Below are 115,343 nucleotides of genomic sequence, written 5' to 3' on the forward strand. Positions count from 1 at the left end.
ACAAGACGCACACTCCGGTGTTTCCTCGCTCGCTTCCTTGAACTGCTTGCTTCTCACAACCCTCACGGTTGTGTTTTTTAAAAAAAGTTTAGTATCTTAAATCAATCTATAATAATAGAGAGAAAAAATAACTAAGGTGGCGATTACTCGGTAATCTTCTTCATTACATTATCTAGTTTTCAAAGAACGATTGAATTGAGAGATTATACTCTCAAAACTGAACGAACAGTCTAACATCAAGTTAATTCCGTATATTCCTTAGAAAGGAGGTGATCCAGCCGCACCTTCCGATACGGCTACCTTGTTACGACTTCACCCCAATCATCTGTCCCACCTTAGGCGGCTGGCTCCAAAAGGTTACCCCACCGACTTCGGGTGTTACAAACTCTCGTGGTGTGACGGGCGGTGTGTACAAGGCCCGGGAACGTATTCACCGCGGCATGCTGATCCGCGATTACTAGCGATTCCGGCTTCATGTAGGCGAGTTGCAGCCTACAATCCGAACTGAGAATGGTTTTATGGGATTGGCTAAACCTCGCGGTCTTGCAGCCCTTTGTACCATCCATTGTAGCACGTGTGTAGCCCAGGTCATAAGGGGCATGATGATTTGACGTCATCCCCACCTTCCTCCGGTTTGTCACCGGCAGTCACCTTAGAGTGCCCAACTGAATGCTGGCAACTAAGATCAAGGGTTGCGCTCGTTGCGGGACTTAACCCAACATCTCACGACACGAGCTGACGACAACCATGCACCACCTGTCACTCTGTCCCCCGAAGGGGAAAGTCCTATCTCTAGGATTGTCAGAGGATGTCAAGACCTGGTAAGGTTCTTCGCGTTGCTTCGAATTAAACCACATGCTCCACCGCTTGTGCGGGCCCCCGTCAATTCCTTTGAGTTTCAACCTTGCGGTCGTACTCCCCAGGCGGAGTGCTTAATGCGTTTGCTGCAGCACTAAAGGGCGGAAACCCTCTAACACTTAGCACTCATCGTTTACGGCGTGGACTACCAGGGTATCTAATCCTGTTTGCTCCCCACGCTTTCGCGCCTCAGCGTCAGTTACAGACCAGAAAGTCGCCTTCGCCACTGGTGTTCCTCCAAATCTCTACGCATTTCACCGCTACACTTGGAATTCCACTTTCCTCTTCTGCACTCAAGTTCCCCAGTTTCCAATGACCCTCCACGGTTGAGCCGTGGGCTTTCACATCAGACTTAAGGAACCGCCTGCGCGCGCTTTACGCCCAATAATTCCGGACAACGCTTGCCACCTACGTATTACCGCGGCTGCTGGCACGTAGTTAGCCGTGGCTTTCTGGTTAGGTACCGTCAAGGTACCGGCAGTTACTCCGATACTTGTTCTTCCCTAACAACAGAGTTTTACGATCCGAAAACCTTCATCACTCACGCGGCGTTGCTCCGTCAGACTTTCGTCCATTGCGGAAGATTCCCTACTGCTGCCTCCCGTAGGAGTCTGGGCCGTGTCTCAGTCCCAGTGTGGCCGATCACCCTCTCAGGTCGGCTACGCATCGTCGCCTTGGTGAGCCGTTACCTCACCAACTAGCTAATGCGCCGCGGGCCCATCTGTAAGTGATAGCAGAACCATCTTTCAATCTAATTATATGTATAAATAGATATTATCCGGTATTAGCCCCGGTTTCCCGGAGTTATCCCAGTCTTACAGGCAGGTTGCCCACGTGTTACTCACCCGTCCGCCGCTAATCTTTGGGAGCAAGCTCCCTCAGATTCGCTCGACTTGCATGTATTAGGCACGCCGCCAGCGTTCGTCCTGAGCCAGGATCAAACTCTCCAATAAAGTGTTTGATTAGCTCGTTTGCACCTATGGTGCTTTGTTGCTGATAAATCAGCTTTTTTAGAATTACGCTTGACGTTTTACGTTCGTTCAGTTTTCAAAGAACAATCTCGTTCGCTTCAGAAGCGACTTTATTAATTTAACATTTAAGCTCGTTTTTGTCAACAACTTTTTTGTTTTTTTATTAAAAACTTTTTAATAGTTGATGTCACTAACGACTGCTTTAATATAATAACACCATATCTTTTAAAACGTCAATGACTTTTTTTCATTTTTTTATTCTTTTTTTCATTTAACTTATAATGAGCATATTCATCTGCTGGAACAACCCTTTTGAATAAGCTTAAAAGAATCTCATACTTCTCTTTCATTGCAACTTTAACAACATCTGCAATTCGCTCATCTTCTAAATCGAACAATATTTCGTCCATCTCTCTCTTTAATAAATATTCAATTTCTTGTTGCTCTTTTCCATTTAGTAATAACCCGATCAACGATTGTTCCACCCTCTCTTTGACAAGCTATCACTATATTACCCATCCCCACTCTTTTTATAATGATAAATTCATCATGTTTTTAATTTTTTTGCATAGATATAGGACAAGGATGTATTGGGACGAGGTGAATAAGAATGAAATTCTTTTATGTATTTCATGCAAAAAGATTAAAACAATTGACTTTAATTTTGGTAGCAGCATTTTTCACAGCAATGTTTATGTTTATGGAAACAACGATTCATTTACCTGTTTTTTCTACAAAAGACGCACCAAAGGCATTATATAAAGGGGAGAAAGGAGTAGCTCTCACTTTTAATATTGGTTGGGGAGATGAAAAGGCGGAGCCTATTTTAGACTTATTAAAGAAAGAAAAAGTCACTTCTGCTACATTTTTCTTATCAGGCTCATGGGCTGAGAGCCACCCTGATATTGTCGAACGAATTGCTAAATCTGGATATGAAATCGGTATACTTGGTTATAATTACGAAGACTATACAGAGCTAGAAGAAGATAAAATCAGACAAGATTTAGCTAGAGCACAAACCGCGTTTGCTAAGTTAAATATTAAGGATATTAAATATGTGAGGCCTCCAACTGGTCACTTTGATAAAAAGACCTTAGCAGCAGCAAAACAATTAGGCTATACAGTTGTGCATTGGAGTTTAGATTCTAAAGACTGGACAAATCCAGGTACAGATAAAATTATTCAAAAAGTACTCGAAGCTGAAAATGGAGAAATCGTATTGATGCATGCATCTGATTCAGTGAAACAAACATCCAAAGCATTGCCCTCTATTTTAAACGGGTTCAAAAAGGAACAGCTTGAGCTAGTAACCATTTCAGAAATGATGGCCAATGCCAATGCAACGGCAGAAGAAATTAATTAAACAGCAAAAAGTCGTCTGGTTAAACAGACGACTTTTTTGCTTCCAATCTTTCTCTTTGACGGGCAGATTCTGCATTATATTTTGGTAACACGAGTAATTGATAAGCATTACAAATGATTAAAGGTAGAACCATTAACCATAACCAGCTTTCTTCGTTTACTCTTAATACCGGCACCCATTCAATCGTTGTCACGACCACCATAAAGAACAACGCTGGCACAAAAGCATGTTTATTCGTAGTGATTACTTTCAAGGCCGCAATAATTACACCGGCTATTAAAACAAAACCTGCAAGTCCTAAATAAGGAAGAATACTATCTCCTGCATCCGCAAAAGCTTTATAACGGAAGTACACTAAATCAAATAGCACAAATAAAACCAACACAATTTGCACAGCATTCCATAATTGATGAGACTTAAAAATACCCAACCCAAAACGATGGACTGTTAAATATGCGAAAAATCCCATTTGACTAATAATACTAAAAATTAAACCGACACCGAATAACCAAAAAAGAACAGATAGTATTTCCAACCCATCAAAATTGGTAAATAAATGAGAAAATTCATCCCAACGCACGACAAAACCAATAACCCCTGTTGCAACGCCACCGACAAGTAATGTGGTTATAAAAAATTTGATCCAAGCACGGCTAGTCAATTCCTTTTCCCCCATAACGTTATTATCACTTAATGATTGTACCAAATCTTTACTTGAAAAATCTAGGCAATCCGCAATTTACGCATAATATTGACCGATTTTCTTCATTCTATTAGTACGGGATATTTATTTTAGGAGGCAGTTTAACATGAAAAAAAGCCTTTTTATTATTCCATTGCTCCTCATTCTAACCTTAACAGCATGTTCGCAATCAGGTAGTGAGCACATGGACTATGATCAAACAAAGAAAATGATTGTAGATATACTAAAAACGGATGACGGAAAACAAGCATTACAAGACTTAATGGCTGATGAAAAAATAAAACAGCAACTAGTGATGGACCAAAATATGGTGACAGAGACAATCGAGAGTACTCTGACATCTGAAAAAGGCACAGAGTTTTGGAAAAAGTCATTTGAAGACCCAGCGTTTGCTGAAACAATGGCTAAAAGCATGAAATCAGAGAATGAGGAGTTACTCAAGGACTTAATGAAGGATCCAGATTATCAAAAAATGATGATGGACATTCTAAAGGATCCTGAAATGGAGAAAAAATTAACAGAAGTGATGAAAAGCCAAGAATTTAGAGCTCATTTGCAAACAGTCATTACTGAAACCTTTGAAAGCCCGCTCTTTAAGGCAAAATTACAGGACGTTCTTATGAAAGCGGCCGAAGAATCACAATCAGGTAAATCAGGTAAAGAAGGTGGCGGCAGTAGTAGCGAAGGTGGTGGTGGTGAACAAGGCGGTGAAGGAGAAGGCGGCCAAGATAGTGGCGGCCAAGAAGGTTCTGGAGAAGAATAAAAATATAAAAAGCATTTGGACTTAACATCCAAATGCTTTCTTATTATGCTTTTTCAATTACTTGTTGTGCAATTTCTGTATAGATTTTTCCTAAACGATGATCTGCGTCGTAAATAGATGGTGCGAAATCTTCTTCGCTCCAATCAGGCTGTTGCAGTGGTAATTGACCAATTACCTCTGTTCTTAGTTCTTCTGCCAGTTTTTCTCCGCCACCATGACCGAAGACATACTCTTTTTCACCTGTAACTTTACTTTCAAAGAAAGCCATGTTTTCAATTACACCTAAGATTTCATGTTCAGTACGAATAGCCATCGCACCAGCACGAGCGGCAACAAAAGCTGCCGTAGGGTGAGGCGTAGTTACGATGATTTCCTTACATGATGGAAGCATTGTATGAACATCTAGCGCCACATCACCTGTTCCTGGTGGTAAATCTAATAGAAGATAATCAAGATCTCCCCACTCTACTTCATTAAAGAAGCTATTAAGCATTTTACCAAGCATTGGACCTCTCCAAATAATTGGTGCATTATCTTCTACAAAGAAGCCCATAGAAATAACCTTAACACCAAAACGTTCAACAGGAATTATGCGCTCACCTCTTACTACAGGACGCTTCATAATACCCATCATATCAGGGACACTGAACCCATAAATATCTGCATCTACTAGACCGACTTTCTTTCCTTGCCTAGCAAGAGCGACAGCCATATTGACAGATACTGTTGATTTCCCAACGCCGCCTTTGCCACTAGCAATAGCAATAAATTTCGTTTTACTATTCGCTGATAGTAGACCCTTATCTTCTTCAGGCATTGCTTGTCTATGTTTTTCTAGTGTTTCAGCCGGTAGTTCATTAAAACGGATACCCACGGATTCTGCACCCGCTGCTTTAATTCGATTCACAATCTCCGTTTGCAATTGTAATTGTTCAGCTGTTGCAGTCTTGGCGATCAATATTTTCACACTGACGTGAGCCTTCTCCTCTTTTACTTTAATCTCTTCAATCGCTTGAAGTTCCCCGAGTGTTTTATGTAAAAAAGGTTCTTGTAAGCCCTCAATGGCTTCTCTTACTTTTTGTTCAGTAATCATCTATCCTACACCCCTTTAAAATCGTTTCTTCATTAGAATAACTCTAATTGTCATTCTAACACATATTAGAATATCAGTCTTTATACAATGCCTAAAATATCTTAAAGATCTATTTGTATAAATGTTTATATTTTACACGAAGGGGTTTTCAGAAAATAAAAACACGAACAAATCTTTGTCCGCGTTTAATCTTCAATCACAATCTCTTTCTCATTAGAGTAATGGCGCATTATACCATTGTAAATGGAGGCTGCTATTTTATTTTGATAATCGTCACTTTGTAGTAAGGTCCGCTCGTTCTGATTAGATAGGAAGCCTACTTCTACAAGGACACCTGGTTTTTTTGAATGATCAAGAATATAGACATTTTCTAATTCCTTCGCCCGTCTTGTCGTATTTTCTAAGTTAGCGATGAGTTCATCTTGGATAAATTTAGCCGCTCGTGCATTTCCATCTATATGAGAAGCAAAAAAGGTTTGTGCTCCTCTCCATTTAGGAGAAGGGATCGAATTCAAATGTACACTTACGTAAAAATCAGCATCACTATGGTTAATCATATTTAAGCGCTTTTTCAAATCCTCTACTTTTCGCCTGCTATAGCCTTTAGTATCTTCTGCGGCTAAGTCCCTATCACCTTCTCGTGTCATCATCACCACGGCTCCTTGTTCTTGAAGGTAATCACGTAGCTTCAAAGAAACTTCTAGGGCAATATCTTTCTCCAAGACATTTCCATTATCTGCTCCACCATCCGGACCGCCATGACCAGGGTCAAGAAGGATAACCTTTCCGGATAAAGGAAGATTCCAAGCGTTCCAGGAATCATCTTCAGAAAAGTCATATTGCAAAATAAAGAATAAAATAGCCAGTCCAGTTAAAAAACCAATTACTTTTAATTTCTTCTTCACCGATTACCACTCCCCGCTCGTCCTCAAAATATATATATGGGACAAGGAGAATGATTAGAACGATTTAATGCAGTCTTAATTTATGCCTTTTTCGACCATTTTCAAACCCTTCCATCCACCAACTATAGATATACTGTTCACAACTGTAGATTAGGGATTCACTATAAGCCCCTTCTTCATTTTGCGCCCAATATAAGAAAAAATGATACAGAGTATTCGTAAAATGCGTAAGATCCCCTTTACATCTATGTTGTACAGTAGTAGCCGTCTCACCACTAGTACCAAAATGACTATAATGTGCGCCTAAAAGATACGCTTCGATCGCCATATCATAGCAAGCTTCCTCTATTCCCGCATGGTTCATTAAACCTGTTAACAAACGAGATGATCCGAATAAGTGCTTGACTTGTTCTTTCAGATCCTTTACTGAGATCTCCTTTAGCACTGATTTTTCATATTTTAACTGCTTCTCTCGCCGCTTATCTTCAAATGTTGTAATAAGTGTCACTTGTTTTCACCTCTATCTCTATTCTTTAACTTCCTGGATAGAGGCATACAAAAAGCAGCGGTGATTTCCGCTGCCAATTTTTCCACTATATTAATGTGCTACTTTTTCTAACTCTTCTCTAATTTCCTTCGAACGTGCAGCAGCATGTTGAACAGCTTCGGAAATCGCTTCTCCGCCGTGATGAGCTTTCAATGCTTCAACACCTGAATGAGTTGTACCATTAGGTGAGGTCACTCTCTCACGTAAAACAATCGGTGCTTCGCCTTTTTCCAGAACCATTTTTGCTGCTCCATAAATCGTTTGAGCAATAATTTTCCGTGCTTTTTTGGCCTCTAATCCTTGTTCTACACCCACCTTCTCCATCTCTTCCATTAGATAGTAGAAGTAGGCAGGGCCACTCCCTGCAAGACCTGTGAAAACATCCATCTGCTCTTCTTCAATGATAAATACTTCTCCCATGCAAGCAAGTAAATCTTTCACATCTCTTTCATGTCGCTTCTGTGTATAAGAACCGAGAGACATCGCTGTAGCCGATTCTTGAATCATACTAGATGTATTTGGCATCACCCGAATGACTTGCTGCTCATCATTTAGCTTCTCTTCCATATATGAAGTAGAAATACCTGCTAATACAGAAACAACCACTTGATCGGGTCTGATTTTATCTTTTAAAAAGGCAAGGGCTTCTTCTGCGCCATAAGGTTTCATTGCCATAATAAAATAATCAACCTCTTCATACGGTAAATCCTTTTGTAGCATCGTATGAACACCGTATCTTTCCTTTATTTCTGTCAACCGATCCCCATTGAATTTATTCGTTACATAAATTTGCTGTGCTGGTACCTTCTCCGCATGAATCATTCCTGAAATCATTGACTCCGCCATTGAACCTGCACCAAAAAAAGCCACTGTCTTATTCTCTAACATTTACACAAACACTCCTTAAAAGTTGTGTCTTCGTTTCCGTACTTTTTTCAACGTTATCTATCTTAACATGTCACTATTTAGAATCAAGGGTTAACGATTAAGTCATAAGCATATGAGCGAGATAGTGAAAGAAAGCGTTACCATTCAAATCCTGATGTCCTCTAACCTCGCTCAACGGTCTGTATGCAGGCTCAATCTTGAATATCGTGTTTTCATCTCTGTTGTAAAGTAAGGACAACCATCTGCACATACTTCAATAGTAGCTTCATGTTAAATTATTCTTTTATTTTTGGCGTCACAAAGCCACAAACAATGGAAAAGACGAAGTAAAACGGATGAGGAGAACTACTCAGATTTTATAACGATGATAGGTATAAGCCACATCATCCGAAAAGAACTGCTAAACATTTACGTTTCCACTAAGGAACGTCCAAATCTGTTTTGCGCTACTTATCCCTTTGCTTGTAACCATGTACCCCTTCACATTTTCAAACAGAGCGAATTCTCTAAAATTACCAACATCACAAAAAGATCTGCCCCCCACTCCCTTTAAATTATCGCCACCAACAAACACTGTACCGTAGATTAAATTATCGAAAAAATTTGATGATACATCACCAAAAAAAAGCTTTTCGCCACGATAAGTGACAAAAAGCTCTATATTAATCAACTAATCGACTAGAACGAGATTTCTCCGCTGTCTTCTTTAACCAAGGCGTTAATGGTTTTTTTAGTACAAGCCCTAAGATTAAAGAGGCTACGAAAAAGAGAAATAAGTATAGAAAACTCATCCAGACGACATGAGGGACAATGCCTCCAACCGCTTCTCTCAGAATATTAATCGCATGTGTAAATGGTAAGAATGGATTAATCGCTTGGAAAAATGCTGGTGCAACTTGAATCGGGAAAGTACCGCCTGCACCTGATAATTGCAATACCATGAGTATAATCGCTAACGCCTTACCAATATTGCCAAAGATTGAGACAATCGTATAGACCATTGTCATAAACATCATCGCAATAATGACAGTAAATATCACAAACCAAACCGGGTTTGCTGCGTAAGTTCCAAGAATCAGAAGATCACCAACACTCACAATTAACCCTTGTAGAAAGCCAACGATTAAAAAGAGTACAAGCCTGCCAAGGTAAACATGACGAATAGAATACTCCTCTTTCATATCTTTTGGGTGGACATCTGTTTTTAATAAGTTCGCTAATAACAGTGCACCTACCCATAAACATAACACGGTATAAAAGGGTGTATTCGCTGAACCGTAATTCGGGATTGGATATAATTGATCCTCAACAAGCTTTACCGGCTCTTTAAAGAATTCACTTTCTTTTTGAATATCATTTTTTAATAACGCAATGATTTCTCCCAAATCATTATTTGCCTTAAAATCTCGAATATCATCGGCTGCTTTATGGACCGAATCCTCAAGCGCAGGAAGATTCCCTTGAATGAACGCGGTAACTTCAGAAAGTCCTTTTTCCACCTCAGGAAGGTTTTCATTCACTAAGCCCGCTATTCGCGAGAATTCTGACTCAATTTTAGGGAGGTCATTACGGACAAAGTTACTTGCTTGATGAACTTTTTCTTCCACACCTGGGAGGTCATTTCGAATAAAGTCGCTTGCCTTATGAACGGCATCAACTGCTTTGGGTAAATCCGTCTCAATTTTTGCAACGATTTCACCTATTTTCTCCTCGATTGCCGGTAAGTCAGCAATGATTTGATTGAGCTGTGCTTCACCTGTCTCAGCAATTCCTTCTGCATTTGTCAGCACTTCTTCTATATTCGGCATGTCTTGTTGAATTTTCTCTAAATCGCCCGCAGCTTTTTGTGCTGTCTCATTCAATTGTTGCATGCCATTTAAGATCTCTTGCTTTCCACCATTGTTCATAAAACCAACAAGTCTACCCGCTTGAGCGGCGGTATCTTGAGCCTGTTTCCTAAGTACTTGGATTTGCTCTTTTGATAACTCACCTGAGCCCGCTTGTGCTAGGGAATCATTAAGTGCTGTTAACTGCTGTGATAATTGTGTTAATGAATCAATCACAGTTGTAAATTGACCGTTTTGATTTAACGCCGTAAACATATCAATCGCATGATTAACTGATGTAATATTTGTCTGCAATTGTTGCTGTAAATCTTTAATCGTTTGATTGACCGAATTGTTCATTTGGTCATTTTCGAGTTGTTTAAGTACTTGGTCAATGGAATTGGCCGTATTTTCAATGATAACTGCATTTTGAGTAATAACATCTAATATGGGCTCAATTGCCCCTTCATTTGCTGATAAAAAGCTATTTAGACTTTTAACATATTCTTCAGCATCAGCTGCCATTTGATTGGCCTTCGGTAAAGCTTCCTGCACACGATCAATCACCTCTTGCGCTGTTTGCACACCTTTCAACGCTCGATTTAACTGATCTGATACTTCTCCAAACTGCTGACTTGCTTCTGATAATCGCTCTGCTGCCTCTTCAATTTCTGGTAACCGCTCTTCTAATGTCAATACTTGATCACCTAATTGATTAATGAGCGGAAGCTTTTCTTCTAATGTGAGTATTTGCTGTGCCCCTTGATTTAATTCAGGAAATTTCTCTTCCAAGGCAATTACTTTTGTGATCGTTTCCTTCATTCCTGGCCAGTCTTCATTTAACGTGACAATCTTTTCACCTAGTTCATTTAACTCCGGAAATCGTTCTTCTAATGCAAATATATTATTCTCCACTTTAAGAATGGTCGGTAGTTCTTCCTCTAACTTAATACCGATATTGTTAAATTCCGTGAATAGGGCTTTTGATGCTTCGGCTAAGAAATTCTCACTGATCTGTTCAACTAATGCGGAAGCGCCTGCAGATGTCATCTTTGGTGCAATCGCATTTAATTTTTCATTTACCTCATACCTGACTTCCGGTGCCTCTGGTTCACCATCCACCACACTTGTTAATTGTTTCGAAAAATCCTCGTCAATATAGACCGCAGCATAATAATCACCATCTCTTACTCCTTCTTCAGCTACCTGCCTATTCACAAAGGTCCAACCCATTTGATCATTATCTTTTAATTGATCAACGAGCTCTTGGCCTATATTCATTTCTTTCCCTTCAAGCTCTGTGCCACTATCTTCATTGACAATTGCTACCTTAATTTGACTCGTCTCGCTATATGGATCCCACGATGCAGCAATATTAAACCATGCATACAATGACGGCAAAAAGGCTAATCCGATTAGTAGCAACGCAACTAACGGTACCCTGCGTAAATTCCTAAGATCCTGCCTGACAATGCTGAAAATCTGCTTCAATCTTCCACCTTCCTTATTCATGATGGGCCTTCTAATAACAGAAAACCCCAATTCAATACCTATAAGAATACAACATCCTTTTGGAAGTTTCCATTTAAAAGTCACTGGAAATTTAAAATTAAAAATTAATGGTTGCTTATCGAGAAAACGTCGCTTTAAAAAGGGGCAATAATCGGTACGTAAATATTATTAAAGGAAGAAAAGCATATAAAGACTTTTTACCAACGCCAGATGAAAGCATTTGACATTTAAGAAACCACTCCTAACAAATTAATGATACGATTGAAATTGGATTTAAAAATAGAGAGTGGGTTTCTTTTTGTAAATGTCACATCAATCAGTGGTTGGGATAATGATATCAGATGCATCCGAATGATTAGGGTTCTTTACCTTCTATTAGTTTGGATTATTTTATATGGTTTTTATACTCATTTTAAAAGAATAGTGGAATTAACCCTATTATATTATCCAATGTTGCATGCTGCAGCAGAAAAATATACACAAGTCGTACCCTTGCCCTATAAACATCACTTGCTTTGGACTCTGTTAAGCCACGGAATCCTTCGGCTCATATTTTAAAAAATATATTCAAGGAATAAAGTAAAAGTGGAACTGAATGGACTATATCTATCTAATCGCATATTCGAAAAGTATGCCAATGTAATACAGGCATTTTGGGGAATCTATTTAAAATGAGGAGGGTGGATAGGTCATATCTCGTGTCAATTTACCGGTAAATCACGCTTAACCGCCTTATATTTGGGCTAAGGCGGTTAATTTTTATATCCATTCTTATCAAATACTTAATGGGATAAATCTTTCTTTATTCTTCATCTTTTACTTTATTAAATATTGCTTCTGGAATCATTTCAAAGCCTTCTATCACTGTGTTTTCCTCCACTTCAATCATTAGACAAAGCTTGCCATCCACATGCATTTGACGGACATAGCGCAAATCCTGCGGGCAAACAGAAATATCTGCTACTTTTGTTTTGATTTTAATTGACTTAGACGTATACTTCGGCACAATACTGGTTGCTTTCAGCTCATAATTTTCATCGTCAATTACCTTTTTGAAAGCTGATTCTACCTTTTGGCGATCGACATCCTGCACACCGCTAGTCGTTAGAACCTTCTCCACATCGCGATAGTCCAGTTTCGGGGCATCAGGCTCTTCATTCTCTTCCACCACTCGTTGGATTTCATCGAATACATTGGCAAGTATCGACGTATTAATCTGGTTGCCTGCAACATCCTTTACAATTTCCTCAAACACAATCTTATCGTCTTGTGCTGTCATAGCTTCTTCAGCATTTAATACTTCTTCAATGAAATGATAATCCAGCTCATAGGCTTTTCCTGCTGAATAGAGTACATGATTCACATCTGCAGCATGATCAGTAAAGCTAGGAAATAGAAATCCGCCAACTGGTACTTTCAAATTGATAACAGGATCTACGACAAAGTGATACTTGAATTCTTTCTCCACATAGTCAAACAGTAGCTCCTTTTTGGGATCTATCGTCTTGTTAATACTACATAAGATAAAAGGATTGGCGTAAACCGCATCTCGGCTGCTTTCTTCGGTCTCTTCGTTACTCCGCTTCGTAGGCTTTAAATATTCACCATGTATAAACGTAACAACAATATCCATTTCGTACTGTTTATCCTTCAACATCTTTTCCACAAGATCCAACATATGCTCTTTCCATTCATCCGTATCATTCGTAAGTATCGCTTGATGAAGTATCAGTTGGCTACTATTCTCTATATTTCGCTGGAATTTCAATTCAAACAACTTCTGATCCAACTGGCCTGTCAGTACTTTTTTAAAATTGGTTAAGAAAAGGTCCTGCTGTTCTTGTTCAAGCATTTCAAATGGCGTGCTTTGATGGTGATAAACTTCACTAGATTCTTTCATTATATAAACATTAAAAATATCTTTAATCTTTAATAAATCATTATTCATCTTAAATTGTTTTTTAAAGTCAGCTATATCTTTTTTATTCAAAAATGGATTCTCCCTTAATTCATTATGCAAACCATGGATCAATCAACTGAATTTTATCTTTTCATTTTAACATAATTAAATGGGCTAATGGATGACTTAACTCCATAGATTGTTTCCAAACGAATATCAATTAAAATTAGTTTGTGAAAATGTGCACAAGTGGTTATACTAGAACTATAAACCGATTGTGAAGCATTGAACATGATGAAGAATTAAAAAGTGGTCCATGAGGAAAATAGCCGAACAAGCTTGTAATAGAAGAAACTACTTTTCTTGCCACTTTTAATGTTTATCTATATATTTGACCGACGCCATATGCGCCTGAGATAGTATGATAATTTCTTTAATCAATTCTTCTTTTGATATCTGAAAGCCTGTATTAATCCAATTGGCTAATAAACCGTAAAATCCATATGCTGTGTAGCGCTTAAAGTAATCCATATTAACCGGGAGATCATTAATTGTTTTAAATTCAAACTTCTCCTGATATATCGTAAGTATTGTTTGTGGAAACCTCGTATGCAGTTCGGGAATGGTGTCGACGTAGTTGATTAAATCATAAAATTCCCGATTGTTATAAATGGATGAGATAATATGAAAATACCTATTATCCAATAGGTTTGTACTAACCTCTCTCTTAAGTTTAAACGGCCTCTCAAAAGATTCCTCTAACGCCGCTAGATTGGTGGACAAGAGGTCATCGGCTAATTCAAATTTATCTTTATAGTGAACATAGAACGTACTTCGATTATACTTTGCATACTGCACGATATCTTTGACAGAAACAGAATGGAAGCCCTTTTCTTTCGTTAAGGCAATCAGAGCCTGTTGAAGGTGCATCTTCGTCCGATCTCTTCTTGGGGTAGACCAATTGTTTTGCATTCGCTCCTTCTCCTTATGCAACAAAATTTTGCTGATGTATAGACAATTATACCTAATATGTCTAAGGAATACACAATTACAATTTTATTGCTGATTGAACCTATTCATCATCGTATTATAATTTATTTGTAAACACTTTCAATTAAGTGTATTGACACATTCATTATAATAGGGGGAAGAAACATGAGCAAACTACAAGATAAAGTAGCTGTTATTACTGGGGGAGTATCTGGTATCGGTGCTGCAACTGCAAAATTATTTGCTTCAGAAGGGGCAAAATTAGTCCTTGTTGATATGAACGAAGAAAAAGGTGCTAGTTTTGAAGCTGAATTAAAATCACAAGGTGCAGAAGCGGTTTTCCTTAAAGCTGATGTAACAAGTGAAGTAGAAGTTAAAAATATCTTTACTACAGCATTAGATACTTTCGGTAAAGTAGATATTTTATTTAATAATGCGGGAATTGGCGCGGTAAAACCAACTGAAGAGTTAAGCTATGCAGAGTGGAGAAAAACAGTAGAAGTGGACTTAGATGGGGTATTCTTAGTTGCACAAGCTGCTATTAAAGAATTCTTAAAAACAGGAAGCGGTGTGATTGTCAATACAGCTTCTATGTATGGTTGGGTTGGCTCACCTGGAAGTGCGGCATATAACGCTGCCAAAGCAGGTGTCGTGAACTTAACTCGTTCGCTTGGCTTAGAGTATGCAGCACGAAATATCCGTGTAAATGCACTTTGCCCAGGGTTTATCGATACACCAATTCTTGGAGAAACAGATAGACAAGGTTTAACTGCTGCTACACCAATGAATCGTTTAGGTAAACCAGAAGAAATGGCAAAAGCAGTATTATTTATGGCTAGCGATGATTCTTCTTTCATGACTGGTAACAGCCTAATCATTGATGGTGGATACACAGCACAATAATTATAAATAAAGTAAGGAACCCATTTTGACTTATGGTCAGAATGGGTTCTTTTAAGAGGATGCAGTGACAGAAATATCCATATTTTAAGCAGTCATCTACTTTAACAGCTATGAACAATTAATTTTACCTAGGCTTGTTTATTCCCAATAACATTTTTTTATCTCAATTCGCTTGAGTCAATGTTTCAAGCACAATCTCGGTTGCTTCTCCAATCAATTGATCATCATATTCGGCTTCTTTTTCCTGCTTATTCGACAATATGGCAATCACAATTGGTTCATCATTAGGTGGCCATACAATCGCGATATCATTCCTTGTGCCATATGATGCGGCACCACTTTTATCACCAACAATCCAATCTGTCGGTACTCCTGATTTAATTAAGGTATCACCAGTTGTATTTCCTTTGAACCACTCCTGAAAAATTTCTCTTTTTTCTTCCGATAATTCATCCGTTAATCCAAGCATTCTTAAATTTGTCGCCAATGCTTTAGGGGTACTAGTATCTCTCGTATCCCCAGGAGTTGCTTCATTTAATTCTGTCTCCAACCGGTCCATCTCTGTCACATCATCACCAATTGCTCTTAATGCTTTCTCAAGCTGATCTGGTCCACCTAATTCTGCAAACAATAAATTTCCCGCTGTATTATCGCTATACTGCATAGCTGCTTTCGCAATCTCCCTTAATGTCATTCCTTCATCGACATATTTTTCTGTAATCGGTGAATAGGTAACAAGGTCTTCTTTTGTGTACATTCTTTTTCCATCTAAGATTGATATCGGGTTTTCCTTTAATAAAACGGCACCCGCTAACGCCTTAAATGTCGAGGCATACGCAAACCGTTCGTCTTCTTGATAGGCAACCGTTTCTTCATTACCCGTATCAATAGCGTATACACCTAATTTAGCACCATACTTTTCTTCTAACTGAGCAAACTTGGCAGACGACACATCCTCTGCCTTCACTTCCCCACCATTCACTTCATTTTCTTTAGAACAACCGACGAGTAATAACATAGCTACAAATAAACCAACAATCATTTTTTTCATCTATAAACCACTCCCTAAAATTTAATATCAGATTACATTTGTAGTCTGATTACATCTGTAGTACAATATTACATATGTAATCGTAATTGTCAAACTTTTTTTATAAAAAAGGAGGTGGGCGAGATCTTTATAAGCTTCTTTCTCAACGGGTTGATCATTTCCACTTTTTCAATCCTTACCATCCTACTTATACGTAATTGGATGAAAAACCAAATGAAAGCACAATCACTTAACCACTTGTGGATATTGCTTTTCCTAACACTGCTCATTCCTTTATGCCCTATACCATTACCTTCTTTGTTTTCCGCACAACCGCAAATGCCGGAATTACAAAAGGAAGGGACAACTTTAGCAAGTGAAGAAAACCAAGGTGTAATGACAAACGAATTTATTAAAGATTTCTCTGTTTCGGTTCAAAGGATTGATTTTTCTTTCTTAAATGTACCACTCATGATTCTATGGCTACTCGGCGTGTTTGTGTTACTATCTTTACTTTTGATTAGCTTTTTCGCACTTAAAAGGTTAAAGGCTCAAACACTACCAGTTGAAGACCCAAATATTGAAGCTCTTTTTCTATCATGCAAAAAAAGACTAGGAATTAAAAGGACTATCGATGTCCGCTATTCAACCGAGACTCACTCACCACTCATTTTTGGCCTTTTTCATAGTGTCGTTGTCATCCCCAAAAAAGAGCAAAGCTGGTTAACCATGACGGACTATGAAAATATCTTCCTACATGAGTTAAGTCATTATAAAAATAAAGATTTACTTACAAACTATGTGATGATTTTCTTCCAGGTCATATACTGGTTCAACCCGCTCATCTGGATTGCCTCAAAAAGAATGAAAGCCGATAGAGAAATGGCTTGTGATGAGGCAGTTTTACAGTTACTCTATCATGACAAAGCTGTCGTTGGTTATGGGCATACAATGATTAATTTCGCATCTACAATGCAAAGGAAGCTACCACTAACCGCAGAATTCACGAGTGGCAAACGACAAATGAAAGAACGAATCGAGCGTATTGCTGCTTTTCGTACAAAAAAAGCATACTCAATTAAAAAAACAGTATGCTTCTATGCTTTAACTCTTTTTATCTTAATTGCTCAACTACCTTTCGTAGCTGCACTCGAAATCGGAGCAGAAGAGACATATGACTTTCAAAACGAGAGCATCATCGAGCGAAATCTCTCACCCTTCTTTCAAGGATTTGAAGGAAGTTTCGTCCTTTATGATGAAGCGAAAAATCAATACGTCCTTCATAACCGCGAGAAAAGTATGAAGCGGATCTCACCTGATTCTACTTATAAAATCTATAGTGCTTTATTTGCATTAGATGCAGGGTACATTACGGAGGAAGCTTCCACCCTTTCATGGGATGGCAGAAACCAACCTTTTACGGCTTGGAATCAAGATCACAACTTAACTTCTGCTCTACAAAACTCAGTAAATTGGTATTTCCAACGCTTGGATACAATGACTGGTGAGGAAGGGTTACAAACAAAACTTCAACGTATACATTATGGCAATGCCGATACTTCGGGAGGCGCAAAGGACTTTTGGAATGAATCGTCCTTGAAGATTTCACCAGTTGAACAAGTCGAGCTCTTGCAATCTTTTTATCATCATCAATTAGGGTTTAAAAAGGAGCATACAGCCAAGGTGCAAGATGCACTATTAATTGAAAGCCACACAGGTTACCGCTTATATGGAAAAACAGGCACAGGAACCATTAATGGTCTAAACAAAAACGGTTGGTTTATAGGTTACGTCGATACAAAGCAAACTACCTACTTCTTTGCCACAAATATTCAAGACGAAGGAGAACCAGATGGGCAAAAGGCAATACAAATCACGAGAGATATTTTGAAAGAATTAGGGATTTACGAAAGCAAGGAGGCACAATAATGGGGGAAACATTACCGAATATCTCAGAATCCGAATGGGCCATCATGAATGTCCTTTGGGATCACTCACCGCGAACAGCTAACGATATCATCCAATCATTACAAAAGCACACTGATTGGAAACCAAAGACCATCAGAACACTGCTTGACCGTCTCGTCCAAAAGTCCGTCGTAGCTGTCGACAAGAGCCAAAAAGTGTACACCTTTTCCCCACTCTACTCCCAAGAAGAGTGCCAAAAGGCAGAAACACAATCATTCATCCAACGCATCTACGGCGGCACACTCAAATCCATGCTCGTCCACTTTATCCAAGATGAAAAACTATCAGACAAAGACATCAAGGAACTGCGTTCGATATTGAATGAGAAGCCTGAAGGGAAGGAATAGGGAAGGATGAAGACACTAGAAACCCGTCCTACAATTTTGGCGTTTCTGGTGTCTTTTATTTTCAAATACGCCATGATAATAATAGTGTCTGAATGATTATTAGCCGCATTAAACAGTTAAGATGATGGAAATAATTTAAAAGGAGACTTACTGTTTTGGAAGCAAAGTCTATTAAGTTCTATGAATTTGGTAATCCCGAAGACGTACTAAAAATTGAATATAAAAGTGTCCACACTCCTAAGGATAATGAAGTGCTTGTCCGTATGATAGCAAGACCAATGAACCCTTCTGATTAAATTCCCATTAAAGGTGCATATTCTCACCGTATTCCGTTACCTAATATTCCTGGTTATGAGGGCGTAGGTATTGTAGAGGAGGTTGGTCCATTAGTATCTCAAGACCTTATTGGTAAGCGTGTCTTACCTTTACGAGGTGAAGGTACTTGGCAGGAGTTTGTGAAAACAACAGCAGACTTTACCGTGCCGATACCGGATTCTATTGATGACTTTACAGCTGCTCAGATGTATATAAACCCAATAACAGCCTGGGTGATATGTGTGGAAGAATTAAAATTAAGGCCAAATGATGTCTTATTGGTAAACGCATGTGGTTCTTCTATTGGGCATATTTTTGCTCAATTATCTAAAGTAATAGGCTTCCGGTTAATAGCTGTAACAAGAAATGAGAAATACACAAAAGATTTACTAAGCCTCGGTGCTTCTTATGTTATTAACACCTCTGTCAATCCATTGCATGAAACAGTGATGGAATTAACCAATGGACTCGGAGCCAAAGCAGCCATTGATTCTATAGGAGGTCCCTCAGGCACTAATTTAGCATTTAGCGTTCACCCGACTGGAACCTTTTTAACTATAGGACTATTATCAGGAATTCAAGTAGACTGGGCACAAATCATAAATAAGGCAAAAGTAAACGCCAAAATATTTCATTTACGACATTGGAATAATAGAGTTTCGATAAGTACTTGGCAAGAAACATTTAATCAACTGATAACCTTAATCACTAATAAAAAGATAAAACTCCAGAATGCAGATGCTCAATTCGACTTGATCAAAGTAAAAGAAGCAGTCAATTTTGTAGAGTCTTATCGATATCGGAAAGGAAAGGTTTTTCTAACCAACTGATAAGTATTGAACCTAAAAAAGAGTCGGATGAACAACAACGTTCATTCGACTCTTTTCATTATGACAATGCACTTGAAGGACTACTTGTATTTTTATTATTTCTCATATGTTGAATAAGTCCCAATATAATCAATACGACAAAGCCACTAATAGATACCAATAAATTGTTTGGATAAGCCATCGCAATGCCAGAAGCGAATAGTATGATTCTTTCTATTATATTCATCTTCGCGACAAAGAAATTCATTAAGGATGCACTGATGGCAACCATTCCCAAAACAGCTGTTATCAATACTGGTAATAAACTACCCCACGTCCAATCACCCTGTAACAATAATACCGGATTAGACACGAAGACGTATGGAATAATGAATGCCGCTATCGATAGCTTGAAGGCGACCACACCCGCTTTCATCGGATTGGCTTTTGCTATTCCTGCACCCGCGTATGCAGCTAAACATACAGGTGGCGTAATATCAGCAACGATACCAAAATAGAAAACAAAGAAATGAGCTGCAATCAATGGTACATCAAATGACATAAGAGCTGGTGCTGCTAATGCTGCTGTAACCACATAGTTAGCGGTTGTTGGTAAACCCATACCTAGCAATAAGCAAGCAATCATCGTGAAAAATAATGTAAGGAAGAAGCTCCCTCCAGAAAGTTCAATTATACCTCCCGTAATCTTTCCTCCGAGCCCTGTCATCGTAACAATCCCCGCAATGATACCTGCAGTAGCACATGCCGCAATAACTGGCAGAGCCACGCGTGCACCTTGTTCTAAAACATCCAAAATCGCTTTAGGACTCATTCTTGTATCTTTCCTAAATAAGCTGACAATAAAGGCTGTCGCAATTCCCCATAGAGCAGCAGTGTTCGCAGTATAACCTAAATATAGTAAACCAATGATTACGAATAAAGGAGCTAGGAGATCTAATCTTTTAGCAATCCCTTTAAATGGTGGCAATTGGTCTTTAGGCAACCCATGAATACCTTGTTTTTTTGCTTCAAAGTGAGCCCCTAAAAATACGCCTAAAAAATATAAAATAGCAGGAATTAATGCAATAATGATAATTTCTTTATAAGCTGTTCCCGTATTACTCGCCATAATAAAAGCTGCTGCTCCCATAACTGGCGGCATAATTTGCCCACCCGTCGACGCTGATGCCTCAGTCGCAGCGGCAAATTCCGGCTTAAACCCTGCCCGCTTCATCATCGGAATGGTAAAAGACCCCGAACTCACTGTATTTGCAACAGAAGAACCCGTCACCATTCCTTGTAATCCACTTGCTGCTACAGCTGCCTTGGCTGTTCCTCCTGTCATCCTACCAGTTGCACTAAAAGCTAAGTCATTAAAGAATTTCCCAATGCCCGTTTTAGTCAACATCACACCAAAAAATAAGAACAGAAAAATGAACGTAGAGGAAATTCTTAGCGGTGTGCCAAATATAGCCTCTGTATTAAAAAACATACTTGTCATCAATCGATCAAAGGTAAAACCCGAATGTTGAAATGCTTGGATAGGAAACACATATCCCAATAGGCCATACAGTAAGGCGACAATGGCAATAATAACAATCGGTAAACCTACCGCTCGGCGAGTTGCTTCTAATACTAATACAACACCTAAAGTGGCAACAATAATATCAAGCGTAGAATATCCTAAAATTTTGACTTGATTACTAATTAAACGTTCATATTCAAACACGATATAAAAATTAACAGTTAAACTTAATAAAGCCAGTACTCCATCATACCAAGGGACTCCTTTCTTTTTGACCATTGAACTTTTGAAAGGATATAAGATAAAAATAATGGAGAGCCCACCTGCTAAATGAACCGCCCCTTGAATTAAAGTGACATAAGGGCCCTTTAGCGCTGTATACAGTTGGAATAAAGTTAAGGAGATTGCCAGAATCGTAACAATCCACGCCCACTTATGTAAGTTCGTTCGAAAGTTTGATTCTTTATCATATTTTTTTAATATGTCTTCAGAATCATTAACTGTTACTTGAGACATAATCATTCACCGCCTTCGAAAGAATAAAAAGGCTGGACAGCATGATGTCCAGCCCCCTTTACACATGTTCTTTTAATCCATATAGCCTTTTTCTTTAAAGTATTTCTCTGCACCTGGATGAATGGGTAAACCTTCTGAACCATTCATGATATTTTCAGGGTCCAAAAACGTCCCTTGCGGATGCGTAATGTCACCTACATTTTCATATAGTCCCTTAACAATTTCATAACCAAGTTCTTCTGAGATCTGGTCAGTAGACCCTACTAAAATCGCATAAGCAGTAATAGCTGTGACTGGCTCTTCAAGAAAGTCGTAAGAATCAGCAGGAATCTCAATTTCTCCATATCCAGACGTCTCTAGAATCGTTTCTAGTGGTTTTCCTTCCACTGGTAAGAGAACAACATCACGCTGAAATGATAATTCATCTATGCTACTAGCAGGTAAACCAAGTAAGCCAAATGATGCATCTAATTGACCATCTTGAATTTTAGCCGCTGCATCCCCAAATCCTTCTTCATATGCTTCATAGTCACCATCTTGTAAACCATAAGCCTCTAAAATGATTTTAGCTGCAGCTTGTGTTCCACTTCCCGCTGGTCCGATAGCTACTTTTTTCCCTTTTAACTCCTCAATGGAAGTAATTCCTGTATCTTCAGTCGTGATAATTTGCATAACCTCAGGATAAATATGTCCCATAAATCCAAAGTTATCTACTTTTGCTCCTTCAAATTCACCTGTACCCTCAGCCGCTTCTAATGCTGGGATGTGAACCGTCATACCTAGCTGCATTGTACCTTGAAAAATGCCGCCAATATTTTCAACAGATGCACCTGAAGCAACAGCACTGACATTAAATCCATCTGCTTCCACGTGGTTATTCATCACCTGTGCCATTTCTTGGCCAAGTGGATAATATGTCCCACCTGTACTACCTGTTCCCATTTGCAAATCTGTTAATGCTTCTGTTTCTTCACCTGAAGCACTATCATTAGAATCGCCTGAATTCCCACAGGCACCTAAGAAAATGACTAAAGCAGAAAGCAAAGCGATCCATAACCATTTCATATTTTTTTTCACAAAAGAAGCCCCCTTCTCTTTCTAGTTATTTAGTCTCTCTATCGACTCCCCTATTATTTAAGCAAATATCACACAATTTGTCAAAGTATTTAGAAATATTACAATAATAATTAATTTATGTTAATTTATACTTGTTTATTACCTAAAATTCACAAATGATGAGAAATGATGAATGACTCTTTAAAGGTGATGAACTAGAAGATAAGTTAAAGAAGGACCCTATGACACATTAGAAATTTTCTATAACTTGACTTAATAGTAACTTCATATAGTAGACTTCTGCCTGATGAACATTCGCAGCCTCATCATTTTTGATATAAAAAGTTCATCTTATTAAAATGTAATTCACTTTATTATTCGTCAATGCTTAACTTTGATCACCTAATTTGGCAAGGTAATCAATTAAGAAGTGTAAAACAATTAGCGGAATAATTGATCCTAAAATAATATAGAGACATGAAAATAAAAAACCTATAATAGAAGTTCTTACAACTCCTACCCACACTCCTTGATAGGTATGTGCTAATCCAAATATAAAAGATGCAGCAATAATGACTCCCCATATTGATAAATTAGGAGATAAATAGGATAGTGCAAAAATCAAGAAACCTCTATAAAGAACTTCCTCCGTTATCGCCGCACTCAATGAGACAAAATTCCACACTTTTTTCTCTTTATCATTTACTGGCAATATCGGAGTAAACTCATAATTCTCCATTTCCCTCGCTTTTTTTAGGGATAGTTCACGCCTAATCTTAGAACTTAAATAATAACCAAATATATAGTACAAAACTAAACAAAGATAAAATACTCCTAAGATTAAAATGATGTAACTGAAAACAGTACCTAAAACAGAAGTATTAAGTTTCAGTGATGTGAAGCCTATTTGCCCTAAAGACAGTTCTGTCAGTAAAACCAAGCCAAGCATGAAAATGATGGGTAGCCATGATCCATATATTATTTTGTAGTAGTACTTTAATCTTACATTCTCTTTTATCCGTACATCCTTTTTGAATTTCTGAAAGTCTAAGTATCCCATAATCGGATCATAAAGCAATAAGGTAATTAAAATAAGCCAAAATCCAATTTCCATAATTTATCCTCCTTGATAGATTGTGAATTAATTTTAACAACTCACGTTACGTGAGATACAAGGGGGAAATTAATATGAGGTAAATGAATTGTACTTAGATTGGATGATTTAAAAACGAATTCATCTTCGTTTTATGAAAAGCTTGTTTCTCAAACATATTCTTGCAAGATTGAACAATATAATTATTTATCCTTGATCCTAGAACACTTTAAATTCATATTTAGACATAAAAAAACTCCTTGCTCCTTAAGAACAAAGAGGGTTAACATTTATATAAGAAGTATATTACCATTTTGCGAAGTGTTATATGGCTACAAAAATGTATGAAAAGGGATTTTTTATTCCAATAAGTCTTTCCGCTTAAAGAGTTGTACGGTTGCGATGAGTACGACGATAATAATAGCAATAGTTATAATAAAAGCTAGTAAGAAACTAGAATCTAGTTTTCCTGACAGCAAGACCTGTCCTGTGTGCTCAGTCATCGTAGCCGGACTCCATTTCATATACTTTCCTAGAATGGATGTAACTGTTGAAATGGCAAAGACCACAAATATTGTAACAAAAGCAACACTACCATTTCCTTTCATTATCGTACTAAAAAAGAGCGTCAATGTAACAACAAAAACTAACCATATGCTGTAGATCACTACACTTTGAAAAATGCGCTCAAAAGCGACTGTTTCAATGAGTAAGCTCGTATAATACCAAGAAGCTACATATCCGATAAACAATGAAACGAGTGTAATTGTAAGTAACCCAGCCCATTTAGATAATATATATGAGGAATAAGAAACTGGTTTAATCATGACCATAGCTGCTACTCCACTTTGTCTTTCTTCGGAAACAACACCCATTGCACTCAAAACAAGAATAAGTACACCAAGCATCCCATAATTAGATAGAACATTCATTAATACCTCAGCCCCAGTTGGAGTAGGCATTTCAAGGATTGTACCTTCTGGAAGACCGCCAAAAGTGTCCAAAATTTCCGGCATATAATACGAACTAACCGGCTGCATAACACCTAGCAAAATAAACACAATTGGAATCCATAAAATTTTATAATTCCGCACCATTTCCGTTATTTCTTTTTGATAAAGAACAGTCCATTGCGTCATGCCTTCACCACCTTGACAAATAAATCTTCTAATGTTGTTTGAGAAATCTCGAACTTACGAATCGGAAGTTTTCTATCCACAATATCTTTTAATAATGTCTGCTTTCCATTTACCATATCTTTTAATACGATGCTGGTTTTATTACCTTGAATGTTTACTTCAGATACAAAGCTATAACTCGCTATGCTCTTTAACCAATCAACAGCTGGTGATTCGAATTCGATTTGTAAAATAGGTTGCCGATACTCCTCCATGACACTTCCCAGGCTACCTGATATCGCAATTTCCCCAGCATGCATGATAAGAATGTCATCACTTATTTCTTCTGCATCGTGAAGGACATGAGTTGAGAAAAGAATGGTTGTTTCCTCTTTAATCTCTCTCATCATGTCCAACACTTCCCGTCTCCCAAGTGGGTCGAGTGCAGAAACAGGCTCATCTAAAATAAGTAATTTCGGACGATGAATGAGTGCCTGCGCCAATCCGAGGCGCTGTTTCATTCCACCAGAATAACCTCCTATTTTTCTTTTTTTTGCATTCGTTAGACCCACTCTTTCAAGTAATTCCTCACTCCGTTTTTCTGCTTCCTTACGATTCATTTTTGCCAATTGTCCTGCGAAAACAAGAAACTCCTTTCCGCTCATCCAATTATAGAAAGCAGGATATTGAGGTAAATACCCAATATACGGCCTTAAATCCTTTGGTTTTTCCCCTTTAAAATCAATACTACCTGAAGTCGGCGCCAACAATCCGGATAGCATTTTTAATGTCGTTGTCTTTCCTGCTCCATTTGGTCCAAGTATTGAAACGCACCTGCCTTCTTCAATATGAAAATTGATTCCTTTAACAGCATTCGTATTTCCAAAACTTTTTACTAAATCGTTTGCCTTTAATAATTCCATTAATCATTTCTCCTTCCAACAACCAAATAAAGCACTGGCCCTATTATGCCGATAATGAGAATAACAAGAACCCACAACCATTTTGGTCCGTTCGTTTTTTCTTCTTTAATACAAGAAACTAATGCGATAAACATAAGAATTAATTGTAAGACAATAATTGGCGCAAACGCTCCCCATGGGATTCCATTTAACAGTTCATTCATTTTTTCTCCTCCAAACTGTTTATTTATCCTTAATACGATTACGTTTGCCTATTCGTTCACTCACGAAAAAAAAATCTCAGGAATTTGATCCTGAGACCTTTCTTTTAAATATTTTTCTTGCAAAAATAAGATAGATAATAAGATACGTTGGAAATTGAATAAGACCTAAGAAGCCCCATAGCCAAGCATTGTGTCCTCTTTTTCGCGCATCCCAAAACATCCATGAGCTCTGGCAAATCAGAATGAACGCAATCACAAGCCATAACCAAAGCGATATGCTACCTAGTTCATTTGAGTTCATTCATTACTGACCTTCTTTCTAGTTTTGTTAAGAGCGACGGGCAGTAAGATAATCCCCACAAGCTGAAAATAAAGAAAAAGAATTGGCTGGCGATAAACGACAGCAATCACAACTGAAAGCACTAATACTGCAACAGAGATAAACGTGAGGAGGTCTTTCCATTGTTTTTTTCGTATTCTTTTTTTCTCTAATTCAACATTCTGTTGAAACCATTGTAAGTTTGGAGTAGATACTGGATTCCATTGATCCAGTTTTTCTAAACCATCTGTTAATTGCTTAACCGTTAATTCCTCTTCATCATCCAACATAGAATTACTATTTTTAGAATCATAATCCTTCAAGATCAGCCAACTCCTTTCGTACATTTTTTAGACCATTTGAAACTCGAGATTTTACTGTTCCTTCTGCTAGACCCATCATTTTCCCAATTTCCCCATATGAATATCCGTAATAATGCTTTAATACGATTGGCATACGTATTCCTTCATTAATTTGGGCAAGTATATCAAGTACATCTGCCCAATCTTCATTCATATTTGCTGCATTCCATTTCATTTTTCGGAGCGCTTGTTCCTGCTCTAGCCAGTTATTCTCCAGCTTCTTTCTCCGCTTTTGATCGATGAAAAGGTTCGTTGCGATTGTGATGAGCCATGAGGAAAACTTTGATTCACCATTATACAGTTGGATTTTTTCAATACACTTCATCATCGTCTCTTGTGTTAAATCTTCTGCGACTTGTGGATGAAGGGTAACTTTCATTAAATACTTTACGAGGAACGAATAATTCTGTTGTAGCAGCTTCGAAAGCGCCAATGTATCTCCTTTTTTCGCCTTTCGAATTAAATCCTTTTCATCCATGAGATCTACTCCATACAATAATAATCTATATGTAATACGATTAACTGGGAAGAATCGTTCATTTTCAAAATAAAGAATTACAAAAAAACGTTTAGCCAACTATTAGTAATTATTATGACCATAGATTTTGCCAAAGGAATCAATTATTGACTGCATTAGCTTAGGCATAGTTTCCCCTTTTGGATCAAACATAGTTTTTAAAGGTACACGTTGCGAGACTTTTTTGTTATATTACTTTTCATGACCGAATCTCAAGCAAAGTTTTAAAAAAGGAAACTTGTAAAAAAGGATCCCGAGCATCGTTTTTCGATGACCAGAACCCTTTTAAACTTAGGCCTCAATTTTATCTTTGAAAAGATTTACACTATCAATCTTAGGTAATTTACGTAACACAGAACTACTTAACCAGTAAACGCTAAAAGTTATCATAGAAATACTACAGATCATAATAGCAAGTGCTGGTGTAAATGTTTCACCTAGAAACCCTCCTATAAGTGAACCTAAAGGCATTCCCAAAGCTGATGCACTAGCAAACTATAAAACACTATCATATAAAACAAGTAGTCATACTTTTAAGTTGACTAAAACAGATATGAAACATATGCTTGAGAGACATCACCCAAAATATTGGGACGGTTCTGTTAAAAAAGATCAAACATTCTATAACCCTGATTTAAGTGTTAATGATGTGAAAAACATTGCGCATACAATTGCTAAAAACAAAAAATCTACCTTGTCTAAAAAAGGAACAAATTCAACATTTCAGGTTGAAGGTAAAGTAAATGGAGTTGAATATGTTATGGGAATTACTAAAGGACATATCAAACAACTATACCCTAAATAAGGAAGATGAGTAATGGGAAATTTAAAATTTGATGTTTTTATACTTAAAAAGAAAGTTACTGACTTAGAGAAATTGAAAAATAATACAGATGAGTATTGTTTGGTTTTAAATGAGAATCTTAATTCAATAAAAGACATTATTAATAGTGATAGTATTGATGACGGTATTCTAAATTTAGATGGTGGAGTTATAATTGAGTATAATTATAAGCCACTAACTGATTTCTCCTTTTGGGATGATTTGCCAACATTATTGTCTTATATGCTCAATTTAGTTGAAGAGTTCAAGGAAAATGGTCAAGCATCCTTTTATTTTCCTAGTCAGCCTATGAAGGTCGAACTGAAGAAGGAAGGGACCAAAGCTAAGTTTAGTGTTCATGAAAAGTCTATAGTCGTTAATAGTGATGTTTTAATTGATGATATTCTTAGAAATACCCGAAAGTTCTTTGAACTATTAACTAACGAATTGCAGCTATGTAAATATCAATTTGAGTTAGATCAAATTGAATCTATAAGAAAATAAAACTTAATTAAAAAGAGTCTATTAAGACTCTTTCAGCTTGTAGACAAAGTCTAAGAATTAGACCAAGTCTACAAGCTTTTTTTGTATAATAGAATGGAATCGATTTTTTGTGGGGGATATAAAATGTTATCAAAACACGTTGAAGATGGAAGAAATCAAATTGAAATGGTTGCGTTGGATCAACTTGTTCCAGATGATCATCTGGTCAGGAAGGTTGAACAATCGATTGACTTTGAATTCATTTATGATCTGGTAAAAGATAAGTATTGCTTAGACAATGGTCGACCGAGTGTTGATCCCGTTGTTCTAATTAAAATGGTCTTCATACAATACCTTTTCGGCATACGCTCAATGCGTCAAACCATAAAGGAAATCGAAACCAACGTGGCTTATCGATGGTTTATTGGCTATGGGTTCACCGAGAAGATTCCTCATTTTTCAACCTTCGGTAAAAACTACGCACGACGCTTTCACGATACAGATCTATTTGAACAAATTTTCTATCGCATTCTAAAAGAAGCGATGACCAAGGGATTGGTCGATCCATCCATTGCTTTTATTGATTCTACTCATGTAAAAGCGAACGCTAATAAGAAGAAATTTGAAAAAAAAATAGCCCGAGTCGAAACGAGATCATATCAGAATCAGTTAGATGAAGAGATTAATATCGATCGTGAGAAACACGGAAAAAAGCCCTTCCCCCCGCAGAATAAAGAAGAGTCAAAAGAAATAAAAGTTAGCACGACAGATCCTGAAAGTGGTTATTACGTAAAAGATGAACGCGAAAAACTATTTGCGTATTCGTTTCATACGGCGAGCGACTCCCGTGGGTTTATCTTAGGGTCACTGGTCACCGGAGGGAATGTTCACGATAGTCGGATGTTGGACAAACTCGTCACTCAAGTCACAGATAAAGTCGGTAAGCCCCATTCTATCGCTGTTGATGCAGGATATAAAACACCACACATCGCTAAATTCTTAATGGACCAAGACATCAGACCTGTTATGCCTTATACACGTCCAAAAACGAAAGACGGATATCTTAGAAAATACGAATACGTTTACGATGAATATTTTGACGCCTATCTATGTCCCGAAGGACAAATTCTATCTTACCGTACGACGACAAGAGACGGGTACAAACAATACGCTTCAAATCCTTTGGAATGTAAAGACTGTCCTCTGTTAGAACGTTGTACGCAAAGTAAGAATCATACCAAAATGATTCATAGACATGTATGGCAGGAGTACATAGAGGAAGTAGATCATTTGAGACATACCGAACGTAATAAAACTCTATATGCGAAACGTAAAGAAACGATCGAACGAGTCTTTGCGGACGCAAAAGAAAAGCATGGCATGCGTTGGACGACCTTAAGAGGTATTAAAAAAGTTTCAATGCAGGCGATGCTTACGTTCGCTGCCATGAATCTTAAGAAATTGGCAAACTGGACATGGCGAGGGTCATGTCCAACCTAAAAAAGAAGAAAAATCTTTGACAACAATAGAAAACCCCACCTTCGCTTAATGCAAAGTTGGGGTTTGTCTACGGTCTGAAAGAGTCTATTAAGACTCTTTTTTTCATATAAAATGTTAAGGTCTTTTCGATTATATCATACGCTTTTTCATTTCAATTTAAAAAAATATAATAATATGCTGTGGGTGCGCATTAATTAATCCCTGGACAATAATTATTACCCACACCCCGCGATAACACTCTAACATGGATATGTACACTATGTGACCGATGAAGTGAAGGAGAAAACAGCCGAGATGTTCCAAAAGTACATGAAATTTTAGCTTGGGGTATTCGTATTCGTATTCAACTCCAAATTTGGACATAAAAAAGCCCTCCCTGCTCATAAGAGCGTAGAGGGCAAAACCTTGGTATATAAGGTTTATTAACGTTTTGAGAACTGAGGTGCACGACGAGCGCCTTTAAGACCGTATTTTTTACGTTCTTTCAACAGTAAACACAATTACCATTATATGGAATTTAATAAACCGCATTAAATCAACATTTCCCCTCTTTTTTGTATCGAGGGATTGTAACCGATTTTTCGTAAAGGGTATTCAAGGGGTATTCAAAAAGAACTTTAAAAAACATATACGCTGGCAGGCTATGTAAAGGAAGATGATTTAATTATATTATTTATGGTTCATCAATGCTTCAGCAGAAACCTTCCAAATTACACAATACTTATAGACGAATAATTTGATTAAAATGTGATGATATTCCTTTTTACGACGTTTCCATTACCGTGGCTCCTTAAACTCTTAGTCTATAACTATCCATTACTTTTTAACAAATACTCCCACACCTTCCTCAGCTTCAACTCACTCCTTGTGAATAATCGGAATATAGTACTTCTTACTATAGAGTATTATGGTGTAGGATTTTCCACTTAAGTTTTTTTGAAATTTAGGTTATCATAAAGAAGAGGTGCCTAAAAATGTTTACAAGTGAATTATGTTTACAAGAAAAATTTATTGAACTTAAAAGAGATGAATTAAAAGAAAATGAAAAATTTTTATCTGAATTTAACGCTAGGTTCGGCAATGTAGATATAGTTCAAGTGATTGTCGATGATGCTCATCTAATGAATTATGAACAAGCAAATTTACTTTCCAATTATCAATTTGCAAAAGTTATTGGATATCTACACAAAAAAGGTGTTAGAACTTTTGATTATATCGCAAAACGCACTGATTATGATGGTAAGGTCCTGTCATATTTGTTATCTAAATTAGCAAAAGCCAATATCATCAAAGAAGTCACACCCAAAAGGTATATTATTTCACATGAATTTCAATTTCCAGTCTTACAGTTCATTTCATTTGAAGCTAAATTAACCAATTGGAAAAAAGCAATAATTCAAGCAACAATAAATAAGAAATTTTCTTCATACTCCTATGTTGTTTTACCATTCGAATTAGCAATAAAATTACAAAAAAACCAAATTCATTATTTCAAAAATCAAAATGTAGGGTTAATTGGGGTTTCCAAAGATAGGATAGACTATATTTATAAACCGAATAAAGATCGAGTAAAAATAAATATAAACCCTTCCTTTATCAGTAGTGTTGCTAAATATCAAATTGAGACTTCTATTTTTTCAATTGAAACAGGGTGAAGGAGCTATTAAATTATATATTAATAGCTCCTTTTTATATTAAATAAAGATAAAATTATCATTCTTAAATCGACTCAAAGAATTAAGATAATTTCGAATGTGTCTATTATTAATTCTTTGCAACGTTTCCGATTCATTATAGTGTTTTATATTTGAATCTGCTGTATTGAGAAGTTGTTCTACAAAACTAATTTTCTCCTCAATGCTACCTTTTTCTGTAATAGCATCTACAACTTGTTTTAATGATTCAAAATATTGTTCGTATATTTCATTAAAGCTTATGTCTTCTATATTTCCTACTAAAATTTTTTCGTCTAATTCACATCCAGTAAGAATCTTTCCATATAACTCCTCTTGAAGATGATCAGGGACACTTAAAATTTCTTCTTCAATGGCAAGTTCAAACAACATTTTCATTGAGGTGTATCTCTTTTTTTGCCTTCCCATACCGTCAACTGGCTCTAATCCCTTTTGTTCTTTATTAAAATTTCTCAAGGAATAAAACCAGCCTGTACCAACTGCATCCGCGCCTACTGCAAAATAAACTATACTTTCAATTCCAGAGTAACCTATTACTACTTTTAAACCCAAGTTCTTTAGGTCATAAATCAATTGCAACATACCTTTTAAACGAGTTGGATTAAAATCATGTCTGTGATTATTATTTTTTTCTCGATCTATCGTAATATAAATCCCATCAAATTTATTTGCAATATCACTAAAGTCATCTAAAAAATCCGTGATATACGATTTATTCTCAAGTGCTGTTTCATTAAATATAATTGAAACAAACTTACCTTTATCTACTTCTTTTTCTTCAAGTTGTTCATAAAAGATTTCCCATGTATCTAAAAGCTTATCAACTATCCTGTCATTAAAACTATATAGATAGAGGGATGGCGCCATTATTACATCCACTTCAAAGCCTAATTGAAAATCTATAGACTTTTCGACTAAGGTCTCTAGGTTATCTGTACTTCTCAAATAAGCTCTATCTATGTCTTTCTCCGGAAAGTACTCTAAATCATTTAACCTTTTAGGAATAGAAGATGCAAACTGTTTATAATATACTTTCAGATCTACCATATGCTTAACTGAAGAATAATTTTCATCATTACTACGTATTTCTTTAATTCTTTCTACTCTTTCTTCACGCGGATCCCAAATTACTCCATCTATTAATTGACTTAATAACAAGCGTTCTAACTTTGGCTTCCATGATGGACCATGCTGAGCAAAAATCATTTATTCATCCTCCTTACCTATTAAAGCCTCTAATTCATGTAACAAATTGTCTAAATCTGCCCATCTTCTAGAACGCTGTTCAACAGCAAGCCTAGCAATTATTTTACCAAATAAATTTAATGACCTAGAACTCGGGTCTTTACTTTTCCATATCTGAAAAATATAATGTATATCCCTTTTATTTTCTCTATCAAGATACCTTGTTTGTGGCAGAAATATTTCTGTAGCTATTAAACCCACTGCAAATAAATCAGTTCTAAAATCCCATGTATAATCAGATGTTCTTTTAGATTGTTCTGGTGCCATATAATAAGGTGTTCCTATCACTGCTCTTGTAGCTGTTAACTTCTCTTCTTCGTTTGATTTTACAAGACCTGCATCGATTATTTTAAATTGGCCTTGATGATAGATGATATTTCGAGGCGTAAGATCTCTATGTACATAACCTGCATCGTGCATAACCTTTATTTGATTAACCATTTGGAATAAAAACTGCAAAACTATATCGATACCCTGTTCTTTATGGTATAGCTCACTTTTATCTAAAGTTTGCCCCTCAAATTTGGTTTCAAAATAGTATATAAATTGATTATACTGCTTTGTGTATATCTGATAATCATCCATAATTTCTAATTGGGGTAAAATTGCACATTTTTTTGAAGCCTTTAGCTCCCTAATAACCCTTTTGGAATTAGCATCAATTTCATATGCCTTTTCCTGCTCTAATTCAGAATCCGATAATTCATTCCAAGCATATCTTTGATGCGCTTGATAAGGAGACACATCAACAAATTTAAGTATTCCATTCTTTCTTGGGTCAAAAGCCACCTCAAACACTTGCCGTTGACCACTTTTAGGTAGTTTACTAAAGGATATTGCGGTTAGCCCATGAAGAGCTAATACTTCTCTGACATCAGATTCAGTTATAATATATTCTTCCATTTTACTCTCCTTTACAATAATATAAATATCAAATTATCCGCATTGTTCATATATCCTTATTCTAACATCATTACCAATAAAAAAGATTATTTTACAATTTTTTTCCTTATGACCTAGACAATTGCCCTGCTCTCGTCATGTATTTTTTCTCTACTTGTAAGAGTTCTCTCAAACCATAACTATATGAAAATTCATAAACGGTTCTATTTCTACAGCTCACTTAGGGTTTATATTAGTAAACATTTGGTGAAATAAAAAAGCCATATAACCTCTATAAACCCTTTAATATCAATGTTTATAAGGATATGTGACTTTTGGCATTTTTCAGGAGAGACATATCACTATTAAATTATCATTATCTCGTAATGACCTGACGTAAAAAGTGTAGAAATAAAACTTATCATTAGGCTACTTTGTCATTCTATTTATCTAATTGTATAGTCAAGCTTAGTAGCTCCCCAATCTTTTCTATAATCCTTTTTGTTTCTTTCAGTGCCGGAAGTGGTACAGAAATACTTCGAATTTATCTAGGTTCAGATTAGCTGTGCTGAACCCTCCGACCCCGCACGCGAAATATCATAGTTAAACCATTGAAAATAAAGGATATAATTTCTGTAAATATCATCATCAATGTATTTTCTAAATTAGCACACGCTTGATTAATTGCTGAATTTACTAATAATTCTGAAATTTGACCTCTTGTTTTACCTTGCACATACCGTTTCATGTGGTATGGGTCTTTTTTTGGCTTAAAGTACATCATGTGAAATACCGTAACATATGACGTAACGCGTAGCGTATGAAATATCATGTGAAATCAGATACGCACGAAATACACATGGAGATCCCTGTTTATGGTATATCGCATGGTGTGTGATATGTTGTGTGAAATACGATGCGGTATATCGTAATGAAAGTCTCGTGCGCATGACGTTTCAGATGGTGTGTAAAATGCCATGCGACATATCGTGCATAGGGTCATTTTAAATAATCAATATTTTATACGGTACGACATGATATCTGGTATACCATGTCACATTGTATATGGAATGATATGCGACATGATGTGAAAAACCGAAGGAGTGTTGCGAAATCGCAAACGATCTACATAGTAAAACATGAACTTGTAATTAAGAGAGATAGTATTATGGCAGATTATCAATATATTGGATTGACAGCGTATATTCATATAAAAGGAGACTTTGGAGACAAATTAAAATACCTGACAACGGGGCTAGAAAGCCTCCAAACGCGTCGGAGTGCCTTATGAAAACTATAGCCCAGTGTTGTTTAGATTTTTGTACGACAATGAATCCGTTTGTTACACAGATGATTTAGAATTACCAATACATACGCCTTATGCCTATCAACATGTACAAGCTATTGGCAAAAAAATTAAGGAAAACCCTTTGATAAAGCTTTATGTTCCGGCTGTAGCCAAGGATAATGGTAAGATAGAAACATTTATCTATAAAGCCCTGTATCCCGTGTTACAGAACCTTTTTGGCCGTGCCTTATGGAAGGACGTCAATTTGCGTAAAAATAGCTAATCTAAGGTCTTTGGAGACGCTGGTGAGATGATTTTACGCTCTGTAATTGCTGAAGAACATGTTATTGTCAAAAAAACTTGAACCGACAGCCTTTTGAGGCTTTGTCGGTTCTTTTTTTTTTTTGCAAGCAGATCATGAATTTTTTGGAGGAAACAGAGCCAATTCGTGCCTTCTCAGCGGGTCCCGCGCCCGTCGGTGGTGTTTGTGGACTCTCTCGCTGTCGCTCGTATAACCGCTCCCTCCTTCCCACTCGAAAAGCCCTGAAAGAACCTACGCCCGACGAGCGCGGAGCCTTCCTCCGCTCGGTGGTCTTTCCTGCCTTCTTTAGCGCGCACTTTGTGCGTACAGAGAACGATTTTATGACATACAACCGCCTCGCGTCGTCCACGCTGTCGAACGTCGGATCAATCTCCCGAGGATCTTTTCCTGACGATCCGCTCCCCGTTCGGTACGCGTTTCTATCAACAAGACCTTATTTGTTTGGCAGCTCCCCCTACCCCACTTTGTGACAGCTCCCTGAGCGCTTGTGAGCTAAAATCCCGCCCCGCAGCACGGCCCCCGAATTCTGTCCCTCGGCTGTCGCTATCGGGGCAGAAACCGCGCCGGAAACCGCCCTGGAACTCGTCATACGCATGTTTGCTAGTTGGCGGGTCGAGGGTCATCGGCGAACGCTATAGTGGCGCGGTTTATCGGTAGTCGGGTTCCTCGGGAACTCGGGTCGGATATCGCCCTGGGAGGTCGCAACGCCAGTCGCCGCAATGGATTGAGTGCTCTATGAGATACGCGGCGGAATTACGGTGCGGAATCGGGGAAAGAGCATAAGGGGGACGTATGACAAGCCTCGCTACGCTCATTTGTCAGTCAGCATAGCTGACCGTCCCCCTTACTTCGTCGACCGATGCTTTCGCATCGATCTCCTTGTCCTGTGGGTGCTCAATCGTCATCTTCCTCCGAAGATTCCTAGTTACTCGAAGATCGCTCCTTCATTCCAGCAGAAATCCGTTCGGATTGCTTCTTCATTTCGGGAAGACCAATGGGCTTCGCCCGCTATGCATTCCAGCCAAGCACTAACGGCTTTGTCGAACATACATGAAAAGAAAATCTGTACGTACACCTGTCTGGAAGGACGGACAGTAATTACTTATCTTCTATGATTCATAACCATGCTTCTAGCATACTTCACCACTGCCTATGTTAATATACAAAGTAGAATGTAAGGTGAAAAACAAAAGAAGGGAGAATAAAAACATGAAAAAATTTAAGATAATAAAAGAAACGATAGAAAAAGAAGTAGTGGAAAAAACAATTTGCAATAAATGCGGAGACACTATTAATCATACTGGAACTGAATTTGATCGAAATGAACAGGAAGAAGAATTTGCCTCCTTCTCAATCACCTTCGGATACGGTAACAAAAGAGATGGTAATACATATTCGTTCGATTTATGTGATATTTGTTTTCAAAAGATGGTGGATGGGCTAAAAATTGCTCCAACAATTGATGAAGGATAAAAAGTTTGAAATAACCTCTTCTTTCCTATTTCTTTTATATGTAATTCTACATGCCCAATCGCCCCCTTCATTTTTCAATTAAGATGATGTATCTAGAATTATAAATGTATGAGTTAAAAATTCTGAAATAGCATATTAATCAATTGAGTATAGATAAAGCCTCTATGGCAGATCACCAAGTAAACATTAATACAGGCTTTTTAGAACTTTTTTCGACTACTGTAGCTTTGATATAAAGTCTTAGCAAAATACCTCGCAAATCCTTATTTTACGATAAATAAGAAGAATCCATTTGAAGAAAAGATTGATCAAAAAGGATTCTTCTTTAGCAGATTTAATTTTGGTTTTTATAAATAAGTTTGATCATTTTCTACCTATAATGCTCAACAATCGCGCCCGATTGCTGAAGATTGTATTTAGCATTAAAAAAATGCTGTTCAATCAGCCACTTTTTAAAACACTAATGCTTTTTTTGTTCAGTCCTATCCGAAAGGATTTCTTTAATAATTTCTGAAAGGACATCAACGGTTCTATATTCCTCATCCAAAGTGTTTTCAGGGCCACCAATTTCTAACAAAACAGAGTTACCAAAAAGGTCTTGATTATAAGTTTTTTGATTTGGTGGAGTGTCTTTAACAAAGACACCTCTTGATAAATGAGGATATTTTTCTTCAATATAACTGTGGAGTAATTCAGCGAACTTTAAATTCACTTCGTAATTGACACTTGATTTGGATATTATAAATGCAATTCTAGGATAATCTTTTCCACCTAAATTAATTGTGGTCTCACTTCTTTTTCGTGAATCTCTGTGTATATCAAAAACCATTTCAATCGACTTATTATTCGCTAAGGCTTTTTTCAGTGGCTCTCTAGAAACATTATATGACTCACTGAATGGTAAGTTTTTTTCTTTTAGAATTTCCATTATATTAGTGTTATCATGGATGGAATTAATACCCCTATTTTTTAATGATTGGCTTAATCTCTCACCAACTAATGTAATATTTTTTGTATAGTGAAACGCTTCATTAGGGTCATTCGTGTTAGATTCCGGGAAAAATGATTCTAAATTGTGTGATTGATAAATATAAACTAAAGGGTCTTGGTTGTTTACAGTTGTTGTGGATGCGGAATTTCTTTCTTGAATGGTGTTATGATTGTTGATAATTACATCTTTTCCTCCATAAAAGAATATCCATGAAATTGCTATAACACATAATAACAATCCACTAGAAGCAGCCCCTAACCGTTTAAAGTACCTTTTTCTATTTACCTTTCTTGCAGTTTGTCTAAGCTTAACTTCCGTATCTGAAACAAAATCTGCTTTAGGGTTAAGAGGATACGTTTCTTTAATTAAGTCAAACAAATCCTTATCACTTGGCATTCCCTATAACCTCCCCTGTATCAACATTTAATTTCTTTTTAAGTTCTTTTAAAGCTCTGTGATAATCTACTTTAACTTTGGTTTCACTGCATTGGAGAATTTCAGAGGTTTCTTTTATTGATAATTCGTTGATACCTCTTAGAATTACTACAGCTCTAAAATTTGGTTTTAACTTTGTGATAGCTGTATGAACAGATCTTTTCATTTCATTTTGTTCAACTAGCTCATTCGGCTGCTTTGCAGTTGAAACCATCTGATTAAAGAACCCATCCTTAAATATAGAAACAAATCTTTTTTTTCGATAATGATCAATAGCTGTATGCTTTGCTATAGAAAAAATCCAAGTCTTTAAATTTCCACCATTAAAATTAGCTAAATTGTTCAACACACGAATGAACACTTCTTGAGTCAGGTCCTCTGCATCGTTTTGATTTCCAGAAAAACAAATAAGGAACCTATACACATCTAAATAATAGTGCCTATAGATTTTACTAATGCTTTCCTCTAAACGCTCTAAATCGTTCAAATGCTTCCCCCCTCAAATATGGATTTACTTATTAATCGAATGAGCTTTATGAAAAGTTACAAGAATTTATTTTTTTATAAGTTAAAAAAAGACCGTCTTTCGACGGACTCTATATAGCAGTAGCGTCAGGAAAAAGCGATATACAGATATACAACTATAAGGAAATTCCATATTAAAAAGCCCAATTCCTCTTTAAAATAGAGAAATTAGGCTCTTTTTTCATTGCTGCAGAAACGCACCCGATTGCGGAAGATCATTGCAAATTCATATTGAAGAAAGTTTCTTATATCTATGAATGATTTATTTGGAATGATTGTACTTCAACTAATTTTCATCAAATAAAGACTGATTAAAAAAAGACAAAATAATATACAATAAAGTATTGATAGTTATACTTCCACCCTCCATCCCATGATCAGCTCCCTTAACAGAAAGAAAAGCTGCATTAGAAAGGTGTTTATAAATTAATTGGGCTTGAGAGACAGGAACAACTTTATCATCTTCACCATGAACTATTAAAAAAGGTATCGTTTTACTATCGTCATTAATATAAGTAATAGGGTTCGTCATATGTGCAAGTTCAGCCTTCTCTTGAACGGTTATACCTCCAACTAGTTTAGCCTCGTGCGAATTTGGAAGGTCATGCCATCCGCCCATTTTGAGTATATCAATAGGCGCTGAAACAGTAACTGCACACTTTACATTAGTTGGATAATTCGGATATCCTGATTTACCTTCTAACTCATCACTTCCAATAGATGTAGCCAGGAGAGCAGCAAGATGTCCTCCAGCAGAATGTCCCCAAACCCCTATTTTTTCAGGATTAATATTGTAGCTTAAATGATTTGCTCTTAACCAGCGTACCGCCGCCTTACAGTCATGAATTTGTGCAGGAAAAATAGCTTCTCCACTAAGTCTATAATTTATGTTAACAACAAAAAAACCGTTTTTAGCGAAAAACGAATTCCACTTTCTACCTCCTACTCCTGATTTATCTCCACTGGACCAGCCACCACCATGAATATAAATTATTACTGGCATTGGTTTTTCTGGAAGTATACTAGGACGAATAATGTCCAACAGCAATGGTTTTCCATTTACGGAACCATATTCAATCTCTTCAATCAGTACAGTATCCATTAAAAGACAGCACTCTCCTTATTTTCTTCATTTCTACCTTCTTCAGCAATAAGATTTTTTCCTTTTTATTTACAATTTATTGTTTGATAATAAAACCATCAGCCATTAGTAATAAAGACTGTGACATTATAACTAAAAATATGTGTATGTCACTCTTTTTAGATTAATATAAAAAGATTTTCCATTATGCACCATATTATTTCCAATAATTCAATATTGTGTTACTTCACAACCTGGCCCGATTGTTGAATATCGTTATGTTGTTTTTACCATAAAGTTCCTATTTAGACAATTCGTATTCAAAGAGGTAAATCTTCGCATCTTATATATATATCGCGACTTTGTTTTAAACATCGCATCTTTTTTACAAACATTGCGATTTTATTTTAAATCAACACTAACGCCTAGATTAGTTGAAGTATAAGAATCTATTAGACTAAGTGCTCTCCTAAGTCCATATTTCCAATCTAAATTAGTAGTCACTTATATGTTTTGTCCTACCTCACTCACAATTTAAATTTTCTCGTATCCTAGAATCAAGAAATTATTAGTTAAATAGTTCAAACTTAGAAACAGACTTCTAAATGTGACTCATACTTTTATTACGAAAACAGATTTAAGAACTCTTATTATTTTATATATTTTTGACAAATTGAGCCCAGATCATTGGTTCGGAGGTTTCGAATCCCATTCCATTCGGAACTTCCGGAGCTTCCGAAGAGCAGTGAATTATATCAATAGAGGCAACCTAATCACATGATGATTTGTTTTATACTGATGGAGAGTATTTCATTTTTTAAATTTGCAACCTCAACGAGAGTTTTTATTCGAAAATCAAAAGATGAAGAGAAAAACAAAATTAGAATCTAAATCCCTTCATTTAAACTCAAAATAAAAACTGCGTAGAATTGTAGATTCCACGCAGTTAATCGATTTTACCGATTTTACGAGGTCGCATTCGACTGTTTCGTAACGAAGAAAAATAACTGCGTGGAATCTAATCTCTGAATTTTACATAAGGTTGTAAAAAATGTGAATCCTACCATTATACAATTTATGGAAAATAAAAAATTTGACAGTCAAGCGACATTTCGTACATTTCAATACACACTTCACAACTTTCTAAATATTGTGGAAGAAGGTGGCGGAGACATAAATCGATTAACAGAATATGACATCCGTTATTATTTCCAGAAAAGGGAAGCTAAAAAAATCGCAACCAGACAAAAGGAATATTCGATTATTTCAAGTTTTCTTAAATATCACAATTGGCAGGATCGAATGAACGGGATTGAGTACCCAGAAGAAAAAATTGTAAGTATGGAAAGAAAATCAGTCGATAGTGTCGATATCGCCAAAATTAAAAGAGAAATTGAAAAGATGAATCGTAAACTTAATGGAGAATGGAAAAAAGGAGGAAAAATGCGTGTCGCTCTTATTTATACACTTATCTACACAGGGCTTCGAGTGTCAGAACTCGTGAACTTGAACAAAAGTCACATAGATATACGTGAAAGAACCGGCACGATTCAAGTGTCGGGAAAAGGAAACAAAGCTCGCACCGTACCCGCACCGAAAGAGCTCAGAAGAAAATTAACAGAATACCTGAGTGAACGTGAAGACAACCACCCCGCAGTTTTTATCTCTAATCGAGGTGATCGTATTAGTGTACGTAATGTGCAGGATATTTTAGCAAGATTAAATGATCGCTGCGGTTTTAAAAAAGGAACGCTTCATCCGCATGTGCTCAGACATACATTTCTTTACCAAACGGCCGAGCATGTACCACTAACGACACTCACGCAGCTGGCCGGGCATGATGACCCGAAGACGACGATGATTTATACAACGCCAAACTTGCAGGAAGTTGGAAATCGCCTTGATAGTTTATATGAGGAAGATTGAGTGTAAATGATTTACTTGCGAATTAATAATTTTTTATCTTGTTATGATAATATTATATAGGTAGTAAGTCTTGCTAAATGGAATAAACTAGAGATGCATTCTTAAAATAAAAAAAGTATCTTAAATTCTAGGGATAGTTGAGGAGTTAAAAGTGAGTCTCTTTTTTGCGATTTTTAGAATGATCCAAAGAATATATAAAACTAATACATTTTATAGATGGAGTTGAAAGCATGGAGAATGATACTAGAAAATTATTCATACCTGATGACGAAGGTAATATAAAACGCGGAATTAACATAGAGATGTACACTCATATCCGTGCATATCATGCGTGTCGCCCTATTAATTTTGATAGTTACTTTTCAGAAGGAATAAAACCTTATAATTTGAGAGAACTACGGCAAATGGCGTCTGCCACTTTTGGAATACCAGAAAGCACTGTAATTGCTATTGATTCTCGTTTACAATCCTCTAATATTAATAATGTCTATTTCAGTATGTTTAAGCAAGAGCTCTTAGATGAAAGTAGCCACTATTTATGTTGGGGAAGTGAATATCTTTTGGATATAGCTGTACAACTTGATAAAGACAATTCGGGTAAGTATCACGATTTGTTATCCAACATCGGAATTCCAACTATTTTTATTTGTGACTTACCATTAGCTCTATTGTCGCAATCGCAAAAAGATAATATATCTGAATTCTACAATCCATGTAATAGCAATTTTACATGCTGGATTTCTGAGAAGTTAAAGCCAGAATACATAATCGCTCATGAACATCCCTCACAAATATTCAACCAAATACAAAGAATCGATTATAAAAACAAACAAACCACATGTAATTGGTGTACGTCAACTAAGTAACATTTATTCATGTTTTTGATAACAGAGTAACCATAAAAATGCGATGTGCAACTCGCAAGCTTTATTGGGTGTTTCGGTTGTCGCTATAGATAAAACATAAGCGTAAAAAAAATGGTGAAGCACCAACTAAAGAGGTAATAATTATGAAATATGTTAAGATCATACGGATTGATGATAAAGGGTTTAATTGTAAACCCTATAACTCTAACGCTTTTTGTCACAGTCTTGAATTTATAGATTCGGAGATTAAGGACCTTAATAAAATAAACCAACCCATTAAGAAGTCAAGTTTATATTCTCCTGAATATAACAATGATAACTGGTCTGGATGTTTTTGTTTCTTGGATGAATTTAATCCAAAATTACTTTCATCATCAGGTGCATTAGCAATGCGTTATGGAGAAAAAATAAATATCAAAATGATACCTTCAGATGCTTTAATATGGGTTAGAAATTGTAGCTATATGGGAATGAAAACACCTTTTTTTAGCAAATTCTGCTATTCTTATGAACATGAAAATAATGAATATTGGTCATCAGAAGTATCTACTTTTAGTAGTTACAAATGGGTCAAGATGCGTGTTGATCTAGCCTTGGAACGAACGCGCCTATGGAAAGAGAGAAATGATTGGGTTCCTGAATGGATAACTGAATTCTATTTGATGGAAAGCCAACTATTCAGTTTGAAAAATGCCAGCATTAGAGAAGAAATTCTAACGCGTATTAATTATACGTATAAACCTAAATTTCAAATTTTTAAGACTAAGTGATAGGGTAGCTGCTATTTTTAAAAGTTTTAATAATTTTTAAATAGCAAAAAAATCACTCCCTCTCTTTATTATTTCAACGCAAAGGAAAAGTCACCCATTAAAAAGCCGATTTCCATCTCAAGGAATCGACTTTTTTAGTTATTCTTCTTCAACTAAAGCCCCCTATTGTTTAAGTTCAATTCTTCACAAACTTTATTTATAAAATAAACAGTCAGGTTGAATTTTAGATAAGCCTTTTTGCAAATCCAACACTTTTTTCTGCATAGCCACTACTTTTATAAAACTTATGAGCATTAATTCTCTCTGGTCGGTTCCCACTATTTAGCCCTATTCCCGTTGCTCCAATTTTCTTTGCCCAAATTTCTGCTTCTTTTAATAGCTGTTTACCTATCCCTTTATTACGGTGATTCGAGTCTACCACAAGGGCTACAATACGAACATATAAGCCATCCAATTCATAATAATACCCTTTAACAAGTCCTATCATTCCAACTATTTTATCATCATATGATGCTAACAAAGTATGGTAGTCTGGACTAGATTCAATATTGTTAAATCGTTTTTTCATTTGTTCGATTGTTGTAGGATATCCAAGGTGTTCCATCAAATTTTTTATTTCCTTAATATCATTCACTGTTGCTTTTCTTATTTCCATTTCACACCTCACTTTATTTTATTTCTATAAAATTTCTATAATTACCAATAATTTTCCTTCCTCCATTAACCTGCTCGTTAGTTTAAGCTAATTTGTAAAATTTTCAAGTCACTTCCTAATAAAAGGTAGTGACTTTTTTAATTATATAATGGAACTTGAATGACAGGTGATAGAAGGGGGGAATAAAAATTTATAAAATTCAAAATTATATGCACCTTAATTTACTTTTCGTCGTCTAACTTATAGAGAAAGTGGGGTTGGTACCTATGGAAGAGTTGAATAAGGAAGAGCTTTATTCTAGTTCTTTTAGACAAATGAACAAAAAAGATAAGTTAATTTGGCTTATGGATGAATATGGGCAGACTGTGATGCGCCTTGCCTTTATCTATGTTAGAGATAAACAAATTGCAGAAGACATTACTCAAGATGTGTTTATAAAATGCTTTGAAAAGATGGATGACTTTAAAGAGGAATCCTCTTATAAGACTTGGATATTTAAAATAACTATTAATAAATGTAAAGATTACTTAAAAAGTTGGTCTTATAGAAATATTAAGATGACTAATTATTTTAAAAGTAGGACTCAAAAGTCCATTGAAAGTGAGATTCTTACCAAAGAGGAGAACATTTCTATATCTAATAAGGTCATAACTCTCCCTATTAAATATAGAGAAGTTATCATTTTTTATTATTATGAGGAATTAACGATTAAAGATATTTCAAGACTCTTAGGGATGAACAAAAATACTATTAAGTCTCGATTAGTAAGAGGTCGTCGTTTACTAAAAAAAATGTTGAAAGGAGAATACTACAATGGAAAATAACCTCAAAAATCTTAAAGTAAAAATGAATAGTACAATATTAAAAGAAGTTCAATTTGAGAAAAAACATAAACTTACTGTTCTAAAAAAAATTGAATGGTCATCAGCTCCAAAAAGAGTATTTAAACAGAAAATTTCTTACGCTATATCAAGCTTGTTAACTGCTGGCTTATTGACAATAATGTTTTACTTTACTTTGAATCAAATAGATTTCAATAATAAAGAGTCATTTCTTTCAGAGGGAAATCTTGCAGTTAGTAGCGATATTGTAAGTCCGTTAATAGAGATCAAAATAAACGGATTAGAAAAGTACCCTGATCAATTAGAATCTTATTTAAATGCTTTAACAGCTCTTAATGAAGGGGACCATGACATGTTTATACGAACATTTAGTGAAAAGTTTCCGATAGAGGATATTAATGCAGTTAAAGAGAATTATAATGATTGGCAAAATCAAGAAAAGAAAATGTCAACTGAAATTAGTTTAGTACATTTAGATACGAATAAAGCGATTTTGTTATCTAAAGATGAAGTGACTATAAAAAATACACCTGATTTTGATACAGAAGCTTATATTATTCTCAACAAAGAACAAAAGGAATGGAAAGTATTAGATATTATACCTTTTAAAAGAGTTGAAAGAAGACTAATTGGGGAAAGTGACACATACAATTTTGATATAACTAAAGAGGTAAGAGAACAAATCGAGAACGAATATCAAATTAATTTTGAAGGTTGATAGCGAAGTATTTAAGAATTTATACAGTTAAGGGATAGACGTCTTATAGGGTACTGTCAGAAAAATGCGGATTTACAACGTTAAGGAAAAGTCACCCATTAAAAAAGCCGATTTCCGTCTCAAGGAATCGACTTTTTTAGTTATTCTTATTTAACTAAAGCCCCGTTAGTTGAAGTATTTCTTAAGACTATTTGCGTTGTTAATAACTTCTGTCTTGTCTTTATGTATGTCATATCTGTTGAAAAAATTCACTTTTCCTACCTCTTCAAAATATCGGTTCCATTTAAACATTTTAAAAAATATTTCTAATGTTGGTCTGTAATTTGATTTCTCTAATCGAAGTTTTTGTTTAAGGAACCTCTTTATTATTCGGTAGGTTCTTATTGAATATTTTGTATCTAAAAAAATAATTAAATCTGCACTTTGGAAACAAGTGCTTACCCAATCCTCATTGTGTACTCCTTCAATTATCCAACTTTCTGATTGTATTATACTATTTAGGTACTCTTCTCTTTCTTGTTCAGTTCTTCTTATATCTCCAGACATTTTCCTTATCCAAACTACATTATCTAATTCGTAATACGGTATATCTAACTTTGAAGATATTTCTTTTGCTAAAGTTGTTTTACCACTTCCAACAGAGCCAATAATATGTATCTTTTTTGGGACTGTCTTTTTCAAGAAGATCACCTAATCCATAATAATTTGTTTCTAAAGCATATTCTATTTAGACTTATGGTTTCCCTCCTATTATTTGAATTAGAAATAGTATTCTTATTAAACATTCCTGCCCTTTATGTGACATAAGAAAGGAACAATACCGTTAATCAAGTATTGCCCCCGATAGTTGAAGAATGAAAACTATTTCCCTTGTGAAAATCCATCAAATAATCATTTTACAAATTCTCATTGGCTTTATTCATTGCTTCTACTAAACTATCTCTAAAAAACCATGGTGCATTAGGTTTATTTCCATAACTTCCCGATACAAAAGTCATAACTAACTTACCAGCATCTATTATAAATCTCGACTCTAGAATCGTTTTATTCGAATTAGATTTAAACTCGTACACTAATTCATTGCCTTCAATAAATGCTTTCACACCTTTATTAGTATTTGTAGCTATCCTATTTATTACACTCTCTTTAAGTCCACCAAATGACTTTTCTTCATTAATTACAGCATCAGAAGCAACTGTTGCTATGTCAGAAACAACCTTAGATGAAATAGAAGGGATTTTCCCCTTTTTAGCACCATACCCAAGAACTATCGTTGCCGCTGCTGCAACAAGAGACCAACCCGTCTTTGACATTTTCATATCGCCATTTTCTCCAATTCCAATTTAGTTAGATTTCCGTATCATCAGAACTACTGCGTCAATGTGACTTGAATTCAGCTTCAAATTTATCACTAGTATATGGGTAGCGTCAGGAAAACGCGGATTTACAACGTTAAGAATTTCCCATCATAAGTATCCCGACCTATCTCTATTTCATAGATAGGTCGGGATCTGTTTTATTACTAATCGGCGTTTAGCTCAATAAGAAGAAAAACTATAAATTATTGCTTATTTCTTCAATTAGAAAGTGAACACGTTTAAGATAGTAATCTTTTTTTTCGGAATCATTTATGAACGAGGTGAACAATATGGATAGCATTAAAGCAGTATCAAGCCTATAGATGGATTGTATGATTGTATCAGTATTTTCGATAATGTCTAGATCGTTATATCCCTTTATAAATTCTCCCTCAACTAATTCTTTGGATTCAAAAATTCTCATTAACTCCATAATTGGATTCCCGACAAATGAATTATCCCAATCTATAATCGCTTTAATAATTCCATTTTCACCTATTATATTTGGTGGTCTAACATCAAGGTGCAGTAAGCTGTTTTTTGTTTTAGATGTATTCAGAATTGCTTCCAATTCTTCTGAACTAGGAATAATAAAATTAGTATTTATTAGTTTATTAAGTGAATGAACACGTCCTGTTATTCTATGTGAAACAATATTACTTAATTTTCGCTCATTTTGGTCAACAATTGATAAACCATCCAATGGAACTTTATGTATTTTAGATGTGAGTTCTCCAATATCATAGGAAGAAATCTCTTGACCATCTCCTGATACAAAATCAGATACTAGAAAGTTTATTTCATTACTAAAATACAACTTATGAATTTTTGGTACAGGTATTTGATGTTTGTGACAATGCTCGGATATTATTGCTTCTTTTTTTAATGAGATAATTCCACTTGAATTTTTATCCATCATATTTTCTTCTGATCTCCAAGGAGTTCTAACAGCAAGTTTTCCTAGATTTTTCTCATCCAATCTTAACTTTTCTATTGTTTTATTTGTTAATCCCATAGCCCTAAATCCTTTATTATTTTATTTATACAAGTGGATAAGGTTTATTTTTTTCCGCTGCCAATTTTCTATAAAGAGCAGCTCTAGATACACTTGTAATTTCACAAATTTGATTTATAGTCATGTTTCCTTCTTTATATAACTTTAAAGCATAATTCATTCCTGCATGATTTATATGATATTTCTTTAACCTCCCTTTAAACTTACCTTCTTTCTTGGCTAGTTCAATCCCTTCACATTGTCGCATACGAATAAGTCGTTTAACTTAGCTAATCTTATTTTCATAAACTTTCCATTAAACTTACCCATAAGATATCTTCTCCAAATATATCATCTGGTTGATTAGTCTTTTTCATCTTCCTAAAGTTAATAATTTTAAAATCATTAGAAAATACTTCTTTTAATCGTTTTTCCGTATAACCTATTCCTCTTTTTAAGCTACCTTCTTTATAAACTTCCCAATCAGATGTATCCAGAGCACCATCGGTATTGAAGCAAACAATACCGAAATACCCAGCTTTTTTTAATGCTCTCTTAATTATTTCTAGATATGTTAAACGACGATGAGGTGCTAAATGATGAAACAAACCACAATCATAAATAAAATCATATGAATGTGGCTTAAAATCAAAATCAAAAAGTGATAAACAATGGAAATTTATATCTACTTCTTCTTCTTTTGCTCTCTCTTTCGCCCATTTAATCGCATTTTCAGCTATATCCAAAGCATCTACCTTGCAACCTTGTTTAGCCATATAAACAGCATTTCTCCCAGGTCCACATCCCAATTCCAATACTCGTTTAGGAGCAAGCCCATTTTTAAAATACTCTACTAAATTCTCATCAGGTCCTTTTACCTTGAAGAAAGGAATTTCTTTATTTCTATCGATGTAAAAATTCTCCCAAAATTCCTTCGGTTCTCTTAAGAAATGATCTAACATTTCAAGTAAATCTTCATAATTTAATATCGGTTTATCCAATAAAAGCGCCTCCCCATTTAATGAAAAATTCCTCTTTTATATTTTACTAAAAATTCCCACATTTACTAGTTACAACAACTTTAATATACTGTTATTTCGATTGAGAGAAATCATGAAAAGGCATACTTATATTGGCTTTAAAGGTCAGTATTAAACTTTCTTAACGTTGTTAAAAACAGGGGAATCGTCTTGATAATGGGCTTAGCGTTGTAACCGTATAATTACAACCCTAAGGAAAAGTCACCCATTAAAAAAGCCGATTTCTATCTCAAGGAATCGACTTTTTTAGTTATTCTTATTCAACTAAAGCACCCTTAACTAAATATTTTGCGGAAGGGTGAAGTAGAAAAATAGACCCAATTCAACACTCGTGGCCGTTCTCCTTTACTATATTTAAAATAGAGACGGTGCATAAAGAAATTAATTCAATTAAGCCATAATGATTCGCTAGAACTAGAGCGTCTCATCCAATTTCTGAATCTTTGAGTCGGAAATTAAATATACATTGCCAAAAACGTCGATTTTGTCTCCTTTTACACATACAGCGCAATCTTTGTTCGACGCATAAATATTTATTTCTTCCGATAGGGGAGATAGTTCGCTTTGAACCAGTGCCATGTTATTTTCAAGATCAAAATGAGACAGGACGGAAAAATTGTCAAGACCGATTCCGTCGTAAACTGAGCTCATTTCAACTTCATCTCCAAAGTTTTTCGAGCATAACCATTTAGAGGACATGTTGATTGCCCCAGCGCTTGCTCCCATTACAACGGCGTTGCTTTTTTTAATCGAATCGGATAATTCATACTCCATCAAAAAACCATTTTGATTAAGAATATTGCCACCCAACAAGAAAATTACGGAAGCATTTTGAATTATCGTTTGGGCATCTTCCTTCTGTAAGCGATAATTAATTAAATGATATTCATCAAACATAATGCCAGCCTGTTCAAGCCACGACCGTTCAGTAGCACCATCATTTTCAAAAACAGATGGATTCGAGCTAATCATAGCAAGCGATTTTCTAACAGTTATATCCTCCTGTAACGCCATACCCAGATTCTCTGGAAAAAAATCGTTAAACCAACCTAAATAATAGTGAGTTTTCATAATTTTCCCCTCAGCAAAGTGTAAATAATATTTATTCCTTGAGTCACTCATTATGTTTTCTTGTCACTCTCAATTTAAAAAATATTAACCTTAAAATATACGCTAGGAATATAAAAAAAACGTTACTTACTAAGAAGTTCAATAAAAAAGCGTTTATCCTTTCTTGGATCAACGCTTTATTTCTTATTAGGGAGTTTTTCCGACACAATAAAGGGTTCGGTCCTTAAAATTTCTTTTCCATCCTCTGAGACAACTACTCTTGTTTCTTTTACATTTAATACAATTCTTAATGGGTTTTGCATTGATACAAACAATTCTCCTTGCTCATTAGGCTTAAATAAAGTATCTCCCACCATTGTTCCAAAAGTTATTTTAACATTTTCCTTAGGTCCAAAAACGACTCCTTGGTTTTTCTCTCCTTCAAGTGAAATCTCATAATTTGCAGAATGTTTCAGGCCTTTTGCCGATACAATTACTTCAATAAGTCCGTCAGAAATGGCAACTTCATCGGAAATTGGTTCATTAACAGCAATAGTTACTCTACCAGCCCCTTCTTCAAAAGGAATATCCTCAGCCTTATAAGCTTCAACTTTAATAACACTTGATTCATTTGAACAACCAATTAAAAAAATGCCAAACCCCAAAAGATAAACAATGACACTACGCATTGATTTCCCCCTTTATTTTATGCTCAACATACTTTATTCTTCAATATGATTCGTTTTCCTTCTTCAACTAATGCCCCGTTTGTTAAACAAGAAAAAAAGAACGCTTCAGCGATCCTCATCTTTAACTCTTGCACCCTTTAGTTTTTCTATGCTCGATATTGCTAAACGTTGTAAATCGTTATTCCTGAAGGTACACTTACCTGGGATAAAGCCAACATTTTAATGGGGAGAAATTCTATTTTCCTTAAAAAATACAATTATATACATTTTATACCACTTGTGTATAATAATTAGTGGTGATAGAAGAAAAAGGACAGTATATCGGGTGGATTTTCACGTGGTGATTCTACAGTATCCATCGGAATAAAACAGTCTGGTGGGGACAAACTTTTTATACATTTATTGTAGTAAATCAAGATGGTTTTATTACTAATCTAGGCGAATTAGAGAGTGCGCACTCTCTAATAAACCTATAGAAGAAAACAACAAATAATTATAATTTACAAAAGATTATATAACATAAATACGGAGGGATTAGCATTGAGTATACTATTAAAAAATATAACAAAGACTTTTGGATCCATAGTAAAAACTAATGTACTTCAAGATATAAATATAAAAATAAGCGATAATCAATTTATTAGCGTACTTGGCCCTTCAGGGTCTGGAAAATCAACTTTATTAAGCTTAATAGGAACTATCGAGACTCCTTCTAGTGGCACTATATTGATTAATGATATTGATACTATAGAGTTAAATTTAGATGAAATAGCAGATTTAAGGTATGAAAATTTTGGTTTTGTTTTTCAGCAATATCATTTAATAGACTCTCTAACCGCACTAGAAAATGTAATAATTCCTACATTAACTAGAAAAGTAGAATATGAAAGAGAAAAGAATGCATTTGAGCTATTAGAACTAGTCGGTCTAAAAGATCAAAAAGACCTCTACCCCTTTCAGCTATCAGGTGGACAGCAACAAAGAGTTGCAATAGCTAGGGCCTTAATAACAAAACCCAAATGGATATTAGCAGATGAGCCTACCGGAAACTTGGATTCAAAGAACGGAGAGTTAATATTTAATTTGCTTAAAAAGATTCAACAAGAGGAAAATTGCGGAATAATTATGGTGACACACGATACAACATTAGCAGAAAGAACAGACCAAATAATTGAGATGAATGATGGGAGAATCCAATTAGTTAGGAGAGGGAAAAATGGCTCGCTACCTATCACTCATATTTAAAAACTGGAAACAAAAAAAGGATAGGTTTGTATTAATATTGTTGGGGGCAATTTTAATAGGAGGTGGGATGAACCTTCTATTTAGTTTAACTGAGACAAAACAAGGAACAATTGTTGATACACTACAAAATAAATGGGAATCTTCTTACCATATTGTGGTCCGACCTACCGGCACTAAAAGTATTACTGAAGAACACAATCTGTTTGAACCAAACTATTTAAGTGGAATATCTGGTGGTATTACTTTAGAGCAATACCATACCATAAAAAACATGGACGATATCCAAGTTGCTGCCCCGCTAAGTATCATAGGTTTTATGAATATAAACATATTATTAGACAATCTATCAATAGATGAACCAGGAATATATAAAATCGAAGAAAAAATAACTACAAACAATACACTCAACGACTACTCAAAAACAAGAGAAAGTTATTTTTCTAGAGGGATTTATGAAGAAGCCACACCAGAAATATACAGAAAATATGGATTTACTAGCTTCGATGGAGATCTTTATAAAGGTTCCCCTCTATTATTAGCTGGCATTGACCCAATTGAAGAAGCCAAATTAGTAGGTTTAAATAAATCTGTTATTTCCTCACCTGACAGTTCCTATTTTTCTGATGACAATTTAGTAAAGTCTTATACATTAGAAGAATTAGGTTATGTAGGTGTACAAGGAGAACTAACAGAATTCCCAGTGATTTTAAGTACCCATCCATCTATAAAGGAAAATACACAAATTAATGTTACAAAGTTAGATATCCCCTTTGAATCAAATTTAGAAAGAAAAGAATCATTAGAGAAAATTAGTAAAAATGGTGGCGAATCTTTTCTTAATACAATAAACGGCAATGAAATTTCTAATTTTCAATATACAGCAAATGATATTCATAATAAATGGTTGGATTTATTTTCAAATAATACTGTCAAAAATGCAACAGAACTCAGTGGGCCATTATATGAGAAAACAAGTAGTCTAAGCTATAAAGAGGAGACTAGCCCTTTTCCAAATAGGTGGAAAAATGCATATTCTTTAGATAGTGTTAATGAAAATACTGACGATGGCGTTGTTATGTTTCGAGAAGCTCAATTAAAGGGAACTTCCATTAAAAATCGTCCAAGGCTACAGCCATATTTAATTGGTATGTACGATCCCACAGATTTAGATATATCAAAAAATACTGAAAATGAATTACCTATGGAAACTTATAAAAGTCCGACAGGGACACACGTTTTAGATTCAAACAATAACCCTATAAATCCCACTGAGGATGTATATCCTACATCTAATATATATGAACCATTAATTCAATCACCATCCATGCTAACTACTATTGAAGCAGCACAGAAAATATTAGGAGATAAAGCTATATCCTCTGTCCGAATTAAAATAAAAGATGTGGCTGATTTCAGTGAGGAAAGCCAGCAAAAGTTAGAAAAAATAGCAGCAGAAATTGAAGAAAAAACTGGGCTAGAGGCTGATATAATGCTCGGTTCATCCCCATCCCCAGTTATTGTGAATATCACTACTAATAACAAGGAGATTGGATGGATGGAACAAGCGTGGATTAAAGTGGGTGCATCTATGCAAATTCTTCAAGAAACTACATTAGGCTACTCATCAATAATAATCATCTTAATTATTGTTGCGATTGTTTATGTCTTTTCAACAACTTATGTAACATTCTTAGCAAGAAAAAAAGAATTCGCAATTTTATTAGCTATGGGGTGGAAAGTAAAACACATCCAAAAGTTAATTTTGTTTGAGTCTCTATTTATTGGATTTATTATTTGCATAACTTCATTGTTTGTTCAATTCTTAGTACAATTTTTATCTGGCTATCAACTTCTATATAGTAAATTATTACTTTTAATATTGTTTATCTTGTTTATTTATATTATTGGTCCATTAATTCCCATACTTCTAATAGGAAAAATTAATCCTAATGAAATATTAAAAAACGATGAGATCAGTTCCAAAAAAACGATTATCCATGTGAAGAGTCTTATATCGCTGATAATCAATTCTATCTTCAGGAGAAAATTAAGGAATAGTATTTCAATCATAGCGATTGCTATTCCAACATCTTTATTAGTAGTCTATATTTATATCTCTCTTAGATTAGATGGTATTTTATTTAGCTCATGGTTAGGAGAATACGTCGCCTTAGAAATTAATATAGTGCATTATCTTTCAGTTGTCATTGCTTTCTTTATATCTATACTTACAATTTCAGAACTTATGTGGCAAAATCTCACAGAACGGAAAAAGGAATTTGCCCTACTATATGTGGTAGGATGGAAGAAAGGGGATATCACTAAAGTAATAATAGGCGAAGGAGCAATTATAGGAGTGATTGGTGGCTTTTTAGGAGCATTTATTGCTATATGTATTCTCTATTTTATGTATCATAGCTTAGATGTGAAATCATTATGGATTATTGCTATAGCAATAATTATACCCATAATATCCGGAATTATTGGTTCATTGATACCTTTAAACAAGGTAACAAAGATTCAACCAATAAGTTTTTTGAAAACATAAAATTTAGTTTAACCAAACACACATCAAAAAATTATTCTGGTGTGTGTTTGTCTTTTATAAGAAAAATAAGTAAGAGTATGTTCCCAAAATACCAACAATTTTTAAAGATCCAGTACCTTTTATAGCTGTAATTAATCCTCTAATTGGAAGTAAAACAAAAATAAAAATTATTAATTGCCCTGAAAATATATCAAAAATGCAATTTCTAAAACGATAATGGAGATTAAAAACATCGATACAGGTTAAGTGACAGATTTGCTGGTATTACCCCGTATAGGGGTTGTACATAAAATAAAGGTTAATTTGCTTGTAGGCCTTCTCTAAAGCATAAAATATTCTCTCTGCCATGGTCTATTTTCAAAAGGGGTATGACTTACTACCCCTAAAAATTCATCTATTTAATATTCTTTTATTCATTGTTCTAAAATAAACATACAAATAATTATAGAGCTTTAAGAGTTACAAAAAAGGCGACAACTCCTACTTTTATTGAAAAAAATGGTAAGCGTTGTTATTATAAAATACGGAGGTGTTTTTCACATGAAAGGAATTATACTAACTAGTATTGCTTCTGTGGTTATTGCGACTGCTTGGTTTGGATTTAGTGGAAATAATACCAAAGCGCTTGAATCTAACAATGTTAAAAATAACGAAGATGTTGTTGCCACAGCACTAGATGAAAATCTTGAAGACAATGGAACGATTTCAGATGGAATACGTAATACTTCTATGATCCTAAATGCTTCTCTTGAAAACACTTCAAGTTTTTCAGACGTAAAAGGAATTGAAAATATTGAAACGTATATGAACGGAGCAATTGAACTTGCTGAGAAACGAAATGCAGCACAGTCTATTAAGGATAGACTAAACCTATCCAATCAGCTAATACAGGATGCTATTTCGGAGCAAGACCTTAACAAACTTCATAAGGCCGATAAAATTCTATTAAATCTTGATCTGGAGTTTAATGGTGAAGTTTTGCCACCACAAAATCGAAACTAATTGAATTGATGAACAATCCCGAAAGAGTCCATTAAGGGGTAGCGTTAGAAAATGCGGATATACAACGGTAAGGAAACTTCACCCATTAAAAAAGCCGATTTCCATCTCAAGGAATCGACTTTTTTAGTTATTCTTATTCAATTAAAGCGCCCGATTGTTGAACATCCTAATATTGAAGTAAAGCATCCGTTGAGTAAAGAGGTAATTCTTATTGCGACAAATGTTTGTAATCAACTATTTCTATTTTAAAACCGTGATTACATTTCTGCTTATTAATTTTTCCACTGTCACAGGATGGTGATACTCTTACCTTAACTAAATCTTCTTTAACATTATCATTATTTTTCGAAGGAATATTAATTCTTACGGCAACATCATAAGAATGATTGTTATTGTACTTTATACCGACGATACTTTGCCATTCCCAGCCAAATAGTTCATCTCCTCCATACTCTTTTATCACTCTTTTATCAATAGTTGGAAATACAAGGTCTGAAATAATATCCTCTGTTGTGTAATACGAATTTTTTAATTCTGGAACAGTTTCTGCTTTAACAGTTTGCATTGGGGTAAAAGTAAATAAACAAAGACCAAATAAGATTAAGCATTGTTTAACCAATAAAATTCACCTCATAATTACATTTACCCCTTAATCTTCCCAATTAGTTATTCCTTATTAAATTAACCTGCTCCGTTAATTTAAGTGAAACGATTCACAATACTTTTCCTTATTCTAAATGTTATTCTCCAATCTGGTCTATTAGTTGAAATACTTAATTTCATTCAATTATCTCGAATTCAAGTCTTCAAGAAAATGGCCCATTACTGAAAAAGGCACAATTCCAGTCTTCAAGAATTACGCCCGATTCTTGAAGATTGTTATTAGAACATGGACAGCTAACATTTAAAATGGAACTTTAACCAAATCCCTTTAATACAACAAGCGACTGTTCTTGCTATGCAATCATCCTCAATTTCAACATTACAGATTTTTCATTATACCTTCAGGTAATAATCTACTTAAAATGCTGGTAACAATCCAAATCCCTAATAATAATAAGATAAGTTGAATGCTAAACTCATATATCCAAATTAAATCGAATTGCCGTACCCAATCCATTAATTCAGACATCCCTATAATTAAACCACCAAATAATCCAACATATAATATAACCGTATAAATACGTTCCCACCAAGAAAGTTTACGAATAACCTCTTTAGCTTTATAAAGCCTTCCTATGATAACAACTGTCAAAATAAATAATAACAAGATTATTAATTCCATAATCATCCATCCTCAAGTTATAAAAACTATATTAGGCACAAAATTGCTATTACCTAAAAACCCTGACCTTTTAATAAAATAGGTGTCTTCACTTAAAATAGAAACTTGCTCTAGAGTTTAAGTGCACAAATTTCATAACCCTTCATCTATTTTAACATAATTATCCAAAAACAATGAGAGATTCAATACAGATATAAAAACAAAGAGGCTAATTCTTACTCCTGAAATGCGCCCGTTTGTTGAGCAAAGTTTAATAGGGGTCCTACCACATGCCCATCAAGCTAAGTTAAAACAATACCTCAAAAAAGGAAAAAACGCTATGCTTATCGTAAGTAGTTTACGAGAAAGGATGGGGTTTTTTTTATGAATCCTATCATCTCTAGTGAACTGACACTTTTAGCACAAGAAATACAACGTTTTCTATCCCCAATCGTTCTTAAAGAAATAGCCAAAAAAGTTGGTTTTGTGCAGCAATCTAGTAAGTATCAAGCAGATGAACTCATCGCCCTTTGTGTTTGGCTCAGCCAGGAAATCGCTAGCACATCCCTTACACAATTGTGCAGTCGGTTAGAATCTTCCACTGGTGTACTAATAAGCCCAGAAGGGCTGAATCAACGCTTTAATCCGGCAGCTGTCGCATTCCTTCGAAAAGTCTTTACCTCACTCCTAAAACAAAAACTCTGTTTAAATCATTCACTTTCTTCAGACTTGATTTCTGCTTTCAATCGTATCCGGATTTTAGATGCACTGTATTTCAGCTACCGGATACCTTCGCTACAAATTATCAAGGATCTGGAGGGAGTAGTAATACTGCAGGGGTATGGCCAACTTATCGGCATTCTCATCTGTTCTTCTACCATGTTTCAAATGCGGCAGCTACTGCTTGAAAAGAAAAAGCAGGAGTTGAGTGAATACAAGGCGATTTATATGATTAAAAATTACCTTCCATTAATATTTCAAGCAATGGCAGTTGGCACAGGAGGACTTTTGAATATTTTGCATCGCCTTTATCAGCTGCTCAAAAAGAACGGTCGTAAATGTCATCCGTTATAAGAAAATGACTGTCTTCGATATTCTTGGAATTGTGTATGAAACGACGGTGAAGAATAGGAAACAAGTTGCCTAGCAAAAAAATAGATTTTTAAAGAGCTTTTTTGTCATGCCCACTTTTTCATTACCTGCTAATTTTGGAGGAAGGAGCATTTTTATCTATTAATATACGTTGTTAGCTTGATGGCTATGTGGTAGGACCCCTAATACTATTTAATCTTTTTTATCTTGATTAAGTGTTTTAATTACTTCACTAAGTTTCTCGTTTCTTTCACGGTCTAATTTGGTCTTTTCATTCATGAACTTAATTACTTTAATAACAAAATAAATGGCAAAAACAATAGCAATTAGATAAAAAACAATAGGTACAAAAGTTAAAAGAGCAAACATACTATCTGATGCAAACAATGTATGACCCACATCCATATTAATCCCTCCTAAACAGTTAGCTAGATATTAAATATCATACAATATCTTCTTCACAAAATGGCCCTAAAATGAAAAATGAGCGCTTAACCTTGTGCTAGAATAGCGCCCTTTAACGGAATAACATCTGCGCTTCTATCCGTTAGTTTATCAAGACTCTATTAATTGTTTGTTTAAATTTTTGATAATTAAAGGTAAATCCGCAAAATCATCTACTATAATATCTGCTTTGACATTTTCCCATTGAGAATCTTTTTTCCAAATTCCTTTCATCCCTACATTTTGAGCAGCTTTCACATCATTTTCTGGGTGGTCGCCAACAAATATACTTTCATTAGCTGAAACATTCAGTTGCTCCAAGGCTCTTTTAAATATTTGAGGTTCAGGTTTTTTTATTCCTTCCCATTCAGAAACTAAAATAGTTTTAAAATACTTTTCAATTCCTAAAGCCTTTATATTATCCATCTGAAACTGCCCATATCCATTTGTAATTATTCCTAATATAAGGTTGCTCTTTCTCAAATCTTCTAACATACTTAGTAGATTAGGAAAAGGAACGCAACTATTCTTAAATTCGCTTATATAATCCTGAAGTAAACCTTCCCAGTTAACCCTAGTTATTCCAAATTCATCCACTAATTGTTGATACACTTTATCTTTCCAAACATACCCACGGCTATCTAACTCTATGAACCTTGTGGTGTATTTCTCTTTTGATAAATGCCCTACCCATTTATTCAATCGCTCGTATTGATTATCAATAAACTTCTTAACTGATTCGTCCCGATTTAACAAAGTTCCATCTAAATCAAATATGACAGCCTTAATCATTTTACATCTCTCCCAAGAAACATAATTCTTTTTTATTTCTTTATCGTTAACTTAAATACCTTCTTCAAATATCTGTCTGAAATATAAAAAGGGCGCTTATTCATATTAATGAATCGCTCCCTTTAGTTGCAGTTCGAGGATATGTTTTCAAGTGTTTATAATTTATGAGTTTCCCTCTTGTATTTATCACGACTTCATCTTCCCCATAACCCATATGAGCACGATAGTAAGGGTATACTTTAAGCGTTATCTCATATAATCCACCAATTCCATATAACTGTTTTATTTTAAGGATTTCTGTATCATATGAAGCCCAAGTAAGACCTTCAGGTACATTTTTGTCGTCTTTGTAGATTTCAACAATTGCTTTATCTACTGGTTCTCTTAGGCTACTTATAAGTGCCATTTTAACCGTTTCACATAATTCCGTATCGGCTTCATTTATTGTTTCTGTTTTTGCATTTACTGTTCTATTAGAGATTACTAAAAGCATTCCAACCATAAGCAAGACCGCAAATTTATTAATAATTATCACCTCATTTTAGTTTTCCTAAGAACTAAAATAATTTATTCAAGAATCTGTCCCTATTCTGGTATAACCTTATTCAATAATTGCGCCTCGATAACAGAAGAACTTCAATAAGCTATTTTTATCCTTCTCGAGATTTTGATATATAATAATTTAATGGTCCTGCAAAAATTAATCCCGCGACAACTGTCCCCAAGAAGACTGCCGAATATGAGAATAATTCAATATCACGATCAAAAAAGTAATCCGTAATAATGCGGAGTATAGTAATTATAACTGGAAATCCAAGTGACCAAAATAACATTTTTTTCAAACCTTTAGACATTACTTTTTCTCCCTTCCCTAAGAAAACTTATTCAACTAAATGGCCGGATTCTGACACAACTTATGCCATTAAATCGCCCTTATACGGAATAGAAAGGTTAGGCTTTGATAACAAATTTTTTAGTAATTTTACCAAGCAGAAACGCAATTAAAATATAAATAATCAAAGGAATAAGGAAATTTTCAAAAGTAGCATTGAATTGTGTGTAGGTATAAATGAAAAATGATCCAAATATAAGAGAAACTACAATAACTGGGACAAAAGTTTTTCTGAATAGTAAAGTGAGCAAAACGCTAATAATAGCTACCCCAATTGGAAAATATACAAATAGCATATTTAAAAAACCCATTCCACCGAAATAATCCCAAAATGCTTGCACCAAAGCCCTCCCTAGTATTTTTTTCCATTTTACCACAAATTTCTTTTAATTATCTAGTTGTTCCCCCCTCAAATACCTATCTTTCTTCTTAAACAATCTGGCCCGTTAGTTGAGTAAGAAATATTAGATTTGATTACCGTGAAAAACTTTTAGGATGAAATCACGTTCTGGTACCCTTAACTTATGATAAGACTTTAAGAAAGAAGAGTTATCATATGGTACTTCTTTGATATTGACTTTTATTTTGTTATTCTTTATTGTCACGATTGCATAGGGTGCTGTTGGCTTATCATTACAGCCAAGTGAACCAGGGTTTAAATAAATAGTGTTTTGACCTATGAAATAATGTAATGGATGATGATGACCGAAACAAATCAAATCTTCATTTTTGTCGATATATAGTGATTCTAAGTTTTCTATACTTGGATTAACTATTGAACTAAACGGATCTTTACTAATATGTTCATTTATTTTGTTGTATTCAATTTGGTAATGAATAAATAGGATTGAACAACCTTCTATGTTTCGCTTTATAGTTCGAGGTAATTGGTCTAATTTTTGAATAAAATATTTATCCATTCTATCTAATAACCATTGATGATGTTTTTTAACATGAGAATGACTTTTAGGATACTCTTGACCTTTTGCTAAAGCTAATATAGCTTCATCATGATTCCCTGTAATCATTGAAGTATCGGATCTTGAGAATAACATTTGTAACACTTCATTTGTTTCTGGACCTATACCAATCATATCTCCTAAGCAATATATGTGATCAATATTGTTTAGATTGTCTATTTCTGATAGAACGGCTCTTAATGCTGGTGCATTACCATGAATATCAGCAATTATTGCAAATTGCATAAATTTAATTCCCCCCATAAAAAACGAACTATAGAAAGATCTCTCTTACTTCATTAAAGCCACCTTTAGTTGAAGAAACTTTTATCACTCTTTTTTCTTTCAATTAATGTCCAAACTACATATATCAAAAAAGACACACCAGCTACTATCAAGAATCCATTTGTAATCAAGTTAAAATCTAATTCATTTATTGTTTTAACTACTTCACCGTTTTCCCCCATATGATGTATGGTCCATCCATTATAATCAAGGAAAAAGTATGATAGTATGATACCGATTACTAATCCGCCTAATAATGAAAACCAAACTTTCATATAAATCACCCCTTTTTACTTACAATATATTCCATATTTTTTCAATTCCTCTTCAACAATCCTGCCCGTTTAGTTGAAGAATTCCCCTTTAAGAATACTCATTCTAAGACGGTCTATGTACTCTCCATTTCTAAGACGGTCTTGCCTTAATATACCTTCCTCTATATAACCTATTGTTTTGTACGATTTAATTGCTTTTTTATTATCAATATCAACTCTTAACCAAATTTTGTTTAGTTCTAACTCTATAAAACCCCATATAAGCATTTCTCTCATTGCTGATAAACCATAATCTTTTCCCCAATAGTTTTTATCTCCTATTGCTATTCCAATTTCAGCATTCTTATTATGCTTATCAATGTTTTTCAAATCAATCCAGCCAATATGTTTCCCATCCTCAGTTTCAATTGCTTTTTGTTCATAGCCATTTGTTCTATTTATACACATCTGTAGCCATTTTTGCGTTTCTTCTCGACTAAATGGAGGATATTTTTCTGGTACATTAAGATATTTTGTAACGTCTTTATCCAAACACCATTGATAACGGTCTTCCATATCATTTAGTGTCAAATCTCTTAACATGACTTTTGGTAAATCATTCACATAATTCCCCCCAATCTTTATGTTTATTGGTTTCCATATTATATAGCTTGATATAAAATTCCTTCTTTCAATAAACTGCCCCGTTTGTTAATCACGCAAAAATTATTTTTGAGATAGATTTTTTAACCACTGTTCATTCCACTGAAAATATAATTCACTATTTTCATTATGTAAAAATAAATCTTTAGGATAAGGTAAAGCAAGGTCAGGCATATTGCTTGGACTATAATATTGAAGTTTAAACGTTTCGTTATCTATTGGACTTAGTTCACCACCTTGAATAACGCAATAAAATATAAAGACGTTATACTCCACTTGGTGACCATTAGGATATTGATAACGAAAGTCTTTCCCACCAAATACACCTAATAACTTTTTGGGCACAACATATAAACCTGTCTCTTCCCATACTTCACGAACAACCGCTTCGGCTGGCGCTTCTCCGAGTTCAATTGCACCAGCAGGTAGACTCCACTTCTCGCCATTTCCTTTGTTTTGTAATAAAATTTCTCCCAAATCGTTTCGAACAATCCCTGCTACACTAGGCATAAAAATAAGTTCATCACCGACTTTTTCACGGATTTTTTTATAATAATCCGACATTCCCATTTTCTAACCACCTTGAGTTATTTATTTCTTTATAAGTTCTCTCCGATATAAACAATCACCTGTCTTTCTTAAACTAATCCTGATAGTACCCCTAACTGAGCCTCACGGATTCAATATCGTTCTACGTTCTAAGTCTCCTATTTCTCTCAGACTCCTATATTCGCTTTTGTACGTGACAATGAGATAATCAAGCAAATCAATTCCTACAATGTAACAAGCCTCTTTCATTCGTTCATACACCAGGTAGTCATCCTTACTGACATCCATCGCACCTGATGTATTCTGATGGCACAATATTACACCACATGCATTATTTAAAATGGCTGCCTTCAGTGCTTCTCTCGGATGAACAATACTGGAGTCCAATGAACCCACACTATAACGATGCGTAGCAATCACCTCTAATTTTGTATTTAGCATTAATGCTAAACACACTTTTCTATCTTCGAAACCAATTTCACTGACAATGAAATCAACCACATCTGCCACCCCTGTGACCTTGATAACTGGACGGTCCCAGTTGAAAATCTCTTGCTTGATATTTACTATCTCATAAATCGCTTCTTGCATCTAAACCTCTCCTTTTCTTTATGGGTTGTTTGAAATATATCAACTAAATCACGTTATAACAAAAGTAGAAAACAAAGATTTATGGCCGTAAAAATCACAAAAATCGCTGATTTTTAATAAAAAGCTGCAATTTCTGTGCAGAAAAATAGCGAAAAATTTTTTTAAAAAAAACAGCCATAATTTTTGGCTGTGTAGTTGGTCAATAAGCGCTTACGCACCCTGCATGAATGCTTATTCAATTTAACTACATATAAAGTAAATCTACTACACCTTTTCTCTCAATTTGCGCAATTGCTCTAGGGCTAATTCATGCGCGTGTAATTCATGCGTTCGTAACCATAACTCAAAGGGCATATCTAACTCTTCAGCGAATCTCCGCGCGTAACTATCAACCGTAGATAATGATCCCTCAAGGTTCTCAGGGAATTCACCAGTTATATAGCAATTGGGTAAGTCAAGGAATTGCCGTTGTTGGTAGATCGTTGGGTCTAATACCGCATCGTCAATTGTCACAAAGGCGTGTAAGCCAATCTGTGTCTCTCCTCCGACAAGATTATATAAACCTCTAACGCTATCTGGGATATTCGGTCGCAAAGGATGTTTATAAACGAGCTTTATCTTTCTTCACTCTAAGAAATTCGTCTTTTTATTTTGTTCTTTGAGTAGCAAATAAAGAACAACTGAGGCGTATAAGCAAATAGTGAAATCTTCCTCATTTATCTTTTGATTTCATTTTTTAAATCTTTTCTACGCAGAAACGTTGATTGACCCCCTTTTCACCTGCATTACTCTTCCTATTTCCAATTCCGACATGGAACATTCTTGTTTTCACCTCTAAAATAAACCCGTTATTCTTTTTTCTTAATGGATTGTTTCTTTTTATTTGGAAATTATATTTGTGAGGTGATTAGATGGAATTCAATTTAGAGATTATAAAACAATCATATAGTGTTTTGAAGGTAGATTATCGCCAAGACGAAGGAGAAAAGTATTTTGTATATGGATATCGAAATGATGAGGAAGAGTGGGATTTTGATAATGGAGATTTTTTAATGGTTCTGGATGAAAAAGAACAGATAAATGTGCTTAAAAGAAACTTTACCGTCTTCTATAAAAATCAATGGCTTTGTAATGATTGTTTTAGATATAAAAAGATAGAAAATTTAGAAGCAGAGAGTAGAGAACACTGGGTATGGTCAGCTTGGAGTGGTTTACCAAATAATTTGATGAAGGGTTTGCAAAATAAAATCCTTGTTGGAGTACCTCAATTATCATGGAAAAATGTTCAGAATCTTGTTAACCCTTCAGATTGCTTTGTAGATTTTAATATTTGTACAGATTGTATAGGTAGTGACGAATACGAAGAAAAATACACAAAAATAGTCAATCAACTTAATCTTTGGGAGCTTGAATTAGCTACTGAAGTCATTCTAAAAGGTAATGAAAAAATGCTGGAAAGCTACATTGCTCATAACATTGAAATAGTTGAAACTGATATGAAATTGATTGATACACAAGTAAAGGTGAAAGATGGCGTAATTGATATACTGGCTGAAGATAAAAATGGTACAGCTTGTATTCTTGAATTAAAAATGAGAACAAATGATAAAAATTTAATATGGCAGTCTGCTTATTATCAATCAGAAATAGGAGAAGACGTAAGAGTAATTACCATAGCACCTTCCTATGATGAAGTAATTAGTAAGGCATTGATGAATGTTAGAAATATTGAAATGAAAATATTTATTCAAGATGACAAAGGGCTACTTAAGATTGAAAGTTTTGAGCCAAATCCAAAAGTTAAATTATCCGAAGATAAAATAATTCTATTAGCTAATGATGAACAGGATAAAGCTATTTAATCAAGTTTGAAGTTTACCCGTTAAAATTTTAAGTCACTATTTTTGTTATTGTCTATTATTGGTGGACATAATAATTTTTTTAATGTTTACATACATTTATAGCTAGATACTTGCTTTTAAATATTGCAGTGAATATCCTCAGGTAGTCGAGCTTATTCACTGTTTTATTATATTCTTATGATTTACTCAGTCACAGGTAGAGAATTGATTTAAAAGATAATCTTAATAAAAAGTGAAGTGGCATGTGTAGAATTCCGCCTCCTGCACAGGGAGAGAAATGGTGCTTGATTGGTTCAAGGGAGGTGACACAGCCTCATCAACAGGCACATATAGCTGTTAGTCCTAAGCCATTCAAAGTCCTGAATAACTAATCTAATTATACATTATATTCCATTTTTTGTCAATTAATCTTGAAATTAATATTCATAAATCATTTTCATTAAAATAAGAGCCCTTTCTCATAGCCATAAGTACGGTTTATTAAGGGTCCTAGGAGCTCTTTAGCATCCTTTCGAATAGTAGTGGCTCTCTGACACATTGTAATTAACTTAACGGACGTCTGATCGTTTTTCACAAGCCAACTGTTCACAGAAAAACAGCTTACGGACAACAAAGGCAGCTTTCTCTCACATCACTTTCAATTTATCTTGAAATTTACCAAATGTTCCTTTGTTCCTCCTTTATTTTGAAAACCTTTATATGCGTGTACACATACCTATATATATTTATATATATAGTCTTTCTTTAATAAAATAAGGAACCAAGGAACATATTACTGTGGCCCCTTGGTATAACAACATTTTGGTGTTCCTAATGCAATATTAAAGCAGGGACATCGCAGGGACATTTTAAACAAAATAGGAACATTTTAAGCAAAAATACTTGCATGCACACAAAATGGAATGTATGTTCGCTACTCAATAAAGGTCCGCACAATTTGAAAATTACTTGCATTCATGCAAAAATGACAATAAAAAAGGAACATTTTGACCTAAAAAGGAACATTTTAAGCGAAAAAGGAACAAAAGCAGGAACAAAAAAAGACCCATCAAATTGCTAATAATCATCTCATTTTTTTCTGTGACTCAAGCCATTTTTCGCTCATTCAAAAGCTTAAAAAACTGCATTCTTTCCGATAACTTAGAAATTCCAAAATAATAATCCGAATACCATGCGATTATTTAGATAAAAAACAAAACAAAAAGCTTGAGGCAATGTTTATAGCCCTCAAGCTTTTTCCTTTAAACCTACTCTTTCCCCTGTTTACAATGATTTAATATCGCCTGCCAGCGATTTAATTATTTCATTTCAATTTTTTTATATTTATTCATGAATTTAATAACATCCTCACGATCGACAAGCACCTTACCTTCTAACTCGATTATTGGCAATCCAAGTTTTTCTAATTTTTGCAAATGCCCAAAAGAAATACCGATAAACTCACAACATTGCTTTTTCGTCATGAACCTCACCACTCCACTATCTCTCTTAGCAGCTTCAAAAGCCTCTTTACTAAGTTCATAAAATAATTCATAATATTTACCCTTAAACTCATCTGAAACCTGTAATGGTATGTAACCCTCCATAAGCTATGTTATCCCCCCTTTTTTTTACTTACTAAGTAAATATTTTATTTACTTAATTATACATTATTTTCAAATCATAATCCACACTTTAGTTAGAAATATATTTACTTAGTAAAGTTTATATGTGATAATAATTGAAACCAAACCTATAAAGTGAGGTGATTTTTAATGGATGCTAAAGAATTTGGAAGAAAACTAAAAGAAATACGGAAAGAGAAAAAAATTACATTACTCGACTTAAAAGTACGAACAGGTTACTCTGATTCATATTTGTCTCAAATTGAGAACGGATATAAAGATTTACCTAAACCAGCATTATTAAGAAAGCTTGCTATAGGGTTAGACGTTTCACCTATATATCTAATGAATTTAGCCGGCTACTCTGATTCTTATATAGACTTAGAGAATGGCCATGGAAAATATGAAGGCTATAATCCTTTAAATGTAGAAAAATTTTTAAATGAAATGAGAAATATAGCTGTCACCCTTCCATGCACTGAAGAAATAAAAACGGAATATGGAGAGCAATCTATTAGAGAACTAACAGATGACGAATTAAGAAGAAGATTATTTGACCTTCATGACCTTCTGAATATGAAGATTGACTTGTACTATAAAAATGAATTTTTAACAGACGAAAAACGCAAAAAAGTTAGAACTATACTTGAATTAATTTTTGAATAACTTTCTTTTCCTGCATATAGCCTGCCAGCGTATTGGAAAGGAAACTATTATGGCAAACATTAAAAAGTACACAAAGAAGGATGGTACCACCGCTTATATGTTTGATGCGTATCTCGGTAAGGATCCGCTAACTGGAAAGAAGTAACGGACCACACGGCGGGGATTCAAGACAAAAAAAGAAGCAAAAATCTCGCTTTCAAAAATACTGCTGGAAGTTGATGAACTCGGACTCCGCCAAAATGATCAGATGACCTTCCGGGAAGTCTTTGAGGAATGGTTTAAGCAGCACCGTAAAGAAGTAAAACCAACAACGGTGTATGCAATTGAAAGTAAATTTAACCGTAGAATCCTCCCAGTCTTCGGTCCTTACAAAATGAAAGACATATCCCGCTCGCATTGTCAAAAAACTATCAATGCTTGGGCCCAGGAGCTTAAAACCTTTAATGATTATAAAATACAAGCAAACCTGGTTTTTCGATATGCAATGAAAATGGATATTATTAAACGCAATCCAATGGATCATGTGACGTTGCCGAAACTAAAACATGAGATGGAATATAATCCGGAACTGGAAGAGAAAAAATATTACTACACGCGTGAAGAACTCAGGAACTTCCTGGAGTCGATTCAAGACGATGACATGGCTTATACCATGTTTCGGTTGCTCGCCTTCACAGGGGCACGCAAGGGGGAACTATATGCCTTGCATTGGTCGAACGTGGACTTCCAACATAAGTCGATCAGCTTAAAAAAGACATTGATTCACACAAGCGGAATAAAACAGCTTCAGACATCAAAAACAAGGGCCTCCCGGCGTGTAGTTAGCGTGGATGATGAAACTCTAGCGATTTTAAAAAAATGGCGCAGCAAGCAAATACAGCGCTATTTGAAGTTAGAACTTGCCGCACCTTTTCAATCTGATGATAAGCAACCCATCTTTACGGTCTATAATCAGTTAAAACATGAAATGGATTATTGTCGATTAGCTTACTTAAATGAAAAGCTAGAGAGGATTTATCTAAAGAACCCGGAGCTGCCTCAAATAAATGTTCACGCCTTCCGGCACACACATGCCAGTTTGTTGTTTGCAGCTGGTGCTTCCATCAAAGATGTACAAACTCGGCTTGGACATACAGATATTAAAACTACGATGGATATATACACTCATGTGACCGATGAGGCGAAGGAGAAAACAGCCGAGATGTTCCAGAAGTACATGAAATTTTAGCTTGGGGTATTCAAAGGGTATTCAATTCTAAATTTACACATGAAAAAGCCCTCCCTGCTCATAAGAGCATAGAGGGCAAAACCTTGGTATATAAGGTTTATTAACGTTTTGAGAACTGAGGTGCACGACGAGCGCCTTTAAGACCGTATTTTTTACGTTCTTTCATACGAGCGTCACGTGTTAATAGTCCAGCGCGTTTTAGTGTTGGACGGTATTCTGGATCAGCTAGAAGTAACGCACGAGCGATACCGTGGCGGATTGCGCCAGCTTGACCAGTGTATCCACCACCTTTAACATTTACAAGAATGTCGTAGCTTCCTACTGTTTCAGTAGCTACTAGTGGTTGTTTAACAACTTCACGTAAAGCTGCAAACGGGATATATTCATTGATTTCACGACCATTGATAACGATTTTACCGTCGCCAGGGACTAAACGTACGCGAGCTACTGAGCTCTTACGGCGACCAGTACCAGTATATTGAACCTGTGCCAAGTTAATAACCTCCCCTAATTAATTATCCACGAAGTTCGTAAACTTCTGGTTGTTGTGCTTGGTGCGCATGTTCGCTACCAGCGTAAACATGTAATTTTTTAAACATTTGACGACCAAGAGAGTTCTTTGGAAGCATGCCTTTAATAGCAAGCTCTAACATGCTCTCAGGGTAGTTTGTACGCATTTCATTAGCAGTTCTAGTTTTTAAACCACCAGGGTGCATGCTGTGGCGGTAGTAAATTTTATCAGTAAGCTTCTTACCAGTTAATTCGATCTTAGAAGCGTTCAAGATAATTACATGATCACCAGTATCCACATGTGGTGTATAAGTTGGTTTATGTTTACCACGTAGAATTGATGCTACTTCACTAGCAAGACGTCCAAGAGTTTTGCCTTCAGCATCAACTACGTACCATTTACGTTCGATATTGTTTGCATTCGCCATAAACGTTGTACGCATCGGTTTTCCCTCCTAAATTAAATCCATTATAATCATTTTTGGTTTCATATATTCTTACACAATAAGATTCCGGGGCTTATCGTGGTTTTAATAATAATACCATATGCTATAATATAACTTTACCAGCTGATTGTCAAGTCGATGTTACACCTGGATTAGTTGTTTTAAGAATTTTTTCTCGCAAATCCAGCAAATGACGCTCTTTACTTATCATTAGCAATATTTTCATCGTAATAGACTTGCCATAAATACAGGCCATGACCAGGTGCCGTTTTCCCAGCAAAGATACGGTTTTTCTTCGCTAAAATCTTCTCTATTTCATGTGGCTCTCGCTCGCCCTTACCAACCTCAAGTAAGGTCCCCATTAAGATGCGAATCATATTATAAAGAAACCCGTTACCAACAAAACGGAACAGTAGCTCATCATCATGTTCCTCAATATAAACCCCATAGATGTTCCGCACGCGATCTTCCACTTCAGATCTTGCTGAACAAAAGCTTGTAAAGTCATGTTCTCCTAATAAATACGGGATGGCTTCGCGCATACGTTCCACATCTATTGGAAAGGAATACTGATAAGCATAATGCCGCAAAAAAGGGTTGCTTTTCTTCGTGCGTATTAATCGGTAGCGATACTCCTTACCTATGGCATGATATCGCGCATGGAAGTCCTCTGCTACATAGGCCGCTTCCTCTACTACAACATCATTCGGCAGAATAGAATTCAATGCAGCTGGCCAACGCTCCTCAGGCAACTGCAAAGGACTATCGAAGTGAATTACTTGACCCACCGCATGAACACCAGCGTCCGTGCGGCCAGAAGCAACAACTTTTACTTCACTGCCCTTATGCAGCTTCGTAAGTGCTGTTTCTAGCTCCCTTTGGACAGTCCGTTTATTCGGTTGTACTTGATAGCCCGCAAAGCCTGTGCCATCGTAAGCGATAATACATTTGATTCTCATGATTTGCCCTCTTTATGTTCTAAATATAATTAACAATATCGTTAAAGCCAAAAGCAATAACAACATCAATGTATCAATTCCGCTCCACACAAGCTTACGATACCTTGTCCGTCCATCGCCTCCACGATAACCACGTGCCTCCATTGCTGTGGCAAGCTCCTCTGCTCGTTTAAATGAACTCACAAACAGCGGAATCAGTAGTGGAATAATGGCCATCACACGGTCTTTTACAGGGCCTGAGGAGAACTCCACGCCTCTTGCTGATTGTGCCTTCATAATTTTATCTGTTTCCTCCATGAGCGTCGGAATAAACCTTAAAGCGATAGACATCATTAGGGCGAGCTCATGCACCGGAAACTTCAACTTCTTAAGTGGGCCTAACAAACTCTCTAAACCGTCTGTAATCGCAATAGGGGCTGTTGTTAACGTTAGGATCGATGTGATTAAGATTAATAGGAAAAAGCGTAAAGAGATAAAAATCCCTTGTCTCAAGCCTTCCTCATATACTTTAAACCATCCTAATTCAAAAATAATCGGTCCTTCTCTTGTTAAAAAGATATGCATCAAGAACGTAAAAATAATCAAAATGAAGACGAGTTTTAAGCCACCAAATACAAAGCGCATCGGCACTTTCGACATCGCTAGCATTAATAAGGTATAGACAACAAGGGCACCATACGTAATCGCATTATTAGCGATGAAAACAACACATACGAATAAAAGAACGATAATGAGTTTGGAGCGCGGGTCCATTCGGTGAATCACTGAATCAGCTGGAACATAGCGTCCAAAAATCATTTTTTCCATCATTAGGCTTCACCTCTCTTTAAAAAGCGAGGCATTTCTTGACTGATTTCCTCTATTGTTAAGCATGTTTTAGCAAACTTATAGCCGAATGTTTTCTCTAGCTTTTGCTGGAACTTCACAACCTCTGGTACGTCTAAGCCCATTTTTATCAATTGCTCTGGGTCAGAGAAAATATCGAGTGGTGTGCCCACTTTATAGACTTCACCTTTATGCATAATAGCAATCTTATCTGCATAGCGTGAGGCATCCTCCATACTATGCGTTACAAGAATCGTAGATAAATTCCGCTCTTTATGAAGCTGATAAAACATATCCATAATTTCTTTGCGCCCACGAGGATCTAGGCCAGCTGTTGGTTCATCAAGCACAATGACATCAGGATGCATCGCTAATACACCAGCAATGGCTACTCGGCGCATTTGTCCACCAGAAAGGTCGAACGGTGATTTTTGTAAAATCGACTCATCTAAGCCCACTTGTTTAATTGCTTCATGCGCTCGCCTTTTTGCTTCTCCTTCATTCACACCGAAATTCATCGGACCAAAACAAATATCTTTCTCTACAGTTTCCTCAAATAGTTGATGCTCAGGAAATTGAAACACAATCGCTACTTTTTGGCGTATCGCTTTTAAGCCTTTCTGTTTCTTTTCAGAAGTAATCGTTCTCTCACCAATAACAACTTCGCCCGCTGTAGGTTTCAGTAATGCATTTAAATGTTGTAGGACGGTCGATTTCCCAGAACCAGTATGTCCTATTAAAGCGAGAAATGTGCCAGATGGAATATCTATAGACACATCTTGAATCGCTAATCTTTCAAACGGCGTATTGACCTGATAGCGATATTCTACATTTTTGAGTGAGATGTCCATAATTCTTCCACCAATTCTTCTTCAGATAAATGATGCTTAGATACTGGGATATTTAAGCCTTTTAACATTTTGCTCATTTTCACAGGGAATGGAATATCGAGTCCTAACGATATCAACTCTTCATCTAATTGAAAAATATCTTCCGGACTACCTTCCCGATAAAGCTGTCCTTTATTCATCACAATCATGCGATCAGCCTTTGCTGCTTCTTCTAAATCATGTGTGATGGAAATAACAGTCATTTCTTGCGATGCTTTTAACTGTCTGATCGTCTCTAACACCTCTTCACGACCACGCGGGTCTAACATAGAGGTCGCTTCGTCCAAGACAATGATATTCGGCCTAAGCGCTAGAACCCCTGCAATGGCCACACGCTGCTTTTGGCCACCTGATAAATGGTGCGGCTCTTGATCAAGAAACTGTTCCATTTTCACACTCTCCAGCGCGTTATGGACACGCTTAATCATTTCCTCTCTCTCGATGCCGTGATTTTCTAAACCAAAAGCCACATCATCCTGTACAGTCGTACCAACAAACTGGTTATCGGGATTTTGAAAAACCATCCCAATTTTATCTCGTATGTCCCAAACCGTTTCTTCTGATAGCAGCAAACCATCTACCGTAATACTGCCTTCCTTTGGGAAATTTAAGCCATTTAAAAGCTTAGCCATCGTTGACTTGCCTGATCCATTATGACCAACAATCGCCAACCATTCCCCTTCATATATATCAAACGTCACATCTTTCAACGCATAATCCGCATTCTCATCATATTTAAAAGAAAGATTCCTTATCTGCACGAGGGAATTCTTCATACTCATCTACTCCTCTCCAACCTCTGCTGCTCTCAACTCTACTAAAAACAAACCTAAAAATCTAACGTCTAAATTTTATTAGAAAACTGGGCGATTGGCAAGCCTTTAAGGCGACGACAGGGGACCTAGTTGCTCTTATACTTCGTTCTTTCTTCTGACTCACTTCATCGCTATTCTTCAATGCTATCAATAGGTCACGGCTCTGAAGTGATAGAAAACCAATTCTTAATCGTACTAATATCACTGGCTTGCATTCAGAATGGTTCATGCGTTTAATGATTCTTTATGCACAAGTCTTGCTTCTTTACTAGTTTTAGCGCAATTCCAATGTTTACACGTAATTCCTTGATTTTCTTTGCCAGCTTTTGCGCGATTCCACCCTTTACGCGCAATTCCTTGGTTTTCTTTACTACCTTTTGCGTGATTCCATCATTTACGCGCAATTCTTTAGTTTTCTTTACTACCTTTTGCGCGTTTCCATCGTTTACGCGCAATTCCTTAGCTTTCTTTACTACTTTTTTGCGCGATTCCACCTTTTACGCGCAGTTCTTTGACTTTCTTTACTACTTTTTGCGTGATTCTACCCTTTACGCGCAATTCCTTAGCTTTCTTTACTACTTTTTGCGCGCTTTCATCCTTTACGCGCAATTCCTTAGCTTTCTTTACTACTTTTTGCGCGTTTCCATCGTTTACGCGCAGTTCTTTGTCTTTCTTTACTACTTTTTGCGTGATTCCACCGTTTACGCGCAATTCCTTAGCTTTCTTTACTACTTTTTGCGCGATTCCACCTTTTACGCGCAATACTTTGCCTTTCTTTCCTACCTTTTACGCGCTTTCAACCTTTGCATGCAGTTCTTCACTTTACCCCATATCTTTTACGCGTTTTCACGTATATAATTAATTCTTCTTTTTTCCCTTACCTGTATGATGCACCGACCATACATACCCACGTACTCTGCCACTAATTATGCTATTGAATAGGAGTTACAAAAATTCTATTAACTAAAACTTAGGGGCGAAACAAACATTTCTCTTTATATAATAAAAAAGCCGCCACTATTGATGGCGAGCTACTATGTATATGGAGTTCTATCCTATCTGCAACTATCTCCATAACAAAGGCTCGATAATAATTGCCTTGGCAATGGTTGTTTTTAAAAAAGCCTGCATCCTCATCCTAGTAATACAGGCATTCCTGTATGGACGAGTAAAGAAAATGGATGAAGATGCAAAGAGCTAGACGTAACACCTCAATATTACGGATGTCCATCGTAACACTCAAAATGGTTTTGCTCATTGGCTTTAGGGGTATCCCTATTTAAAGAAAGAGGGCATTGAATAAGTTCCAATGAAACCATTCAGGCGCCCTCAATCTGCACATGAATCCCAAAGGTTAGGTTATCCTAATCTAAGAAGATACGTTTATTATACTAATTCGATGATTACCATTGGTGCTGCGTCGCCACGACGAGGACCGATTTTCATAATACGAGTGTAACCACCTTGACGCTCTTCATAACGAGGAGCAATATCACTGAACAATTTTTGAACAGCATCTTGGTTTTTCTCAGCATCAGCTACTTCATGACGAACATATGCAGCTGCTTGGCGACGAGCGTGAAGATCTCCACGTTTACCAAGAGTGATCAATTTTTCAACTACTGAACGAAGTTCTTTAGCACGAGCTTCAGTTGTTTCAATACGCTCATTGATGATTAAATCTGTTGATAAGTCACGTAGCATCGCTTTACGTTGAGCGCTAGTGCGTCCTAACTTTCTGTATCCCATGAAAGTTTCCCTCCTTTGTTGAAGTCATTAAAGGCTAGATTTCAAAAGACAATCAGTCGTCTTTACGCAAACCTAATCCAAGCTCTTCTAGTTTATGTTTTACTTCCTCTAGAGACTTCCTACCTAAGTTACGTACTTTCATCATATCTTCTTCAGTTTTATTAGCTAACTCCTGAACAGTGTTAATGCCTGCACGTTTTAAGCAGTTGTATGAACGAACAGATAAATCTAGTTCTTCAATTGTCATTTCAAGGACTTTTTCTTTTTGGTCTTCTTCTTTTTCAACCATAATTTCAGCATTTTGAGCTTCATCAGTTAAACCAACAAAGATATTCAAATGCTCAGTTAAGATCTTCGCTCCAAGTGCAACTGCATCTTGAGGGCCAGTACTTCCGTCAGTCCAAACATCAAAAGTCAATTTATCAAAATTACTCAATTGACCAACACGAGTATTCTCAACTTGATATTGTACGCGTGAAACTGGCGTATAAATAGAATCAATAGGAATTACACCGATTGGTTGATCTTCTTTTTTGTTTTGAACAGCTGGTGTATAACCACGACCACGTTTAGCAGTTAGACGCATATGCAAATGACCATTTGAACCAAGAGTAGCAATATGAAGATCCGGATTAAGAATCTCTACATCACTATCATGTGTTACATCTGCAGCAGTAACTACACCTTCGCTTTGAACGTCAATTTCTAATGTTTTTTCTTCATCAGAATAGATTTTCAATGCGAGCTTTTTAATGTTTAAAATGATAGATGTTACATCTTCTACGACGCCTTCAATTGTTGAGAACTCATGAAGTACCCCATCAATTTGGATCGAAGTGACAGCGGCACCTGGGAGTGAGGATAATAGGATACGACGTAAGGAGTTACCCAAAGTTGTTCCATATCCACGCTCAAGTGGTTCTACGACGAACTTACCATACTTAGCATCATCGCTGATCTCAACCGTTTCGATTTTTGGTTTTTCTATTTCGATCATCAAAATACACCCTCCTTCAAAACGTCGAAACCCCGGTTTATTAACCGAAATTCCCCCATGTATACGTTCCCGTCTTGTGCACAACAACTGGAATAATAAATACTGTATAATTCATTTACTTTGTATCATATCCCATTATAGACAGGGATTCAAAAGTTTATACAGATTAATTATACACGGCGGCGTTTTGGTGGACGACATCCGTTATGTGGTACTGGAGTAACGTCTCTGATAGCAGTAACTTCTAGACCAGCAGCTTGTAATGCACGAATAGCAGCTTCACGACCTGCACCAGGTCCTTTAACTGTTACTTCTAAAGTTTTCATACCATGTTCCATAGATGCTTTCGCAGCTGTTTCAGCAGCCATTTGCGCAGCGAAAGGAGTCGATTTACGAGAACCTCTGAATCCTAGCGCACCAGCACTTGACCAAGAAAGAGCATTACCATGAGAATCAGTGATAGTTACGATTGTATTATTGAATGTTGAACGAATATGTGCAATTCCGCTTTCAATATTCTTTTTGACACGACGTTTACGTGTATTAGTTTTACGAGCCATTTTAAGAACCCTCCTTTACCGATTATTTCTTTTTGTTCGCTACAGTCTTACGAGGACCTTTACGTGTACGAGCATTGTTTTTAGTATTTTGTCCGCGAACAGGTAAGCCACGACGGTGACGAAGACCGCGGTAGGATCCGATTTCCATTAGACGTTTGATGTTAAGTGATACTTCACGACGAAGGTCACCTTCAACTTTTAATGAATCGATTTGCTCACGAATTTTGTTTAATTCATCTTCAGTAAGATCGCGTACACGAGTATTCTCGTTTACACCAGCTTCTGCTAGAACTTTTTGAGCAGTTGTTTTACCAATACCATAGATATAAGTTAATGAGATTACTACACGTTTTTCACGTGGTACATCTACACCTGCAATACGTGCCACTATATGCGCACCTCCTTCAATTTAGCCTTGTTTTTGTTTATGTTTAGGGTTTTCACAGATAACCATTACTTTACCTTTTCTGCGGATGACTTTGCACTTTTCGCAGATCGGTTTAACTGATGGTCTTACTTTCATTATCCTAACCTCCTTAGTAGTACGGAGTGCAATGATTATTTAAAACGATAAGTGATTCTTCCGCGAGTTAAGTCATAAGGAGAAAGCTCAACTGTTACTTTATCCCCTGGTAAAATACGAATGAAGTGCATGCGAATTTTACCGGAAACATGAGCTAAAACTGTATGACCGTTTTCTAATTCTACCTTAAACATTGCATTTGGCAAAGTGTCTATGACTGTGCCTTCTACTTCAATTACATCATCTTTCGCCACTAAACAAGTCTCCCTTCCATAAAATCATATACGAAATACATCAAATGCTTTCCCAAGCATGTAGATATTCTTTGCTAAAAGGTTCGCAGAATAACACATTCGGACATTCCGATACATAATCTCATAGGTCGCGTAATCAATGCAAGCTTTATGAGCTAATAATCATCTTACTCAAAACAAATGATTTTAAACATATACACAACAACCTTCTGATTATAACATAAAAAGAGTTTGACGTCTCCTTATAGTAAAAAGAAAAATGAGTTAGAAACGGAGTATTTTAGAAAAGCCTACTGTTATTTTACAGTAAGTATTTCATAACCAGTTTCAGTAATGGCTATTGTATGTTCGAAATGGGCACAACGCTTACCATCGACTGTTACGACTGTCCATTGATCGGATAGCGTTGATACATATCTACTACCGATATTTACCATCGGTTCGATAGCTAATACCATACCTGGTTTTAATAGAGGCCCTTTATTCGGGGGACCAAAATGTGGAATCTGTGGTTCCTCATGTAAGTCTTGCCCTACCCCATGTCCGACATATTCTCGTACAATGGAAAAGCCTTTGCTTTCCGCATATGTTTGGATTGCATGAGAGATGTTCGATAAGCGTACACCTGGCTTTGCTTGTTTTAAGCCTTCATATAATGACTGCTCAGTAACTTCAAGCAATGCTTTTGATTGTTCATCAATTGCCCCTACTGCGTAGGTCCAGGCAGAATCACCGTGATAACCGTTATATTTTGCACCTATATCAATACTGATGATATCACCATCGTTTAAGCTGTTATCATCAGGAATCCCGTGAACTAGCTTTTCGTTCACAGATGTACATATACTACCTGGAAAACCGTTATAACCTTTAAAAGATGGGACGGCCCCACATTTGAGAATAAAAGCCTCAGCAAGACGATCTAATTCTCTTGTCGTTATTCCCGGAGTGATATGCTTTTGTAATTCCTCATGTGTTAAAGCGACAATTCTACCAGCTTCTCGCATAATATCGATTTCACGTTGAGTTTTGCTTATGATCATTATTGTAAGCCTCTTAAAAGACTATCTAGATCAGTAAATACTTTACCAATTTCTTGTTGACCGTTAATGTTACGTAAATAGCCTTTATTTTCATAGAAATCAAGCAAAGGTTTTGTTTGCTTAATGTTTACTTCAAGTCTATTTTTAACAGTTGCTTCATTATCATCTTCACGTTGATATAATTCTCCACCACAGCGGTCACATTCGCCCTCTTTAGTTGGAGGATTAAATACAAGATGATATGTTGCCCCACAAGATTTACATATTCTGCGGCCAGTTAGCCTTTCCATCAAAATCTCTTGATCTACATCAATGTTAATAACGTAATCAATTTTTCTTGATAGATCAGAAAGAATATTTTCTAAAGCATCCGCTTGAGCAACGGTTCTAGGGAAACCATCTAAAAGAAAACCTTTTTCACAATCGGGTTTACCAAGACGTTCTCTAACAATACCAATTGTTACTTCGTCTGGCACAAGTTCACCTTTATCCATAAAAGACTTTGCTTCTAAACCTAGAGGAGTTTCTTCTTTGATCGCTGCACGGAACATGTCTCCAGTAGAGATATGCGGAATACCGTACTTTTCAACAATTCTTTCTGCTTGTGTACCTTTACCGGCACCAGGGAGCCCCATTAATACAAGATTCAAGTGAATTCCCCCCTATTCTATTAGGTTTGAGGGAACAATCGTCCCCTTAAACCTTTCTATTTGATAAAACCTTTATAATGACGTTTAACTAGCTGAGACTCTAACTGTTTGTAAGTATCAAGAGCAACACCAATCACGATTAGTAAGCTCGTTCCACCGATTTGAGCAGTTTCTGGTAGCCCTGCAACATTAATGAAGAACATTGGAATGATTGCAATCGCTGTTAAGAAAAGAGCACCAACAAAAGTTAAACGATATAAGACTTTAGTTAAATATTCCTGCGTGTTTTTACCAGGACGGATGCCCGGTACATAACCACCTTGATTTTTCAAGTTCTCAGAGACTTTCTCTGGGTTTACTTGAATGAATGCATAGAAATATGTGAAAGCAATTATTAATGCAGCATAGATGACCATACCGATTGGCTCAGTATAATCAAATATCTTCTGGATCCAACTCGTTACACTATTCGATTCAAAAAAGCCTGCAATCGTTCGTGGTGTAATGATAAATGAAATCGCAAAGATAACAGGGATAACACCTGCAGCATTTACTTTTAAAGGTAAATGAGTGTTTTGAACACCTACTGGCGTCTTACCTGCTGATGCACGTTTTGCATATTGTACTGGAATTTTTCTTAATGCCTGTTGGATAAAGATTGTTCCAACTACAATAGCAATAACCGCAAGCACGATAAGTACAAGGGTTACGATACGTAGGAATAATTGATCTCCAGCACCTTCAATTTGCTGCGCATAAATTTGGTTAGCGATGGAAGGAATACCGGCAACGATTCCAGCGAAGATAATAATGGAAATACCATTACCAACACCTTTTTCCGTAATTTGCTCCCCTAACCACATTAAAAAAGCAGTTCCTGCAGTTAATACTGTAGCAATTAATAAATAAGAGCCAATACCCGTATTTTCAATTAACATGCCACCAGCAAGATTATTAAACCCGTAAGACATACCAAGAGCTTGGATAAAACCAAGCACGATAGTAAAGTATCGTGTAAACTGAGCTAGTTTACGACGACCCGCCTCACCTTGCTTAGCCCATTCCGTAAATTTCGGCACAACGTCCATTTGTAGTAACTGAACAATGATTGATGCTGTAATATACGGCATGATTCCCATCGCAAGAATTGAGAAGTTTAATAACGCACCGCCACCAAATACATTCAAGACACCAAATACACTCATTTGATCCTGTGATTGTAAAATTTGTGCATTCACCCCTGGAACGGGGATAAATGTGCCGATGCGAAATACAATTAACATTAATAGGGTGAAAATAATCTTTCTTCTTATGTCACCCACGCGCATAAAATTGGAGATTGTCTGAAGCATTAGATCACCTCGGCTTTACCGCCGGCAGCTTCGATTGCTTCTTTAGCCGCAGCAGAGAATTTATGAGCTTTAACTGTAAGCTTTTTCTCTACGTTGCCTTTAGCAAGAACTTTAATTCCTGCTTTTTCGTTACTTACAACACCCGTTTCAATAAGAAGCTCTGGAGTAACTTCCGCTCCATCTTCAAAACGATTAAGTGCGTCAAGATTAACTACCGCATATTCTTTACGGTTAATGTTAGTGAATCCGCGTTTTGGTAAGCGTCTGAATAAAGGTGTTTGACCACCTTCGAATCCAGGACGTACGCCGCCGCCAGAACGAGCATTTTGACCTTTATGTCCCTTACCAGCAGTTTTACCGTTACCTGAACCAATACCGCGACCTTTGCGTTTACGTTCTTGACGTGAACCTTCTGCAGGTTTTAATTCATGAAGTTTCATGTTGGCACCTCCTTATTTTGTAGAAGATCGAAAATTATTTTTCAGTTACCGTTACAAGATGAGCAACTTTTTTAATCATACCACGGATGGCAGGATTGTCTTGGTGCTCAACTGTTTGGTGCATTTTGCGTAATCCAAGAGCTGTGACTGTTTGGCGTTGGTCCTCAGGGCGACCAATCACACTGCGAGTGAGGGTAACTTCTAGTTTATTCGCCATTTGATTTCCCTCCTTATCCTAACAGTTCTTCTACTGATAAACCACGTAACTTAGCTACGTCTTCAGCACGTTTTAATTGTTGTAAACCATCTAGTGTTGCGCGAACCATGTTAATTGGTGTGTTTGTACCCAATGATTTAGAAAGGATATCGCCTACACCCGCTAACTCTAGTACCGCACGAACTGGTCCACCAGCGATAACTCCTGTACCTTCATATGCAGGTTTTAGAAGAATTTCGCCAGCTCCGAAGTGACCGATTACTTCGTGAGGAATTGTAGTTCCAACCATAGGAACTTCAATTAAGTTTTTCTTCGCATCTTCAATTGCTTTGCGAATAGCTTCTGGTACCTCTTGAGCTTTACCTGTACCAAAGCCAACGTTACCGTTTTTATCTCCAACTACTACAAGAGCAGAGAATCTGAAACGACGTCCACCTTTAACAACCTTAGCTACACGGTTTACCGTAACTACGCGCTCTTCAAGTTCAAGTTTGTTTGGATCAATACGACGCATTCTATATGTCCCTCCTTTGTCTATTAAAATTCTAACCCGTTTTCGCGAGCAGCATCTGCTAACGCTTTAACACGACCATGATATAAGTATCCTCCACGGTCAAATACGATTGATTTCAATCCTTTTGCTTCCGCACGTTTAGCGATTAATTCGCCGACTTTAACAGCCGCATCAACGTTGCCTGTAGCTTCAATACTAGCTTCTTTGTCTTGTGTAGACGCGCTAGCAAGAGTTACTCCGTTCACATCGTCAATTAATTGTGCATAAATGTGTTTATTTGAGCGATACACATTTAGACGAGGACGAGCCGCAGTGCCAGAAAGTTTAGATCTTACGCGAGCGTGTCTTTTCTTACGCACTGCATTTTTATCAGCCTTCGTAATCATTTCGGTCACTCCTTTCGTTTAGCTATGCAGCATTACTTACCTGTTTTACCTTCTTTACGACGAACATATTCTCCTTCATACCTAATACCTTTTCCTTTGTAAGGTTCTGGAGGACGAACGTCACGAATGTTAGCCGCTAAAGCGCCTACACGTTCTTTACTTGCACCTTTTACTACTACTTTCGTATTAGCTGGTACTTCGATTTCGATACCTTCTTCAGGTTCGATTTCAACTGGGTGAGAGTATCCAACGTTCAATACAAGCTTTTTACCTTGTTTTTGGGCACGGTAACCGACACCGATAAGTTCTAAGCCTTTTTCGAAGCCTTTAGATACACCTTCAACCATGTTAGCGATCAATGCACGAGTTGTACCATGAAGCGCACGGTGCTCTTTTTGATCAGAAGGACGCACGATGTTGATTACGTTCTCTTCGATGTTAATTGCGATATCTTTATTAAAAGTGTGAGAAAGCTCACCTTTAGGACCCTTTACGATAACGTGATGATTTTCATCAAGCGTTACTGTTACTCCACTAGGGATTTCAATTGGTTTTTTACCTATACGGGACATTTATTGCACCTCCATTCTTTCTGAAACTATATTACCAAACGTACGCTAGTACTTCTCCGCCTACTTGTTTCGCGCGAGCTTCTTTGTCTGTAAGAACGCCTTGAGAAGTAGAAACGAGTGCGATACCAAGACCGTTAAGAACGCGTGGTACCTCATCAGCTTTAGCATAAACACGAAGACCAGGTTTACTGATACGTTTTAAGCCTGTGATTACACGTTCATTCTTTGCACCGTATTTTAAGAAAATGCGGATAATGCCTTGCTTGTTATCTTCGATAAACTCTACATCACGTACGAAGCCTTCACGCTTAAGGATTTCAGCAACTTCTTTTTTAATATTAGAAGCAGGAACTTCTAATTTTTCGTGACGAACCATGTTCGCATTACGGATGCGAGTTAGCAAATCTGCAATTGGATCTGTCATGACCATTGTTTTTACCTCCTTCCCTAACTTTGGGTTTACCAGCTAGCTTTTTTAACGCCAGGAATTTGTCCTTTATATGCTAATTCACGGAAACAAATACGGCAAAGCTTAAATTTACGGTATACAGAATGTGGACGTCCACAACGTTCGCAACGTGTATATTCTTGTACCTTGTATTTAGGCGTGCGTTTTTGTTTCGCAATCATTGACTTTTTAGCCACGTTTTCGCCTCCCTCTAATTAACGATTACTTTTGGAATGGCATTCCAAATTGTGTTAAAAGTTCACGAGCTTCTTCATCAGTATTGGCAGTTGTTACGATAACGATATCCATACCACGAACTTTGCTTACTTTATCGTAATCGATCTCAGGGAAGATCAATTGCTCTTTAACACCAAGTGTGTAGTTTCCGCGTCCGTCGAAAGACTTTTTAGAAATACCACGGAAGTCACGTACACGTGGAAGAGAAACAGATACTAATTTATCGAAGAATTCGTACATGCGTTCTCCACGTAAAGTAACTTTCGCTCCGATTGGCATACCTTCACGTAAACGGAAGCCAGCGATTGATTTTTTCGCGCGAGTGATAACAGGTTTTTGACCTGCGATTTGTGTTAATTCCTCAACAGCATTATCTAATGCTTTAGAGTTTTGCACAGCATCACCCACACCCATGTTGATAACGATTTTTTCAAGTTTTGGTACTTGCATTACTGATTTATAGTTAAACTTGCTCACAAGAGCAGGAGTAATTTCTTTTACATGTTTTTCTTTTAGGCGGTTCATCGATTGTACCTCCCTTCTTCATTGATCTATTTATCTAAAGATTCACCTGATTTTTTTGCTACACGCACTTTTTTCCCATCAACCGTTTGATAGCCTACGCGAGTTGGTTCACCAGATTTTGGGTCAACCGGCATAACGTTTGATACATGAATAGGTGCTTCTTGGCTAAGGATTCCACCTTGAGGATTCAAGTTAGATGGTTTAGCGTGTTTCTTTACGATATTAACACCTTCTACAAGAACGCGTTCTTGTTTTGGGTAAGCAGCAAGAATAACGCCTGATTTGCCTTTATCCTTACCAGAGATGACCATTACTTTATCACCTTTTTTTACATGCATCTGTGTGCACCTCCTTAAAGGCATTTTGTTTAATTTTTATAGTACTTCTGGAGCTAATGATACGATTTTCATGAAGTTGTTCTCGCGTAGTTCACGAGCAACTGGTCCAAAGATACGTGTACCACGAGGACCTTTATCGTCACGAATAATTACACATGCGTTTTCATCAAAACGGATGTATGTGCCATCTTTACGACGAACGCCGCTCTTTGTACGAACGACAACAGCTTTAACAACATCACCTTTTTTAACAACGCCACCTGGTGTTGCTTGTTTCACTGTGCAAACAATTACATCACCGATGTTAGCAGTTTTACGGCCTGAACCACCTAAAACTTTAATTGTAAGTACTTCACGAGCACCAGAGTTATCAGCAACTTTTAAACGTGATTCTTGTTGAATCATCTGTGTAACCTCCCTTCGGGATCAAACATATTTCCGAACAATTAGATAATAACTGCTTTCTCAACAACTTCAACTAGACGGAAGCGTTTAGTCGCAGATAATGGGCGAGTTTCCATGATACGAACGATATCGCCGATTTTTGCTTCATTTTGCTCATCATGAGCTTTAAACTTTTTAGAGTACTTTACGCGTTTGCCGTATAATGGATGCTTTTTGTATGTTTCGACTAAAACAGTAACAGTTTTATCCATTTTGTCTGAAACAACGCGTCCAGAGTATACTTTGCGTTGGTTACGTTCACTCATTGTGCGAACCTCCTCTCAATATCACTTGCTAAAACCAATTTCTCTTTCACGGATAACAGTTTTCATACGAGCAATTGCTTTACGCACTTCACGGATGCGAGCTGTGTTTTCCAGTTGTCCAGTCGCCAATTGAAAGCGTAGATTAAAAAGCTCTTCTTTTAATGATTTAACTTTTTGTTCTATTTCGGCAGTGGTAAGGTCACGAATTTCATTAGCTTTCATTTGATTCACCACCAATTTCTTCTCGTTTTACAAACTTACATTTAACTGGAAGTTTGTGTGCTGCAAGACGTAGAGCTTCACGAGCGATCTCTTCAGATACACCTGCAATTTCGAACATTACTTTACCAGGCTTAACAACTGCAACCCATCCTTCAGGAGCACCCTTACCAGAACCCATTCGGACTTCAAGAGGCTTAGCAGTGTATGGCTTATGCGGGAATATTTTAATCCAAACTTTACCGCCACGTTTCATGTAACGAGTCATTGCAATACGGGCAGATTCGATTTGACGGTTAGTGATCCAAGAAGCATCTTGAGCTTGTAGACCATATTCACCGAATGTTACTTCAGTACCACCTTTTGCTTGACCGCGCATTTTTCCACGGTGTACACGACGATATTTTACGCGTTTTGGCAATAGCATATTATTTGCCTCCTTCCCCATTATTCTTCTTTGTAGGAAGCACCTCTCCACGATAGATCCATACTTTTACGCCTAACTTACCGTAAGTCGTATCTGCTTCTGCTGTAGCATAATCAATGTCAGCACGAAGAGTATGAAGTGGTACAGTTCCTTCGCTATAAGATTCAGAACGAGCGATATCAGCACCGCCAAGACGTCCAGATACCATTGTTTTGATACCTTTAGCTCCTGCGCGCATAGCACGTTGAATAGTTTGTTTTTGAGCACGACGGAATGATACACGGTTTTCCAATTGACGAGCAATGTTTTCCGCTACTAATTTCGCGTCGATGTCAGCTTTTTTGATTTCAAGAATATTGATGTGAACACGTTTGCCAGTAAGTGCGTTAAGTGCTTTACGCAACGCCTCTACCTCAGTACCACCTTTACCGATAACCATTCCTGGTTTTGCAGTATGGACTGTGATATTTAAGCGATTAGCTGCACGTTCGATTTCTACTTTAGAAACAGATGCATCGCTTAAGCGTTTTGTGATGTACTCACGAACTTTCAGGTCTTCGTGTAAAAGATCAGCGTAGTCTTTACCTGCGTACCATTTTGACTCCCAATCACGGATGACACCGATACGCAAACCGACTGGATTTACTTTTTGACCCACAGATTATCCCTCCTTCTTTTCTGATACAACGATTGTGATGTGACTTGTGCGTTTGTTGATTGCGCTAGCACGACCTTGTGCACGTGGACGGAAACGTTTTAAAGTTGGTCCTTCGTCAACAAATGCTTGCTCAACTACTAAATTATTAACATCCATTTCGTAGTTGTGCTCTGCGTTAGCTAGTGCAGATTTTAATACTTTTTCTACGATTGGAGAAGCAGCTTTTGGAGTTAAATTTAAAATCGCTACCGCTTCACCTACTTGCTTACCTCGAATTAAATCTACGACTAAACGAGCTTTACGAGGAGCAATACGAACTGTTCTTGCAACAGCTTTAGCTTGCATTATAATGCCCTCCTCTCATTAACGTCTTGTTTTCTTATCATCATTACCATGGCCTTTGTATGCACGTGTTGGAGCAAATTCTCCAAGCTTGTGGCCTACCATATCTTCAGTAACATAAACAGGCACATGTTTGCGACCATCATACACTGCGATAGTGTGTCCGATGAATTGTGGGAAGATCGTAGAACGGCGAGACCAAGTCTTCACTACTTGCTTGCCATCAGTTTCATTTAACTTTTCGATCTTTGTCATTAAATGTTCGTCAACAAAAGGTCCTTTTTTTAAGCTGCGACCCATGATTGAACCTCCCTTCGTGATTGTTCTACGGCCCGTCTTTGGAACCGTAGTTCAATCCCGTTATTTTTTACGACGACGTACGATAAATTTATCAGATTGATTGTTTTTCTTACGTGTTTTGTATCCAAGAGTTGGTTTACCCCAAGGAGACATAGGTGATTTACGACCGATAGGAGCTTTACCTTCACCACCACCGTGTGGGTGATCGTTAGGGTTCATAACAGATCCACGTACAGTTGGGCGTTTACCTAACCAACGAGAACGACCGGCTTTACCGATGTTAATCAATTCGTGTTGTTCGTTACCAACTTGACCTACAGTAGCGCGGCAAGTAGCAAGAATCATACGAACTTCACCAGAGTTTAAGCGTACTAATACGTATTTACCTTCTTTACCAAGTACTTGTGCACTTGTTCCAGCAGAACGTACTAACTGTCCACCTTTACCAGGTTTAAGTTCGATGTTGTGGATTACAGTACCCACAGGAATGTTTGTAAGTGGTAATGCATTACCTACTTTGATATCTGCTTCAGGACCAGACATTACTTCTGCGCCTACTTTAAGAGTCTTAGGAGCTAGGATGTAACGCTTTTCTCCATCTACATAATTAATTAGTGCAATGTTAGCTGAGCGGTTTGGATCATACTCGACTGTAGCAACGCGACCTGGTATTCCATCTTTGTCACGTTTAAAGTCGATGATACGATATTGACGTTTATGACCGCCGCCTTGATGACGAACTGTCAACTTACCTTGGTTGTTACGGCCACCTTTGCGCTTTACTGGAGCAAGCAAAGATTTTTCTGGTTTGTCTGTAGTGATTTCTGCGAAATCAGATACCGTCATGCCGCGACGACCATTAGAGGTAGGTTTGTATTTTTTAATCGCCATTTCATTTCCCTCCTCTTCTTGTTAGAAATTAAGCTTCAAAGATTTCGATTTCTTTGCTGTCAGCAGTTAGTTTAACAATCGCTTTACGGCGTTTGTTTGTATAACCACCGAATTTACCCATGCGCTTGAATTTACCTTTGTAGTTCATGATGTTCACTTTTTCAACTTTTACATCAAAGATTTCTTGAACAGCATCTTTAACTTGAGTTTTATTAGCTCTTACATCAACTTCAAAAGTATATTTTTTGTCAGCCATGATGTCAGTAGAACGTTCAGTGATAACGGGGCGCTTAATGATATCGCGTGCATCCATTATGCAAGCACCTCCTCTACTTTTTCGACCGCTTGCTTCGTCATGATCAATTTATCATGATTTAAAACGTCTAATACGCTGATTCCGTTAGCAGTAACAACTGTTACTCCAGGGATGTTACGAGCAGATAATGCTACGTTTTCATCGATGTCTGCAGTTACGATTAATGCTTTAGAATCTACAGAAAGACCTTTAAGTACACCTTTAAAGTCTTTTGTTTTTGGAGCTTCGAAAGATAGAGTTTCTAATACTAGAATGTTCTCTTCCGCAACTTTAGTAGATAACGCTGATTTGATAGCTAAGCGACGAACTTTTTTAGGTAATTTGTAGCTATAGCTGCGTGGTACAGGACCAAATACAGTACCGCCTCCGCGCCATTGTGGTGAACGGATTGAACCTTGACGAGCACGACCTGTGCCTTTTTGACGCCATGGTTTACGTCCTCCGCCAGCTACTTCAGAACGAATTTTAGTTTTATGAGTTCCTTGACGTAGAGAAGCTCTTTGCATAATAACAGCTTCAAACATCACGTGGTTGTTTGGCTCGATACCAAAGATTGAGTCGTTCAGCTCAATATCGCCAACTTGTGAACCACTTTGGTTTAATAATGCAACTTTAGGCATTCTTACTTCCTCCTTTCCGGGTTATTACTTTGCTTTAACCGCACTTACTAGTTTTAGAAGCGCTTTTTTAGAGCCAGGTACATTACCTTTTACTAATAGAAGATTGCGTTCTGCATCTACTTTTACGATTTCAAGGTTTTGTACTGTGATTTGTTCTCCGCCCATGCGACCAGGTAATAATTTACCTTTGAATACGCGGTTTGGAGCAACAGGACCCATTGAACCTGGGCGACGGTGGTAACGTGAACCGTGTGCCATTGGTCCGCGAGATTGTCCGTGGCGTTTAATTGCACCTTGGAAACCTTTACCTTTTGAAATTCCTGTTACATCAATTTTTTCACCTTCAGCGAAAATATCAACTTTGACTTCCTGACCAACTTCATACTCAGCTAAGTCAGCTCCGCGTAATTCGCGAACGAAGCGCTTAGGAGTAGTATCAGCTTTAGCAGCGTGTCCTTTTTCCGGTTTGTTTGAAAGCTTTTCGCGTTTATCTTCAAAACCGATTTGGATTGCTTCGTATCCATCAGTATCAACTGATTTCTTTTGAAGAACAACGTTTGGAGTAGCTTCAACCACTGTTACCGGGATAAGATCACCGTTTTCAGCAAATACTTGAGTCATACCAATCTTTCTTCCTAAGATTCCTTTGGTCATTTCAGTCACACCTCCTAGATTGTTTTAATGTATTAATTAAAGTTTAATTTCGATATCAACACCAGATGGTAAGTCTAAACGCATTAATGAATCGACTGTTTGTGGTGTTGGATTAATGATGTCGATTAAACGTTTGTGTGTACGCATTTCGAATTGCTCACGAGAATCTTTATATTTATGCACCGCACGAAGAATTGTGTAAACTGACTTTTCAGTTGGCAATGGGATTGGACCAGATACAGCCGCACCAGAGCGTTTTGCAGTTTCAACGATTTTTTCAGCAGATTGATCAAGAATTCTGTGATCATAAGCTTTTAAACGAATACGAATTTTTTGTTTTGCCATTATTTTCCCTCCTTTTCGCCTATTTTCATATAGACATTCTCCGTGAAAATTTCCCACACACTCGCCATGGCAAAGCGGCCGGGTGTGTCAGCAACCTTTCACTTCATCGCAGTCAAAGACCAACATTGTCTATTATACAGAAAAGACATAACAAATGCAACTATTGATTGCGTTTCTCTCTGTTCTGCACACTTTTAACATTATAACTGCTGTTAATAGTGTTTTCAAGTATATCTTCCTCTTTACATCATTTTCTAAAAAAACGCTTATACAATTATTTATTTTTAAATTTTCTAAATTTTTATTTGACAAACATAGGCTCATTCATGTAAATTTTATTCAATAAAATATTTTTTATTTCTTATCATGAGAGGTTGAGGGATAGGCCCGGTGACACCTCAGCAACCATCAATAGTGAACGCTATTGAAAAGGTGCTAATTCCTACAAGCTATACGCTTGAAAGATGAGAAGATGACTATGATAATAATAGGCCTTCTTCTTGAGGGCCTTTTTTATTTTCTCTTTGGCTTCTCATCCATTGAATTCAACAAAATATGAATTGAAGGAGTGAGACCTTTGAACTTCCTTGAAAAAATGAAGAACCAAGTATTAATTGCTGACGGTGCGATAGGAACACTTCTTTATTCTTATGGTACGGATACATGTTTTGAAGAGTTAAACCTCTCAGCACCGGAACAAATTCAGCACATTCATCAAGCTTATCTCGGTGCAGGTGCGGATTTAATTCAAACAAACTCCTATGCTGCGAATTATTTAAAATTGAAACGGTATGGCCTAGAGGATTCAGTCAAAGAGATTAATAGTGCGGCTGTAAAACTGGCACGATCTAGTATTCAACATCATCAGGCATATGTGCTCGGCACAATGGGAGGTGTACGAGGATTAAACCCCCTCTCTATTCCTCTAGATGAAATTAAACGTAACTTTCGTGAACAGCTATACTGCTTATTGTTAGAAGGCGTAGATGGGCTCCTTCTTGAAACATATTATGATTTAGAAGAATTAGAAACGGTTCTCTCTATTGCCCGGAAAGAAACGGATATACCTATAATTGCCCAAGTGTCTTTACAAGAAATCGCTATATTACAAAATGGGACGTTAATTAATGACGCCTTAAAAAGGTTAGAAGCTAAAGGGGCAGATGTTGTCGGGGTAAACTGCCGTTTAGGTCCACATCATATGTTAGAGACACTCTCCTCCGTTGAATTACCTCAGCACGCGTTTCTCTCTGCCTATCCTAACGCGAGTCTACCGGCCTATATCGATGGTACGATTCAATATAAGGAGGGCGAAGACTATTTTAGAAAATCAGCGAAGTCCTTCCTTAAGCAAGGTGTTCGACTGCTTGGTGGTTGCTGCGGAACGACACCGGGCCATATTAAAGCATTTGCAGACGAAGTTAGGCATGCTGTACCTATTCTTGAAAAACAAGTAACAAATAAAAGGAAACCTAAAATAGAGAGAATTACAATCGAACGCAACAATACGCCGTTAGAGACACTTGTACAAGAAAAACGCACCATCATCGTCGAACTAGACCCACCTAAGAAGCTATCAACTGCTAAATTTTTTGAAGGCGCCAGAGCCTTAAAAGATGCTGGTGTTGATGCAATTACACTCGCAGATAACTCTCTTGCCACACCACGAATCGCAAATGAAGCCCTAGCACATATCATCCACAAGGATACAAACGTTCGACCACTTGTCCACCTCTCCTGTAGAGATCGAAACTTAATCGGCTTACAATCACATCTCATGGGTCTTCATACATTAGGGTTGCATGATATTTTAGCCATAACTGGGGATCCGGCAAGAGTTGGCAATTTCCCAGGCGCTTCATCTGTATTTGATTTATCTTCCTTTGAATTAATAGAAATGATTAAACAATTTAATGAAGGAATTTCCCCTTCAGGTTCTGAACTTGGTGAAAATGCCGTCTTTTCTGTCGGGGCAGCATTTAATCCTCATGTCAAATCATTAGATAAAGCTGTTGCCCGACTTGAAAGGAAAATAAAAGCAGGCGCTGATTATTTCGTGTCACAGCCAGTGTTTTCAATAACACAACTATTAGAGATTCATGAGGCAACAAAGCATCTTTCCGCACCTATTTTCATCGGAATGATGCCACTGATTAGCAGCAAAAATGCAGAGTATCTTCATAACGAAGTGCCTGGCATCAAGATTACTCAAACGACCCGCGACAGAATGGCAAAAGCCGTTAACCCTATTCTTGCTGAGAAAGAAGGCTTATTAATTACAAAAGAGTTGATCGATGCAGCCTTAGAACTCTTTCAAGGCATCTACCTTGTTACCCCTTTCCTTAGATATCAACTCACAACCGAACTGACCAATCATATTAGAAGAAAAGATCAACAGAAGAAGGAGCATCATTATGTCAAAAGTAACCATCACTAAACAAATGAAAGAAAAGATTTTAATCATGGATGGGGCAATGGGCACCATGCTACAAGAAGCCCACCTAACAGCAGATGACTTTGGTGGTGAGGATCTAGAAGGTTGTAATGAATACCTCACACTTACGCGACCTGAATTGATCCAATCCATTCATGAAGCTTATCTTTCGGCAGGGGCAGATATAATTGAAACAAATACATTCGGAGCGACGCGTATCGTTTTAGAAGAATATAATATTGGGCATTTAAGTGAATTGTTAAACCGCAGAGCGGCTGAAATTGCTATAAAAGCAGTGCAAAAATACGACAAGCCTAATCATCCGCGATATGTAGCAGGATCTATGGGACCAACTACTAAGACATTAAGCGTCACCGGTGGAACAACTTTTAAACAATTAGTCCTGGATTATCGTACACAAGCCATAGGACTCATTGACGGTGGTGTAGATTTATTATTAATAGAAACAAGCCAAGATCTCCTTAATGTAAAAGCTGCTTTCCTAGGGATTAAAGAAGCCTTTCATCATACAAAGAAAGAACTCCCTATTATGATATCAGGGACAATAGAGCCGATGGGCACCACTTTGGCAGGGCAAAACATCGAAGCATTTTACATTTCAATAGAGCACATGAAACCAATAGCTGTTGGGCTCAACTGCGCAACTGGACCGGAATTTATGCAAGAGCATATTCGCTCTCTAGCACAACTCTCTTCAACTGGTGTTAGCTGTTATCCTAATGCAGGCTTACCAGATGAAGACGGCTGTTATCACGAAACAGCAGAATCTCTATCTACAAAGCTTTTGGATTTTGCCACACAGGGCTGGGTGAATATCGTCGGTGGTTGTTGCGGTACCACACCAGCGCATATCACAGCAATCAGTCAAGCATTAGCCCATGTACCGCCCCGTCCCATTACTAAAAAGAGACAGCATAAACTATCAGGTATTGAACCCCTTACCTATGATGAATCTATTAGACCGATCATGGTTGGTGAGCGGACAAATGTCATTGGCTCAAAAAAATTCAAACGGTTGATTAATGAAGGAAAGTATGAGGAAGCATCGGAAATTGCTAGAGCCCAAGTTAAAAAAGGAGCAAGCGTCATTGATATATGTCTTGCTGATCCTGATCGTAATGAAATAGAAGATATGGACCATTTTTTAGCTGAAGTAACGAAAAAAATCAAAGTTCCCCTAGTCATTGATTCAACTGATGATGAAGTAATCGCCAAAGCTCTTACCTACTCTCAAGGCAAAGCTATAATCAATTCGATTAACTTAGAAGATGGTGAGGATCGATTCGCCTTTGCTGCAAAGCTTATCCATCAGTACGGAGCAGCCATTGTTGTCGGTACCATTGATGAGGAAGGCATGGCCATCACAGCTGAAAACAAGCTAGCTATAGCTAAACGGGCCTATCACATCCTCGTTGAGCAGTATCAAGTACCTCCAGAGGATATTATCTTCGACCCCCTGGTTTTTCCTGTCGGCACTGGAGATGAACAATATATTGGTTCTGCTAAAGAAACTGTACTTGGTATTAAACTTATTAAAGAAGCTCTACCGGAGGCGAAAACGATTTTAGGCATTAGTAATGTGTCCTTTGGTCTTCCGAGTGTGGGGAGAGAAATTTTAAATTCCGTCTTCCTCTTTCATTGCACGAAAGCCGGGCTAGACTATGCAATCGTCAATACAGAAAAGCTAGAGCGTTTCCCAAGCATCCCTAAAAATGAAGTCAAATTAGCAGAGAAGCTTCTCTTTCAAACCAGCGATCGCATTTTAGCTGATTTTACTGACTTTTATCGTGATAAGAAGAAGGAAAAAAGGATAGAAACCCATTTGCTATCATTAGAAGAACGTTTATCAAGCTATATAATAGAAGGAACAAAAGAAGGCCTTCTCCCAGATTTAGAAAGAGCATTAGCGAAATACCCAAATCCATTAGATATTATCAACGGACCATTAATGAATGGTATGGCAGAAGTAGGTAGATTGTTTAATGATAATCAATTAATTGTTGCAGAAGTCTTACAAAGTGCAGAAGTAATGAAAGCATCAGTCGCCTTTTTAGAACCTTATATGGAAAATGATAAACAAACATCTACAAGTAAGGGGAAAGTTTTACTCGCAACCGTCAAAGGTGATGTCCATGATATCGGCAAGAATCTTGTGGATATTATTCTCTCTAACAATGGGTTTGAAACCATTGATCTTGGAATTAAAGTCTCTTCTGCTGATCTTATCGCAGCGATTAGAGAGGAAAAACCCGACATCATTGGACTCTCTGGCTTACTCGTAAAGTCAGCACAACAAATGGCATTAACAGCAAAGGACTTACAGGATGCCCATATACAAACCCCCATTATGGTGGGGGGAGCTGCCTTATCTCGCAAATTTACGAATAATAAAATCGCCCCTAACTACCAAGGACTCGTCTTATATGCAAAAGATGCAATGACCGGTCTGAGTTTAGCAAATGAAATCCGAGAACCAAGTCGCTATAGTGAATTATTTCAAGCACAAATCTCAAGAGCAGCAAAAACTAACAAAGAAGAAACCCAATTGATAAAAAAATATTCCGAACCAGCCGTTGACGTGAAAACCGTTCAACAAGCTCCTATTTTTCAAACGCAAGATTTAAAGAGACATTTAATTACAAATCTCTCTTTTCACCATATTGAACCATATATTAACCGTAAAATGCTGCTATATCATCTTGGGGTTAAAAATCAAAAAAGGGAGCTCACTAATGAAAAACTGGATAAGGTGAATAACCTATTAGACTCACTGATCCATGAAATAATTAAAAATAACTGGATACAACCAAAGGCTACTTACCAATTCTTCAAAGCAAAGGCCAATGGAAATGATGTCATAATAATGAATAAAGACGAACTTCCTATTGAAGAGTTTGCATTCCCTAGACAAGAAAAAGGAAAAAACCTTTGTCTTGCTGATTATCTAAGAGAAAAGCAAACAGACTACGTATGTTTTTTTGCTGTAACAGCTGGAAAGGGAATACGAAAGGCAGCTACACAATTAAAAGAGGAAGGCAGATTTCTAGAAAGTCACGCATTGCAAGCAATTGCGTTAGAAACAGCTGAAGGTCTGGCTGAGTATATTCATAGACAGATTAGGGATAAATGGGGATTCCCAGATCACCCAACAATGACGATGGATGAGCGTTTTGCGGCTAAATATCAAGGACAACGATTTTCGTTCGGTTACCCAGCCTGTCCAAATTTAGAAGATCAAGCAAAGTTATTTCGTCTTATCCAACCAGAGGATATTGATATCGAATTAACAGAAGGTTATATGATGGAACCTGAAGCTTCTGTTACGGCTATGGTGTTTTCACATCCCGAAGCAAGATACTTTAATGTACACTCTTCTTCATAATTAATGTAAAAAAGCATAAAGAAAAAGCAGCCGGCGTCCCGACTGCTTTTTCTATGAAAGGCGTCCCCTTCAAATATCGTAAATCAAAATTTATTACTCAACGATTGTAGCAACTACGCCAGCGCCTACAGTACGTCCACCCTCACGGATAGAGAATTTAGTACCTTCTTCGATAGCGATTGGAGAGATAAGTTCAACGTTCATTTCGATGTTATCTCCAGGCATAACCATTTCTACACCTTCAGGAAGGTTACAAATACCAGTTACATCAGTTGTACGGAAGTAGAACTGAGGACGGTAGTTTGTGAAGAATGGAGTGTGACGTCCACCTTCTTCTTTAGATAAAACGTAAACTTCAGCTTTGAATTTTACGTGTGGAGTAATTGAAGCTGGTTTAGCTAATACTTGACCACGTTGGATATCTTCACGTGCAACACCACGAAGAAGAGCACCAATGTTATCTCCTGCTTCAGCATAATCAAGAAGCTTACGGAACATTTCAACACCTGTTACAGTAGTTGATTTTGGTTCTTCAGCAAGACCGATGATTTCAATAGTATCACCGACTTTAACTTGTCCACGCTCAACACGACCTGTAGCAACAGTACCACGACCAGTGATTGAGAATACATCCTCAACTGGCATCATGAATGGTTTTTCAGTGTCACGAGTTGGAGTTGGGATATACTCATCAACTGCAGCCATTAATTCAATGATTTTTTCTTCCCACGCAGCATCTCCTTCAAGAGCTTTAAGCGCAGAACCTTTGATTACAGGAATATCGTCACCAGGGAATTCATATTCAGAAAGAAGGTCACGAACTTCCATTTCTACTAATTCAAGTAATTCTTCGTCGTCTACCATGTCACATTTGTTCATGAATACAACAAGGTAAGGTACACCTACTTGACGAGAAAGAAGGATGTGCTCACGAGTTTGTGGCATTGGGCCATCAGCAGCAGATACTACTAGGATACCGCCGTCCATTTGTGCAGCACCAGTGATCATGTTTTTAACATAGTCAGCGTGACCTGGGCAGTCAACGTGTGCATAGTGACGGTTTTCAGTTTCGTACTCAACGTGTGCAGTAGAGATTGTGATACCACGCTCTCTTTCTTCTGGAGCAGCATCGATTTGGTCATATCCACGAGCTTCACCGCCGCCTGCTTTCGCAAGTACAGTTGTGATTGCTGCTGTTAATGTAGTTTTACCATGGTCAACGTGTCCGATAGTTCCGATGTTAACATGGGGTTTTGAACGGTCAAATTTTTCTTTAGCCATTAGGAAAATCCTCCTTTAATTTTAAATAAATTAAGTATTTGATTGACATTGGTCGGTGGCTACCTTCCAATGTCAGGTTACTTACAATGATAGTTATACTTGATTAAAAAGGTAAAATCAATTATTCACCTTTATTTTTTTTGATGATTTCTTCAGAAATTGATTTTGGAACTTCTTCATAATGATCAAAGTGCATTGAGAATGTACCGCGACCTTGCGTATTAGAACGCAATGAAGTAGCATAACCAAACATTTCAGAAAGTGGAACCATAGCACGAACTACTTGTGCGTTACCGCGTGCTTCCATACCTTCAACACGTCCACGACGAGAAGTAACATCACCCATAATGTCTCCCATATACTCTTCCGGAATAACTACTTCAACTTTCATTACCGGTTCAAGGATAACTGGGTTACATTTTGATGCAGCGTTTTTCAGTGCCATAGAAGCGGCAATTTTAAACGCCATTTCAGATGAGTCAACATCATGGTATGATCCATCAAATAATCTAGCTTTAATATCAACCATTGGATAGCCGGCTAATACACCACGCTCCATAGCATCTTCAAGACCAGATTGTACTGCAGGGATATATTCACGTGGAACAACACCACCAACGATGCCGTTTACGAATTCAAATCCTGCACCTTCTTCATTTGGAGAGAACTCAATCCAAACGTGACCAAATTGACCACGACCACCGGATTGACGCGCGAATTTACCTTCGATGTTTGCAGATGCACGGAAAGTTTCACGATAAGCAACTTGTGGTGCACCAACATTTGCTTCTACTTTAAATTCACGTTTCATACGGTCTACAAGGATATCAAGGTGAAGCTCACCCATACCAGCGATGATTACTTGACCAGTTTCTTGGTCAGTATGCGCACGGAATGTTGGATCTTCTTCTTGAAGTTTTTGAAGTGCTGTAGTCATCTTATCTTGGTCTGCTTTAGACTTCGGTTCGATAGAAAGAGAGATAACTGGCTCTGGGAACTCCATAGATTCAAGAATTACAAGACTCTTTTCATCACATAGTGTATCTCCAGTAGAAGTATCTTTCAAACCAACAGCAGCAGCAATATCCCCTGCATAAACTGTAGAAATCTCTTCACGAGAGTTTGCATGCATTTGTAGGATACGACCTACACGTTCACGTTTATCTTTCGTAGAGTTCTTAACATAAGAACCTGAATCTAACGTACCAGAGTAAACGCGGAAGAAAGTTAATTTACCAACATAAGGGTCAGTCATAACTTTAAATGCTAATGCAGAGAAAGGCTCTTCATCACTTGATGGACGAGTAACTTCTTCTTCTGTCTCTGGATTGATACCTTTAATGGCATGTACATCCAATGGAGATGGAAGATAGTCGATTACTGCATCAAGCATTTTTTGAACACCTTTGTTTTTGAATGCAGATCCACAAATAACTGGATAGAATTCAACGTTTACTGTACCTTGACGGATTGCAGCTTTAATCTCTTCATTAGAGATTTCTTCTCCACCAAGATATTTCTCCATTAATTCTTCATCAAGTTCTGCAAGAGCTTCGATTAATTTTTCACGATACTCTTGAGCTTGATCCATGTATTCTTCAGGAATTTCACGTGTTTCGATGTCAGTACCAAGATCGTTACCGTAGAAAGTAGCTTTCATTTCGATAAGGTCAATGATACCTTTGAATTCGTCTTCAGCACCAATTGGTAATTGGATAGCTGCTGCATTTGCTTGCAGACGATCATGAAGTGTACCTAAAGAGTACAAGAAGTCTGCACCAATTTTATCCATTTTGTTTACGAATACCACACGTGGTACGCCGTAAGTTGTCGCTTGACGCCATACAGTCTCAGTCTGTGGTTCAACACCAGATTGAGCATCTAGTACAGCAACTGCTCCATCAAGTACACGCAATGAACGTTCAACTTCAACTGTGAAGTCTACGTGTCCTGGCGTGTCAATGATATTAACACGGTGGCCTTTCCATTGAGCTGTAGTAGCGGCAGAAGTGATTGTAATACCACGTTCTTGCTCTTGCTCCATCCAGTCCATTTGTGAAGCACCTTCATGTGTTTCACCAATTTTATGGATACGACCAGTGTAATAAAGAACACGCTCAGTTGTTGTTGTTTTACCAGCATCAATATGAGCCATGATACCAATATTACGCGTATTATCTAAGGAGAACTCTCTTGCCATTGTGTCTTTCTCCTTCCTAGTATGGGAATTGTTTTTATAATATAAAAATGAATCTTACCAGCGATAGTGAGCAAATGCTTTGTTTGCTTCAGCCATTTTATGAGTGTCTTCACGTTTCTTCACTGATGCACCAGTGTTGTTAGCTGCATCAAGAATTTCGTTTGCAAGACGCTCTTCCATTGTTTTCTCACCGCGAAGGCGAGCGTAGTTTACTAACCAACGAAGACCAAGAGTTGTACGGCGATCAGGGCGCACCTCAACTGGTACTTGGTAGTTAGCTCCACCTACACGGCGTGCTCTTACTTCAAGTACAGGCATGATGTTTTTAAGCGCTTGATCGAATACTTCCATTGGCTCTTTGCCAGTACGCTCACTAATGATATCAAATGAATTATATAGAATTGCTTGAGATTTACCTCTCTTACCATCTACCATCATTTTATTGATTAGACGGCTAACAAGCTTTGAGTTGTAAATCGGATCAGGCAATACGTCTCTTTTTGCTACAGGACCTTTACGTGGCATGTAATTTTTCCTCCTTTCAAGAAAGGGTTATTTTTATTTGTGAATTATTTCTTAGCTGCTTTAGGACGTTTAGCACCGTATTTAGAACGACCTTGCATACGGTTGTTAACACCAGCAGTATCAAGTGCACCACGAACGATATGGTAACGTACACCCGGTAAGTCTTTTACACGACCGCCACGGATAAGTACCACACTGTGCTCTTGTAGGTTATGACCAATACCAGGAATATAAGCATTTACTTCGATTCCGTTAGTTAAACGTACACGTGCATATTTACGCAACGCTGAGTTTGGTTTTTTTGGAGTCATTGTACCAACACGAGTACATACACCGCGTTTTTGTGGTGAAGATATGTTCGTTTGTACTTTTTTGAAGCTGTTATAACCTTTGTTCAACGCAGGAGAAGTTGATTTCTCTTCCTTTGTTTTACGAGGCTTGCGTACTAATTGATTAATAGTAGGCATGTATTTTTCCTCCCTTCATCTTTTCATGTAAGCCCACACATCCAGGTGGTTCATTTAAAGGCAAAAACAAAGTCCTTGCAGATTTCTATCTACAAAAACAGTTTTTAAATAGTTAATGCAACAGCTGCAGCACCTACATCTATCCCACATGCTTTACCAAGCTTTTTCATCGAATCAACATATGTGATTGGAACGTTATGATCTTTAGCAGCTTCTTCTATCATAGATTTGACTTGAAAATTTGTATCGCTAGCGATGACTACTTCAGATACAATTCCAGATTTAAGAGCTTTCACTGTTTGTTTAGTTCCTACTATAATTTCTTTCGCCTGCAATACTTTTTCATAAGACATAAATTCATCCTCCAAAGTATCCAGTAATAGGAGCACCTTTGCTATATTACCACCATTTGAAAATGATGTCAACAATCATTCATATTTTTTTAATATAGAAGGTCGGTGCCGTTCTTAAAAAGAACGACACCCTTACTTCTATCATTATTCTACCGTGATTGTTTCTTCAACTGTCTCTTTTGTATAAGGCTCTGCTTGACGATAACGTTGCATACCTGTACCAGCTGGAACAAGTTTACCAATGATAACATTTTCTTTCAAGCCGAGTAACTCATCACGTTTTCCTTTAATCGCTGCATCTGTAAGAACTCTAGTTGTTTCTTGGAATGAGGCAGCGGATAAGAAGGAATCAGTTTCAAGAGATGCTTTTGTAATACCAAGTAATACCGGACGTCCAGTAGCTGGCATTTTACCTTCCATCAGTGCTTTTCTATTCGCATCAGTAAATTGATGGATATCAAGCAATGTGCCTGGAAGTACATCTGTCTCAGCTGCATCGATAACACGTACTTTACGAAGCATTTGACGTACCATTACTTCGACGTGTTTATCACCGATTTCAACCCCTTGCATACGATAAACTTTTTGTACTTCACGTAGCAAGTATTCTTGAACTGCTGTAACATCTCTCACTTTAATTAACTCTTTCGGATCGATAGAACCTTCTGTTAGCTCTTGACCGCGTTCCACTTCATCATTAATTGCTACTTTTAAGCGCGCAGTATAAGGTGCAGTATAAGTGCGTGATTCAACTTCACCTTGAATAACGATTTCATGCTGACGATCGCGACCTTCATTAATGCCAACCACTATACCTTTGATTTCTGAAATAACCGCTTGACCTTTAGGGTTACGTGCTTCAAAAATCTCTTGGATACGTGGAAGACCTTGTGTAATATCGTCTCCTGCAACCCCACCTGTATGGAATGTACGCATCGTTAACTGTGTACCTGGTTCACCAATTGATTGTGCGGCAATAATACCAACTGCTTCACCGACTTCAACTTCTTGACCAGTAGCCAAGTTACGTCCGTAACATTTTTTACATACACCGTGGCGAGTATTACATGTGAACGCAGAGCGAATCCATGCTTCTTCAACGCCTGCAGCGATGATTTCTGCAGATAAATCTTCAGTAATCAATTCATTTTCACGTGCAATGATTTCATTTGTTTCCGGATGTCTAATCGCTTTTCTTACATGACGACCGATTAAACGTTCCTCTAGGCTTTCAATCACTTCTGTTCCTTCCTTCAAGGAAGAAATCAATAAGCCACGATCTGTACCACAATCATCTTCACGTACAATTACGTCCTGTGCAACATCAACAAGACGGCGAGTAAGGTAACCAGAGTCAGCTGTTTTAAGGGCTGTATCAGCAAGACCTTTACGCGCACCGTGAGTAGAGATAAAGTACTCTAATACAGTTAATCCTTCACGGAAACTTGATTTAATCGGTAATTCAATAATACGACCAGCCGGGTTGGCCATAAGACCACGCATACCAGCTAACTGTGTAAAGTTAGATGCGTTACCACGGGCACCTGAATCACTCATCATGAAGATTGGGTTGGATTTATCCAATGATTTCATTAGTTTCGATTGGATATTATCTTTCGCTGCACTCCAGATAGAGATAACTCTGTCATAACGTTCCTCTTCAGTGATAAGACCACGTCTAAATTGTTTTAATACATTATCAACTTTATTCTGAGCTTCATGAAGAATTTCTTCTTTTTCACCTAATACAACGATGTCTGACACACCAACGGTAATACCAGCCTTAGTTGAATATTTGAAACCTAAATTCTTCATACGGTCTAGCATTTTTGATGTTTCAGTAATCTTGAAGCGTTTAAATACTTCAGCAATGATATTTCCAAGAATTTTCTTCTTAAACGGATCGACAATTGGCATTGTACGAATCGCTTCAGGAATATCAGTAGCTTTATCAATAAAGTATTTCTTCGGTGTTTCAATTTCAAGATTTTCTTTTGTTGGTTCGTTAATATACGGGAATGTTTTCGGTAAAATTTCATTGAATACCAGTTTACCAACTGTTGTCATTAATAGTTGTTTGTTTTGTTCTTCAGTGAATGTTTCATTTTTTAACGAACCAGCATGGACAGCTACTCTAGTGTGCAAGTGAACATATCCGTTTTGGTAAGCAAGTAACGCCTCGCTTGTGTCGTTAAAGACCATTCCTTCACCAACAGCATTTTCTCTTTCTAAGGTTAAGTAATAGTTACCTAACACCATATCTTGAGAAGGCGTAACAACTGGTTTACCATCCTTAGGATTCAGGATGTTTTGTGCTGCCAACATAAGCAATCTAGCTTCAGCTTGCGCTTCTGCTGATAAAGGTACGTGAACCGCCATTTGGTCACCATCAAAGTCAGCATTATATGCTGTACAAACAAGTGGATGCAAACGAATGGCACGTCCTTCAACCAACGTAGGTTCAAATGCTTGAATCCCTAATCTATGAAGTGTAGGGGCACGGTTTAATAATACCGGATGCTCCTTAATGACACTCTCAAGTACATCCCAAACTTCAGGGTGAACTTTTTCGATTTTACGTTTAGCTGATTTAATGTTATGTGCTAGGCCCTTTTCAACTAACTCTTTCATGACAAACGGTTTAAATAACTCCAATGCCATTTCTTTAGGTAGTCCACATTGATACATTTTCAAGTTTGGACCAACGACAATAACAGAACGGCCAGAGTAGTCAACACGCTTACCGAGCAAGTTTTGACGGAAACGTCCTTGTTTACCTTTTAACATATGAGATAGTGATTTAAGTGGTCTATTACCAGGACCAGTAACAGGACGTCCACGACGACCGTTATCAATTAAAGCGTCAACAGCTTCTTGAAGCATACGCTTTTCATTTTGAACGATGATGCTTGGAGCACCAAGGTCTAATAAACGCTTCAAACGGTTATTACGGTTAATTACACGACGATAAAGATCATTCAAATCTGATGTAGCAAAACGACCACCGTCTAGTTGAACCATTGGACGAAGCTCTGGAGGAATAACTGGTAGCACATCAAGAATCATCCAGCTCGGTTCATTTCCTGAACCACGGAATGCTTCAAGCACTTCTAATCGTTTAATTGCACGTGTACGGCGTTGACCTTGTGCAGTTTTTAATTCTTCTTTTAACGTATCTACTTCTTTATCAAGGTCAATATCTGAAAGTAACTTTCTAATTGACTCCGCACCCATAGACGCTTGGAACTTATTACCGTATTTTTCACGGTAAGCACGGTATTCTTTTTCAGAGAGTAATTGTTTTTTCTCTAATGCTGTATCTCCGGATTCGGTTACAACATAAGATGCAAAATAAATTACTTCTTCCAAAGCACGAGGAGACATATCAAGAACAAGACCCATACGGCTTGGAATACCTTTAAAGTACCAAATATGTGATACTGGCGCTGCTAGCTCAATATGCCCCATTCTTTCACGACGAACTTTAGCACGTGTAACTTCAACACCACAACGATCACAAACAACACCTTTATAACGAACGCGTTTGTATTTACCACAATGACATTCCCAATCCTTTGTTGGACCGAAAATACGTTCACAAAACAAACCATCTTTTTCAGGTTTTAATGTACGATAATTGATTGTTTCAGGTTTCTTTACTTCACCATGAGACCATGAGCGGATTTTATCTGGTGAAGCGAGACCTATTTTCATATACTCGAAATTATTAACATCTAGCAAGGGGCCTACCTCCCTTTCGATCTACAGGTTTTTCCCATTAACTTATCAATAAGTTTGGGTCCCAGTCATCTATTCCACTTAGCTCGAATGGAGGGCAGTGATCGCCCTCCTTGTTCAAATTTATTCTTTTGTTGCTACTGTTTCTGCTTCTTCTGTTTCTTGCGTATCTGGAGCGATTGTTAAGGATTCAGCCTGTTGCATATCCTCTTCATCATCCGTATCACGCATTTCTATCTCTTTTTCATCGCCTGAAAGGATTTTTACATCCATACCTAAGCTTTGAAGTTCTTTAATTAATACTTTGAATGATTCAGGGACACCAGGTTCCGGTACATTTTCACCCTTAACGATGGATTCATATGTTTTCACACGTCCAACGACATCATCCGATTTAACTGTTAAGATCTCTTGAAGTGTATAAGCAGCACCATAGGCTTCAAGTGCCCAAACCTCCATCTCACCAAAACGCTGTCCACCGAATTGTGCTTTACCACCAAGCGGTTGTTGCGTAACAAGTGAGTAAGGTCCAGTAGAACGAGCGTGAAGTTTATCATCGACCATGTGTGCTAGTTTGATCATATACATGACACCAACAGATACACGGTTATCAAATGGCTCTCCTGAACGTCCATCATAAAGAACTGTTTTCGCATCACGAGCCATACCAGCTTCTTCGATTGTTTCCCAAACATCTTCCTCGTTTGCACCATCAAATACTGGTGAAGCCACATGAATACCTAGTGATCTTGCCGCCATTCCAAGGTGTAGTTCAAGAACCTGACCAATGTTCATACGAGAAGGTACCCCTAATGGGTTCAACATGATATCAACCGGTGTGCCATCTGGTAAATACGGCATATCTTCTTCCGGTAAAATACGAGAGATAACCCCTTTATTACCATGTCGACCGGCCATTTTGTCCCCTTCAGAAATCTTACGCTTCTGAACAATATAAACACGTACAAGTTGGTTTACACCCGGAGGTAGTTCATCGCCATCTTCACGATTGAAGACTTTGACATCTAGTACGATACCGCCTCCACCATGTGGTACACGCAAGGATGTATCACGTACTTCACGTGCTTTTTCACCGAAGATAGCATGAAGTAGTCTTTCCTCTGCAGTTAGTTCTGTTACACCTTTAGGCGTTACTTTACCAACTAACAAGTCCCCATCTTTCACTTCAGCACCTGTGCGAATAATACCGCGCTCATCTAAATTACGTAGGGCATCTTCCCCAACATTCGGGATGTCACGAGTAATTTCTTCAGGTCCAAGCTTCGTATCACGAGACTCTGACTCATACTCTTCAATATGAATCGAAGTGTATACATCATCTTTTACAAGGCGCTCACTCATGATGATCGCATCCTCGTAGTTATAACCGTCCCATGTCATGAAAGCAACGAGAACATTACGTCCAAGCGCAAGTTCACCAAGTTCCATTGATGGTCCGTCAGCAAGGATTTCACCTTTCGTTACACGGTTACCAACCGCAACAATTGGTCTTTGGTTGTAACACGTACCTTGGTTGGAACGAATGAACTTAAGCATTCTATATTTATCAAGATCGCCTTTTACTTCTTGGCCATCTACTTCTTTCACACGTCTTACCCAAACTTCTTTCGCTTCAACATGCTCAACAATACCTTCGTGCTTACAAATCACTGCAGCACCAGAATCTTTACCAGAAACATATTCCATTCCTGTTCCAACGCGTGGTGCTTCTGGCTGCATAAGAGGCACAGCTTGTCGTTGCATGTTGGCACCCATTAAGGCACGGTTAGAGTCATCATTCTCTAAGAACGGGATACATGCAGTCGCAGCAGATACAACCTGCTTAGGTGATACATCCATGTAATCAACACGGTCACGTTTAACAACAGTATTTTCCCCTCTAAAACGAGCAACAACTTCCTCGTCAACAAATGAACCATCTTCACCTAGTCTTGCATTCGCTTGGGCTACAACATAATTATCTTCCTCATCAGCTGTTAAGTAATCGATTCTTGAAGATACTGTACCTGTTTCGTGATCAATACGACGATAAGGTGTTTCAATAAATCCGAAACGATTCACTTTCGCAAAGGATGATAAAGAGTTAATTAATCCGATATTCGGTCCCTCTGGCGTTTCAATTGGACACATACGACCATAGTGGGAATAGTGAACGTCACGCACTTCAAAACCTGCACGCTCACGTGTTAATCCACCAGGTCCTAAGGCTGATAGACGTCGCTTATGTGTTAACTCAGCTAATGGATTTGTTTGGTCCATGAACTGAGACAATTGAGAGCTACCAAAGAATTCTTTAATAGATGCAATAACAGGACGAATGTTGATTAATTGTTGTGGTGTAATTGTGTTCGTGTCTTGAATGGACATTCTCTCACGAACTACACGCTCCATTCTTGATAAACCGATACGGAATTGGTTTTGCAATAGTTCACCAACAGAACGTAATCTTCTATTACCAAGGTGGTCAATATCATCTGTATCGCCGACACCATGCAATAAATCAAAGAAATAGCTAATAGAAGCAATAATATCAGCCGGTGAAATATTCTTCACAGCTTCTTCTACATACGCATTACCGATTACATTAATGACTTTCTCGCCATCTTCATTCGGTGCATAAATTTTAATCGATTGGACATCGACTTCTTGATCTATAACGCCGCCGACAAGGTCCACTTTCTTAAAGCCAACATTCTTCTCAAGATAAGGAAGAATTCGATCAAGTGTTCTACGATCAAGTACAACACCTTTTTCAGCAATGATTTCCCCTGTTTCAGGATCAACCAAATTCTCAGCTAATCTTTGGCCAAATAATCTATTTTTTATATGAAGCTTTTTATTAATCTTGTAACGTCCAACATTTGCTAAATCATAGCGTTTTGGATCAAAGAATCTTGATACAAGTAAGCTTTTTGCATTCTCAACAGTCGGTGGTTCACCAGGACGAAGACGCTCATAGATTTCGAGCAATGCTTTGTCCGTACCTTCTGTGTTGTCCTTTTCAAGCGTATTACGGATATATTCATTGTCACCAATTAATTCGATGATTTCTTGATCAGATCCGAACCCTAGTGCACGCAAAAGAACCGTAACGGGTAGCTTCCTCGTACGATCTATTCTAACGTATACGACATCTTTGGCATCAGTTTCATACTCAAGCCAAGCGCCGCGGTTCGGGATAACAGTGGCAGTAAAGCCTTTTTTCCCGTTTTTATCGAGTTTTCCGCTAAAGTATACGCTCGGAGAACGCACCAATTGCGAAACAATGACACGTTCTGCGCCATTAATTACAAATGTTCCTGTTTCTGTCATAAGCGGGAAGTCACCCATAAAGACATCCTGATCTTTGACTTCGCCTGTTTCTTTGTTCACAAGACGCACTTTCACACGCAAAGGTGCAGAATATGTAACATCTCGTTCCTTCGATTCCTCAACCGAATATTTTGGATCGCCAAGGCTGTAATCAATAAATTCAAGCGATAAATTACCAGTAAAGTCTTCAATCGGAGAAATGTCGTGAAACATCTCTCTTAAACCCTCATCAAGAAACCATTGATAAGAAGAGGTTTGGATTTCGATTAGATTTGGTAATTCTAAAACTTCACTGATTCGTGCGTAACTTCTACGTTGGCGGTGTCGTCCATACTGAACTAGTTGACCTGTCAACTGATTCACCCCTCAAATCAAGCGTTATTATTTGAAAAGCAACCTGTGAATCTCACATGTAAATAATAGAATCTATCTTTTTACCTGTGGATTCCAGCCCGCAAGTGAGATAAACTCTTTACATGAGAAATATTATCCAGGTAGCTTGACATATCTTAAACTCGAGTCACATTTCGCTCTATTTTTGCCAAAACTAGAGCGTCGGAAGCCCCAAAACACGAGATTCCTCCGTAAACATAAACTCAATCAGACAAAAAGAAAAAGGGTTTTTCAAGCAAAAACCACATTTCCATCATTAGACTATTCTTTTCATTACTTCCCACATCTGGATAAATTTATACAATAACGCATAAATTTTTATCCCTATTGGTAGTATATTATGTTGGCATTTTACAATACTAACATAGCGAAAATGTCAAGTCAATCTTTTTTTGCTCTTAATATAAAATAGCCTTTTTTCTTCACAACTGTATCTACTTCAGCAAATAATTCCGAGAGCTTTTCAATAGCAGATGGTGCACCTTGCTTCTTTTGAATGACTACCCATAATTCTCCACCAGGCAATAAACATTCAAAACTCTCTTCAAAAATACTATGAACAGTTTGTTTCCCAGCTCTTATTGGTGGATTCGTTAAAATAGCTGCAAATTGTTGGTCTTTAACAACTGTCAACTTGTCACTTTCTTTTACAGTGATATTGTTGATACCATTTAGCTCGCCGTTCGTTTGTGCTAGTTCAAGCGCTCTTTCATTCACGTCGAGCATGACGACGTGACGATCTTGCATAATCGTCGCCATTGATAAACCAATTGGGCCGTACCCACAACCAACATCTAATATATCACCAGATATTTCAGGAGGGATAAACGTCTCTATTAATAACCTTGATCCAAAATCAACTTCATTTTTTGAAAATACACCATGATCGGTTTTAAATTGAAATGTTTTGTCTTTTAGTTTGTAACTCCAAACACGTGGATTACTTTCGACATTAGGCGTTTTAGAATAATAATGGTCTGACATAGTGGTCACCTCCAGATATTAGAGCTGCATGTGCGAGGATTTTTTGGTAGAGGGTAAATTAAGCAAACGTTTCGTTAGTTGCTGTAACGTTCTCCTTAAATTCACTTACCTAAACAGTCCACATAACTGATATTAAAAAAGCCCGCTCATACAAGCGGGCTTTTAAACAAACTATATTACTTAACTTCTACGCCAGCTCCAACTTCTTCAAGTTTAGCTTTGATTTCTTCAGCTTCTTCTTTAGAAGCGCCTTCTTTAATAGCTTTAGGAGTGTTATCAACAACTTCTTTCGCTTCTTTAAGGCCAAGACCTGTGATTTCACGAACAACTTTGATAACTTTAATTTTTTGATCGCCAGCAGAATTAAGAATTACGTCGAATTCTGTTTTCTCAGCAGCAGCGTCTCCACCAGCAGCGCCACCAGCAACAGCTACAGGAGCTGCAGCAGTTACTCCGAATTCTTCTTCAATTGCTTTTACTAGATCGTTAAGTTCTAAAACAGTCATATTTTTAACTGCTTCAATGATTTGTTCTTTAGTCATGATATAATTTCCTCCTTAATTTTTGTTAGATTATATTGGTTAAAACCGATAATTAAGCGCCTTGTTCTTCTTTTTGATCTGCAACAGCTTTTGTTGCAAGAGCAAGGTTGCGAACTGGAGCTTGAAGTACGCTGAGTAGCATAGAAAGTAAACCTTCGCGAGATGGAAGTTCAGCAAGAGCTTTCACTTCTTCTTGTGAAGCGATATTACCTTCAATTACACCTGCTTTAATTTCAAGAGCTTCATGCTTTTTAGCAAACTCGTTTAAAATTTTCGCTGGTGCGACAACATCCTCTGTACTGAATGCAATTGCATTAGGACCAGTAAGATGTTCGTTTAAGCCTGCAAGTTCAGCAGCTTCTGCTGCACGACGACTCATAGAGTTTTTGTAAACTTTGAATTCAACATTCGCTTCACGTAGTTGTTTACGAAGTTCTGTTACTTCTGAAACAGTTAATCCGCGGTAATCAACAACAACTGCTGTTTGAGCTGATTTGAATTTGTCTGCAATTTCTTCTACGATTTGTTTCTTTTGTTCGATAATGCTGCTCATCTTTACACCTCCTATTGAATTATGCATTCATACCGTTCAATCAGATAGGTGAGACTCACCATCTCATTAAAAAACCTCCATATCAAAGGTAGACATGGAGGAAGTATACAATAGCTCGTTCAAGCAATTAAAATCTATCGTATTACCTCGGCAGGTTATTAAGCCCCAATCGGCTCCTGCTGTCTACGGTATAAATGATTAAGTTATGATAATAACAAGATTCATTCTACAGAATGGACTTTGCTATGTCAACTTTATTTAAAAACCAAATAATGGTTAATTATTTTGTTGCCGCTGTAGAAGGGTCGATTTTCACACCAGGTCCCATAGTAGTAGTTACAGAAACGTTTTTCATGTAAGTACCTTTTGCTGCAGCAGGTTTTGCTTTCATCATTGTATCGAAGATTGTGTTGAAGTTTTCAACAAGCTTGTCATCTTCAAATGATACTTTTCCGATAGGCACGTGAATGTTACCAGCTTTTTCTACACGGTATTCAACTTTACCTGCTTTGATTTCATTAACAGCTTTTTCTACATCAAATGTAACTGTACCTGTTTTAGGGTTTGGCATTAAACCTTTTGGTCCAAGTACACGACCAAGTTTACCAACTTCACCCATCATGTCTGGAGTAGCAACGATTACGTCAAACTCAAACCAACCTTGGTTGATTTTGTTGATGAATTCTGCATCTCCAACATAGTCTGCACCCGCAGCTTCTGCTTCTTTCGCTTTTTCACCTTTTGCAAATACAAGCACGCGTTGAGTTTTACCAGTACCGTTCGGAAGCACGACAGCTCCACGAATTTGTTGGTCAGCTTTCTTAGGATCTACACCTAAACGAAAAGCTACTTCAACTGTTGCATCAAATTTAGCAAAGTTTGTTTTCTTTGCAAGAGCAATCGCTTCTGCAACTGGGTAAGCTTTTGTGCTATCTACAAGTTTAGCAGCTTCTACATACTTCTTACCTTTTTTAGCCATTTTAATTTCCTCCTTGAATGTGGTTTTAGCGGAATAACCTCCCACCGACGAAAAGCACGTTTGCCTCTCATCTCAAAACGTCGGTCCCTCGAGAATTTCTCAAGGTCCGAACATTATAAAGGTTGCGAGTGAACCTAATTCAGCATCGCAACCTTTTTAGAAACAATCATCATACATACATAGCAAATAGTATTAGTCTTCGATGACAATACCCATGCTGCGTGCAGTACCTTCAACCATACGCATAGCAGCTTCTACACTAGCAGCGTTTAGATCAGGCATTTTTGTTTCAGCAATCTCGCGTACCTTGTCACGCTTGACTGTTGCTACTTTATTACGGTTTGGTTCACCAGAACCAGACTCAATACCAGCCGCTTTCTTAAGCAATACAGCAGCAGGTGGAGTTTTCGTAATAAATGTAAATGAACGGTCCTCAAATACCGTGATTTCAACAGGAATAATTAGACCAGCTTGTTCAGCTGTGCGTGCATTAAATTCCTTACAGAATCCCATGATATTAACACCGGCTTGACCTAGTGCAGGACCAACTGGTGGTGCTGGATTTGCTTTACCTGCAGGAATTTGCAATTTAACAAGTTTGATTACTTTTTTAGCCACGAGACACACCTCCTTAAAGTCCGTGATGTGGTAATAGGGGTTTTCCCCCTCCCACTCAACTGTTAATTCTTTATATTAAAATAAAGAATAATGTCCAATGTCCGGTCTCGTCTTCTGAGACATACTGACCTATGAAATATTATCATTTTTCAAAGACGATTTCAAGTTCTTTTCAAAAATATAGGAGAGCTCATAAGCGAAAGACAATGGCTAGATACGGCGAAGTCATACAAAAATCAACTTTCCCTAGTTAAATATAAGGGAGAAAGACCGTTAAATTTTTTCGATTTGCGAAAAATCTAATTCAACCGGAGTATCTCTTCCAAACATATTTACAAGCACCTTGATTTTCGCTTTATCTTTATCGATTTCTTCAATAGAACCAGTAAAGTTAGCAAATGGACCTTCGTTTACTTGAACCGTTTCCCCAACTTCGAAGTTTACATCCATTCGTTTTTCTTCAACACCCATACGTTTAAGAATGACCTGCACTTCTTCAGGCAACAATGGAGTCGGTTTGGAGCCAGAACCCGCTGAACCAACAAATCCCGTTACACCAGGTGTGTTACGCACTACATACCAAGAGTCATCTGTCATAACAATCTCCACCAACACATAACCTGGGAACACCTTCCGTTTTACAACTTTCTTCTTACCATTCTTAATATCTGTTTCTTCTTCTTCAGGGACAACCACTCTAAAAATTTTATCCTGCATGCCCATCGATTCCACACGTTTTTCAAGGTTTGCTTTTACTTTATTCTCATACCCTGAGTACGTATGTACTACATACCAATTCTTTTCCATATCAAAGGGGACTTAACGTCCTTCCCTCCCTGCAATCTATTTTTATTTTTGAAAGACTGACATCTCTTGTTTGTCTAAATTGACGGATTACGAAACCAATCGAATCCTAAGCAAATGGACTAGGCCTTTCTTGACCAAATGAAAAAACCCGTTACCGGGCTCCTGCAAATGTTCCTGTGTTATCATCCATTATACCATGGAAGCTCAGGGGTTATTCAAGAATTAAACGAATCAATTCAGAAATACCTAAATCAACAACAGTAAAGAATAACGTAAAGAATAAAACAACGACAATAACTGTGATCGTATATTTCGTTAGCTCTTTCTTTGTAGGCCAGCTAACCTTTTTCATCTCACGTCCAACTTCACGGAAAAACTTCACGATGCGTCCCATTTCTTAACCCCCAACTTTTAAAGAGATATATCCTTTAACAAAAAAGCGTAGATTAAGAATACATCCCCCTGAATGCCATTCTATTACTTTTTTGTCTCTTCTTTACTCTATTATTTTGTTTCGCGATGAACTGTATGTGCACTGCATTTACTGCAAAATTTCTTTAATTCCAATCTCTCATTACCTTCGTTACTATTGGTAGTGTAATTTCTTGTCCCACAATCGGCACAAGCTAGTATCACTTTTTTCGGCATTTTTCACACCTCTTCGACATTTATGCCATTAAAACTCTACCATGGCCAATAATCCATGTCAATAACAGCAAAAATAGGAAAACTTCCACTATTATCAATCGAAAATGGTTCTCATATGCCCATAAATAATATATTAACATATAGTAGTTATAAAGAGAATTCTCTTATTTCTAAATATCTCTCTAGTTTTCTCTTCACTCTTTGCAAAGCATTATCAATTGACTTCACATGACGATTTAATTCTTCTGATATTTCTTGATATGATTGCCCATCTAAATAAAGGGCAAGCACCTTTCTTTCCAAATCGCTCAAAAGTTCAGACATTTTTACTTCGATGTGGTCAAACTCTTCCTGATTAATAATTAACTCTTCTGGGTTCATCACTTTCGCTCCAGAAATGACATCCATTAACGTACGATCTGACTCCTCATCATAAATAGGCTTATCAAGCGATACATAAGAATTCAATGGGATATGCTTCTGTCTTGTTGCTGTTTTAATTGCAGTGATAATTTGTCTTGTGATACATAATTCTGCAAATGCTTTGAAGGAAGACAACTTGTCCTCCTTAAAATCTCGAATGGCCTTATAAAGACCAATCATTCCCTCCTGCACAATATCTTCCTTGTCGGCGCCAATGAGGAAATAAGACCTCGCCTTTGCACGCACGAAGTTTCGATACTTATGGATCAAATAATCTAGCGCTTCACTTTCACCTTTATGCACTAATTCAATTACTTCTTCATCTTCGAGTTGCACGTATAAAGAATGCTTTTCAGCTTTTGTCCTGAAGTCGATACTCATCTTGATCCCTCCGACCGTACAAGCATGGTTAGAAATATTATACAGTAGGGTATTTTCCAGCGTCAACCAATCATTTAACGTTCTCTGCGCCATTTTTCGAAAATTTCAACGATTTCATCACTTAATGGGATTTTAGACACTGGCTTATTTTCCTGGCTTTTCTTTACTTTTTTGTCAATTTGTTTTTCGATATGATTCATTTCATTGTGTAATTCTCGGGCTGACTTTCTTAACGCACCTTGAGCAAAGATGACTCTCTGCTCTGTAAAATCTGAAGTAGCTACATAGATTTGTGTTTTGATATTATTTAACGCAATCGCTAGCTTTTCAATACGTTCATCTGCGGTTTCGTTTGTACGTGTAAAAATAACTTCAACATTATAATTCTTAAATTTTCTTTCTGTCCCTTTTACGTAATGGGCATCAAAGACAACTATGACTCGGTAACCGGAATACCCTTGATATTCAGCCATCTTTTCTACCAGCAGGTCCCTGGCTGCTTCTAAATCCTTATTTTTAAGAAGTTGAAGCTCTGGCCAGGCACCGATGATATTGTATCCGTCAACAAGAAGGATATTCATCATTATCGCTCAATCGGAGAGCGTTTGCGGTAGACTTCATACATCAACAAAGCAGCAGCGACTGAAGCATTTAAAGATGTTACTTTTCCAGCCATTGGTAAGCTGATAAGAAAATCACATTTATCTCTAATCAGTCTTCCCATTCCTTTCCCTTCACTACCAATGACTAATCCGATGGGCATCACTCCATCCAATTGGCGATAATCCTGTTTACCGCTAGCATCTGTACCCGCAATCCAAACGCCTCGTTCTTTTAATTCATCAATCGTTCTTGCTAAGTTCGTAACACGAGCAACAGGAATATGTTCAATCGCTCCCGTTGAAGCTTTAGCCACTGTTGCTGTTAAACCAACCGCACGCCTTTTTGGAATAATAATCCCATGCGCACCTACAGCATCAGCAGTTCTCATAATCGAGCCTAGATTATGAGGATCTTCAATCTCATCCAATAGAAGAAAGAAGGGAGCTTGTCCACTATTTTCTGCCTTTTTAAATAGGTCATCTAACTCGGCATATTGATAGGCAGCTACTTGAGCAACCACACCTTGATGATTCCCTAGCTCCATTTGATCCAATTTCTTTTTCGGTACAAATTGAACCAGTACACCCGCTTCCTTCGCCATTCCAACCACTTGCTGCATTTGCCCTTTTTGAGAGCCTTCCGCAACCATAATTTTATTCATATCACGCTCTGACTTAAGTGCCTCGATTACAGCGTTTTTACCAATAATGAAATCATGACTCATTTCTTGCTCTCCTCCTTCCTATCCTCAGTCCACTTAAATGCTTTTACTACTAACTCTTCTAACCGCTCTACTCGTCTAGATAAATATAAGAAACCTATCAATGCTTCGAATGCAGTACTATAACGATAAGTTTGTACATCGGTGTTTTTCGGAATGGTGCCAGATTTAGCATTTCTCCCCCGTCTTACTACCGCCTCTTCTTCTTCTGATAAAACGCCCTCGTCCAAAAATGCATGAATCACTTTTGATTGTGCTTTAGCAGATACATATTTCGTTGCTGCCTTATGCAACTGATGTGGCCTTATATTA

124 protein-coding genes, 1 rRNA gene, 5 pseudogenes, 1 riboswitch and 1 other annotated feature (1 of these 132 only partly in view) are annotated in these 115,343 nt (G+C 37.0%); of the genes and pseudogenes, 26 read left to right on the forward strand and 104 right to left on the reverse strand.

Going from position 1 to position 115,343, the window contains the following annotated elements:
* Positions 1-262: 262 nt before the first annotated feature.
* Positions 263-1,811 (reverse strand): 16S ribosomal RNA (locus MKX29_RS07890).
* A 251-nt stretch (positions 1,812-2,062) separates the two neighbouring features.
* Positions 2,063-2,302 carry a hypothetical protein gene (locus MKX29_RS07895; protein WP_251163220.1) on the reverse strand — a complete coding sequence of 80 codons (240 nt, stop codon included), beginning with the start codon at positions 2,300-2,302 and terminating at the stop codon, positions 2,063-2,065.
* Positions 2,303-2,439: 137 nt separating this feature from the next.
* Here MKX29_RS07895 and pdaB point away from each other — a divergent pair, with 137 nt between their 5' ends.
* Complete coding sequence (gene pdaB, locus MKX29_RS07900) at positions 2,440-3,192, forward strand: polysaccharide deacetylase family sporulation protein PdaB (protein WP_224938749.1); 753 nt, start codon at positions 2,440-2,442, stop codon at positions 3,190-3,192.
* Between the two features lie 19 nt (positions 3,193-3,211).
* On the opposite strand, the gene MKX29_RS07905 is transcribed toward pdaB, so the two are convergent.
* Complete coding sequence (locus MKX29_RS07905; RefSeq protein WP_251163218.1) at positions 3,212-3,853, reverse strand: KinB-signaling pathway activation protein; 642 nt, start codon at positions 3,851-3,853, stop codon at positions 3,212-3,214.
* 148 nt (positions 3,854-4,001) lie between these two features.
* On the opposite strand from MKX29_RS07905, the gene gerD reads away from it, so the two are divergent.
* Entirely contained in the window at positions 4,002-4,658 is a 657-nt protein-coding gene (gene gerD, locus MKX29_RS07910; RefSeq protein ID WP_289432583.1) for a spore germination lipoprotein GerD, read from the forward strand.
* Between the two features lie 43 nt (positions 4,659-4,701).
* Here the strand turns inward: gerD and MKX29_RS07915 are convergent, their stop codons facing one another.
* The 7 genes from MKX29_RS07915 to MKX29_RS07945 form a co-directional block, all read right to left on the reverse strand.
* Positions 4,702-5,751 carry an Mrp/NBP35 family ATP-binding protein gene (locus MKX29_RS07915; protein WP_224938746.1) on the reverse strand — a complete coding sequence of 350 codons (1,050 nt, stop codon included), beginning with the start codon at positions 5,749-5,751 and terminating at the stop codon, positions 4,702-4,704.
* A 185-nt stretch (positions 5,752-5,936) separates the two neighbouring features.
* On the reverse strand, positions 5,937-6,656 hold the full coding sequence (gene cwlD, locus MKX29_RS07920) for an N-acetylmuramoyl-L-alanine amidase CwlD (protein ID WP_341104964.1): 720 nt from the start codon (positions 6,654-6,656) through the stop codon (positions 5,937-5,939).
* Between the two features lie 64 nt (positions 6,657-6,720).
* Positions 6,721-7,164: a DUF2521 family protein gene (locus tag MKX29_RS07925; RefSeq protein WP_224938744.1), complete on the reverse strand. Its 444-nt coding sequence runs from the start codon at positions 7,162-7,164 to the stop codon at positions 6,721-6,723.
* 90 nt (positions 7,165-7,254) lie between these two features.
* Complete coding sequence (gene proC / locus MKX29_RS07930) at positions 7,255-8,091, reverse strand: pyrroline-5-carboxylate reductase (RefSeq protein WP_095371082.1); 837 nt, start codon at positions 8,089-8,091, stop codon at positions 7,255-7,257.
* Between the two features lie 662 nt (positions 8,092-8,753).
* Complete coding sequence (locus tag MKX29_RS07935) at positions 8,754-11,429, reverse strand: YhgE/Pip domain-containing protein (protein ID WP_341104967.1); 2,676 nt, start codon at positions 11,427-11,429, stop codon at positions 8,754-8,756.
* An 802-nt stretch (positions 11,430-12,231) separates the two neighbouring features.
* Positions 12,232-13,419, reverse strand: coding sequence for a DUF4317 domain-containing protein (locus MKX29_RS07940; protein WP_224938742.1), 1,188 nt, complete (start codon positions 13,417-13,419; stop codon positions 12,232-12,234).
* Between the two features lie 282 nt (positions 13,420-13,701).
* Positions 13,702-14,301, reverse strand: a complete 600-nt coding sequence (locus tag MKX29_RS07945; protein WP_095371086.1) for a TetR/AcrR family transcriptional regulator — start codon at positions 14,299-14,301, stop codon at positions 13,702-13,704.
* A 183-nt stretch (positions 14,302-14,484) separates the two neighbouring features.
* Here MKX29_RS07945 and MKX29_RS07950 point away from each other — a divergent pair, with 183 nt between their 5' ends.
* Entirely contained in the window at positions 14,485-15,222 is a 738-nt protein-coding gene (locus MKX29_RS07950; protein ID WP_289432581.1) for an SDR family NAD(P)-dependent oxidoreductase, read from the forward strand.
* 163 nt (positions 15,223-15,385) lie between these two features.
* On the opposite strand, the gene bla is transcribed toward MKX29_RS07950, so the two are convergent.
* Positions 15,386-16,273, reverse strand: a complete 888-nt coding sequence (bla, locus tag MKX29_RS07955; RefSeq protein ID WP_341104971.1) for a class A beta-lactamase — start codon at positions 16,271-16,273, stop codon at positions 15,386-15,388.
* 114 nt (positions 16,274-16,387) lie between these two features.
* Here bla and MKX29_RS07960 point away from each other — a divergent pair, with 114 nt between their 5' ends.
* The 3 genes and pseudogenes from MKX29_RS07960 to MKX29_RS07970 all read left to right on the forward strand — a co-directional run bounded on the left by MKX29_RS07960 (position 16,388) and on the right by MKX29_RS07970 (position 19,712).
* Positions 16,388-18,181 carry a BlaR1 family beta-lactam sensor/signal transducer gene (locus tag MKX29_RS07960; RefSeq protein WP_341104973.1) on the forward strand — a complete coding sequence of 598 codons (1,794 nt, stop codon included), beginning with the start codon at positions 16,388-16,390 and terminating at the stop codon, positions 18,179-18,181.
* A complete protein-coding gene (gene blaI / locus MKX29_RS07965) occupies positions 18,181-18,567 on the forward strand; it encodes a penicillinase repressor BlaI (protein ID WP_224938738.1) in 387 nt (128 codons plus the stop codon). The genes MKX29_RS07960 and blaI overlap by 1 nt, the downstream gene beginning before the upstream one ends.
* A gap of 155 nt (positions 18,568-18,722) precedes the next feature.
* Positions 18,723-19,712 (forward strand): annotated as a pseudogene (locus MKX29_RS07970) (zinc-dependent alcohol dehydrogenase family protein).
* Between the two features lie 58 nt (positions 19,713-19,770).
* On the opposite strand, the gene MKX29_RS07975 reads toward MKX29_RS07970, so the two are convergent.
* The 8 genes from MKX29_RS07975 to sigY form a co-directional block, all read right to left on the reverse strand.
* The gene (locus MKX29_RS07975; protein WP_341104975.1) at positions 19,771-21,732 is read right to left on the reverse strand and encodes a TRAP transporter permease; all 1,962 of its coding nucleotides are present in this window, start codon (positions 21,730-21,732) and stop codon (positions 19,771-19,773) included.
* Between the two features lie 72 nt (positions 21,733-21,804).
* Entirely contained in the window at positions 21,805-22,809 is a 1,005-nt protein-coding gene (locus MKX29_RS07980) for a TAXI family TRAP transporter solute-binding subunit (RefSeq protein ID WP_224938735.1), read from the reverse strand.
* A gap of 367 nt (positions 22,810-23,176) precedes the next feature.
* On the reverse strand, positions 23,177-23,902 hold the full coding sequence (locus tag MKX29_RS07985; protein ID WP_341104981.1) for a CPBP family intramembrane glutamic endopeptidase: 726 nt from the start codon (positions 23,900-23,902) through the stop codon (positions 23,177-23,179).
* A 338-nt stretch (positions 23,903-24,240) separates the two neighbouring features.
* Entirely contained in the window at positions 24,241-25,020 is a 780-nt protein-coding gene (locus tag MKX29_RS07990; RefSeq protein ID WP_289432577.1) for an ABC transporter permease, read from the reverse strand.
* On the reverse strand, positions 25,017-25,922 hold the full coding sequence (locus tag MKX29_RS07995; protein WP_251163208.1) for an ABC transporter ATP-binding protein: 906 nt from the start codon (positions 25,920-25,922) through the stop codon (positions 25,017-25,019). Before MKX29_RS07995 ends, MKX29_RS07990 begins: the two co-directional genes overlap by 4 nt.
* Complete coding sequence (locus MKX29_RS08000) at positions 25,922-26,125, reverse strand: PLDc N-terminal domain-containing protein (protein WP_224938731.1); 204 nt, start codon at positions 26,123-26,125, stop codon at positions 25,922-25,924. The genes MKX29_RS07995 and MKX29_RS08000 overlap by 1 nt, the downstream gene beginning before the upstream one ends.
* A gap of 297 nt (positions 26,126-26,422) precedes the next feature.
* Positions 26,423-26,767, reverse strand: coding sequence for a YxlC family protein (locus MKX29_RS08005; RefSeq protein ID WP_224938729.1), 345 nt, complete (start codon positions 26,765-26,767; stop codon positions 26,423-26,425).
* Complete coding sequence (sigY, locus tag MKX29_RS08010; protein ID WP_341104986.1) at positions 26,754-27,284, reverse strand: RNA polymerase sigma factor SigY; 531 nt, start codon at positions 27,282-27,284, stop codon at positions 26,754-26,756. The genes MKX29_RS08005 and sigY overlap by 14 nt, the downstream gene beginning before the upstream one ends.
* 577 nt (positions 27,285-27,861) lie before the next feature.
* Here sigY and MKX29_RS08015 point away from each other — a divergent pair.
* The 3 genes from MKX29_RS08015 (at position 27,862) to MKX29_RS08025 (ending at position 30,129) form a co-directional block, all read left to right on the forward strand.
* The gene (locus MKX29_RS08015) at positions 27,862-28,128 is read left to right on the forward strand and encodes a hypothetical protein (RefSeq protein WP_341104988.1); all 267 of its coding nucleotides are present in this window, start codon (positions 27,862-27,864) and stop codon (positions 28,126-28,128) included.
* Between the two features lie 12 nt (positions 28,129-28,140).
* Positions 28,141-28,650 carry a hypothetical protein gene (locus MKX29_RS08020; protein WP_341104990.1) on the forward strand — a complete coding sequence of 170 codons (510 nt, stop codon included), beginning with the start codon at positions 28,141-28,143 and terminating at the stop codon, positions 28,648-28,650.
* A 123-nt stretch (positions 28,651-28,773) separates the two neighbouring features.
* On the forward strand, positions 28,774-30,129 hold the full coding sequence (locus tag MKX29_RS08025; protein WP_191817413.1) for an IS1182 family transposase: 1,356 nt from the start codon (positions 28,774-28,776) through the stop codon (positions 30,127-30,129).
* Positions 30,130-30,551: 422 nt separating this feature from the next.
* On the opposite strand, the pseudogene rpsI (MKX29_RS08030) reads toward MKX29_RS08025, so the two are convergent.
* Positions 30,552-30,617, reverse strand: a pseudogene (gene rpsI, locus MKX29_RS08030) (30S ribosomal protein S9); the annotation flags it as partial.
* 486 nt (positions 30,618-31,103) lie between these two features.
* Here rpsI (MKX29_RS08030) and MKX29_RS08035 point away from each other — a divergent pair.
* Positions 31,104-31,784: a hypothetical protein gene (locus MKX29_RS08035; RefSeq protein ID WP_224938725.1), complete on the forward strand. Its 681-nt coding sequence runs from the start codon at positions 31,104-31,106 to the stop codon at positions 31,782-31,784.
* Between the two features lie 39 nt (positions 31,785-31,823).
* Here the strand turns inward: MKX29_RS08035 and MKX29_RS08040 are convergent, their stop codons facing one another.
* Together MKX29_RS08040 and MKX29_RS08045 are read right to left on the reverse strand one after the other, a co-directional pair.
* Positions 31,824-33,029 (reverse strand): hypothetical protein, encoded by a 1,206-nt coding sequence (locus MKX29_RS08040; protein WP_341104993.1) that lies wholly within the window; start codon positions 33,027-33,029, stop codon positions 31,824-31,826.
* Positions 33,030-33,971: a protein kinase domain-containing protein gene (locus MKX29_RS08045; protein ID WP_341104995.1), complete on the reverse strand. Its 942-nt coding sequence runs from the start codon at positions 33,969-33,971 to the stop codon at positions 33,030-33,032. It lies immediately after the preceding gene.
* Positions 33,972-36,769: 2,798 nt separating this feature from the next.
* Here MKX29_RS08045 and MKX29_RS08050 point away from each other — a divergent pair.
* Positions 36,770-37,033, forward strand: a complete 264-nt coding sequence (locus MKX29_RS08050) for a hypothetical protein (protein ID WP_095371107.1) — start codon at positions 36,770-36,772, stop codon at positions 37,031-37,033.
* Positions 37,034-37,493: 460 nt separating this feature from the next.
* On the opposite strand, the gene spoIIP is transcribed toward MKX29_RS08050, so the two are convergent.
* The 3 genes from spoIIP to MKX29_RS08065 all read right to left on the reverse strand — a co-directional run bounded on the left by spoIIP (position 37,494) and on the right by MKX29_RS08065 (position 40,086).
* On the reverse strand, positions 37,494-38,420 hold the full coding sequence (gene spoIIP / locus MKX29_RS08055) for a stage II sporulation protein P (protein ID WP_341104997.1): 927 nt from the start codon (positions 38,418-38,420) through the stop codon (positions 37,494-37,496).
* Entirely contained in the window at positions 38,410-38,946 is a 537-nt protein-coding gene (locus MKX29_RS08060) for an RNA polymerase sigma factor (protein WP_307316905.1), read from the reverse strand. The genes spoIIP and MKX29_RS08060 overlap by 11 nt, the downstream gene beginning before the upstream one ends.
* Positions 38,947-39,270: 324 nt before the next feature.
* Positions 39,271-40,086, reverse strand: coding sequence for an alpha/beta hydrolase (locus MKX29_RS08065; protein ID WP_341104999.1), 816 nt, complete (start codon positions 40,084-40,086; stop codon positions 39,271-39,273).
* 1,032 nt (positions 40,087-41,118) lie between these two features.
* Between MKX29_RS08065 and MKX29_RS08070 the strand changes: the two genes are divergently transcribed.
* The 3 genes from MKX29_RS08070 to MKX29_RS08080 all read left to right on the forward strand — a co-directional run bounded on the left by MKX29_RS08070 (position 41,119) and on the right by MKX29_RS08080 (position 43,627).
* Positions 41,119-41,991: a tyrosine-type recombinase/integrase gene (locus tag MKX29_RS08070; RefSeq protein WP_341105001.1), complete on the forward strand. Its 873-nt coding sequence runs from the start codon at positions 41,119-41,121 to the stop codon at positions 41,989-41,991.
* A gap of 230 nt (positions 41,992-42,221) precedes the next feature.
* On the forward strand, positions 42,222-42,857 hold the full coding sequence (locus tag MKX29_RS08075) for a hypothetical protein (RefSeq protein ID WP_341105003.1): 636 nt from the start codon (positions 42,222-42,224) through the stop codon (positions 42,855-42,857).
* A gap of 143 nt (positions 42,858-43,000) precedes the next feature.
* Positions 43,001-43,627, forward strand: coding sequence for a hypothetical protein (locus tag MKX29_RS08080; RefSeq protein WP_095371116.1), 627 nt, complete (start codon positions 43,001-43,003; stop codon positions 43,625-43,627).
* A 223-nt stretch (positions 43,628-43,850) separates the two neighbouring features.
* Here MKX29_RS08080 and MKX29_RS08085 read toward each other — a convergent pair whose 3' ends face one another.
* A complete protein-coding gene (locus tag MKX29_RS08085) occupies positions 43,851-44,282 on the reverse strand; it encodes a GNAT family N-acetyltransferase (protein ID WP_180317030.1) in 432 nt (143 codons plus the stop codon).
* A 266-nt stretch (positions 44,283-44,548) separates the two neighbouring features.
* Between MKX29_RS08085 and MKX29_RS08090 the strand changes: the two genes are divergently transcribed.
* A complete protein-coding gene (locus MKX29_RS08090; protein ID WP_281202752.1) occupies positions 44,549-45,106 on the forward strand; it encodes a sigma-70 family RNA polymerase sigma factor in 558 nt (185 codons plus the stop codon).
* The gene (locus tag MKX29_RS08095; RefSeq protein WP_341105008.1) at positions 45,096-45,842 is read left to right on the forward strand and encodes a hypothetical protein; all 747 of its coding nucleotides are present in this window, start codon (positions 45,096-45,098) and stop codon (positions 45,840-45,842) included. Before MKX29_RS08090 ends, MKX29_RS08095 begins: the two co-directional genes overlap by 11 nt.
* A gap of 165 nt (positions 45,843-46,007) precedes the next feature.
* Here MKX29_RS08095 and MKX29_RS08100 read toward each other — a convergent pair whose 3' ends face one another.
* The 7 genes and pseudogenes from MKX29_RS08100 to MKX29_RS08130 all read right to left on the reverse strand — a co-directional run bounded on the left by MKX29_RS08100 (position 46,008) and on the right by MKX29_RS08130 (position 50,973).
* Positions 46,008-46,523: an AAA family ATPase gene (locus tag MKX29_RS08100; RefSeq protein ID WP_095371120.1), complete on the reverse strand. Its 516-nt coding sequence runs from the start codon at positions 46,521-46,523 to the stop codon at positions 46,008-46,010.
* A 215-nt stretch (positions 46,524-46,738) separates the two neighbouring features.
* Complete coding sequence (locus MKX29_RS08105; protein WP_251163506.1) at positions 46,739-47,161, reverse strand: hypothetical protein; 423 nt, start codon at positions 47,159-47,161, stop codon at positions 46,739-46,741.
* A gap of 235 nt (positions 47,162-47,396) precedes the next feature.
* Positions 47,397-48,215, reverse strand: coding sequence for a phosphotransferase (locus MKX29_RS08110; protein WP_341105010.1), 819 nt, complete (start codon positions 48,213-48,215; stop codon positions 47,397-47,399).
* 25 nt (positions 48,216-48,240) lie between these two features.
* A pseudogene (locus MKX29_RS08115) lies at positions 48,241-48,471 on the reverse strand (helix-turn-helix domain-containing protein); the annotation flags it as partial.
* A gap of 25 nt (positions 48,472-48,496) precedes the next feature.
* On the reverse strand, positions 48,497-49,195 hold the full coding sequence (locus MKX29_RS08120; RefSeq protein WP_341105012.1) for a class I SAM-dependent methyltransferase: 699 nt from the start codon (positions 49,193-49,195) through the stop codon (positions 48,497-48,499).
* Between the two features lie 453 nt (positions 49,196-49,648).
* A complete protein-coding gene (locus MKX29_RS08125) occupies positions 49,649-50,305 on the reverse strand; it encodes a Type 1 glutamine amidotransferase-like domain-containing protein (RefSeq protein WP_341105015.1) in 657 nt (218 codons plus the stop codon).
* Between the two features lie 176 nt (positions 50,306-50,481).
* Entirely contained in the window at positions 50,482-50,973 is a 492-nt protein-coding gene (locus MKX29_RS08130; protein WP_095371125.1) for a hypothetical protein, read from the reverse strand.
* 540 nt (positions 50,974-51,513) lie between these two features.
* On the opposite strand from MKX29_RS08130, the gene MKX29_RS08135 reads away from it, so the two are divergent.
* The 3 genes from MKX29_RS08135 to MKX29_RS08145 all read left to right on the forward strand — a co-directional run bounded on the left by MKX29_RS08135 (position 51,514) and on the right by MKX29_RS08145 (position 55,768).
* Positions 51,514-52,218 (forward strand): ABC transporter ATP-binding protein, encoded by a 705-nt coding sequence (locus tag MKX29_RS08135; protein WP_233435328.1) that lies wholly within the window; start codon positions 51,514-51,516, stop codon positions 52,216-52,218.
* A complete protein-coding gene (locus MKX29_RS08140) occupies positions 52,190-54,766 on the forward strand; it encodes an ABC transporter permease (protein WP_341105017.1) in 2,577 nt (858 codons plus the stop codon). Before MKX29_RS08135 ends, MKX29_RS08140 begins: the two co-directional genes overlap by 29 nt.
* A gap of 540 nt (positions 54,767-55,306) precedes the next feature.
* Positions 55,307-55,768: a hypothetical protein gene (locus MKX29_RS08145; RefSeq protein WP_341105019.1), complete on the forward strand. Its 462-nt coding sequence runs from the start codon at positions 55,307-55,309 to the stop codon at positions 55,766-55,768.
* Between the two features lie 208 nt (positions 55,769-55,976).
* Here MKX29_RS08145 and MKX29_RS08150 read toward each other — a convergent pair whose 3' ends face one another.
* Positions 55,977-56,387: a hypothetical protein gene (locus tag MKX29_RS08150; RefSeq protein WP_341105020.1), complete on the reverse strand. Its 411-nt coding sequence runs from the start codon at positions 56,385-56,387 to the stop codon at positions 55,977-55,979.
* 363 nt (positions 56,388-56,750) lie between these two features.
* A complete protein-coding gene (locus MKX29_RS08155) occupies positions 56,751-57,053 on the reverse strand; it encodes a hypothetical protein (RefSeq protein WP_341105022.1) in 303 nt (100 codons plus the stop codon).
* A 363-nt stretch (positions 57,054-57,416) separates the two neighbouring features.
* On the opposite strand from MKX29_RS08155, the pseudogene MKX29_RS08160 reads away from it, so the two are divergent.
* Positions 57,417-58,179 (forward strand): annotated as a pseudogene (locus tag MKX29_RS08160) (hypothetical protein).
* A 137-nt stretch (positions 58,180-58,316) separates the two neighbouring features.
* Here the strand turns inward: MKX29_RS08160 and MKX29_RS08165 are convergent.
* The 11 genes from MKX29_RS08165 to MKX29_RS08215 all read right to left on the reverse strand — a co-directional run bounded on the left by MKX29_RS08165 (position 58,317) and on the right by MKX29_RS08215 (position 64,147).
* Complete coding sequence (locus MKX29_RS08165; RefSeq protein ID WP_341105024.1) at positions 58,317-58,529, reverse strand: hypothetical protein; 213 nt, start codon at positions 58,527-58,529, stop codon at positions 58,317-58,319.
* 150 nt (positions 58,530-58,679) lie between these two features.
* Entirely contained in the window at positions 58,680-59,360 is a 681-nt protein-coding gene (locus tag MKX29_RS08170; protein WP_341105026.1) for an HAD family hydrolase, read from the reverse strand.
* A 100-nt stretch (positions 59,361-59,460) separates the two neighbouring features.
* Positions 59,461-59,895 (reverse strand): DUF3888 domain-containing protein, encoded by a 435-nt coding sequence (locus MKX29_RS08175; RefSeq protein WP_233435325.1) that lies wholly within the window; start codon positions 59,893-59,895, stop codon positions 59,461-59,463.
* Between the two features lie 115 nt (positions 59,896-60,010).
* Positions 60,011-60,214, reverse strand: a complete 204-nt coding sequence (locus tag MKX29_RS08180) for a hypothetical protein (protein WP_307316908.1) — start codon at positions 60,212-60,214, stop codon at positions 60,011-60,013.
* 97 nt (positions 60,215-60,311) lie between these two features.
* Entirely contained in the window at positions 60,312-60,593 is a 282-nt protein-coding gene (locus tag MKX29_RS08185) for a hypothetical protein (RefSeq protein ID WP_307316911.1), read from the reverse strand.
* A gap of 123 nt (positions 60,594-60,716) precedes the next feature.
* Complete coding sequence (locus MKX29_RS08190; protein ID WP_341105028.1) at positions 60,717-61,457, reverse strand: metallophosphoesterase family protein; 741 nt, start codon at positions 61,455-61,457, stop codon at positions 60,717-60,719.
* A 65-nt stretch (positions 61,458-61,522) separates the two neighbouring features.
* Positions 61,523-61,771, reverse strand: a complete 249-nt coding sequence (locus MKX29_RS08195; protein WP_341105030.1) for a hypothetical protein — start codon at positions 61,769-61,771, stop codon at positions 61,523-61,525.
* 69 nt (positions 61,772-61,840) lie between these two features.
* Complete coding sequence (locus tag MKX29_RS08200; RefSeq protein ID WP_341108232.1) at positions 61,841-62,353, reverse strand: GNAT family N-acetyltransferase; 513 nt, start codon at positions 62,351-62,353, stop codon at positions 61,841-61,843.
* 123 nt (positions 62,354-62,476) lie between these two features.
* Positions 62,477-62,983, reverse strand: coding sequence for an NUDIX hydrolase (locus MKX29_RS08205; RefSeq protein WP_341105032.1), 507 nt, complete (start codon positions 62,981-62,983; stop codon positions 62,477-62,479).
* 102 nt (positions 62,984-63,085) lie between these two features.
* Positions 63,086-63,553, reverse strand: coding sequence for a JAB domain-containing protein (locus MKX29_RS08210; RefSeq protein ID WP_341105034.1), 468 nt, complete (start codon positions 63,551-63,553; stop codon positions 63,086-63,088).
* A gap of 264 nt (positions 63,554-63,817) precedes the next feature.
* Entirely contained in the window at positions 63,818-64,147 is a 330-nt protein-coding gene (locus MKX29_RS08215) for a hypothetical protein (RefSeq protein WP_341105036.1), read from the reverse strand.
* A 317-nt stretch (positions 64,148-64,464) separates the two neighbouring features.
* Here MKX29_RS08215 and MKX29_RS08220 point away from each other — a divergent pair, with 317 nt between their 5' ends.
* The gene (locus MKX29_RS08220; RefSeq protein ID WP_341105038.1) at positions 64,465-65,415 is read left to right on the forward strand and encodes an endonuclease NucS domain-containing protein; all 951 of its coding nucleotides are present in this window, start codon (positions 64,465-64,467) and stop codon (positions 65,413-65,415) included.
* Between the two features lie 1,298 nt (positions 65,416-66,713).
* Here MKX29_RS08220 and MKX29_RS08225 read toward each other — a convergent pair.
* A complete protein-coding gene (locus tag MKX29_RS08225) occupies positions 66,714-67,001 on the reverse strand; it encodes a hypothetical protein (RefSeq protein ID WP_341105040.1) in 288 nt (95 codons plus the stop codon).
* Positions 67,002-67,169: 168 nt separating this feature from the next.
* Here MKX29_RS08225 and MKX29_RS08230 point away from each other — a divergent pair, with 168 nt between their 5' ends.
* From MKX29_RS08230 to MKX29_RS08235, 3 genes and pseudogenes are all read left to right on the forward strand, one after another.
* Entirely contained in the window at positions 67,170-67,685 is a 516-nt protein-coding gene (locus MKX29_RS08230; protein WP_341105042.1) for a helix-turn-helix domain-containing protein, read from the forward strand.
* Positions 67,686-67,839: 154 nt separating this feature from the next.
* Positions 67,840-67,896 (forward strand): annotated as a pseudogene (locus MKX29_RS24480) (Arm DNA-binding domain-containing protein); the annotation flags it as partial.
* A gap of 36 nt (positions 67,897-67,932) precedes the next feature.
* Complete coding sequence (locus MKX29_RS08235) at positions 67,933-68,913, forward strand: tyrosine-type recombinase/integrase (RefSeq protein ID WP_341105044.1); 981 nt, start codon at positions 67,933-67,935, stop codon at positions 68,911-68,913.
* Positions 68,914-69,013: 100 nt separating this feature from the next.
* Here MKX29_RS08235 and rpsI (MKX29_RS08240) read toward each other — a convergent pair whose 3' ends face one another.
* From rpsI (MKX29_RS08240) to rpsJ, 38 genes are all read right to left on the reverse strand, one after another.
* Positions 69,014-69,406 carry a 30S ribosomal protein S9 gene (rpsI, locus tag MKX29_RS08240; protein ID WP_095371191.1) on the reverse strand — a complete coding sequence of 131 codons (393 nt, stop codon included), beginning with the start codon at positions 69,404-69,406 and terminating at the stop codon, positions 69,014-69,016.
* Between the two features lie 22 nt (positions 69,407-69,428).
* The gene (gene rplM / locus MKX29_RS08245) at positions 69,429-69,866 is read right to left on the reverse strand and encodes a 50S ribosomal protein L13 (protein WP_095371192.1); all 438 of its coding nucleotides are present in this window, start codon (positions 69,864-69,866) and stop codon (positions 69,429-69,431) included.
* 203 nt (positions 69,867-70,069) lie between these two features.
* Positions 70,070-70,831, reverse strand: coding sequence for a tRNA pseudouridine(38-40) synthase TruA (gene truA / locus MKX29_RS08250; protein ID WP_341108234.1), 762 nt, complete (start codon positions 70,829-70,831; stop codon positions 70,070-70,072).
* Positions 70,832-70,840: 9 nt separating this feature from the next.
* Positions 70,841-71,638 carry an energy-coupling factor transporter transmembrane component T family protein gene (locus tag MKX29_RS08255; RefSeq protein ID WP_095371194.1) on the reverse strand — a complete coding sequence of 266 codons (798 nt, stop codon included), beginning with the start codon at positions 71,636-71,638 and terminating at the stop codon, positions 70,841-70,843.
* Positions 71,638-72,504, reverse strand: a complete 867-nt coding sequence (locus MKX29_RS08260) for an energy-coupling factor ABC transporter ATP-binding protein (RefSeq protein WP_224938679.1) — start codon at positions 72,502-72,504, stop codon at positions 71,638-71,640. The genes MKX29_RS08255 and MKX29_RS08260 overlap by 1 nt, the downstream gene beginning before the upstream one ends.
* Positions 72,480-73,319 carry an energy-coupling factor ABC transporter ATP-binding protein gene (locus MKX29_RS08265; RefSeq protein ID WP_289435098.1) on the reverse strand — a complete coding sequence of 280 codons (840 nt, stop codon included), beginning with the start codon at positions 73,317-73,319 and terminating at the stop codon, positions 72,480-72,482. The genes MKX29_RS08260 and MKX29_RS08265 overlap by 25 nt, the downstream gene beginning before the upstream one ends.
* 272 nt (positions 73,320-73,591) lie before the next feature.
* A complete protein-coding gene (locus MKX29_RS08270) occupies positions 73,592-73,813 on the reverse strand; it encodes a hypothetical protein (protein WP_341105047.1) in 222 nt (73 codons plus the stop codon).
* Between the two features lie 4 nt (positions 73,814-73,817).
* Positions 73,818-74,120, reverse strand: a complete 303-nt coding sequence (locus MKX29_RS08275; RefSeq protein ID WP_341105049.1) for a hypothetical protein — start codon at positions 74,118-74,120, stop codon at positions 73,818-73,820.
* Positions 74,121-74,744: 624 nt separating this feature from the next.
* Positions 74,745-75,107 (reverse strand): 50S ribosomal protein L17, encoded by a 363-nt coding sequence (gene rplQ, locus MKX29_RS08280; protein WP_095371198.1) that lies wholly within the window; start codon positions 75,105-75,107, stop codon positions 74,745-74,747.
* A gap of 52 nt (positions 75,108-75,159) precedes the next feature.
* Positions 75,160-76,104: a DNA-directed RNA polymerase subunit alpha gene (locus MKX29_RS08285; protein ID WP_095371199.1), complete on the reverse strand. Its 945-nt coding sequence runs from the start codon at positions 76,102-76,104 to the stop codon at positions 75,160-75,162.
* A 170-nt stretch (positions 76,105-76,274) separates the two neighbouring features.
* Complete coding sequence (rpsK, locus tag MKX29_RS08290; RefSeq protein WP_095371200.1) at positions 76,275-76,664, reverse strand: 30S ribosomal protein S11; 390 nt, start codon at positions 76,662-76,664, stop codon at positions 76,275-76,277.
* Between the two features lie 22 nt (positions 76,665-76,686).
* Positions 76,687-77,052, reverse strand: coding sequence for a 30S ribosomal protein S13 (gene rpsM, locus MKX29_RS08295; RefSeq protein ID WP_095371201.1), 366 nt, complete (start codon positions 77,050-77,052; stop codon positions 76,687-76,689).
* 21 nt (positions 77,053-77,073) lie between these two features.
* Positions 77,074-77,187: a 50S ribosomal protein L36 gene (gene rpmJ, locus MKX29_RS08300; RefSeq protein ID WP_003156543.1), complete on the reverse strand. Its 114-nt coding sequence runs from the start codon at positions 77,185-77,187 to the stop codon at positions 77,074-77,076.
* 35 nt (positions 77,188-77,222) lie between these two features.
* Positions 77,223-77,441, reverse strand: a complete 219-nt coding sequence (infA, locus tag MKX29_RS08305) for a translation initiation factor IF-1 (RefSeq protein ID WP_095371202.1) — start codon at positions 77,439-77,441, stop codon at positions 77,223-77,225.
* 296 nt (positions 77,442-77,737) lie between these two features.
* A complete protein-coding gene (map, locus tag MKX29_RS08310) occupies positions 77,738-78,484 on the reverse strand; it encodes a type I methionyl aminopeptidase (protein WP_251163144.1) in 747 nt (248 codons plus the stop codon).
* Positions 78,484-79,134, reverse strand: coding sequence for an adenylate kinase (locus tag MKX29_RS08315; protein ID WP_341105051.1), 651 nt, complete (start codon positions 79,132-79,134; stop codon positions 78,484-78,486). The genes map and MKX29_RS08315 overlap by 1 nt, the downstream gene beginning before the upstream one ends.
* A gap of 56 nt (positions 79,135-79,190) precedes the next feature.
* Complete coding sequence (gene secY / locus MKX29_RS08320) at positions 79,191-80,486, reverse strand: preprotein translocase subunit SecY (protein ID WP_095371205.1); 1,296 nt, start codon at positions 80,484-80,486, stop codon at positions 79,191-79,193.
* On the reverse strand, positions 80,486-80,926 hold the full coding sequence (rplO, locus tag MKX29_RS08325) for a 50S ribosomal protein L15 (protein WP_095371206.1): 441 nt from the start codon (positions 80,924-80,926) through the stop codon (positions 80,486-80,488). Before rplO ends, secY begins: the two co-directional genes overlap by 1 nt.
* A gap of 34 nt (positions 80,927-80,960) precedes the next feature.
* Positions 80,961-81,143 carry a 50S ribosomal protein L30 gene (gene rpmD / locus MKX29_RS08330; protein ID WP_224938675.1) on the reverse strand — a complete coding sequence of 61 codons (183 nt, stop codon included), beginning with the start codon at positions 81,141-81,143 and terminating at the stop codon, positions 80,961-80,963.
* Between the two features lie 13 nt (positions 81,144-81,156).
* On the reverse strand, positions 81,157-81,657 hold the full coding sequence (gene rpsE, locus MKX29_RS08335; RefSeq protein WP_095371208.1) for a 30S ribosomal protein S5: 501 nt from the start codon (positions 81,655-81,657) through the stop codon (positions 81,157-81,159).
* Between the two features lie 23 nt (positions 81,658-81,680).
* Positions 81,681-82,043 (reverse strand): 50S ribosomal protein L18, encoded by a 363-nt coding sequence (gene rplR, locus MKX29_RS08340; RefSeq protein ID WP_095371209.1) that lies wholly within the window; start codon positions 82,041-82,043, stop codon positions 81,681-81,683.
* A 32-nt stretch (positions 82,044-82,075) separates the two neighbouring features.
* The gene (gene rplF / locus MKX29_RS08345) at positions 82,076-82,615 is read right to left on the reverse strand and encodes a 50S ribosomal protein L6 (RefSeq protein WP_095371210.1); all 540 of its coding nucleotides are present in this window, start codon (positions 82,613-82,615) and stop codon (positions 82,076-82,078) included.
* A gap of 31 nt (positions 82,616-82,646) precedes the next feature.
* Positions 82,647-83,045 carry a 30S ribosomal protein S8 gene (gene rpsH, locus MKX29_RS08350; protein WP_095371211.1) on the reverse strand — a complete coding sequence of 133 codons (399 nt, stop codon included), beginning with the start codon at positions 83,043-83,045 and terminating at the stop codon, positions 82,647-82,649.
* A gap of 29 nt (positions 83,046-83,074) precedes the next feature.
* Positions 83,075-83,260 (reverse strand): 30S ribosomal protein S14, encoded by a 186-nt coding sequence (rpsN, locus tag MKX29_RS08355; protein ID WP_009499044.1) that lies wholly within the window; start codon positions 83,258-83,260, stop codon positions 83,075-83,077.
* A 25-nt stretch (positions 83,261-83,285) separates the two neighbouring features.
* Complete coding sequence (gene rplE, locus MKX29_RS08360) at positions 83,286-83,825, reverse strand: 50S ribosomal protein L5 (RefSeq protein WP_224938674.1); 540 nt, start codon at positions 83,823-83,825, stop codon at positions 83,286-83,288.
* Positions 83,826-83,851: 26 nt separating this feature from the next.
* Entirely contained in the window at positions 83,852-84,163 is a 312-nt protein-coding gene (rplX, locus tag MKX29_RS08365) for a 50S ribosomal protein L24 (RefSeq protein WP_095371213.1), read from the reverse strand.
* 36 nt (positions 84,164-84,199) lie between these two features.
* Complete coding sequence (gene rplN / locus MKX29_RS08370; protein WP_095371214.1) at positions 84,200-84,568, reverse strand: 50S ribosomal protein L14; 369 nt, start codon at positions 84,566-84,568, stop codon at positions 84,200-84,202.
* 41 nt (positions 84,569-84,609) lie between these two features.
* Positions 84,610-84,873 carry a 30S ribosomal protein S17 gene (gene rpsQ, locus MKX29_RS08375; RefSeq protein WP_095371215.1) on the reverse strand — a complete coding sequence of 88 codons (264 nt, stop codon included), beginning with the start codon at positions 84,871-84,873 and terminating at the stop codon, positions 84,610-84,612.
* A 21-nt stretch (positions 84,874-84,894) separates the two neighbouring features.
* Entirely contained in the window at positions 84,895-85,095 is a 201-nt protein-coding gene (rpmC, locus tag MKX29_RS08380) for a 50S ribosomal protein L29 (protein WP_009336588.1), read from the reverse strand.
* Positions 85,085-85,519, reverse strand: coding sequence for a 50S ribosomal protein L16 (gene rplP / locus MKX29_RS08385; protein ID WP_095371216.1), 435 nt, complete (start codon positions 85,517-85,519; stop codon positions 85,085-85,087). Before rplP ends, rpmC begins: the two co-directional genes overlap by 11 nt.
* 1 nt (position 85,520) lies before the next feature.
* The gene (gene rpsC, locus MKX29_RS08390; protein WP_095371217.1) at positions 85,521-86,177 is read right to left on the reverse strand and encodes a 30S ribosomal protein S3; all 657 of its coding nucleotides are present in this window, start codon (positions 86,175-86,177) and stop codon (positions 85,521-85,523) included.
* Between the two features lie 3 nt (positions 86,178-86,180).
* Complete coding sequence (gene rplV, locus MKX29_RS08395) at positions 86,181-86,522, reverse strand: 50S ribosomal protein L22 (protein WP_095371218.1); 342 nt, start codon at positions 86,520-86,522, stop codon at positions 86,181-86,183.
* A gap of 18 nt (positions 86,523-86,540) precedes the next feature.
* Positions 86,541-86,819, reverse strand: coding sequence for a 30S ribosomal protein S19 (gene rpsS, locus MKX29_RS08400; RefSeq protein ID WP_095371219.1), 279 nt, complete (start codon positions 86,817-86,819; stop codon positions 86,541-86,543).
* 60 nt (positions 86,820-86,879) lie between these two features.
* The gene (rplB, locus tag MKX29_RS08405) at positions 86,880-87,710 is read right to left on the reverse strand and encodes a 50S ribosomal protein L2 (protein ID WP_095371220.1); all 831 of its coding nucleotides are present in this window, start codon (positions 87,708-87,710) and stop codon (positions 86,880-86,882) included.
* A gap of 28 nt (positions 87,711-87,738) precedes the next feature.
* Positions 87,739-88,023, reverse strand: a complete 285-nt coding sequence (gene rplW / locus MKX29_RS08410) for a 50S ribosomal protein L23 (RefSeq protein WP_095371221.1) — start codon at positions 88,021-88,023, stop codon at positions 87,739-87,741.
* Positions 88,023-88,646, reverse strand: coding sequence for a 50S ribosomal protein L4 (gene rplD, locus MKX29_RS08415; protein WP_224938673.1), 624 nt, complete (start codon positions 88,644-88,646; stop codon positions 88,023-88,025). Before rplD ends, rplW begins: the two co-directional genes overlap by 1 nt.
* A 24-nt stretch (positions 88,647-88,670) precedes the next feature.
* On the reverse strand, positions 88,671-89,300 hold the full coding sequence (rplC, locus tag MKX29_RS08420) for a 50S ribosomal protein L3 (protein ID WP_095371223.1): 630 nt from the start codon (positions 89,298-89,300) through the stop codon (positions 88,671-88,673).
* Positions 89,301-89,336: 36 nt separating this feature from the next.
* Positions 89,337-89,645, reverse strand: coding sequence for a 30S ribosomal protein S10 (gene rpsJ / locus MKX29_RS08425; RefSeq protein WP_003348621.1), 309 nt, complete (start codon positions 89,643-89,645; stop codon positions 89,337-89,339).
* A gap of 358 nt (positions 89,646-90,003) precedes the next feature.
* A riboswitch (SAM riboswitch) is annotated at positions 90,004-90,116 on the forward strand.
* A gap of 106 nt (positions 90,117-90,222) precedes the next feature.
* Between rpsJ and MKX29_RS08430 the strand changes: the two genes are divergently transcribed.
* Together MKX29_RS08430 and metH are read left to right on the forward strand one after the other, a co-directional pair.
* On the forward strand, positions 90,223-92,082 hold the full coding sequence (locus MKX29_RS08430) for a bifunctional homocysteine S-methyltransferase/methylenetetrahydrofolate reductase (RefSeq protein ID WP_341105053.1): 1,860 nt from the start codon (positions 90,223-90,225) through the stop codon (positions 92,080-92,082).
* The gene (metH, locus tag MKX29_RS08435; RefSeq protein ID WP_341105055.1) at positions 92,060-95,482 is read left to right on the forward strand and encodes a methionine synthase; all 3,423 of its coding nucleotides are present in this window, start codon (positions 92,060-92,062) and stop codon (positions 95,480-95,482) included. Before MKX29_RS08430 ends, metH begins: the two co-directional genes overlap by 23 nt.
* A gap of 93 nt (positions 95,483-95,575) precedes the next feature.
* Here the strand turns inward: metH and tuf are convergent, their stop codons facing one another.
* The 19 genes from tuf to MKX29_RS08530 form a co-directional block, all read right to left on the reverse strand.
* On the reverse strand, positions 95,576-96,763 hold the full coding sequence (tuf, locus tag MKX29_RS08440) for an elongation factor Tu (RefSeq protein ID WP_095371226.1): 1,188 nt from the start codon (positions 96,761-96,763) through the stop codon (positions 95,576-95,578).
* A gap of 121 nt (positions 96,764-96,884) precedes the next feature.
* The gene (fusA, locus tag MKX29_RS08445; RefSeq protein WP_224938670.1) at positions 96,885-98,963 is read right to left on the reverse strand and encodes an elongation factor G; all 2,079 of its coding nucleotides are present in this window, start codon (positions 98,961-98,963) and stop codon (positions 96,885-96,887) included.
* Between the two features lie 54 nt (positions 98,964-99,017).
* Positions 99,018-99,488, reverse strand: a complete 471-nt coding sequence (rpsG, locus tag MKX29_RS08450) for a 30S ribosomal protein S7 (protein ID WP_224938669.1) — start codon at positions 99,486-99,488, stop codon at positions 99,018-99,020.
* A gap of 44 nt (positions 99,489-99,532) precedes the next feature.
* Positions 99,533-99,955, reverse strand: a complete 423-nt coding sequence (gene rpsL, locus MKX29_RS08455; RefSeq protein WP_095371229.1) for a 30S ribosomal protein S12 — start codon at positions 99,953-99,955, stop codon at positions 99,533-99,535.
* A 104-nt stretch (positions 99,956-100,059) separates the two neighbouring features.
* The gene (locus MKX29_RS08460) at positions 100,060-100,308 is read right to left on the reverse strand and encodes a 50S ribosomal protein L7ae-like protein (protein WP_095371230.1); all 249 of its coding nucleotides are present in this window, start codon (positions 100,306-100,308) and stop codon (positions 100,060-100,062) included.
* A 144-nt stretch (positions 100,309-100,452) separates the two neighbouring features.
* Positions 100,453-104,049 (reverse strand): DNA-directed RNA polymerase subunit beta', encoded by a 3,597-nt coding sequence (gene rpoC, locus MKX29_RS08465; protein WP_224938668.1) that lies wholly within the window; start codon positions 104,047-104,049, stop codon positions 100,453-100,455.
* A 120-nt stretch (positions 104,050-104,169) separates the two neighbouring features.
* Positions 104,170-107,733: a DNA-directed RNA polymerase subunit beta gene (gene rpoB / locus MKX29_RS08470; RefSeq protein ID WP_224938667.1), complete on the reverse strand. Its 3,564-nt coding sequence runs from the start codon at positions 107,731-107,733 to the stop codon at positions 104,170-104,172.
* A 420-nt stretch (positions 107,734-108,153) separates the two neighbouring features.
* Complete coding sequence (locus MKX29_RS08475) at positions 108,154-108,756, reverse strand: class I SAM-dependent methyltransferase (RefSeq protein ID WP_224938666.1); 603 nt, start codon at positions 108,754-108,756, stop codon at positions 108,154-108,156.
* 176 nt (positions 108,757-108,932) lie between these two features.
* Positions 108,933-109,298: a 50S ribosomal protein L7/L12 gene (rplL, locus tag MKX29_RS08480; RefSeq protein WP_191816898.1), complete on the reverse strand. Its 366-nt coding sequence runs from the start codon at positions 109,296-109,298 to the stop codon at positions 108,933-108,935.
* A gap of 52 nt (positions 109,299-109,350) precedes the next feature.
* A complete protein-coding gene (gene rplJ / locus MKX29_RS08485; RefSeq protein WP_224938665.1) occupies positions 109,351-109,851 on the reverse strand; it encodes a 50S ribosomal protein L10 in 501 nt (166 codons plus the stop codon).
* Positions 109,852-109,910: 59 nt separating this feature from the next.
* Positions 109,911-110,058: a sequence feature (ribosomal protein L10 leader region), on the reverse strand.
* Positions 110,059-110,131: 73 nt separating this feature from the next.
* Positions 110,132-110,830 carry a 50S ribosomal protein L1 gene (rplA, locus tag MKX29_RS08490; protein WP_095371236.1) on the reverse strand — a complete coding sequence of 233 codons (699 nt, stop codon included), beginning with the start codon at positions 110,828-110,830 and terminating at the stop codon, positions 110,132-110,134.
* Between the two features lie 192 nt (positions 110,831-111,022).
* Entirely contained in the window at positions 111,023-111,448 is a 426-nt protein-coding gene (rplK, locus tag MKX29_RS08495) for a 50S ribosomal protein L11 (protein WP_009336545.1), read from the reverse strand.
* 273 nt (positions 111,449-111,721) lie between these two features.
* Positions 111,722-112,255: a transcription termination/antitermination protein NusG gene (gene nusG / locus MKX29_RS08500; RefSeq protein ID WP_095371237.1), complete on the reverse strand. Its 534-nt coding sequence runs from the start codon at positions 112,253-112,255 to the stop codon at positions 111,722-111,724.
* A gap of 211 nt (positions 112,256-112,466) precedes the next feature.
* Positions 112,467-112,649: a preprotein translocase subunit SecE gene (secE, locus tag MKX29_RS08505; protein ID WP_095371238.1), complete on the reverse strand. Its 183-nt coding sequence runs from the start codon at positions 112,647-112,649 to the stop codon at positions 112,467-112,469.
* Between the two features lie 110 nt (positions 112,650-112,759).
* Positions 112,760-112,903 carry a 50S ribosomal protein L33 gene (rpmG, locus tag MKX29_RS08510; RefSeq protein ID WP_341105059.1) on the reverse strand — a complete coding sequence of 48 codons (144 nt, stop codon included), beginning with the start codon at positions 112,901-112,903 and terminating at the stop codon, positions 112,760-112,762.
* Between the two features lie 147 nt (positions 112,904-113,050).
* The gene (gene sigH / locus MKX29_RS08515) at positions 113,051-113,707 is read right to left on the reverse strand and encodes an RNA polymerase sporulation sigma factor SigH (RefSeq protein ID WP_095371240.1); all 657 of its coding nucleotides are present in this window, start codon (positions 113,705-113,707) and stop codon (positions 113,051-113,053) included.
* 74 nt (positions 113,708-113,781) lie between these two features.
* On the reverse strand, positions 113,782-114,288 hold the full coding sequence (locus tag MKX29_RS08520) for an NYN domain-containing protein (RefSeq protein WP_191816904.1): 507 nt from the start codon (positions 114,286-114,288) through the stop codon (positions 113,782-113,784).
* 2 nt (positions 114,289-114,290) lie between these two features.
* Complete coding sequence (gene rlmB, locus MKX29_RS08525) at positions 114,291-115,034, reverse strand: 23S rRNA (guanosine(2251)-2'-O)-methyltransferase RlmB (protein WP_095371242.1); 744 nt, start codon at positions 115,032-115,034, stop codon at positions 114,291-114,293.
* A protein-coding gene (locus tag MKX29_RS08530) for a Mini-ribonuclease 3 (RefSeq protein ID WP_341105061.1) crosses the window boundary here: on the reverse strand, positions 115,031-115,343 show its 3' portion. The gene runs 113 nt beyond the window's last position; the window shows 313 of its 426 coding nt (coding positions 114-426); its start codon lies off the right edge, out of view — the gene reads right to left on this strand; the stop codon is at positions 115,031-115,033. Before MKX29_RS08530 ends, rlmB begins: the two co-directional genes overlap by 4 nt.

Origin of the sequence: Cytobacillus sp. FSL R7-0696 (genome assembly GCF_038006865.1) — a bacterium.
Classification (GTDB): domain Bacteria; phylum Bacillota; class Bacilli; order Bacillales; family Cytobacillaceae; genus Cytobacillus; species Cytobacillus kochii.

What these genes read in the sequence shown, in the direction of transcription:
- pdaB (WP_224938749.1), top strand. Translation starts at nt 2,440, where the DNA reads ATGAAATTCTTTTATGTATTTCATGCAAAAAGATTAAAACAATTGACT.
- rplB (WP_095371220.1), bottom strand. Translation starts at nt 87,710, where the DNA reads ATGGCGATTAAAAAATACAAACCTACCTCTAATGGTCGTCGCGGCATG.
- rpsK (WP_095371200.1), bottom strand. Translation starts at nt 76,664, where the DNA reads ATGGCTCGTAAAACTAATACACGTAAACGTCGTGTCAAAAAGAATATT.
- MKX29_RS08075 (WP_341105003.1), top strand. Translation starts at nt 42,222, where the DNA reads ATGGAGAATGATACTAGAAAATTATTCATACCTGATGACGAAGGTAAT.
- MKX29_RS08105 (WP_251163506.1), bottom strand. Translation starts at nt 47,161, where the DNA reads ATGAAAATGTCAAAGACGGGTTGGTCTCTTGTTGCAGCAGCGGCAACG.
- rpmJ (WP_003156543.1), bottom strand. Translation starts at nt 77,187, where the DNA reads ATGAAAGTAAGACCATCAGTTAAACCGATCTGCGAAAAGTGCAAAGTC.
- MKX29_RS08090 (WP_281202752.1), top strand. Translation starts at nt 44,549, where the DNA reads ATGGAAGAGTTGAATAAGGAAGAGCTTTATTCTAGTTCTTTTAGACAA.
- MKX29_RS08035 (WP_224938725.1), top strand. Translation starts at nt 31,104, where the DNA reads ATGTTTACAAGTGAATTATGTTTACAAGAAAAATTTATTGAACTTAAA.
- rpmG (WP_341105059.1), bottom strand. Translation starts at nt 112,903, where the DNA reads ATGCCGAAAAAAGTGATACTAGCTTGTGCCGATTGTGGGACAAGAAAT.
- rpsE (WP_095371208.1), bottom strand. Translation starts at nt 81,657, where the DNA reads ATGCGTCGTATTGATCCAAACAAACTTGAACTTGAAGAGCGCGTAGTT.
- secE (WP_095371238.1), bottom strand. Translation starts at nt 112,649, where the DNA reads ATGGGACGCATCGTGAAGTTTTTCCGTGAAGTTGGACGTGAGATGAAA.
- MKX29_RS08475 (WP_224938666.1), bottom strand. Translation starts at nt 108,756, where the DNA reads ATGTCAGACCATTATTATTCTAAAACGCCTAATGTCGAAAGTAATCCA.
- rpsL (WP_095371229.1), bottom strand. Translation starts at nt 99,955, where the DNA reads ATGCCTACTATTAATCAATTAGTACGCAAGCCTCGTAAAACAAAGGAA.
- MKX29_RS08145 (WP_341105019.1), top strand. Translation starts at nt 55,307, where the DNA reads ATGAAAGGAATTATACTAACTAGTATTGCTTCTGTGGTTATTGCGACT.
- MKX29_RS08050 (WP_095371107.1), top strand. Translation starts at nt 36,770, where the DNA reads ATGAAAAAATTTAAGATAATAAAAGAAACGATAGAAAAAGAAGTAGTG.
- MKX29_RS08260 (WP_224938679.1), bottom strand. Translation starts at nt 72,504, where the DNA reads ATGGACATCTCACTCAAAAATGTAGAATATCGCTATCAGGTCAATACG.
- MKX29_RS08235 (WP_341105044.1), top strand. Translation starts at nt 67,933, where the DNA reads ATGACCTTCCGGGAAGTCTTTGAGGAATGGTTTAAGCAGCACCGTAAA.
- MKX29_RS08065 (WP_341104999.1), bottom strand. Translation starts at nt 40,086, where the DNA reads ATGGATACTGTACTGATTGAAGAGATTGAATATGGTTCCGTAAATGGA.
- proC (WP_095371082.1), bottom strand. Translation starts at nt 8,091, where the DNA reads ATGTTAGAGAATAAGACAGTGGCTTTTTTTGGTGCAGGTTCAATGGCG.
- rpsS (WP_095371219.1), bottom strand. Translation starts at nt 86,819, where the DNA reads ATGGGTCGCAGCTTAAAAAAAGGACCTTTTGTTGACGAACATTTAATG.
- MKX29_RS08140 (WP_341105017.1), top strand. Translation starts at nt 52,190, where the DNA reads ATGGCTCGCTACCTATCACTCATATTTAAAAACTGGAAACAAAAAAAG.
- MKX29_RS07985 (WP_341104981.1), bottom strand. Translation starts at nt 23,902, where the DNA reads ATGGAAATTGGATTTTGGCTTATTTTAATTACCTTATTGCTTTATGAT.
- rplL (WP_191816898.1), bottom strand. Translation starts at nt 109,298, where the DNA reads ATGACTAAAGAACAAATCATTGAAGCAGTTAAAAATATGACTGTTTTA.
- MKX29_RS08180 (WP_307316908.1), bottom strand. Translation starts at nt 60,214, where the DNA reads ATGTCTAAAGGTTTGAAAAAAATGTTATTTTGGTCACTTGGATTTCCA.
- MKX29_RS08285 (WP_095371199.1), bottom strand. Translation starts at nt 76,104, where the DNA reads ATGATCGAAATAGAAAAACCAAAAATCGAAACGGTTGAGATCAGCGAT.
- MKX29_RS08000 (WP_224938731.1), bottom strand. Translation starts at nt 26,125, where the DNA reads ATGAATGAACTGTTAAATGGAATCCCATGGGGAGCGTTTGCGCCAATT.
- rplD (WP_224938673.1), bottom strand. Translation starts at nt 88,646, where the DNA reads ATGCCTAAAGTTGCATTATTAAACCAAAGTGGTTCACAAGTTGGCGAT.
- map (WP_251163144.1), bottom strand. Translation starts at nt 78,484, where the DNA reads ATGATCATAAGCAAAACTCAACGTGAAATCGATATTATGCGAGAAGCT.
- MKX29_RS08265 (WP_289435098.1), bottom strand. Translation starts at nt 73,319, where the DNA reads ATGAAGAATTCCCTCGTGCAGATAAGGAATCTTTCTTTTAAATATGAT.
- MKX29_RS08225 (WP_341105040.1), bottom strand. Translation starts at nt 67,001, where the DNA reads ATGGAGGGTTACATACCATTACAGGTTTCAGATGAGTTTAAGGGTAAA.
- MKX29_RS08210 (WP_341105034.1), bottom strand. Translation starts at nt 63,553, where the DNA reads ATGCAAGAAGCGATTTATGAGATAGTAAATATCAAGCAAGAGATTTTC.
- rplQ (WP_095371198.1), bottom strand. Translation starts at nt 75,107, where the DNA reads ATGGGATACAGAAAGTTAGGACGCACTAGCGCTCAACGTAAAGCGATG.
- MKX29_RS08220 (WP_341105038.1), top strand. Translation starts at nt 64,465, where the DNA reads ATGGAATTCAATTTAGAGATTATAAAACAATCATATAGTGTTTTGAAG.
- MKX29_RS08025 (WP_191817413.1), top strand. Translation starts at nt 28,774, where the DNA reads ATGTTATCAAAACACGTTGAAGATGGAAGAAATCAAATTGAAATGGTT.
- MKX29_RS07945 (WP_095371086.1), bottom strand. Translation starts at nt 14,301, where the DNA reads ATGCAAAACAATTGGTCTACCCCAAGAAGAGATCGGACGAAGATGCAC.
- MKX29_RS08040 (WP_341104993.1), bottom strand. Translation starts at nt 33,029, where the DNA reads ATGATTTTTGCTCAGCATGGTCCATCATGGAAGCCAAAGTTAGAACGC.
- rplV (WP_095371218.1), bottom strand. Translation starts at nt 86,522, where the DNA reads ATGCAAGCTAAAGCTGTTGCAAGAACAGTTCGTATTGCTCCTCGTAAA.
- rplR (WP_095371209.1), bottom strand. Translation starts at nt 82,043, where the DNA reads ATGATTACGAAGGCTGATAAAAATGCAGTGCGTAAGAAAAGACACGCT.
- rplC (WP_095371223.1), bottom strand. Translation starts at nt 89,300, where the DNA reads ATGACCAAAGGAATCTTAGGAAGAAAGATTGGTATGACTCAAGTATTT.
- MKX29_RS08195 (WP_341105030.1), bottom strand. Translation starts at nt 61,771, where the DNA reads ATGAAAGTTTGGTTTTCATTATTAGGCGGATTAGTAATCGGTATCATA.
- rpsQ (WP_095371215.1), bottom strand. Translation starts at nt 84,873, where the DNA reads ATGAGTGAACGTAACCAACGCAAAGTATACTCTGGACGCGTTGTTTCA.
- MKX29_RS08045 (WP_341104995.1), bottom strand. Translation starts at nt 33,971, where the DNA reads ATGGAAGAATATATTATAACTGAATCTGATGTCAGAGAAGTATTAGCT.
- rpsG (WP_224938669.1), bottom strand. Translation starts at nt 99,488, where the DNA reads ATGCCACGTAAAGGTCCTGTAGCAAAAAGAGACGTATTGCCTGATCCG.
- nusG (WP_095371237.1), bottom strand. Translation starts at nt 112,255, where the DNA reads ATGGAAAAGAATTGGTATGTAGTACATACGTACTCAGGGTATGAGAAT.
- rlmB (WP_095371242.1), bottom strand. Translation starts at nt 115,034, where the DNA reads ATGAGTCATGATTTCATTATTGGTAAAAACGCTGTAATCGAGGCACTT.
- MKX29_RS08165 (WP_341105024.1), bottom strand. Translation starts at nt 58,529, where the DNA reads ATGGATGTGGGTCATACATTGTTTGCATCAGATAGTATGTTTGCTCTT.
- rplO (WP_095371206.1), bottom strand. Translation starts at nt 80,926, where the DNA reads ATGAAACTTCATGAATTAAAACCTGCAGAAGGTTCACGTCAAGAACGT.
- MKX29_RS08095 (WP_341105008.1), top strand. Translation starts at nt 45,096, where the DNA reads ATGGAAAATAACCTCAAAAATCTTAAAGTAAAAATGAATAGTACAATA.
- blaI (WP_224938738.1), top strand. Translation starts at nt 18,181, where the DNA reads ATGGGGGAAACATTACCGAATATCTCAGAATCCGAATGGGCCATCATG.
- gerD (WP_289432583.1), top strand. Translation starts at nt 4,002, where the DNA reads ATGAAAAAAAGCCTTTTTATTATTCCATTGCTCCTCATTCTAACCTTA.
- MKX29_RS08085 (WP_180317030.1), bottom strand. Translation starts at nt 44,282, where the DNA reads ATGGAAATAAGAAAAGCAACAGTGAATGATATTAAGGAAATAAAAAAT.
- rplX (WP_095371213.1), bottom strand. Translation starts at nt 84,163, where the DNA reads ATGCATGTAAAAAAAGGTGATAAAGTAATGGTCATCTCTGGTAAGGAT.
- rpsJ (WP_003348621.1), bottom strand. Translation starts at nt 89,645, where the DNA reads ATGGCAAAACAAAAAATTCGTATTCGTTTAAAAGCTTATGATCACAGA.
- MKX29_RS08125 (WP_341105015.1), bottom strand. Translation starts at nt 50,305, where the DNA reads ATGAAAACTCACTATTATTTAGGTTGGTTTAACGATTTTTTTCCAGAG.
- sigH (WP_095371240.1), bottom strand. Translation starts at nt 113,707, where the DNA reads ATGAGTATCGACTTCAGGACAAAAGCTGAAAAGCATTCTTTATACGTG.
- rpmC (WP_009336588.1), bottom strand. Translation starts at nt 85,095, where the DNA reads ATGAAAGCTAATGAAATTCGTGACCTTACCACTGCCGAAATAGAACAA.
- sigY (WP_341104986.1), bottom strand. Translation starts at nt 27,284, where the DNA reads ATGGATGAAAAGGATTTAATTCGAAAGGCGAAAAAAGGAGATACATTG.
- MKX29_RS08170 (WP_341105026.1), bottom strand. Translation starts at nt 59,360, where the DNA reads ATGATTAAGGCTGTCATATTTGATTTAGATGGAACTTTGTTAAATCGG.
- MKX29_RS07990 (WP_289432577.1), bottom strand. Translation starts at nt 25,020, where the DNA reads ATGACGCAATGGACTGTTCTTTATCAAAAAGAAATAACGGAAATGGTG.
- MKX29_RS08230 (WP_341105042.1), top strand. Translation starts at nt 67,170, where the DNA reads ATGGATGCTAAAGAATTTGGAAGAAAACTAAAAGAAATACGGAAAGAG.
- rplW (WP_095371221.1), bottom strand. Translation starts at nt 88,023, where the DNA reads ATGGATGCACGCGATATCATTAAGCGCCCCGTTATCACTGAACGTTCT.
- rplF (WP_095371210.1), bottom strand. Translation starts at nt 82,615, where the DNA reads ATGTCCCGTATAGGTAAAAAACCAATTGAAATCCCTAGTGGAGTAACA.
- MKX29_RS07915 (WP_224938746.1), bottom strand. Translation starts at nt 5,751, where the DNA reads ATGATTACTGAACAAAAAGTAAGAGAAGCCATTGAGGGCTTACAAGAA.
- MKX29_RS08110 (WP_341105010.1), bottom strand. Translation starts at nt 48,215, where the DNA reads ATGGGATTAACAAATAAAACAATAGAAAAGTTAAGATTGGATGAGAAA.
- MKX29_RS08255 (WP_095371194.1), bottom strand. Translation starts at nt 71,638, where the DNA reads ATGATGGAAAAAATGATTTTTGGACGCTATGTTCCAGCTGATTCAGTG.
- MKX29_RS08080 (WP_095371116.1), top strand. Translation starts at nt 43,001, where the DNA reads ATGAAATATGTTAAGATCATACGGATTGATGATAAAGGGTTTAATTGT.
- MKX29_RS07975 (WP_341104975.1), bottom strand. Translation starts at nt 21,732, where the DNA reads ATGTCTCAAGTAACAGTTAATGATTCTGAAGACATATTAAAAAAATAT.
- rplE (WP_224938674.1), bottom strand. Translation starts at nt 83,825, where the DNA reads ATGAACCGCCTAAAAGAAAAACATGTAAAAGAAATTACTCCTGCTCTT.
- MKX29_RS08205 (WP_341105032.1), bottom strand. Translation starts at nt 62,983, where the DNA reads ATGGGAATGTCGGATTATTATAAAAAAATCCGTGAAAAAGTCGGTGAT.
- MKX29_RS08460 (WP_095371230.1), bottom strand. Translation starts at nt 100,308, where the DNA reads ATGTCTTATGAAAAAGTATTGCAGGCGAAAGAAATTATAGTAGGAACT.
- rpmD (WP_224938675.1), bottom strand. Translation starts at nt 81,143, where the DNA reads ATGGCGAATAAACTAGAAGTTACCCTCACTCGCAGTGTGATTGGTCGC.
- MKX29_RS08200 (WP_341108232.1), bottom strand. Translation starts at nt 62,353, where the DNA reads ATGTTAAGAGATTTGACACTAAATGATATGGAAGACCGTTATCAATGG.
- bla (WP_341104971.1), bottom strand. Translation starts at nt 16,273, where the DNA reads ATGAAAAAAATGATTGTTGGTTTATTTGTAGCTATGTTATTACTCGTC.
- MKX29_RS07935 (WP_341104967.1), bottom strand. Translation starts at nt 11,429, where the DNA reads ATGAATAAGGAAGGTGGAAGATTGAAGCAGATTTTCAGCATTGTCAGG.
- fusA (WP_224938670.1), bottom strand. Translation starts at nt 98,963, where the DNA reads ATGGCAAGAGAGTTCTCCTTAGATAATACGCGTAATATTGGTATCATG.
- rplM (WP_095371192.1), bottom strand. Translation starts at nt 69,866, where the DNA reads ATGCGTACAACGTTTATGGCGAATGCAAACAATATCGAACGTAAATGG.
- rplA (WP_095371236.1), bottom strand. Translation starts at nt 110,830, where the DNA reads ATGGCTAAAAAAGGTAAGAAGTATGTAGAAGCTGCTAAACTTGTAGAT.
- tuf (WP_095371226.1), bottom strand. Translation starts at nt 96,763, where the DNA reads ATGGCTAAAGAAAAATTTGACCGTTCAAAACCCCATGTTAACATCGGA.
- rpsH (WP_095371211.1), bottom strand. Translation starts at nt 83,045, where the DNA reads ATGGTCATGACAGATCCAATTGCAGATTTGCTAACTCGCATCCGTAAT.
- metH (WP_341105055.1), top strand. Translation starts at nt 92,060, where the DNA reads ATGTCAAAAGTAACCATCACTAAACAAATGAAAGAAAAGATTTTAATC.
- secY (WP_095371205.1), bottom strand. Translation starts at nt 80,486, where the DNA reads ATGCTTCAGACAATCTCCAATTTTATGCGCGTGGGTGACATAAGAAGA.
- rplJ (WP_224938665.1), bottom strand. Translation starts at nt 109,851, where the DNA reads ATGAGCAGCATTATCGAACAAAAGAAACAAATCGTAGAAGAAATTGCA.
- MKX29_RS08520 (WP_191816904.1), bottom strand. Translation starts at nt 114,288, where the DNA reads ATGAATATCCTTCTTGTTGACGGATACAATATCATCGGTGCCTGGCCA.
- MKX29_RS08190 (WP_341105028.1), bottom strand. Translation starts at nt 61,457, where the DNA reads ATGCAATTTGCAATAATTGCTGATATTCATGGTAATGCACCAGCATTA.
- MKX29_RS07950 (WP_289432581.1), top strand. Translation starts at nt 14,485, where the DNA reads ATGAGCAAACTACAAGATAAAGTAGCTGTTATTACTGGGGGAGTATCT.
- MKX29_RS08020 (WP_341104990.1), top strand. Translation starts at nt 28,141, where the DNA reads ATGGGAAATTTAAAATTTGATGTTTTTATACTTAAAAAGAAAGTTACT.
- spoIIP (WP_341104997.1), bottom strand. Translation starts at nt 38,420, where the DNA reads ATGCCAAGTGATAAGGATTTGTTTGACTTAATTAAAGAAACGTATCCT.
- MKX29_RS08130 (WP_095371125.1), bottom strand. Translation starts at nt 50,973, where the DNA reads ATGCGTAGTGTCATTGTTTATCTTTTGGGGTTTGGCATTTTTTTAATT.
- rplN (WP_095371214.1), bottom strand. Translation starts at nt 84,568, where the DNA reads ATGATTCAACAAGAATCACGTTTAAAAGTTGCTGATAACTCTGGTGCT.
- MKX29_RS07995 (WP_251163208.1), bottom strand. Translation starts at nt 25,922, where the DNA reads ATGGAATTATTAAAGGCAAACGATTTAGTAAAAAGTTTTGGAAATACG.
- rplP (WP_095371216.1), bottom strand. Translation starts at nt 85,519, where the DNA reads ATGCTATTGCCAAAACGCGTAAAATATCGTCGTGTACACCGTGGAAAA.
- MKX29_RS08155 (WP_341105022.1), bottom strand. Translation starts at nt 57,053, where the DNA reads ATGGAATTAATAATCTTGTTATTATTTATTTTGACAGTTGTTATCATA.